The 113456-nt window shown below is 63.9% G+C and carries 105 protein-coding genes, 1 tRNA gene and 3 pseudogenes; 45 read left to right on the forward strand and 64 right to left on the reverse strand.

Annotated elements, in window-relative coordinates; translation table 11 throughout:
* Positions 1–164: 164 nt before the first annotated feature.
* Positions 165–4952, reverse strand: coding sequence for an NAD-glutamate dehydrogenase (locus NKI37_RS22845; protein ID WP_023704965.1), 4788 nt, complete (start codon positions 4950–4952; stop codon positions 165–167).
* A 131-nt stretch (positions 4953–5083) separates the two neighbouring features.
* Here NKI37_RS22845 and NKI37_RS22850 point away from each other — a divergent pair, with 131 nt between their 5' ends.
* Both NKI37_RS22850 and NKI37_RS22855 read left to right on the forward strand, forming a co-directional pair.
* Entirely contained in the window at positions 5084–5647 is a 564-nt protein-coding gene (locus tag NKI37_RS22850; RefSeq protein ID WP_023681420.1) for a peroxidase-related enzyme, read from the forward strand.
* 3 nt (positions 5648–5650) lie between these two features.
* A complete protein-coding gene (locus tag NKI37_RS22855; RefSeq protein ID WP_023736823.1) occupies positions 5651–6091 on the forward strand; it encodes a hypothetical protein in 441 nt (146 codons plus the stop codon).
* Positions 6092–6116: 25 nt separating this feature from the next.
* Here the strand turns inward: NKI37_RS22855 and NKI37_RS22860 are convergent, their stop codons facing one another.
* The gene (locus tag NKI37_RS22860; protein WP_352787115.1) at positions 6117–6731 is read right to left on the reverse strand and encodes a LysE family translocator; all 615 of its coding nucleotides are present in this window, start codon (positions 6729–6731) and stop codon (positions 6117–6119) included.
* 140 nt (positions 6732–6871) lie between these two features.
* On the opposite strand from NKI37_RS22860, the gene NKI37_RS22865 reads away from it, so the two are divergent.
* The 3 genes from NKI37_RS22865 to NKI37_RS31985 all read left to right on the forward strand — a co-directional run bounded on the left by NKI37_RS22865 (position 6872) and on the right by NKI37_RS31985 (position 8874).
* Positions 6872–7906 carry an L-idonate 5-dehydrogenase gene (locus NKI37_RS22865; protein ID WP_023704966.1) on the forward strand — a complete coding sequence of 345 codons (1035 nt, stop codon included), beginning with the start codon at positions 6872–6874 and terminating at the stop codon, positions 7904–7906.
* 424 nt (positions 7907–8330) lie between these two features.
* On the forward strand, positions 8331–8642 hold the full coding sequence (locus tag NKI37_RS31980; RefSeq protein ID WP_488473744.1) for a DUF1062 domain-containing protein: 312 nt from the start codon (positions 8331–8333) through the stop codon (positions 8640–8642).
* Positions 8527–8874, forward strand: coding sequence for a DUF1062 domain-containing protein (locus NKI37_RS31985; RefSeq protein ID WP_502896287.1), 348 nt, complete (start codon positions 8527–8529; stop codon positions 8872–8874). The genes NKI37_RS31980 and NKI37_RS31985 overlap by 116 nt, the downstream gene beginning before the upstream one ends.
* A gap of 17 nt (positions 8875–8891) precedes the next feature.
* Here NKI37_RS31985 and NKI37_RS22875 read toward each other — a convergent pair whose 3' ends face one another.
* From NKI37_RS22875 to typA, 3 genes are all read right to left on the reverse strand, one after another.
* Positions 8892–9098 (reverse strand): hypothetical protein, encoded by a 207-nt coding sequence (locus NKI37_RS22875; RefSeq protein WP_023688850.1) that lies wholly within the window; start codon positions 9096–9098, stop codon positions 8892–8894.
* A gap of 52 nt (positions 9099–9150) precedes the next feature.
* The gene (locus NKI37_RS22880; protein ID WP_023704967.1) at positions 9151–9897 is read right to left on the reverse strand and encodes a M48 family metalloprotease; all 747 of its coding nucleotides are present in this window, start codon (positions 9895–9897) and stop codon (positions 9151–9153) included.
* Between the two features lie 243 nt (positions 9898–10140).
* Complete coding sequence (typA, locus tag NKI37_RS22885; RefSeq protein WP_023681424.1) at positions 10141–11970, reverse strand: translational GTPase TypA; 1830 nt, start codon at positions 11968–11970, stop codon at positions 10141–10143.
* A 197-nt stretch (positions 11971–12167) separates the two neighbouring features.
* On the opposite strand from typA, the gene NKI37_RS22890 reads away from it, so the two are divergent.
* The gene (locus NKI37_RS22890) at positions 12168–12446 is read left to right on the forward strand and encodes a hypothetical protein (RefSeq protein ID WP_245262865.1); all 279 of its coding nucleotides are present in this window, start codon (positions 12168–12170) and stop codon (positions 12444–12446) included.
* A 47-nt stretch (positions 12447–12493) separates the two neighbouring features.
* Here the strand turns inward: NKI37_RS22890 and NKI37_RS22895 are convergent, their stop codons facing one another.
* A complete protein-coding gene (locus NKI37_RS22895) occupies positions 12494–14068 on the reverse strand; it encodes an alkaline phosphatase D family protein (RefSeq protein WP_023704969.1) in 1575 nt (524 codons plus the stop codon).
* Between the two features lie 273 nt (positions 14069–14341).
* A complete protein-coding gene (locus NKI37_RS22900; protein WP_023835196.1) occupies positions 14342–15625 on the reverse strand; it encodes an MFS transporter in 1284 nt (427 codons plus the stop codon).
* A gap of 73 nt (positions 15626–15698) precedes the next feature.
* Here NKI37_RS22900 and NKI37_RS22905 point away from each other — a divergent pair, with 73 nt between their 5' ends.
* Both NKI37_RS22905 and NKI37_RS22910 read left to right on the forward strand, forming a co-directional pair.
* Positions 15699–16316 carry a TetR/AcrR family transcriptional regulator gene (locus NKI37_RS22905; RefSeq protein ID WP_023698744.1) on the forward strand — a complete coding sequence of 206 codons (618 nt, stop codon included), beginning with the start codon at positions 15699–15701 and terminating at the stop codon, positions 16314–16316.
* Positions 16317–16571: 255 nt separating this feature from the next.
* Positions 16572–17168: a hypothetical protein gene (locus tag NKI37_RS22910; protein ID WP_023704972.1), complete on the forward strand. Its 597-nt coding sequence runs from the start codon at positions 16572–16574 to the stop codon at positions 17166–17168.
* 219 nt (positions 17169–17387) lie between these two features.
* Here NKI37_RS22910 and ppa read toward each other — a convergent pair whose 3' ends face one another.
* The 7 genes and pseudogenes from ppa to NKI37_RS22945 all read right to left on the reverse strand — a co-directional run bounded on the left by ppa (position 17388) and on the right by NKI37_RS22945 (position 22437).
* Entirely contained in the window at positions 17388–17921 is a 534-nt protein-coding gene (ppa, locus tag NKI37_RS22915; protein ID WP_023668623.1) for an inorganic diphosphatase, read from the reverse strand.
* Positions 17922–18043: 122 nt separating this feature from the next.
* Positions 18044–18550 (reverse strand): GNAT family N-acetyltransferase, encoded by a 507-nt coding sequence (locus tag NKI37_RS22920; RefSeq protein WP_023668622.1) that lies wholly within the window; start codon positions 18548–18550, stop codon positions 18044–18046.
* Between the two features lie 168 nt (positions 18551–18718).
* Positions 18719–19357: a TPM domain-containing protein gene (locus tag NKI37_RS22925; RefSeq protein WP_023710170.1), complete on the reverse strand. Its 639-nt coding sequence runs from the start codon at positions 19355–19357 to the stop codon at positions 18719–18721.
* A gap of 6 nt (positions 19358–19363) precedes the next feature.
* Positions 19364–20254 carry a TPM domain-containing protein gene (locus tag NKI37_RS22930; protein WP_023710171.1) on the reverse strand — a complete coding sequence of 297 codons (891 nt, stop codon included), beginning with the start codon at positions 20252–20254 and terminating at the stop codon, positions 19364–19366.
* A gap of 35 nt (positions 20255–20289) precedes the next feature.
* Positions 20290–20745, reverse strand: a pseudogene (locus tag NKI37_RS22935) (TPM domain-containing protein); the annotation flags it as partial.
* A gap of 49 nt (positions 20746–20794) precedes the next feature.
* On the reverse strand, positions 20795–21565 hold the full coding sequence (locus NKI37_RS22940; protein WP_198025521.1) for a TPM domain-containing protein: 771 nt from the start codon (positions 21563–21565) through the stop codon (positions 20795–20797).
* A 239-nt stretch (positions 21566–21804) separates the two neighbouring features.
* Positions 21805–22437 (reverse strand): LemA family protein, encoded by a 633-nt coding sequence (locus tag NKI37_RS22945; RefSeq protein ID WP_023755947.1) that lies wholly within the window; start codon positions 22435–22437, stop codon positions 21805–21807.
* 163 nt (positions 22438–22600) lie between these two features.
* On the opposite strand from NKI37_RS22945, the gene NKI37_RS22950 reads away from it, so the two are divergent.
* The 6 genes and pseudogenes from NKI37_RS22950 (at position 22601) to NKI37_RS22975 (ending at position 28048) form a co-directional block, all read left to right on the forward strand.
* Entirely contained in the window at positions 22601–22852 is a 252-nt protein-coding gene (locus tag NKI37_RS22950; protein WP_023698736.1) for a hypothetical protein, read from the forward strand.
* Positions 22853–22985: 133 nt separating this feature from the next.
* Positions 22986–23870: a pyridoxal kinase PdxY gene (gene pdxY / locus NKI37_RS22955; protein ID WP_023668615.1), complete on the forward strand. Its 885-nt coding sequence runs from the start codon at positions 22986–22988 to the stop codon at positions 23868–23870.
* The gene (locus NKI37_RS22960) at positions 23867–24631 is read left to right on the forward strand and encodes a DUF429 domain-containing protein (RefSeq protein ID WP_352787117.1); all 765 of its coding nucleotides are present in this window, start codon (positions 23867–23869) and stop codon (positions 24629–24631) included. The genes pdxY and NKI37_RS22960 overlap by 4 nt, the downstream gene beginning before the upstream one ends.
* A 149-nt stretch (positions 24632–24780) precedes the next feature.
* Positions 24781–25425: a carbonic anhydrase gene (locus NKI37_RS22965; RefSeq protein ID WP_023681438.1), complete on the forward strand. Its 645-nt coding sequence runs from the start codon at positions 24781–24783 to the stop codon at positions 25423–25425.
* 67 nt (positions 25426–25492) lie between these two features.
* Positions 25493–25905: pseudogene (locus NKI37_RS22970) on the forward strand (nuclear transport factor 2 family protein).
* Positions 25906–25993: 88 nt separating this feature from the next.
* Positions 25994–28048, forward strand: coding sequence for a M3 family metallopeptidase (locus tag NKI37_RS22975; protein WP_352787119.1), 2055 nt, complete (start codon positions 25994–25996; stop codon positions 28046–28048).
* 31 nt (positions 28049–28079) lie between these two features.
* Here the strand turns inward: NKI37_RS22975 and NKI37_RS22980 are convergent, their stop codons facing one another.
* From NKI37_RS22980 to NKI37_RS22995, 4 genes are all read right to left on the reverse strand, one after another.
* Positions 28080–29555: a M81 family metallopeptidase gene (locus NKI37_RS22980; RefSeq protein ID WP_023688837.1), complete on the reverse strand. Its 1476-nt coding sequence runs from the start codon at positions 29553–29555 to the stop codon at positions 28080–28082.
* 65 nt (positions 29556–29620) lie between these two features.
* Positions 29621–30445 (reverse strand): carbohydrate ABC transporter permease, encoded by an 825-nt coding sequence (locus NKI37_RS22985; RefSeq protein ID WP_023668609.1) that lies wholly within the window; start codon positions 30443–30445, stop codon positions 29621–29623.
* Positions 30442–31311, reverse strand: coding sequence for a carbohydrate ABC transporter permease (locus NKI37_RS22990; protein WP_023681441.1), 870 nt, complete (start codon positions 31309–31311; stop codon positions 30442–30444). The genes NKI37_RS22985 and NKI37_RS22990 overlap by 4 nt, the downstream gene beginning before the upstream one ends.
* A 330-nt stretch (positions 31312–31641) precedes the next feature.
* Positions 31642–32874: an ABC transporter substrate-binding protein gene (locus tag NKI37_RS22995; protein ID WP_023668607.1), complete on the reverse strand. Its 1233-nt coding sequence runs from the start codon at positions 32872–32874 to the stop codon at positions 31642–31644.
* Positions 32875–33054: 180 nt separating this feature from the next.
* On the opposite strand from NKI37_RS22995, the gene NKI37_RS23000 reads away from it, so the two are divergent.
* Genes NKI37_RS23000 through NKI37_RS23010 form a run of 3 tightly spaced genes read left to right on the forward strand, consistent with a single transcriptional unit; the run spans position 33055 to position 35825 of the window.
* Entirely contained in the window at positions 33055–33825 is a 771-nt protein-coding gene (locus NKI37_RS23000; protein WP_352787120.1) for an SDR family NAD(P)-dependent oxidoreductase, read from the forward strand.
* 2 nt (positions 33826–33827) lie between these two features.
* Positions 33828–34895, forward strand: coding sequence for an ABC transporter ATP-binding protein (locus tag NKI37_RS23005; protein ID WP_352787121.1), 1068 nt, complete (start codon positions 33828–33830; stop codon positions 34893–34895).
* Positions 34896–34943: 48 nt separating this feature from the next.
* Entirely contained in the window at positions 34944–35825 is an 882-nt protein-coding gene (locus tag NKI37_RS23010; RefSeq protein WP_023681445.1) for a MurR/RpiR family transcriptional regulator, read from the forward strand.
* 3 nt (positions 35826–35828) lie between these two features.
* Here the strand turns inward: NKI37_RS23010 and NKI37_RS23015 are convergent, their stop codons facing one another.
* Positions 35829–36140: a DUF167 family protein gene (locus NKI37_RS23015; protein ID WP_352787122.1), complete on the reverse strand. Its 312-nt coding sequence runs from the start codon at positions 36138–36140 to the stop codon at positions 35829–35831.
* Positions 36141–36153: 13 nt separating this feature from the next.
* Entirely contained in the window at positions 36154–36444 is a 291-nt protein-coding gene (locus tag NKI37_RS23020; RefSeq protein ID WP_023668602.1) for a YggT family protein, read from the reverse strand.
* Between the two features lie 148 nt (positions 36445–36592).
* On the opposite strand from NKI37_RS23020, the gene NKI37_RS23025 reads away from it, so the two are divergent.
* Positions 36593–36668 (forward strand) — tRNA-Ala (locus tag NKI37_RS23025).
* A gap of 47 nt (positions 36669–36715) precedes the next feature.
* On the opposite strand, the gene NKI37_RS23030 is transcribed toward NKI37_RS23025, so the two are convergent.
* Together NKI37_RS23030 and NKI37_RS23035 are read right to left on the reverse strand one after the other, a co-directional pair.
* A complete protein-coding gene (locus NKI37_RS23030) occupies positions 36716–38677 on the reverse strand; it encodes an acyltransferase family protein (RefSeq protein ID WP_084633816.1) in 1962 nt (653 codons plus the stop codon).
* Between the two features lie 104 nt (positions 38678–38781).
* Positions 38782–39390, reverse strand: coding sequence for a TetR/AcrR family transcriptional regulator (locus NKI37_RS23035; RefSeq protein WP_023681448.1), 609 nt, complete (start codon positions 39388–39390; stop codon positions 38782–38784).
* 104 nt (positions 39391–39494) lie between these two features.
* Between NKI37_RS23035 and NKI37_RS23040 the strand changes: the two genes are divergently transcribed.
* The 3 genes from NKI37_RS23040 (at position 39495) to NKI37_RS23050 (ending at position 44097) form a co-directional block, all read left to right on the forward strand.
* A complete protein-coding gene (locus tag NKI37_RS23040) occupies positions 39495–40181 on the forward strand; it encodes a PspA/IM30 family protein (protein ID WP_352787124.1) in 687 nt (228 codons plus the stop codon).
* A 111-nt stretch (positions 40182–40292) separates the two neighbouring features.
* On the forward strand, positions 40293–40580 hold the full coding sequence (locus tag NKI37_RS23045; RefSeq protein ID WP_023668598.1) for a YiaA/YiaB family inner membrane protein: 288 nt from the start codon (positions 40293–40295) through the stop codon (positions 40578–40580).
* A 91-nt stretch (positions 40581–40671) separates the two neighbouring features.
* On the forward strand, positions 40672–44097 hold the full coding sequence (locus NKI37_RS23050; RefSeq protein WP_352597734.1) for an acyl-[ACP]--phospholipid O-acyltransferase: 3426 nt from the start codon (positions 40672–40674) through the stop codon (positions 44095–44097).
* A gap of 48 nt (positions 44098–44145) precedes the next feature.
* Here the strand turns inward: NKI37_RS23050 and NKI37_RS23055 are convergent, their stop codons facing one another.
* The 12 genes from NKI37_RS23055 to exbB form a co-directional block, all read right to left on the reverse strand.
* A complete protein-coding gene (locus NKI37_RS23055) occupies positions 44146–45360 on the reverse strand; it encodes a hypothetical protein (RefSeq protein WP_023715887.1) in 1215 nt (404 codons plus the stop codon).
* A gap of 52 nt (positions 45361–45412) precedes the next feature.
* A complete protein-coding gene (locus NKI37_RS23060) occupies positions 45413–46363 on the reverse strand; it encodes a hypothetical protein (protein WP_031196424.1) in 951 nt (316 codons plus the stop codon).
* Between the two features lie 128 nt (positions 46364–46491).
* Entirely contained in the window at positions 46492–48273 is a 1782-nt protein-coding gene (locus NKI37_RS23065; protein ID WP_023715886.1) for an ABC transporter ATP-binding protein, read from the reverse strand.
* Between the two features lie 187 nt (positions 48274–48460).
* Positions 48461–49405 carry an acetamidase/formamidase family protein gene (locus NKI37_RS23070; protein ID WP_352787126.1) on the reverse strand — a complete coding sequence of 315 codons (945 nt, stop codon included), beginning with the start codon at positions 49403–49405 and terminating at the stop codon, positions 48461–48463.
* Positions 49395–50990: an ABC transporter substrate-binding protein gene (locus tag NKI37_RS23075; protein WP_444849001.1), complete on the reverse strand. Its 1596-nt coding sequence runs from the start codon at positions 50988–50990 to the stop codon at positions 49395–49397. The genes NKI37_RS23070 and NKI37_RS23075 overlap by 11 nt, the downstream gene beginning before the upstream one ends.
* Positions 50991–51066: 76 nt before the next feature.
* Positions 51067–51987 carry an ABC transporter permease gene (locus NKI37_RS23080; protein ID WP_023742169.1) on the reverse strand — a complete coding sequence of 307 codons (921 nt, stop codon included), beginning with the start codon at positions 51985–51987 and terminating at the stop codon, positions 51067–51069.
* A gap of 14 nt (positions 51988–52001) precedes the next feature.
* On the reverse strand, positions 52002–52904 hold the full coding sequence (locus NKI37_RS23085; RefSeq protein WP_352787128.1) for an ABC transporter permease: 903 nt from the start codon (positions 52902–52904) through the stop codon (positions 52002–52004).
* Positions 52882–53481, reverse strand: coding sequence for an ANTAR domain-containing response regulator (locus NKI37_RS23090; RefSeq protein ID WP_023715884.1), 600 nt, complete (start codon positions 53479–53481; stop codon positions 52882–52884). The genes NKI37_RS23085 and NKI37_RS23090 overlap by 23 nt, the downstream gene beginning before the upstream one ends.
* A complete protein-coding gene (locus NKI37_RS23095) occupies positions 53478–54572 on the reverse strand; it encodes a transporter substrate-binding protein (RefSeq protein WP_352787129.1) in 1095 nt (364 codons plus the stop codon). The genes NKI37_RS23090 and NKI37_RS23095 overlap by 4 nt, the downstream gene beginning before the upstream one ends.
* 171 nt (positions 54573–54743) lie before the next feature.
* Entirely contained in the window at positions 54744–55694 is a 951-nt protein-coding gene (locus tag NKI37_RS23100; RefSeq protein WP_352787130.1) for an energy transducer TonB family protein, read from the reverse strand.
* Complete coding sequence (gene exbD, locus NKI37_RS23105; RefSeq protein ID WP_023726082.1) at positions 55691–56149, reverse strand: TonB system transport protein ExbD; 459 nt, start codon at positions 56147–56149, stop codon at positions 55691–55693. Before exbD ends, NKI37_RS23100 begins: the two co-directional genes overlap by 4 nt.
* 6 nt (positions 56150–56155) lie before the next feature.
* Entirely contained in the window at positions 56156–57133 is a 978-nt protein-coding gene (gene exbB, locus NKI37_RS23110) for a tonB-system energizer ExbB (RefSeq protein ID WP_352787131.1), read from the reverse strand.
* Positions 57134–57477: 344 nt separating this feature from the next.
* On the opposite strand from exbB, the gene NKI37_RS23115 reads away from it, so the two are divergent.
* Positions 57478–58146 (forward strand): cysteine hydrolase family protein, encoded by a 669-nt coding sequence (locus tag NKI37_RS23115; RefSeq protein ID WP_023686098.1) that lies wholly within the window; start codon positions 57478–57480, stop codon positions 58144–58146.
* A gap of 195 nt (positions 58147–58341) precedes the next feature.
* On the opposite strand, the gene NKI37_RS23120 is transcribed toward NKI37_RS23115, so the two are convergent.
* Both NKI37_RS23120 and NKI37_RS23125 read right to left on the reverse strand, forming a co-directional pair.
* Complete coding sequence (locus NKI37_RS23120; protein WP_023732922.1) at positions 58342–59301, reverse strand: LLM class flavin-dependent oxidoreductase; 960 nt, start codon at positions 59299–59301, stop codon at positions 58342–58344.
* Positions 59302–59471: 170 nt separating this feature from the next.
* Complete coding sequence (locus tag NKI37_RS23125) at positions 59472–59627, reverse strand: hypothetical protein (RefSeq protein WP_023670454.1); 156 nt, start codon at positions 59625–59627, stop codon at positions 59472–59474.
* 232 nt (positions 59628–59859) lie between these two features.
* On the opposite strand from NKI37_RS23125, the gene NKI37_RS23130 reads away from it, so the two are divergent.
* Positions 59860–60627 carry an SDR family NAD(P)-dependent oxidoreductase gene (locus NKI37_RS23130; protein WP_027050522.1) on the forward strand — a complete coding sequence of 256 codons (768 nt, stop codon included), beginning with the start codon at positions 59860–59862 and terminating at the stop codon, positions 60625–60627.
* 210 nt (positions 60628–60837) lie between these two features.
* Here the strand turns inward: NKI37_RS23130 and NKI37_RS23135 are convergent, their stop codons facing one another.
* The 8 genes from NKI37_RS23135 to NKI37_RS23170 form a co-directional block, all read right to left on the reverse strand.
* Positions 60838–61782: an ABC transporter permease gene (locus NKI37_RS23135; RefSeq protein ID WP_023732921.1), complete on the reverse strand. Its 945-nt coding sequence runs from the start codon at positions 61780–61782 to the stop codon at positions 60838–60840.
* Positions 61779–62831: an ABC transporter permease gene (locus tag NKI37_RS23140; protein WP_352787133.1), complete on the reverse strand. Its 1053-nt coding sequence runs from the start codon at positions 62829–62831 to the stop codon at positions 61779–61781. The genes NKI37_RS23135 and NKI37_RS23140 overlap by 4 nt, the downstream gene beginning before the upstream one ends.
* A gap of 281 nt (positions 62832–63112) precedes the next feature.
* Positions 63113–64624: an ABC transporter ATP-binding protein gene (locus tag NKI37_RS23145; RefSeq protein ID WP_023715879.1), complete on the reverse strand. Its 1512-nt coding sequence runs from the start codon at positions 64622–64624 to the stop codon at positions 63113–63115.
* Between the two features lie 174 nt (positions 64625–64798).
* A complete protein-coding gene (locus NKI37_RS23150; RefSeq protein WP_023687751.1) occupies positions 64799–65824 on the reverse strand; it encodes a BMP family protein in 1026 nt (341 codons plus the stop codon).
* Between the two features lie 126 nt (positions 65825–65950).
* Positions 65951–66898 (reverse strand): ABC transporter permease, encoded by a 948-nt coding sequence (locus NKI37_RS23155; protein ID WP_352538938.1) that lies wholly within the window; start codon positions 66896–66898, stop codon positions 65951–65953.
* 2 nt (positions 66899–66900) lie between these two features.
* Positions 66901–67872, reverse strand: coding sequence for an ABC transporter permease (locus NKI37_RS23160; protein WP_023694460.1), 972 nt, complete (start codon positions 67870–67872; stop codon positions 66901–66903).
* A gap of 1 nt (position 67873) precedes the next feature.
* Positions 67874–69391, reverse strand: coding sequence for a sugar ABC transporter ATP-binding protein (locus NKI37_RS23165; RefSeq protein ID WP_352740978.1), 1518 nt, complete (start codon positions 69389–69391; stop codon positions 67874–67876).
* A 48-nt stretch (positions 69392–69439) separates the two neighbouring features.
* A complete protein-coding gene (locus tag NKI37_RS23170; protein ID WP_023670464.1) occupies positions 69440–70453 on the reverse strand; it encodes an ABC transporter substrate-binding protein in 1014 nt (337 codons plus the stop codon).
* A gap of 203 nt (positions 70454–70656) precedes the next feature.
* Here NKI37_RS23170 and NKI37_RS23175 point away from each other — a divergent pair, with 203 nt between their 5' ends.
* From NKI37_RS23175 to NKI37_RS23215, 9 genes are all read left to right on the forward strand, one after another.
* A complete protein-coding gene (locus NKI37_RS23175) occupies positions 70657–73077 on the forward strand; it encodes a glucan 1,4-alpha-glucosidase (RefSeq protein ID WP_352794564.1) in 2421 nt (806 codons plus the stop codon).
* A 41-nt stretch (positions 73078–73118) separates the two neighbouring features.
* Positions 73119–74132, forward strand: coding sequence for a phosphogluconate dehydrogenase (NAD(+)-dependent, decarboxylating) (gene gnd, locus NKI37_RS23180; protein ID WP_023683928.1), 1014 nt, complete (start codon positions 73119–73121; stop codon positions 74130–74132).
* A 23-nt stretch (positions 74133–74155) separates the two neighbouring features.
* Positions 74156–75529, forward strand: a complete 1374-nt coding sequence (gene zwf / locus NKI37_RS23185; RefSeq protein ID WP_352787136.1) for a glucose-6-phosphate dehydrogenase — start codon at positions 74156–74158, stop codon at positions 75527–75529.
* 117 nt (positions 75530–75646) lie between these two features.
* The gene (locus NKI37_RS23190; RefSeq protein WP_023747359.1) at positions 75647–76351 is read left to right on the forward strand and encodes an ROK family protein; all 705 of its coding nucleotides are present in this window, start codon (positions 75647–75649) and stop codon (positions 76349–76351) included.
* Positions 76352–76565: 214 nt separating this feature from the next.
* A complete protein-coding gene (locus NKI37_RS23195; RefSeq protein ID WP_023730212.1) occupies positions 76566–77030 on the forward strand; it encodes a Ros/MucR family transcriptional regulator in 465 nt (154 codons plus the stop codon).
* A 133-nt stretch (positions 77031–77163) separates the two neighbouring features.
* Entirely contained in the window at positions 77164–78264 is a 1101-nt protein-coding gene (locus NKI37_RS23200) for a pyridoxal phosphate-dependent aminotransferase (protein ID WP_023687742.1), read from the forward strand.
* A gap of 158 nt (positions 78265–78422) precedes the next feature.
* Positions 78423–79664, forward strand: a complete 1242-nt coding sequence (locus NKI37_RS23205; RefSeq protein ID WP_023730214.1) for an MFS transporter — start codon at positions 78423–78425, stop codon at positions 79662–79664.
* Between the two features lie 361 nt (positions 79665–80025).
* Positions 80026–81132 (forward strand): efflux RND transporter periplasmic adaptor subunit, encoded by a 1107-nt coding sequence (locus tag NKI37_RS23210; protein ID WP_050589163.1) that lies wholly within the window; start codon positions 80026–80028, stop codon positions 81130–81132.
* The gene (locus NKI37_RS23215; protein ID WP_352787137.1) at positions 81129–84332 is read left to right on the forward strand and encodes an efflux RND transporter permease subunit; all 3204 of its coding nucleotides are present in this window, start codon (positions 81129–81131) and stop codon (positions 84330–84332) included. Before NKI37_RS23210 ends, NKI37_RS23215 begins: the two co-directional genes overlap by 4 nt.
* 30 nt (positions 84333–84362) lie before the next feature.
* Here the strand turns inward: NKI37_RS23215 and NKI37_RS23220 are convergent, their stop codons facing one another.
* From NKI37_RS23220 to hemC, 8 genes are all read right to left on the reverse strand, one after another.
* Entirely contained in the window at positions 84363–84998 is a 636-nt protein-coding gene (locus NKI37_RS23220) for a LolA family protein (protein WP_352787138.1), read from the reverse strand.
* Between the two features lie 56 nt (positions 84999–85054).
* Positions 85055–85318: a YMGG-like glycine zipper-containing protein gene (locus NKI37_RS23225; RefSeq protein ID WP_023670477.1), complete on the reverse strand. Its 264-nt coding sequence runs from the start codon at positions 85316–85318 to the stop codon at positions 85055–85057.
* 187 nt (positions 85319–85505) lie between these two features.
* A complete protein-coding gene (locus NKI37_RS23230; protein ID WP_352787139.1) occupies positions 85506–86222 on the reverse strand; it encodes a glutamine amidotransferase in 717 nt (238 codons plus the stop codon).
* Positions 86223–86236: 14 nt separating this feature from the next.
* Complete coding sequence (locus NKI37_RS23235; protein WP_023702389.1) at positions 86237–86716, reverse strand: tellurite resistance TerB family protein; 480 nt, start codon at positions 86714–86716, stop codon at positions 86237–86239.
* Between the two features lie 75 nt (positions 86717–86791).
* A complete protein-coding gene (locus NKI37_RS23240; RefSeq protein ID WP_352787141.1) occupies positions 86792–88399 on the reverse strand; it encodes a heme biosynthesis protein HemY in 1608 nt (535 codons plus the stop codon).
* Between the two features lie 10 nt (positions 88400–88409).
* Positions 88410–89900 carry a COG4223 family protein gene (locus NKI37_RS23245; RefSeq protein WP_352787143.1) on the reverse strand — a complete coding sequence of 497 codons (1491 nt, stop codon included), beginning with the start codon at positions 89898–89900 and terminating at the stop codon, positions 88410–88412.
* 112 nt (positions 89901–90012) lie between these two features.
* Positions 90013–90726: a uroporphyrinogen-III synthase gene (locus NKI37_RS23250; RefSeq protein WP_352787144.1), complete on the reverse strand. Its 714-nt coding sequence runs from the start codon at positions 90724–90726 to the stop codon at positions 90013–90015.
* Position 90727: 1 nt separating this feature from the next.
* The gene (gene hemC / locus NKI37_RS23255) at positions 90728–91651 is read right to left on the reverse strand and encodes a hydroxymethylbilane synthase (protein ID WP_352787145.1); all 924 of its coding nucleotides are present in this window, start codon (positions 91649–91651) and stop codon (positions 90728–90730) included.
* A 120-nt stretch (positions 91652–91771) separates the two neighbouring features.
* Here hemC and tsaD point away from each other — a divergent pair, with 120 nt between their 5' ends.
* From tsaD to NKI37_RS23285, 6 genes are all read left to right on the forward strand, one after another.
* Positions 91772–92857 (forward strand): tRNA (adenosine(37)-N6)-threonylcarbamoyltransferase complex transferase subunit TsaD, encoded by a 1086-nt coding sequence (gene tsaD, locus NKI37_RS23260; protein WP_352787165.1) that lies wholly within the window; start codon positions 91772–91774, stop codon positions 92855–92857.
* Positions 92854–93870, forward strand: coding sequence for an NAD(P)H-dependent glycerol-3-phosphate dehydrogenase (locus NKI37_RS23265; protein WP_352787147.1), 1017 nt, complete (start codon positions 92854–92856; stop codon positions 93868–93870). Before tsaD ends, NKI37_RS23265 begins: the two co-directional genes overlap by 4 nt.
* Before the next feature lie 24 nt (positions 93871–93894).
* Positions 93895–94191, forward strand: coding sequence for a YciI-like protein (locus NKI37_RS23270; RefSeq protein WP_023670486.1), 297 nt, complete (start codon positions 93895–93897; stop codon positions 94189–94191).
* Positions 94192–94279: 88 nt separating this feature from the next.
* Positions 94280–94705, forward strand: a complete 426-nt coding sequence (locus NKI37_RS23275) for an EVE domain-containing protein (RefSeq protein ID WP_023683904.1) — start codon at positions 94280–94282, stop codon at positions 94703–94705.
* Positions 94660–95358 carry a class I SAM-dependent methyltransferase gene (locus NKI37_RS23280; protein WP_023702382.1) on the forward strand — a complete coding sequence of 233 codons (699 nt, stop codon included), beginning with the start codon at positions 94660–94662 and terminating at the stop codon, positions 95356–95358. Before NKI37_RS23275 ends, NKI37_RS23280 begins: the two co-directional genes overlap by 46 nt.
* A gap of 105 nt (positions 95359–95463) precedes the next feature.
* Complete coding sequence (locus NKI37_RS23285) at positions 95464–95883, forward strand: DUF1761 domain-containing protein (protein ID WP_352657171.1); 420 nt, start codon at positions 95464–95466, stop codon at positions 95881–95883.
* A 15-nt stretch (positions 95884–95898) separates the two neighbouring features.
* Here NKI37_RS23285 and gcvA read toward each other — a convergent pair whose 3' ends face one another.
* Positions 95899–96819 (reverse strand): transcriptional regulator GcvA, encoded by a 921-nt coding sequence (gene gcvA / locus NKI37_RS23290; protein ID WP_023683901.1) that lies wholly within the window; start codon positions 96817–96819, stop codon positions 95899–95901.
* Between the two features lie 135 nt (positions 96820–96954).
* On the opposite strand from gcvA, the gene NKI37_RS23295 reads away from it, so the two are divergent.
* The gene (locus tag NKI37_RS23295; protein ID WP_352741008.1) at positions 96955–97194 is read left to right on the forward strand and encodes a hypothetical protein; all 240 of its coding nucleotides are present in this window, start codon (positions 96955–96957) and stop codon (positions 97192–97194) included.
* Positions 97195–97278: 84 nt separating this feature from the next.
* Here the strand turns inward: NKI37_RS23295 and NKI37_RS23300 are convergent, their stop codons facing one another.
* Positions 97279–97815 carry a L,D-transpeptidase family protein gene (locus tag NKI37_RS23300; RefSeq protein ID WP_196813612.1) on the reverse strand — a complete coding sequence of 179 codons (537 nt, stop codon included), beginning with the start codon at positions 97813–97815 and terminating at the stop codon, positions 97279–97281.
* 145 nt (positions 97816–97960) lie between these two features.
* Here NKI37_RS23300 and NKI37_RS23305 point away from each other — a divergent pair, with 145 nt between their 5' ends.
* The gene (locus NKI37_RS23305) at positions 97961–98644 is read left to right on the forward strand and encodes a response regulator transcription factor (RefSeq protein ID WP_023670493.1); all 684 of its coding nucleotides are present in this window, start codon (positions 97961–97963) and stop codon (positions 98642–98644) included.
* 177 nt (positions 98645–98821) lie between these two features.
* Positions 98822–99277 (forward strand): cyclic nucleotide-binding domain-containing protein, encoded by a 456-nt coding sequence (locus NKI37_RS23310; protein ID WP_023670494.1) that lies wholly within the window; start codon positions 98822–98824, stop codon positions 99275–99277.
* A gap of 164 nt (positions 99278–99441) precedes the next feature.
* Here the strand turns inward: NKI37_RS23310 and xth are convergent, their stop codons facing one another.
* The 6 genes from xth to tesB all read right to left on the reverse strand — a co-directional run bounded on the left by xth (position 99442) and on the right by tesB (position 107174).
* On the reverse strand, positions 99442–100248 hold the full coding sequence (gene xth, locus NKI37_RS23315) for an exodeoxyribonuclease III (protein ID WP_023670495.1): 807 nt from the start codon (positions 100246–100248) through the stop codon (positions 99442–99444).
* 196 nt (positions 100249–100444) lie between these two features.
* Positions 100445–101125, reverse strand: coding sequence for an outer-membrane lipoprotein carrier protein LolA (locus NKI37_RS23320; protein WP_023670496.1), 681 nt, complete (start codon positions 101123–101125; stop codon positions 100445–100447).
* A gap of 138 nt (positions 101126–101263) precedes the next feature.
* On the reverse strand, positions 101264–103933 hold the full coding sequence (locus NKI37_RS23325) for a DNA translocase FtsK (protein WP_023670497.1): 2670 nt from the start codon (positions 103931–103933) through the stop codon (positions 101264–101266).
* 346 nt (positions 103934–104279) lie between these two features.
* Positions 104280–105710: an ammonium transporter gene (locus tag NKI37_RS23330; protein WP_023670498.1), complete on the reverse strand. Its 1431-nt coding sequence runs from the start codon at positions 105708–105710 to the stop codon at positions 104280–104282.
* Between the two features lie 31 nt (positions 105711–105741).
* Entirely contained in the window at positions 105742–106080 is a 339-nt protein-coding gene (locus NKI37_RS23335; RefSeq protein WP_023670499.1) for a P-II family nitrogen regulator, read from the reverse strand.
* Between the two features lie 218 nt (positions 106081–106298).
* Positions 106299–107174: an acyl-CoA thioesterase II gene (tesB, locus tag NKI37_RS23340; RefSeq protein WP_352787148.1), complete on the reverse strand. Its 876-nt coding sequence runs from the start codon at positions 107172–107174 to the stop codon at positions 106299–106301.
* Between the two features lie 112 nt (positions 107175–107286).
* Here tesB and NKI37_RS23345 point away from each other — a divergent pair, with 112 nt between their 5' ends.
* Complete coding sequence (locus NKI37_RS23345; RefSeq protein WP_352500515.1) at positions 107287–108543, forward strand: ubiquinone biosynthesis hydroxylase; 1257 nt, start codon at positions 107287–107289, stop codon at positions 108541–108543.
* A 22-nt stretch (positions 108544–108565) separates the two neighbouring features.
* Here the strand turns inward: NKI37_RS23345 and plsY are convergent, their stop codons facing one another.
* The gene (plsY, locus tag NKI37_RS23350) at positions 108566–109204 is read right to left on the reverse strand and encodes a glycerol-3-phosphate 1-O-acyltransferase PlsY (protein ID WP_023670502.1); all 639 of its coding nucleotides are present in this window, start codon (positions 109202–109204) and stop codon (positions 108566–108568) included.
* 16 nt (positions 109205–109220) lie between these two features.
* Positions 109221–109751: a hypothetical protein gene (locus NKI37_RS23355; protein WP_023698376.1), complete on the reverse strand. Its 531-nt coding sequence runs from the start codon at positions 109749–109751 to the stop codon at positions 109221–109223.
* A gap of 197 nt (positions 109752–109948) precedes the next feature.
* Between NKI37_RS23355 and NKI37_RS23360 the strand changes: the two are divergent.
* Positions 109949–110539 (forward strand): annotated as a pseudogene (locus NKI37_RS23360) (FGGY-family carbohydrate kinase); the annotation flags it as partial.
* Positions 110536–112143, forward strand: coding sequence for a GMC family oxidoreductase (locus tag NKI37_RS23365; protein WP_352787150.1), 1608 nt, complete (start codon positions 110536–110538; stop codon positions 112141–112143). The pseudogene NKI37_RS23360 and the gene NKI37_RS23365, both read left to right, overlap by 4 nt.
* Positions 112144–112155: 12 nt before the next feature.
* On the opposite strand, the gene NKI37_RS23370 is transcribed toward NKI37_RS23365, so the two are convergent.
* Positions 112156–112512: a YciI family protein gene (locus tag NKI37_RS23370; RefSeq protein ID WP_023698373.1), complete on the reverse strand. Its 357-nt coding sequence runs from the start codon at positions 112510–112512 to the stop codon at positions 112156–112158.
* Positions 112509–112724 carry a hypothetical protein gene (locus NKI37_RS23375; protein ID WP_352787152.1) on the reverse strand — a complete coding sequence of 72 codons (216 nt, stop codon included), beginning with the start codon at positions 112722–112724 and terminating at the stop codon, positions 112509–112511. Before NKI37_RS23375 ends, NKI37_RS23370 begins: the two co-directional genes overlap by 4 nt.
* A gap of 219 nt (positions 112725–112943) precedes the next feature.
* On the opposite strand from NKI37_RS23375, the gene NKI37_RS23380 reads away from it, so the two are divergent.
* On the forward strand, positions 112944–113369 hold the full coding sequence (locus NKI37_RS23380) for an OsmC family protein (protein ID WP_023670508.1): 426 nt from the start codon (positions 112944–112946) through the stop codon (positions 113367–113369).
* The last annotated feature ends 87 nt before the right edge of the window (positions 113370–113456 follow it).

The raw sequence follows: 113456 nt of genomic DNA on the forward strand, positions 1-113456 counted from the left end.
CGCCGCCGCCCTCCGCTCTACCCCCCGCCTACAAGGGCCGCGCCCCCCTCCCCCCCCGTGGGGGGGCGGGCCCCCCACGGGGCGGGGGGGGGGGCGGTGCCGCACCCCCACCCCGCTGCTTCGCAGCGACCCTCCCCACAAGGGGGAGGGTAAAGTCCCGAGCCTCACATCCCCGTCAGATCGCTCATCAGCCCCGAAGCCACCGACAGCCTGGACACGGTGATATCCCCGCCTTCGGTCAGCGCCTGCAGCCGCTCGCGGATGCGCGCCACGCGCTCGCCTCCGGCTTCCAGCCAGGCCGCCACAGGATCCGCCGTCCCGGCATGGCCGGCGAGAGCCGCCACCGCAATGCCGCGCCGCGCCGCGCCGATCGTGTCGGTGGCGCGCGACAGCGCCAGCTGGTCGTAATAGTCCGACGGCGTGATTGAACGCGCCGCCTCTTCGACGCGCGGAATGCGGAAGGCATCGCTGACGGCGAAGAACGCCTTGGCCGAGGCGACGACGTCGGCATTGGCCGTGCGCGCCGTCAGTGCGATGTCGGGGATCAGTCCCGCCACATCGGCCATTGCCAGCTGCCCGGCGAGCTTTTCCGGGGCGCCGGCCTTGAACAGGCCATCCCGCCTCTCCTCGACCCGCTCGCGGGAGAAGGCCGGCAGCAGCGAGAGCAGCTTCGGCTCCAGCGCCATGCGCGCCTCTTGCAGTTCGGCAATGCGCTGGCCGAGAGCGGTGCCGGCATCGTTCTTCAGGTACCAGCCGCTGGTCACGAAGATAAGCCGGCTGACGGACTGGTAGAGATCGAGCTGCGCCTGGCCGTCGATGTGGCTGTCCAGCGCATCGATCTCCCGATAGAGCGCCGGCAACGCGAAGCCGTCGCGCACCACGGCGAAGGTGCGCACCACGTCGGCCGCGCTGCGCCCCGTGGCTTCCTGCAGCCGGTTGACGAAGGACGGTCCGCCGCGATTGACGAGATCGTTGGCGACGACGCGGGCGATGATTTCGCGGCGCAGCCGGTGGCCATGGATCTCGGCCGCATATTTCTTCGCCATCCGGTCAGGGAAATAGGCCATCAGATCGCGGTCGAAATGCGCGTCGTCAGGCACGTCGCTGGCGACGATGTCGGAAAACAGCACGATCTTGGCATAGGCGAGCAGCACGCCAAGCTCCGCCCGGGTCAGCGGCTCGCCACGCGCCTCGCGCTCGGCAAGGGCGGCCGGCGACGGCAGCGTCTCGACAGCGCGGTCGAGCAGGCCCCGAGCCTCCAGCGCCGCCATGAACCGGCTCTGGTGCGCGATGTCGGCAAGGCCGCGCTTGCGGGCGATGGAAAGCGCCAGCGTCTGTTCGTAATTGTTGGACAGCACGAGGCCGGCGACCTCGTCGGTCATCTCGGCCAGCAGCTTGTTGCGCGCCGGCCGGGTCAGCGACCCCTTGCGCATGGCGGACGCCAGCGCGATCTTGATGTTGACCTCGACGTCGGAGCAGTTGACGCCGCCCGAATTGTCGATGGCGTCGGAGTTGCAGCGGCCGCCATTCATGCCGAATTCGATGCGGGCGCGCTGCGTGACGCCGAGATTGGCGCCCTCGCCGATCACTTTGGCCCGCACATCGAGCGCGGTGATGCGGATGGCGTCGTTGGCGCGGTCGCCGACTTCGGCATTGGTTTCGCCCGAGGCCCGTAAATACGTGCCGATGCCGCCGAACCACAGAAGGTCGACGTTCGCCTTGAGGATAGCGGTCATGATCTCGGCCGGGGTCGCGGTGATCTTGGCGAGGCCAATCGCCGCCGCCGCTGCCGCAGGCAGCGTGATCGACTTCTGGCTGCGCGAGACGATGACGCCGCCTTCCGACAGCTTGGTCTTGTCATAGTCCTGCCAGGACGAACGCGGCAGCGCGAACATGCGCTCGCGCTCGGCCATCGACGCCACTCTGTCTGGATCGGGATCGATGAAGATGTCGCGATGGTCGAAGGCGGCGATCAGCCTGGTCTGCGGCGACAGCAGCATGCCGTTGCCGAACACGTCTCCCGACATGTCGCCGACGCCGACGACGGTGAAGGGGGTGGCCTGGATGTCGCGGTTGATCTCGCGGAAATGCCGCTTGACCGCTTCCCAGGCGCCTTTGGCGGTGATGCCCATCTTCTTGTGGTCGTAACCGGCCGAGCCGCCGCTGGCGAAGGCATCGTCGAGCCAGAAACCGTGTTTCTCCGAAATGGCATTGGCGGTGTCGGAGAAGGTTGCCGTGCCCTTGTCGGCGGCGACGACAAAGTAGGGGTCGTCAGGATCGCGCCTGACGACGCCGGCTGGGGGTATGACGCCATCGAGGCCGATATTGTCGGTGATCGACAGCAGGCTGGAAACGAAGTTCTTGTAGGCCGAGGTGCCGGCCTCGAAGATGGCGTCGCGGCCGGCGCTCATCGGCAGCTTCTTCGGATAGAAGCCGCCCTTGGCGCCGACCGGCACTATGACGGCGTTCTTGACCTGCTGCGCCTTGACCAGGCCGAGCACCTCGGTGCGGTAATCCTGGGCGCGGTCCGACCAGCGCAGGCCGCCGCGCGCAACCGGGCCGAAGCGCAGATGCACGCCCTCGACCTCGGACCCATAGACGAAGATCTCGCGCCACGGCCTCGGCGCCGGCAGGCCATCGACCGCTTGCGAGTCCAGCTTGATCGCCAGCGACTGGCCCCGCGCCTTCGTTCCCGCAACGAAATGATTGGTGCGCAACGAGGCTTCGATCAGGTTGAGATAGCGGCGGATGATGGTGTCGTCATCAATGTTGGGGACTTCCTCCAGCGCGTCCTTGATCTTGGCCTTGAGGTGCTTGGCGGCGACGACGCCTTCCGTCTCGGCGGTCGGGCCGAGACGAGCGACGAACAGTGCATGCAGGCCGCGCGCAATGTCGGGATAGCGGTTGAGCGCGGCCGCGATGAAATCCTGGCTCTGCGGGATACCGGCTTGCTGCAGGTAGCGGCCATAGGCGCGCAGAATGCTGACTTCGCCCGACCACAGGCCGGCGGTCTGGGCAAGCCCGTTATAGCTGTCATTGTCGATGTCGCCGCGCCAGACCGACAGGAAAGCGTCCTCGAACAGCGCGCCGCCATCGCTGAGGTCGATCGGCTTGCCGTAGCTGTTCTCCAGCTCCATGTCGTGGACGAAGACGGTGTCGCCGCCGTCCTCGCCAACCTCGAAGGTGCGCTCGCTGATGACGCGGAAGCCGATGTTTTCCAGCACCGGCACGCGACGCGACAGCGCTACCGGGCTGCCGTGGTGGTAGATCTTCAGCGCTGCCTGATGCGGTTTCTGCTCGGCATGGCGGTAATAGTCGATGGCGATCGGGTTGGCGGTGCTGATGCCGGCGATGCGCCCCGCATCCTTCAGCGCGATGGCCGCGCTGAAGGAATCGCGATAGCTCTCAGGCAGACGCGCGGCGATCGCCTTCAGCGATGGATCGCCGCCGACGGCTTCCGCGGCTTCGGCCAGCGCGTCGTCCCAGGTTCGCACGATATCGCGGATCGCCGCTTCGATCGCCGCCTGCTCGACCTTCGGCGTCTTGCCGCCCGAGCGGCCGATGATGAAATGCACACGCGCCAGCCCGCCCTCCGGAAACGCCGGATAATAAGCCGACAAACGGCCCTCGAAGACGGTCTTGAGATAGGTGCCGATCTTCTCGCGCACGACGCTGTCATAGCGGTCGCGCGGCACGAAGACGAGGATCGAGACGAAGCGGTCGAACTGGTCGGCGCGCACCAGCGCCCGCACCCGCGGCCGCTCGACCAGGCCGAGAATGGCCGCGGCGTGCTTCTTCAGGATCGGCACCGGCACCTGGAACAGTTCGTCGCGCGGATAGCTCTCCAGAACGTTGATCAGTGCCTTGCCGGAATGGTCGTGCCGGTCGAAGCCGGACTTGGCGATGATGGTCTCGGCCTTTGACCTCAGATACGGGATTTTCATCACCGAGCGCGTGTAGGCAGTCGAGGTGAACAGGCCGACCATGCGCAACTCGCCGGCAAGCGTGCCCTTGGCGGTGTAGGTTTTGACGCCGATATAATCGAGATAAATGCGGCGGTGCACCAGCGACTTGGCGTTGGCCTTGGTAACGATCAGCGGCTCCGGCCCATGCAGGAAGGCGCGGATTTCGGGCGTCGTCGTCACCGCCTCGGTGCCGCGCCGGAGCACCAGCACATCCGGGTCGGCGAGGATGCCGAGACCGGGCTTGTCGGCGCGCTCCAGATTGCCGCTCTCCGTGCCGCCGGAATATTTGAACTCGCGCATGCCAAGGAAAGTGAAATTGTCGTCGCGCAGCCATTCAAGGAAGGCGATGGCCTCGGCAACGCTCTTCTTGTCGAGCGGCACGGCGGAATAGCGGAATTCGGAAATCGCCTGGTCGAGACGGGCGAGCATCGGCTTCCAGTCGCTGACGGCGGCGCGCACCTGGTTGAGCATCTTGCGCAGGCGGTCGGCCAGCGCGTCGGCCTGCTCCGCCGTCAGGCGCGGAATATGGACATGGACGACGCTCAGCCGGTCGTGATTGCCATCGTCCTTGAGGGCGCTGCCGTCGCCGAGGATCTCGTCGACGCCGGCCTTGCCGTGGCGCACGACGATGACCGGATGGGTGACCAAAGTCGGTTCGCCGGCAGTTTCTGTGATCTCGCCGAGGATCGAATCGAACAGGAACGGCATGTTGTCGTTGACGACGGTGATGATCGTCATCGGGCGGCCCTCGCGGGATACGCCCGACCCGGCATCGACGGCGACGACACTTTGGCCCTTCTTGTGGGCGGCGACCGCACGTCCTGCCAGGTCGGAGGCGCGCTCCAGGTCGGCGGCGTCATAGGCGGCGATGTCTTCGGCCGGCGCGCGGGCCAGCAAATAGTCGGCGAGCCTGGCCGGCTTCCCGTCGGGTTTCACCCCGGCAGTGGCTGTTTTCCTCGGCTTAGCTGCGGATTTCACGCTCGCCATGTTGTCCTCCCGTCACATGCTTTTACGACTATGGTAGCAGATGACCGCTGTTTGGCGACAAAGGTTTGACGGCTCGATAAGAATTACAGGAATTCGACGGTCAGGCGGCGGTGAACCAGGAGGAAGACCCCATGTCCGGCAAAATCAGCGCACTTGACCTCGGTATCGCGGAGCTGAGCGAGGCGACAAAAGCCTATTTCGCCAAATGCGAGGAAAAGCTCGGCCTGGTTCCCAACGTGCTTCTTGCCTATGCCTTCGACGAGAAGAAGCTGCGCGCCTTTACCGACACCTACAATGATCTGATGCTGGGTGAATCCGGCCTGTCGAAGCTGGAGCGGGAGATGATCGCGGTCGTCGTCTCCTCGATCAACCATTGCTATTATTGCCTGACCGCGCATGGCGCGGCGGTGCGCCAGCTCTCCGGCGATCCGGCTCTCGGCGAGATGATGGTGATGAACTTCCGCGCTGCCAATCTTTCACCGAAACAGACGGCGATGCTCGAATTCGCCGTCAAGCTGACGGAAGAGCCGGCAAAGATCGTCGAGGCGGACAGGGAAGCACTGCGCAACGCCGGCTTCACCAACCGCGACATCTGGGACATCGCCTCGACCGCCGCCTTCTTCAACATGTCGAACCGCGTGGCGGCGGCCATCGACATGCGGCCGAACGACGAATACCACGCCATGGCGAGGTGACCAATGACGATAGATACGTCAGGCAAGTGGTGGGTTGGCAGCGAGCCCACTGACATCGGAGAATACTTGGAAGCCTATGGCGCCGACAACGCCGAGGTTCATGACTTCAGGCTCGCCCGCTGCAAGTGCGGTTCCATCTCGTTTCTCCTCGATGCCGACGATGACGAGGGTGTGGCGCGACGAACGTGCACGGTCTGCGGATCCGAGCATCTTATCTGCGACAGTGCGGAATTTTGGGACGAAGCCCAGCCGGAACGATGGGCGTGCACCGAGTGCGGCTCCGAAGCTGCAAACATCGGCGTCGGGTTTTCCATCTACCCGGAACGTGACGGCGTTCGCTGGCTGTATGTTGGCGTACGATGCGCGGCCTGTGGCGTTTTGGGATGCTTCGCCGGCTGGAAAGTTGGCACGTCTGATAGCATGGATCTATTGGACAAAGTCTAGCTTTGAGGTTCCCATAGAAAGGCGGTCAGGATCGCGCCGCGATGGCCCCGGCAGCGCCGGCCATCGTCGTGGCGCTGATGCGGTTGGCGATCTTCATCGCACGCTTGCTCTTCAACAGTTTGCGCGCCTGTGAGGCCGCGACGACCCAGGCGAGATCGATGGCGATCAGAACCACCGCCATCGTCGCCGTCAGTTCGACCCAGCCGATGACACTCACCGAAGCGAGGTCGATGATCGTCGGCAGCAGCGCCAGATAGAACATCATGATCTTGGGATTGCCGAGCGTCACCGCCATGCCGGCAAAGAACAGCTTTGTCGCCGAATCCTCGCGCGGCATCTCGCCTTCTTTTGCGTCGACAGGTGCGGTCCACATCTTGAAGGCGAGGTAGGCGAGGTAAGCGACGCCGATCCATTTCACGACGACGAAGGCGAAATGAAACGTCTGCGCCACGACCGCCAGCCCGAACACCGCCAGCGACAACCAGATGCCCTCGCCGATCCACATGGCAAGCAGGAACGGGAACACGTCGCGAAAGCCCTTCGAGATGACGCGGGCAACCAGTGCGGCGATCGACGGTCCGGGCGAACCGGCGGCGACGAACAAAGCGGCGGCGAAGATCAGGAGCGAGGTGAGGTGCATGACGGAGCCTTCGAGCGTTGGATGGCGAAGAATATCCGATCGGCGTCAATTTGGCACCCCTCTGCCTGATGGGCCAACGAACGCGAACATTTCGGAGATCGGACTTGCCCGTGCCAGCGGTTTGAGAAAGGATCGCGGCCGTGAAATCAATCGTCATCCACGCGGCAAAAGACCTGCGCATCGAAGAGTCCGATCCGGGCGTGCTGGGCACCGGACAGGTCGAAATATCGGTCGAGGCCGGCGGCATCTGCGGCTCGGACCTGCACTATTACAATCATGGCGGCTTCGGCGTGGTGCGCCTGCGCGAGCCGATGATTCTGGGACATGAGGTCGCTGGCACGGTGAAGGCACTTGGCGCCGGCGTTTCCAGCCTTGCCGTCGGCGACCGCGTCGCGATTTCGCCCAGCCGGCCCTGCAATGCGTGCCGGTACTGCCTGCAGGGCGTGCAGAACCAATGCCTCAACATGCGATTCTACGGCAGCGCCATGCCGATGCCACATATACAGGGCGCCTTCCGCCAGTGCCTCGCCGCCGAGGCCTGGCAGTGCCACAAGATCGCCGACCATGTCTCCATCAACGAAGCCGCCTTTGCCGAGCCGTTCGCGGTAACGCTGCATGCCGTCAACCGCGCCGGCTCGCTGCTCGGCAAGCGGGTCTTGGTCACCGGCTGCGGGCCGATCGGTGCGCTCAGCATCCTTGCCGCACGTGTCCACGGCGCGCGTGAGATCGTCGTCACCGATGTCATGGACGCGGTTCTGGCCAAGGCCAACGAGATCGGCGCCGACCGCACCATCAATGTCGCCACAGATGCCGACAAGCTCGCTGGCTACAATGTCGAGAAGGGCAGTTTCGACGTCATGTTCGAATGCTCCGGCGATGAGCGCGCGGTGCGAGCCGGGCTCGATGTGCTGAAGCCGCGCGGGGTGCTCGTGCAGCTCGGCCTAGGCGGCGACATGTCGCTGCCTCAGAATCTCATCGTCGCCAAGGAGATCGAAATGCGCGGCTCCTTCCGTTTCCACGACGAGTTCGCGCTGGCCGTCGATCTGATCAACAACCGTCGCGTCGACGTCAAGCCGCTGCTGACCGGCATCTATCCGATGGACGAGGCGGTTGCGGCTTTCGAGATCGCCGGCGACCGCAACAAATCGATGAAGGTACAGATCGCCTTCGCCTGAGCAGGGCGAGACACCCTATGAACCTTGCCCGCTCGGCGTCTTGCCGCTAGAAGAACCGTCCCGACATTCATTTCGAGCTTCATTTTGCCTCAGTAACCGCCGGTCTCGCCAACTCCCCTGATCACACTTGGCAGGGCGCCGCATTAAGCGGTGCCTGCTCCATTTCACGTGTTCCTCAGGCGGCGGTTCGAGACCGGTTTGGCACTGCTGAACCGTTGTCGCGCGCTTTGCCGCCCGTGACAGCTGATTTCCGACATAGCTAGCTCTCGCCACGCCGTGCCCGCATGGGCATCTCGCCATTGCCGACCTGAAGAACTTCCACACTGGAAGGTCTTCCGGCTTGTCCCAACATCTCGCTATCCACTGGGCAATCACGCCCGAAATCGCACCTCGACCCCTGATCCACTGCAACCGCTGCGGCGCCGTGAAAGCCTATCGCTGCAGCGACAAATTCCGCGTCAACGCCAATGGCAAACGCATTGATGTCTGGCTGATCTATCGCTGCATCGACTGCGACAATTCGTGGAATTTCGGCATTTTCGAACGCTGCAACCGCCGCGACATCGAACCCGCGCTGCTGGCAGCGCTCGAAAGCAACGATCCGGCCCTCGCCCGCCGCCATGTCCTTCGATGTCGTGGCTTTGCGAAACCGGGTCGGCCGCGTCGAGGAGTTTCCCGATGTCGCCGTTCACAAACACCGGCTCGGCGGCGAAGGCCGACCCGCAGCCGCGCTTGAAATCAGGCTTGGGCTGGAAATGCCGACATCGCTGCGGCTCGACCGTCTGCTCGCCGGCGAACTCGGCATCTCGCGGTCGCGGCTTCAGGCACTGGAGGAGAAGCTGGTGTTGACCGTCTTTCCGGAGGGAGCCAAGGCTTTGCGCAAGCCGGCTCGCGAGGGGACGACCATCCGCATCGACCTAGCCGGCGAAGCGGATCGCGAAGTCATCATCTCGGCGGCCGGAGGATGAGCCGCTGCGGCCAGGGGTTAATCGCTCTCTTCAGAGGTCGAAGCGATCAAACCCTTGGCCGCTTCGAGATCGCTGTCGGCGACCTGCACATGGGTCAGGCTTTGCCCGCTCGTATCGAGATGCGCCGAAAATGCATAAATCCCGTAGGCTTGAAGCATCGATATGCAGACCGCGGCCTCGGGCCGATTGTCGAATACCGCAGCCGTGACCAGTTTGTCGCTCATTGCGCGCCCTTAAGCTGCACCGACCACCTTGGCCGACCTTTCGAAACGCATCCTATACGGCTTCCAACTCCTTGGCATTTTTCCGTCGTTCAGACGCGCCAAGGAACCGCAGAGGAAAAGTAAGCATCCATAGATTGGGATGTGCCCTGCGCATCATTTTCCATGCGTAGCGGTCTGCCTGCTTTTCCTGATCGGGGTCTTGTCCCATTTCGACATGCTGCAGCGCATGGTGGCCTATTTCGTGATAGAGCGTTTTCTCGATCATGAATCTGCGAAATGCGTTGCCAATCCAATGTTTGGATGGGCGTCGCCAGACAATCTCGATGACCGATACTGTCTGGAGGTAAGTGCCGGCGAACTCGGGTTCGGGGATTTCCGGGATTATATAGATTCGCGAAATGCCAATCAGATCGGCTGCAGGTACATTTGCAAGCCAGTGGCCAATGTGCCGCGCCGCCTCCAAACCACTGTCGAGCTTGCCATGCTCCAGAACAGTGATGTCGCCAACTGAAGACCGCAGCCAGTCGTCCATCGCAAAGCGAACGATGCTGCGGAGCGCAGCGCGCATAAGGGGAGTTATCGGTCCTGCAAGCGAATCCGAAATATATCGTCGAGATGCATCTTCGTTAATATCGTGCAGGGCAGTAGCGAGGCCCGCCACAACCGTTGAAACTTCGCGATGGGAAACCTTACCCAGATCGATCTTTGCCAGCTCATACTCGATCGCCGGCAGTGCCGCGTTGCCAAATCCAACAAGCTTTTTGTGGGCTGCGAGCCTTCGCCGCGTGTCGTCTTGCATAAGACTCCGCACGAAATCCCGAACGGCATTTCGCACACCCGTTTCCTCGCCTCCACCCACAGCTAGCATACCGTGCGGAGGAGTGAGAGGAACGAGAATATCATGACACTATGAGCTTCCGCTGTGGTCCTTTGAAGAGACACCGCTGGGCTGGCTGGGCGCCAGGCTGCTCCCAGTGGGAAGCCTGTCCCATTCGGCGAGACGATGGGTTGGGTCGTCCCCATCTCGCCAAAACAAAAACCGTTACGCCGCGCCGACCACTTTGGCCGACTTCTCGAAGCGCTTGCGCTCGTTCGGGTCGAGATAGAGCTTGCGCAGGCGGATGGTCTTCGGCGTCACCTCGACCAGCTCGTCGTCCTGGATCCAGGCCAGCGCGCGCTCCAGCGTCATGCGGATCGGCGGCGTCAGCTTCACCGCCTCGTCCTTGCCGGCGGCGCGGATGTTGGTCAGCTTCTTGCCCTTCAGCACGTTCACTTCGAGGTCGTTGTCACGGCTATGGATGCCGATGATCATGCCCTGATAGACCTTGACGCCCGGGTCGATGACCATCGGGCCGCGGTCTTCGAGGTTCCACATGGCATAGGCCACTGCCTCGCCCTGTTCGTTGGAGATCAGCACGCCGTTGGTGCGGCCCGGCAGTTCGCCCTTGTAGGGCTGGTAGGCGTGGAACAGCCGGTTCATCACGGCGGTGCCGCGCGTGTCGGTCAACAGTTCCGACTGGTAGCCGATCAGTCCGCGCGTCGGCGCGTGGAAGACGATGCGCTGACGGTTGCCGCCCGAAGGCCGCAGCTCGACCATCTCGGCCTTGCGCTCCGACATCTTCTGCACGACGATGCCGGCGTGCTCCTCGTCGACGTCGATGACGACTTCCTCGACCGGCTCCAGCAATTCACCGTTCTCGCCCTTCTGCATGACGACGCGCGGACGCGACACGGCGATTTCAAAGCCTTCGCGGCGCATCGTCTCGATCAGCACGGCCAGCTGCAATTCGCCGCGGCCGGAAACGAAGAACGAATCCTTGTCGGGCGATTCCTCGATCTTGAGCGCGACATTGCCTTCGGCTTCTCGCAGCAGGCGGTCGCGGATGACGCGGCTGGTCACCTTGTCGCCTTCAGTGCCGGCGAGCGGCGAATCATTGACCAGGAAAGACATGGTCACGGTCGGCGGATCGATCGGTTGCGCATGCAACGCCTCGGTCACCGCCAGGTCGCAGAACGTGTCGGCGACGGTGCCTTTGGACAGGCCGGCAATGGCGACGATGTCACCCGCCTGCGCCTCTTCGATCGGCTGGCGCTCGAGGCCACGGAAAGCGAGGATCTTGGAGATGCGGCCGGTTTCGATCTGGGTGCCGTCATGGTGCAGCACCTTGACCGCCTGGTTGGACTTCAGCGTGCCGCTCTCGATACGGCCGGTAATGATGCGGCCGAGGAATGGATTGGCTTCCAGGATGGTGCCGATCATGCGGAACGGGCCGGGATGAACGGTCGGCTCCGGCACATGCTTGATGACGAGGTCGAACAGCGGCGCCAGGCCCTGGTCCTTCGGGCCTTCCGGATTTTCCGAGACCCAGCCATCGCGGCCAGAACCGTAGAGGATCGGGAAGTCGAGCTGCTCGTCGGTGGCGTCAAGCGCTGCAAACAGGTCGAACACCTCGTTGACCACTTCGACGTGGCGGGCGTCCGGACGGTCGATCTTGTTGATGACGACGATCGGCTTCAGGCCGACCTTGAGCGCCTTGCCGACGACGAACTTGGTCTGCGGCATGGGGCCTTCGGCGGCGTCGACCAGCACGATCGCCGAATCCACCATCGACAGGATGCGCTCGACCTCACCGCCGAAATCGGCGTGGCCGGGCGTGTCGACGATGTTGATGCGGGTGTCCTTCCAGTCGACCGAGGTCGCCTTGGCCAGGATGGTGATGCCGCGTTCCTTTTCGAGGTCGTTGGAATCCATGGCGCGCTCGGCGACGCGCTGATTGTCGCGGAAGGAACCGGATTGCCGCAGCAATTGGTCGACGAGGGTGGTTTTTCCATGGTCGACGTGCGCGATGATCGCGATATTACGAATTTTCATTTTGTGGTCTCGGGAGCGTTGCAGGCAGCAGGCCAGAAGGCGCCGCCTCTTTCGGTTGCGCGGCTCATACAGGGTTTTTCGCAATTGCGAAAGAGGAGGCGCACCACCAAATACTCATCAAATCTTAAGCATCTCGGTGTGAGATGGTTTTGTTAACCAAGGCGGGAACCTTTCTGGGCCCGGGTAGTTCGAAATTCATGACCGACAAACTCAACCGATTTTGGCCCCTCATCGCTTCGGTCGCATTCGCTGCCGTGCTGGCGGCCAATGCCGCTCAATCGGCCGCCACGGTGAAGGAAGCCAATCCGGCTTCGTCGCCCGACCGGACGGCCGAGCAGATGTTTGCCGACGCCCCTGATGGCGTCGACCCCGTGGTCACCGGCCCGGTCAGCGCCTCTTTCAAGCAGAGGCAGCGGGTTGCAGGCTGCGACAGCGCGGTGTGGCCGAAGATTCCGACGGTTTGCTACCCGGACTGACGGCTGCCCATTCCAGGCATAGCGATCCTTCGCACCGGCCCAAAGGCTTACGCCGACCGCACCGGATCGAGCGTCACCTTGTAAAGCTCGATGTCGTCGCGATCCATCAGCCGCACGGTCAGCTGCTCTGTCGCCCCTGAAATGTCCACCAGGCCAAAGAACTGCAGGCCGGCCGAGGGTGGCAGGTTCTGGCCCTGTTCGGTGGTCGGCGCCTTGATGAATTTCAGCTCCGGGCCGAAGGTCATGTCGAAATCATTGGGACCGAAGGTACCGGCGTGGATCGGGCCCGAGACGAATTCCCAGAAAGGATTGAAATCCTGGAACCGCGCCTTGTCGGGGTTGTAATAGTGCGCCGCCGTGTAGTGGACATCGGCGGTCAACCAGACCGTGTTGGTGATGCCGGCAGTCTTGATGTAGCGCAACAGGTCGGCGATCTCGAGCTCGCGGCCTTTGGGCAGGCCATTGTCGCCATTGCTGATGGCTTCCGCGCCGACCTTCTTGGCGCCGTCGTCCCAGACGACGAGGCCGAGCGGCATGTCGGCGGCAATGATCTTCCAGGTCGCCCTGGAATTCGTCAGCTCGCGCTTCAGCCATTTCGTCTGCTGTTCGCCCAGCATGCGTGACTGCGGCGTCATGTCCTCCTGCATGTCGGCGCCGTTCGGGCCGCGATAGGAGCGCATGTCGAGGAAGAACACGTCGAGCAGCGGCCCATGCGCGATCTTGCGGTAGACGCGGCCGGGCTCGGACGGCTCGTAGCGGATCGTCGTCATCTCATGGAAGGCGCGCGCCGCACGCGCCGCGAGCACATGGATGGATTTTTCGGTGTAGCGGCTGTCGGCGCCGAGATTCTTCGAATCCGACCAGTTGTTCAGCACCTCGTGATCGTCCCACTGGTAGAAGGTCGGGCAGATGGCGCTCAAGGCCAGAACGTTTTTGTCCATCATGTTGTATTTCCACTGGTCGCGGTACTCATCCAGCGTCTCGGCCACCTTGCGCTTGCCGTCGATCAGGACGACGTTTTTCCACTTGCCGCCGCCAGGCAGGTCTACCTCGTCCTTCATGGCGCCATCGGCATAGATGGTGTCGCCGGAATGCAGGAAGAAATCCGGCGTGTGCCTGGCGATGGTGGCGTAGGTTTTCATGCCGGTCTCATCGATTCCCCAGCCCTGGCCGGCCGTGTCGCCCGACCAGGCGAATTTTATGTCGCGCTTCGAGGCGGGTGCTGTGCGGAAACGGCCGACGATCGGTTCGGAAACGGCGTTGATATCCGACAGGTCGGCGGCAGTCATCCGGTAGAAGATATCCTGGTCGGAGGCGAGTTCGGTAAGCAGGCGCTTGACCGTGAAGTCGCTGGCCGGCGAGGTATCGAGCGGCGCCAGCCGCGTCGCATTGGCGAAGTTTTCCGTCGACGACACTTCGAACATGACGCGCGAAGGCCGGTCGGTGCGCGTCCACACCATGCCGCTCGAGGCATCGACATCGCCGGACTGGACGCCATGGGTGAAGGCCGGGCGCTGGCTGGCGCGCGAATAATAGGGCAAAGCGAGCCCCGATGCGCCGAGCAGACCGGCGGCGCTGGCAGAGGTGACGAAAGCGCGGCGGGTCAACGAAAGCTTGTTCATGGCTGTCTCCTGATGGCTTGAACGTTCGCCACCAGCGTCCTGCTTCAATGTTTCAGCCGCATCTCGGAAAGATGAAGTTTTGATAACAGTGAACAGGCGAGTGATCTCCCCCCTTGAGGGGGAGATGTCGCCGAAGGCGACAGAGGGGGTCGCCGCGCGTGAAGCGCCGACTTCCTCTTTCGTCACAAAGAACGCTGAGCCCCGTCGGACCGACCCCCTCTGGCCGCTTTGCGGCCATCTCCCCCTCAAGGGGGGAGATTAGCGCCCAGCGCCTTACGCCGCTTGCGGCTCCGGATCGAAAGCCGGCCTGCTCGTATTGATCAGCAGCGACAGACACGCGGCCACGATCGCCGTCATGCCGGCGATCAGGAAGGCCAGTTCGTAATTGCCCTGCAATTCGCGCATGGTGCCGCCGAAGGCGGCGGCGGTGGCGGCGCCGACTTGGTGGCCGGCTACGATCCAGCCGAACACGATCGGGCCGCTGCGGTCACCGAAGGCCTCGTTGGCGAGCCTGAGCGTCGGCGGCACGGTGGCGATCCAGTCGAGACCGTAGAGCACCGCGAAGATGATCAGGCTGGTCGCCGAGAAGCCGGAATAGGGCAGATAGATCAGCGCCAGACCGCGAATGCCGTAGTAGACGCCGAGCAGCTTGCGCGGGTCGAAACGGTCGGTGAGCCAGCCCGAGAGCGTCGTCCCGATCAGGTCGAAAATGCCCATAAGCGACAGCAGGCCCGCGGCCTGTACCTCGGGGATGCCCATATCGCCGCAGAAGGAGATCAGATGCGTGCCGACCAGCCCGTTGGTGGTGAAGCCGCAGATGAAGAAGGTGGCGAACAGATACCAGAAGACGCGGGTGCCGGCAGCGCGGCGCAGCGTGTTGAGCGTATGCGCCAGGAAATTGCCTTGCGATGCCGGCGATACCGGCGGCACGTCATCGGCCCCGGCGCCATAGCGCACCATGCCGATCGAAGCGGGACGCTCCGGAACCAACAGCCAGACCAGCGGCAGAAGACAGGCGGTGGCGATCGAGACGGCGGTAGCGACGGGCTGCCAGCCGCCCGACTGGGCGAGCGATGCCAGCAGCGGCAGGAACACCAAGAGGCCGGTGGCGCTGGAGGCCGACATCAGCCCCATCACCAAGCCGCGATTGGTCTTGAACCAGCGGTTGACGATGGTGGCGCCGAGCACGGTGGCGACCGCGCCGGAGCCGATGCCGGAAAACACGCCCCAGGTGAGGAACAGGTGCCATGGCTCGGTCATCAGCAGGCTGAGCGCGGTCGAGCCCGACATGATCACAAGCGAGGCAAGCAGCGTTCGGCGCAAGCCGATACGCTCCATCAATGCGGCGGCAAACGGCCCGGTCAGGCCGTAAAGGAAGATGCCGATCGCAGCGGCAATCGAAACCGTATCGCGCCCCCAGCCGAAGCTTTTATCCAACGGCAGCATCATCACCGAGGGTGCGGAACGAAGCCCGGCCGCGATCAACAGGCAAAGGAAGATGACGCCAACCACGACGAAAGCGTAGCGCTGGCCAAAGGGACGGGATTGAGCTATCATGTTACTGACCGGTACGTTGCAGGGTGAGGACATGTATACGTACCGATCGGTAACACGTCAATCGAGTCATACCATGCCAACGGACAAAAATATTGAACTGACCATCAAGGACGGTCATGCAGCCGCACCGCCCAAGGCTGCCAAGAAAATCCTCGACGTGGCCTACGACCTGTTCTACCGCCGCGGCATCCGGGCGATCGGCGTCGACGAAATCGTCAAGCGCGCCGGCGTCACCAAGCCCAGCCTCTACCGCAGCTTTCCCTCCAAGGACGAGCTCGCCGCTTCCTATCTCAGGCAATATGACCGTGAGTATTGGGAGCGTTTCGACGAAGCCGTGGCTGCCCATCCCGGCGACCCGCGGGCACAGCTCAGGGCTTTTCTGACTCGCGTCGGCAAGCGCACGCAAAGGCCGGACTATCGCGGCTGCGGCATGACCAACGCGGCGGTGGAATATCCCGAACATGGCCATCCGGCGCGTGTCGTCAGCGAGGCCAACAAGCAGGAGCTGCGCCACCGCCTGCGCGCCATGGCCGCAGCGATGGGCGCTAAAGACCCTGACACGCTCGGCGACGGCCTGCTGCTGTTGATCGAAGGCGCCTATATCAGCGGCCAGCTCTTCGGCCTCGGAGGCCCGGCGGCAGCGGTCGCCCGCAACGCCGACCTGCTGATCGAGGCGAGCTTGAAGAAATAACATTTCGAACGTTGGCGCCGCCCCTCACCTGCCGGCATCCTTTCCCGGAAATGGGGCGAGGAACGCTCTCATCACGATTTCGCCAATTGCCAGCGTTGCAAGGTTGTCGCCAGCGGCGCAGCCGGCCACTTTCTCCCGTTCAGGGGGAGAATTGCCCGGCAGGGCGATTTGGGCGGCGCCAACGTTGAGATTGGCACGCTAGGCCGGCCGCAGATTTGGCGATAGGCTGGGGCGAACTTCACGGGAGACGTCCGCATGCGAACCCTGCTGCTTGTTCCATTCGCCCTCGCCGCCCTATCCCAAACCGCCCATGCCGACGGCATATCAAGCGTTTACACCGACCTCGACTCGCAAAAGGACTGCGTCACCTATGCGCAGGCGCAGGAAGGCGACGGCGAATGGGCCGAACTCGCCTGCTCCGGCTATCGTGGCTATCCCGTGCTGATCGCCTATGACGACGCCCGTGAATCGCTGTTCTACGGATTTCCGCCCGGCGGCGACATGACCTCGGTCTGGGAGAGCTTTTCCGGCTTCAACTCGTCCGGCGCCAAGGTCGAGTGGCGCATCGAGGCCAAGGGCGACGTTGCCGTTCCCTTTGCCGTCATCCACCGCCGCTCGATCAGCAATCCCGAGGACGAGAACAAGCCGACCGAAGTGCTGCTCGTCGCCAAGGTCGCCCAGATGGAAGCCCGCGACGGCTGCACCATCGGCCTCGTGCTGGCCACCGGCAACCCGCAGGCCAATGACCAGGCGCGCAAGCTGGCCGACGAAAAGGCGAAGAGTTTCGCCTGTGGCAAGGACAAGCACACCGTCATCGGCAACGTGCCGGCGTTTGGTCGGGTGGATAACTAGTCACGTGGGTGCAAGGCACCCCCCTCTGCCCTGCCGGGCATCTCCCCCTCAAGGGGGGAGATTGGCAGCTTCGCTGGCGGCGCTTTTCTTTCGGCGCTGAAAATTGACGAAAGCCGTTGCGACTCCCCCCTTGAGGGGGAGATGGCCGGCAGGCCAGAGGGGGGTGCCTCGCGCTGGCGTTTGCCGCTTACTTGAACGAGACGCAGGCCTCTCTCGGCGCTACTTTGCCGCCTTCGCCCGTGCGATCGCGTCGACAATCATCTTCTTGGCGTATTTGGAATCGTGCCAGCCTTCGATCTTGACCCATTTGCCGGGCTCGAGATCCTTGTAGTGCTCGAAGAAGTGCTGGACCTGGTCGCGGGTGATCTCGGGCAGCTGCGTGTATTCGGTGACGTTTTCGTAGCGCAGCGTCAGCTTCGGCGACGGCACGGCAATGACCTTCTCGTCCTGGCCGGCATTGTCTTCCATCACCAGCACGCCGATCGGCCGCACATTGATGACGCAGCCCGGCACCAGCGCGCGGGTGTTGCAGACCAGAACGTCAATCGGGTCGCCGTCGCCCGAGAGCGTGTGCGGCACGAAACCGTAATTGCCGGGGTAGCGCATCGAGGTGTGCAGGAAACGGTCGACGAACAGCGTGCCGGCCTCCTTGTCCATCTCGTACTTGATCGGCTCGCCGCCGATCGGCACCTCGATGATGACGTTGATGTCCTCGGGCGGGTTCTTTCCGATGGCAATGGCTTCGATTCGCATGCTTAAATCCCTCTCTCGATGTCCAAGATCGATAGCGGGCGGCGCAGCATGGTGCAATGCGGCGATTGGTGCGAAGCGCTAACGGAAGCGCACGGTTTATGATGATTTGTAACCGAAGCCGGTCATTCCCAGACGAAGGCGACCTTCTTGAGCGCCCTCTGCTCGAAAATCTCGACGCCTTCGGCGACGTCACGGCCACCCGCGCCGGCATAGAAGGAAAGTGCGTTCTGGTTGTCTTCCAGCGCCCACACCACCATTCCCTTCAGCCCGTGGTCGGCAAGCCGCGCCCGCGCCGCCTTGAACAGCCGGCTGCCGAGCCCGATGCCCTGATATTCCGGACGCAGGTAAAGTTCGTAGATTTCGCCCTGTTGCTTCAGCTCGCGGGCGCGGTTCTTGCCGATCGTGGCATAGCCGGCGATGGTGCCGCCGATCTCGACCACCAGAACGGTGGCGGCGCGGCGGATGGCGTTGGCCCACCAGTCGGCGCCGCGGCGGTTGATCATCGAGGTCAGCGAGCGATGCGGGATGATGCCGGAATAGGCGCCCTCCCAAGCCTGCTGGTGCACGTCCGCAATGGCGCCAGCGTCGCGCGGTTCGGCTTTCCTGATGTCGATGCTCAGCGTATTCATGATTTGTTAACCATAAACCCGCATCGGCCATTTGCAAGAGTCGAGGTCAGCCCGCCGACCGCTTTCTCACAGCCGATCGCGATACTGCTGACAATGGGCAAAGCCTGCCTGGAAAACGCACCCGGCCGGCGCGGTCAGGCGTCCGTCCGGGTAGCGCGTGCTGGCTTTTCAGATCTCGACGAGATGATCGTCCAGTTCATTGGCATCGCCCGACGTCACCGGGAAATGCTCGGCCAGCACCGCGCCGACCTGCCCGATCGCCTTGACGAAGCCGTCGGCGAGCCGGTCGTCGCCGGCATGCTGCAGGAGATCGCGCACCACGCCGTCCCAGACATGCTGGCCGACCTTGCTGTCGATGCCGGAATCGGCGACCACTTCGGCATAACGCTCGGCGATCGACACGAAGACCAGCACGCCGGTGCGCGCCGTGGTGCGGTGGACATTGCGGGCGAGGAACTGCCTGAGCGCATTGTGATGTGCCGCCTGATAACGCTGCCGGCGCGGCACCAGATGGATGCGCAAGCCAGGCTGCGCCCACAAAAGCACCAACACCGAGGCCAGTGCCAGCAGTTGGACAATGACGAAATGCGGCAGCCGGATCGACAGCCACCAGGTTTCTAGCCCATAGGCGACGGCGAGGCTGGCAATCAGCATGCCTGATGTCGCCATGAAGGCGGCGGGAAAGAAATAGCCGTCGCTGGCATGCGCAACGACGCAGTAGATCTCGCCGTCGGTTTTGGCCTCGGCCGCGCGGATCGCGGTGGCGATGCGCTCATGGTCCTGTGGGCTGATCGGTCGTGTTGCCATCTTCTCTCACCAGCTCCCTGAAGACCCGCCACCGCCGGACGAACCGCCGCCGCCTGAAAACCCGCCGCCGCTGCTTGAGCCCGAAGACCAGCTGCTGCCCGAACTTCCCGATGACCATCCGCTGCCCGACGACGAACTTGTTGTCCAGCTGCTGGAGCCCGACGACGATCCGCTCGGCCCCTGGCCGTAGCGAAAGGTCATGCCCAGCCATTTGTACACGCCCGGCGACAGCTTGGTGCCGAAGATCGGCGGCAGGAAGGCCATCGCCAGGCCGCCGAAGAACATCGCCGCCCACAGGATCAGGAAGACCGCGGCTATAGGATCGATGGGCGCGCTGTGGTCGGCCGGGTTGCGCTTGCCGCGCGCCTCCAGCTCTTCCGGATTGCCTTCCAGCACCATGACCATGTCGTCGACGGCCTTGGAAATGCCGCCGGAGAAATCACCGGCGCGGAACGCCGGCACCATGTCGTTTTCGATGATCAGCTTGGTGTGCAGGTCGGTAAGCGTGCCTTCCAGCCCGTAGCCGACCTCGATGCGCATCTTGTGGTCGTTCTTGGCCACCAGCAGAAGCACGCCGTTGTTTTCGCCGGCCTGACCGAGTTTCCAGAAGCGGAACAGCCGGTTGGCGTAAGGCTCGATCTCCTCGCCGTCGAGGCTGTTGATCGTGGCGACGACGATCTGGTCGGAGCCTTTGGTCTCGAAATCCGCGAGCTTCTGCGTCAGTGCCACCTTGGTCGCGGCGTCGATAATGCCGGCATTGTCGACCACCCGCCCGGTGAGTGCCGGCAGGTCTGCCGCCAAGGCTACAAACAGCATGGTGAGCATCGTCAACAGGGCGATGCCGATCGTCGCGGCTGCGCGGCCAGGTCTTGGCGGATTGAAGACGCGTACTGTCATGCCGTCACCAGTTCCCCTCAACCACCATGACTGTCCTCAATCACCATGATCATGTCGTCGACCGCTTTGGAAATACCGCCGGAGAAATCCCCGGCGCGGAAGGCCGGCACCATGCCTTCAATGATCCGTGTGGCGTGCTGGTTGGTGAGCGTGGCTTCCAGCCCGTAGCCGACCTCGATGCGCATCTTGCGGTCGTTCACGGCCACCAGCAGAAGCACGCCATTGTTCTTGGCCTTCTGGCCGAGCTTCCAGGCGTTGAACAGCCGGGTGGCGTAAGGCTCGATCTCCTCGCCGTCGAGGCTGGGAACCGTCGCGACGACGATCTGGTCGGAGCCTTTGGTCTCGAAATCGGCCAGTCTTTGGGTGAGCGCCGCCTCGGTCGCGGCATCGATGATGTCGGCATTGTCTACCACGCGTCCCGCGAGGGCGGGCAGCTCCGCTGCCAGCGCCGCGACGCTGACGAGCAAGACCAGCAAGGCAGCGCCGGTCATCGTGGCGAAGCGGCCATGCCAGGGATTGGCGATGCGTGTTGTCATCTCGTCACCAGCTTCCCGAGGAGCCGCCGCCGCCGGACGAACCGCCGCCGCCGGAAAAGCCGCCACCACCGCTTGAACCCGACGACCAGCCGCCCCCGCCCGAAGACCAGCCGCCGCTGGACGACCGCCGGCCCGGCTCGAATGTCATGCCGAGCCAGCGATAGCGGCCGGGACCGAGCTTTTTGCCAAAGATCGGCGGCAGGATGGAGGCGGCCATGCTGCCGAAGAACATGATTGCCCAGATGCTGATGAAGACGCCGAAGAACAGATTGTCGGTATTGATGGGCGGCTTCTGGTTGCGCTCGCCGCGCGCCTCCAATTCCTCCGGATTGCCTTCCAGCACCATCACCATGTCGTCGACGGCCTTCGAAATGCCCCGGGAGAAATCGCCGGCGCGGAACGCCGGCACCATGTCGTTTTCGATGATCAGCTTGGTGTGCAAATCGGTCAGCGTGCCTTCCAGCCCATAGCCGACCTCGATGCGCATCTTGCGGTCGTTCGGCGCCACCAGCAGCAGCACGCCGTTGTTTTCCTTGGCCTGGCCGAGCTTCCAGAAGCGGAACAGTCGGTTGGCGTAAGGCTCAATCTCCTCGCCGTCGAGGCTGGGGATGGTTGCGACGACGATCTGGTCGGAGCCTCTGGTCTCGAAGTCGGCGAGTTTCTGGGTGAGCGCGGCTTTGGTGCCTGCATCGATGATCCCGGCATTGTCGACGACGCGGCCGGTCAGCGCGGGGAGGTCGGCGGCGAAGGCGGTGAGGGGCAGGAAGACGGCCAGAAAGGCGAGAAGAACACCAAGGTTGGCGTTCCTTCGCGTCCCCCTCTGTCCTGCCGGACATCTCCCCCTCGAGGGGGGAGATTGGCAATCTCGCTGCCGACGCTCAGCCGGCAACGCTGATATTTGGCGCAAGGACAGAAGACAGCTGATCTCCCCCCTTGAGGGGGAGATGTCCGGCAGGACAGAGGGGGGTGTGAAGGAACGCAAGGCTGGCAAAGGCCAAGCTCACCCAGACGTCATCACCCGCCCTGCTTCGTGCCGAAATCGACCTTCGGCGGCTGCATCTTGTCTTCTTCGACGGTGAAGTTGGCGAAGGGCTCGTTGCTGCGGAACCAGAAGGTTGCCCATAGCACCGACGGAAAGGTCCTCAGCGTCAGATTGTAATCCTTGACCGCCAGGATGTAGTCGCGCCGCGCCACGGCGATACGGTTCTCGGTGCCTTCGAGTTGCGCCTGCAGCGCCAGGAAATTCTGGTTGGCCTTGAGGTCGGGATAGGCCTCCGACACCGCGATCAGCCGCGACAGCGCGCTGGTCAGCCCTGATTGCGCATCCTGGAACTTCTTGAGCGCTTCGGGGTCCTTCAGCGTTTCCGGCGTCACCGTGATCTGCGTCGCCTTGGCGCGCGCTTCGACCACCGCATCGAGCGTGTCCTTTTCATGCGAGGCATAGCCCTTCACCGTCTCGACCAAATTGGGAATGAGGTCGGACCGACGCTGATACTGGTTCAGCACCTCGCTCCATGCCGCCTTGGCGTTTTCCTCCGCCGTCGGGATGGTGTTGAAGCCGCAGCCGGCGAGCAGAGGCAGCACGACGGCCAACATCAGCACGGCCGGCAGACTGCGGAAAGGGAAGGCAAGGCGCTGGGCAAACATGGTGAGGTCCCTCGACAGAAGTTGCATGCGAAGCATTAGCACAATCCGCGCTCAAGAAAATGTCTGCCGCTGGCGCGCATTCCTGGCGCGCATTCATGCGCCGGCGAGGCCCTGTGATTGATCGCGCGAACACGGTATGGTTGCCGGCAAACAGGACAGGACCATGGCGGAAGGCCGCGACGATGACAGCGAATCGCGCCGCATTATCGAGCGCGTGGCGAACGAGGGCGGCCTTGGCGGCGCATCGCTGGTGTCACGGGCAGCGAAAGGCGCGCGCGATCATGTTACCGCAGCGGAGGCCGACCGATCCGATCCGATCGAGGTCTGGGGCACCCGCATCGGTCGCGCACTTGGGCTCATCGTCGCCCTCGGCCTTTTGATCTGGCTCGTGTACTACGTCTCCCGGGGCAGCTAGAGCATGATCCTGAAAAGTGGGAACCGGTTTTCTCGGACAAGCGGGAACCGTTTTGTCCGGAGATCATGCTCGAACCAAAGAGATAGACCAGGATGACGATTCAGCGAAAAATTATCCGCATCTAGGATTTTCCATGAACAGCGAAAAAGCCGACGCGCCGCGCGCGGTCATCGTCATTTCCAGCCATGTCGCCCGCGGCTCGGTGGGCAACCGCGCCGCCGTGTTTGCGCTGGAGACGCTGGGCTTTCCGGTGTGGGCGGTGCCGACGGTGATCCTGCCCTGGCATCCGGGCCATGGCCGCGCCACGCGCATCGTGCCGCCGCTCGACCAGTTCAAGGCGCTGATGGCCGATCTCGAGCGCGCGCCCTGGCTGGGCGAGGTGGGCGCGGTGCTGTCGGGCTATCTCGGCGAGGCCGGCCAGGCCGAGGCCGTCGCCTCGCTGGTTGCGGCAGTCAAGGCCAAGACGCCGGACGCGATCTATATATGCGATCCGGTGATGGGCGATTCCGGCGGGCTCTATGTGCCCGAGCCGACGGCCGCCGCGATGCGCGACCGGCTGATGCCGATCGCCGACATCGCCACCCCCAACCGCTATGAGCTGGAGTGGATGGCCGGCGCGCCTTTGCCCGATCTGAAATCGGTGATCTCGGCCGCCCTCCATGCCGGACCGTCAACAATGCTGGTGACGTCGGCACAGTCGATGATGACCGGCGGCACCGGCAATCTGCTGCTTGACGGCACCCAGGCGCTGCTGGCCGAACACCGCCTCATCGACAAGCCGCCGAATGGCCTCGGCGACCTGACTGCGGCCGTCTACCTCGCCCGCATCCTGTCGGGGCAGCCGCCGATCAAGGCGCTGCAATCGACCACCGCCGCCGTCTACGAAATCCTGGCGCGAACCGCCAAGCGTGGCGGCGACGAGTTGCAGCTTGAAACCGATGCCCAGAGCCTGTCGCATCCGATGGCGATGGTGCAGCTGCGCCACCTCACGCATCCGGGGCGGGACCGCCGGGCGTGACCTCGACCGTGGTCGTCGGCGTAGACGGCTGCAAGGCCAGCTGGATCGCCGTCCGCCGCGATCTGGATGCCGCGCCGTCAGTCCGCGTCTTTCCCAGCTTTGCGGCCCTGCTCGACGCCTTGCCCGCCGATGCGGCAGTGGCCGTCGACATGCCGATCGGCCTGCCGGACGTCTCGCAAAGAGGCGGGCGCGGGCCGGAGACCTTGGTACGGCCAATGCTCGGAGCACGGCAATCCAGCGTCTTCTCTATCCCGTCCCGCGCGGCCCTCTACGCCGACATCAGCGACTTCACCACGGTCGAGGCTTGGTATGAGGCGCATCGGCGCGCCAGCGAGGTGGCCAAGGCGACCTCCGATCCGCCACGCGGCGTCTCGATCCAGGCCTTCGGCATCTTTGCCAAGATCCGCGAGATCGACGCGCTGCTGATTATGCGTCCGGAACTGCGCCGCCGCGTCTTCGAATCGCACCCCGAAGTGGCCTTCTGCCGGCTGAACGGCGAAAAACCGATGACGCTGCCGAAGAAGATCAAGGGCGCGGTCAATCCTGCCGGGATGGAAGAGCGCAAGGCACTGCTCTGCCGGCACGGCTATACCAGAGCTTTCCTTGACCAGCTGCCGCCACGCGGTGCTGCCGCCGACGATTTCCTCGACGCCGCAGCGATGATGCTGATTGCCGGACGCATTGCCGGCGGCGAGGCAAAGCCGTTTCCCGACCCGCCGCTTGCCGACCGTTTGGGCATTCCCCTGGCGATCTGGGCGTGAGGCAAGCGGCGACCCATGCGTGCGGCATGGCGATTTGCGACGAAGCCATCCGCAATTCGGCATTGCCCGCGACGGGCATTTGCCGTTAGAGCCTTTCTAACTTGAAATGAGCTGCCGTCGCTAACCCCGAAAGGCTTCATCCCTAGCCCATGCCCCATCTCCCCGAACATCTTTGGACCGGCTACCGCAACTTCATGAATGGCCGCTATCTCACCGAGAGCGGACGCTATCGCGAGCTTGCCCGCGAGGGGCAGGCACCCGAAACCATGATCGTTGCCTGCTGCGATTCCCGCTCTGCCCCCGAGGCGATCTTCGACGCCGGTCCGGGCGAACTGTTCGTCCTGCGCAATGTCGGCAATCTGGTGCCGCCCTATGCGCCGGACGGCGAGTTCCACTCGACCTCGGCCGCGCTCGAATTCGCCGTGCAGAGCCTGAAGGTGAAAAACATCGTGGTGATGGGCCATGGCCGCTGCGGCGGCATCCGCGCTGCGCTCGACACCAATTCGGCGCCGCTGTCGCCCGGCGACTTCATCGGCAAATGGATGAGCCTGATCGCGCCGGCGGCCGAAACCGTTTCGTCCAGCACGTTCATGACGGCAACCGAACGGCAGACGGCGCTGGAGCGGATTTCCATCCGCTATTCGATCGCCAATCTCAGGACCTTCCCTTGCGTCTCCATCCTCGAAGGCAAGGGGCGGCTGTCGCTGCATGGCGCCTGGTTCGACATCTCGACCGGCGAGCTCTGGGTGATGAACAAGGACACCGGCGACTTCGAGCGGCCGGATTTGACGTAGACCCATGATCCCGAAAAGTGGGAACCGGTTTTCGGATAAGGGCATGGTCAAATAAGAGGAGGCAAGAATGCGGGTTTGGCCTGCGATCGCTTTCGCCGTAGCGGCGCTGCTGATTTCGCTCGTCCCTGCCCGCTCCGATGACGGCGCCATTATCGACCGCTGGTATTCGGCGCTGCTGGTCGCCGATCGCACCGAATTGTCGGACCTGCTCGCCGACGATGTCCGCATCAAGCTCGACGATCTCGGCGTCGTACAGTCGAAGCAGGAGTTCATCGCGTCGATCGACGAATGGAAGGGCGCGGTCGCCGGCGCCGCAATCCGGCATCGCGTCGAAAAGAGCGAGGCCGGCGTCACAACTGTCATCGCCTGCTATGATTTCCCAACAATGACATGCTGATGCAGGAGACGTTCGCCGTCACCGGCAACCGCATCACCGCCAGTTCGCAAGCGGCGATCGCGGAAAATTGCGACGGCTTCTGACGCGGGCTTGAACGGCCGCGCTGTTGCGCCGCGCCAGTCATCGCCCTACATCGGTCAGCAAGCTCCGCCAATCATCGAAAGATCCCCCATGCCGTCCACGAAAACCGTCGATCTCGCCGCCCATCCGCTGACCAAATGGCAAGGGCCGCTCGGCCTGCCGGATTTTGCCAGCATCGGCGACGACGATTTCTCCTCGGTGTTCGACGCGGCGCTGAAGGCACATGAGGCCGAAATCGATGCGATCGCCGGCAACAAGGATGCGCCGACCATCGAGAATACGCTGGCAGCCCTCGAACTCGCCGGTGAGCCGCTCGACCATGTCTCGTCGATCTTCTGGTGCCGGGCCGGCGCCCACACCAACGATGCGATCCAGGCGCTGGAGCGTGAGATCTCGCCGAAGATGTCGCGGCATTTCTCGGCGATCTCGATGAACGAGAAACTGTTTGCCCGCATCGACGACCTCTACCAGCGCCGGGAGACGCTAAAACTCGACGTCGAGACGCTGCGGGTGCTGGAGAAGACCTGGAAAGGCTTTGTGCGATCGGGCGCAAAACTCGACGCCGACGGCAAGAAGCGGCTGGCCAACATCAGCGAGGAGCTGTCCTCGCTCGGCACCACTTTCGGCCAGAACGTGCTGGCCGACGAGCGCGACTGGGCGCTGTTCCTCGACGAGGCTGATCTTGCCGGCCTGCCGGACTTCGTGAAGAGTTCGATGGCCGAAGCCGCCGAGACGCGCGGCCAGAAGGGCCGCTACGCCGTCACTTTGTCGCGCTCAATCTATGAGCCGTTCACGACCTTTTCTGAACGCCGCGATCTGCGCGAGACCGCTTTCCGCGCCTTCACCATGCGCGGCCAGAATGGCGGCGCCAGCGACAACACCGCAGTGGTGCGCGACATGCTGAAACTGCGCGCCGAAAAGGCCAGGCTGCTAGGCTATGCCTCGTTCGCCGCGCTGAAACTCGACGACACCATGGCCAAGACGCCGAAGGCTGTGCACGACCTCCTCGACCCGGTCTGGGAGAAAGCGCTGGAGAAGGCCGCCGCCGACCAGAAGGAGCTGGAGCGGCTTGCGACCAAGGCAGGCAGCAACGAAAAATTCGCCGCCTGGGACTGGCGCTTCTACCAGGAGAAATTGCGCGCCGAAAAATTCGACTTCGACGAGGCGGAACTGAAACCCTATCTGCAACTCGACCGGGTCATCGACGCCTGCTTCGACGTCGCCACAAAACTGTTCGGCATCACTTTCGAGGAGAAGAAGGGCATCGCCGCCTGGCATCCCGACGCGCGCGTCTTCGTGGTGAAGAACGCCGATGGCAGCGAGCGCGGCCTGTTCCTCGCCGACTATTTCGCCCGATCCTCGAAGCGTTCTGGCGCCTGGATGAGCGCGCTGAAGTCTGGCTACAAGCTTGGGGATGGCTCCAAGCCGGTGATCTACAACATCATGAACTTCGCCAAGCCGCCGGCGGGGGAAGCGGCGCTGCTGTCGGTCGATGAGGCCAAGACCCTGTTCCACGAGTTCGGCCATGCTTTGCACGGCATGCTGACCGACGTCACCTGGCCGTCGGTGGCGGGCACCTCGGTTTCCCACGATTTCGTCGAACTGCCTTCGCAGCTCTACGAGCACTGGCTGACGGTGCCCGCAGTGCTGGAAAAGCATGCGCTGCATGTCAAGACCGGCAAGCCGATGCCGAAGTCGCTGCTCGACAAGATGCTGGCCGCCCGCACGTTCGGCGCCGGTTTCGCCACGGTCGAGTTCACAGCGTCGGCGCTGATCGACATGGCGTATCACGCGCGGCCGGATGCGCCGGCGGAACCGCTGCGTTTCGAAGCCGAAACGCTGGAAAAGCTTGATATGCCCGACACCATCGCCATGCGTCATCGCACCCCGCATTTCGGCCATATCTTCTCAGGCGACGGTTATTCAGCCGGCTACTATTCCTACATGTGGTCGGAAGTGCTCGACGCCGACGCCTTCGCCGCCTTCGAGGAGACCGGCGATCCCTTCAACCCGGCGCTGGCGGAACGGCTTCGGAAGAATATCTATGCCGCCGGCGGGTCGAAGGATCCGGAGGAGCTGTACACGGCGTTCCGCGGCAAGATGCCTTCGCCGGAAGCGATGATGGTGAAGCGGGGATTGCTATAGCGCCGCCTTATCTCCCCCCTCGAGGGGGAGATCACCAGCGCCAAGGATCCGCCACCCGTGGCCACACCGGCCGCGTCAGCTTCCTGTAATCCGTCACCGCCGGATTGCTCGGATACGAGCTCGGCGCCGAGACATAGATGATCTCCGCCGCGATCGGTTCAAAGCCGGCGTAGAAATGGTTGGTTGACTTGATCAGCAATATGTCCTTCGACAACGGATCGACACCGATGTTGGAGAAGACATCCGGCTCGAAGGTCTGCGTGCGGTTGGTGTTGAGGATGATGTCGATTTCGGTGCCTTCGAGCCGCACCAGCGCCGTCGGTCCGAGCGTCACCCGGCTCGGCCCGAAGCTCTGCCAGCCCTCGGGGACGGCTTTCAACACCTTGACGCGCGCATCGATCGGTTCGCCGGCCAGCGGCCCGGCCTTGCCGCCGAAGCGCAGGTCGATGACGGCGCCTTCGCCTGCCGCCTGGCAAAAGGTGACAGCGATCGGGTCCCAGATCGTCGCCACGCCAAAATTGTCCACGCCCTGTTCCAGCATGGCGCGCAGCACGACCGTACCGTCGCCGGCGACGCCACCGCCGGGATTGTCCCAGATGTCGGCAATCACAACCGGCTTGCCGGGATTTTCCTTGCGCACGGCCAGTGCCCGCGCGATGCCGTCCTCGGTGTTCAGCATCGTCATCGCCGTCCTTTCGCGGATGGCGTAAAGCTCGTGCCCTAGCCTCTCCGCCAGCGCATCGCCCTTGGCCTTGTCATTGTCAGTGACGACCAGGATGCGCGTGCCCATTTCCGGCACGTCCGCGGCCATGAAGCCATGGATGACCGAGACCGACAGCACGCCGTCCTTGCCGTGCAGCGCCTTGATGCGGTCGACGAAGGAGCGCATCGGCTCGCGGCTGGTCGGCAGCACCTGGATCATGCGGCAGTCGAACGTCGAGATCACCGGCTTGATCTCGTCGCGCGCCGCCGCCAATCCAAGCTCGACGACATGTTCGCCGCGCTCATAGAAGTCGGTGTGCGGGAATTCGAGGAAATAGGCCATGACATTGCATGCCGCGACGCGCTTTGGGGTCAGATGACTGTGCGGGTCGAGCTCGACCGCGATCACCACGTCGGGCCCGACGATTGCGCGAACCCGTTCCAGCAGATCGCCTTCGCAATCGTCATAGCCTTGCGCCACCATGGCGCCGTGCAGGCCGAGGATGACGGCGTCGACCGGCAAGGCTGCCTTCAACTGGCCGAGAATCTCGTCGCGCAACGACTCATAGGTCTGCCGCTGCACCAGCCCGCCCGGCTCCGCCCAGGTGGCGGTGCCTTCGATGACGGTCAGCCCTTCGGCAGCCGCACGCCGGCGCAGCGCGACCATCGGCGAGGAGCACAAGGTCGGCGTGTCTGGATGCTTGCCCGGCCCGGCATAGAACGCCATCTCGAACGACGCCCGGTCGGTCGGCACCGGCGAGAAGGTGTTGGTTTCGGTCGCCAGCGAGGCGGTGAAGATGCGCATGAAAACTCCGTACGGCTATTTGTTTTTCGCAATCCCGGACGGAAAACCGCTCCACACTGGAATTGCTATTTTACGGCCCCGAGCGCCAGCCCGCGGACGAGATAGCGCTGCAGCCAGATGAACAGGATCGCCACCGGCAGCGTCGCCAGCAGCGTCGCCGCCATTACATGGTGCCATTCGATCGTGTAGCGGCCGGCGACCAGCGAGAACACCTGGATAGGCAGCGTGTAACTTTCCTGGCTGCGCAGCATTGTGAGCGCAACGACGAACTCATTCCATGCGTTGATGAAGGTGAAGATGGCGGTCACCGCTATTGCCGGCAGGCAAAGCGGCAGAAACACTTTTCGCAAGGTCAGCCATCGGCCGGCGCCTTCCATCCACGCTGCTTCCTCGAGATCGCGCGGGATGGTGTCGAAATAGCTTTGCAGCATCCACACGGTGAAGGCGACGTTGAAAGCCATGTAGATGACGCCGAGCGCGGTCGTGGATTCGATCAGACCCCAGGCCGCCATCAGCCGGAACAGGCCGAGCACCAGCACGATCGGCGAGATCATCTGCGAGATCAGCAGGAACTGGCGGAAGGCGCCATAGCCGGCAAAGCGAAACCGCGACATGGCATAGGCGGCCGGCACCGAGATCAGGATGGCGCCGACGGTGGCGATAACAGAGACATAGAGCGAATTGGCCAGCGCCTGGCCAAAGCCGGTCGCCACCCACATGTCGGCAAAATTCGACCAGTGGAATTCGCTTGGCCACCAGGTCGGCGACAGCACCTCCTGCCGCGGCTTGACCGCGGTCAAAAACATTACCGCGAAGGGGAAGATCGTCACCACGAGCAGCGGCGAAAGCAGCAGCCAGGCGATGATCGTACGCTTCAGCTTGGGCGTCATGTGCGCTGCTCCCGCATGGCAAGCCGCACATAGATCATGGTGAAGATCAAAAGGATGGCGAACATCAGCAGCGACACCGCCGATGCTTCACCCAGTTTGCCGATGCGGAAGGCCAGCTTGTAGAGATGGGTGACCAATATGTCGGTCGAGTTGGCCGGCCCGCCCTGCGTCATCACCCAGATGATCGGGAAGGAATTGAAGACGTAGATGGTGTTGAGCACGATGGCGATGTTGATGAACGGCTTCAGCAGCGGAAAGGTGATCTCGCGGAACTGCTGCAGCGGCGTCGCCCCCTCCAGGGCCGCCGCCTCGTAGAGGTCGTCGGGGATCGACGACAGGCCGCCGAGGAAGATGGTCGTGGTGAACGGTACCGTCACCAATATGCCAATCAGCACCTGCATCGGGAATGCCGTCTCGGCGCGCGCCAGCCACTGGATGTTTTCATGGATCAGGCCGAGCCCGATCAGCGCCGAGTTCAGCATGCCGCTTTCACCGTTGAGCGCCCAGCGCCAGACCACCGCCGTCATCGTCAGCGACACCGCCCAGGGCAGCATGATGATGACGCGGGCAATGCCGCGGCCGTAGAAATCGGTGTTGAGGATCATCGCCACCGGCACCGACAACAGCAGCGCGCCGCCGACCACCAGCAACGTCCACAGGCCGGTGCGCCAGAGTGCCGCCAGGAAATCGGGATCGGCGAGGAAGGCTGAATAATTGGCGAAATCGTTGAAGTCGCGTAGCTGGCCGAAGCGGCTGACGTCATGCGTCGAGATCTGGATCAGGTCCCAGACCGGCCAGAAGATGACGACCGCCGCCAGCAACAGGCTGGGCAAGGTCAGCAGATAGGGCAAGAAGCGATTTTGCATCGGCCGGTTTTGTACCGTGGTTCTGTGGCGCTGGCACGCCAGCTCGGATCAATCTTGCATATCGGTCTTTAGCAGCCCTTCAGAAGAATGCCTTTCCTCTCCCCCGTCGATCAGGGGAGAGGTGTCGAGCGAAGCTCGGGGGGTCGACCCTTGGGGCGCAAGGCGAGGTGATGTTTGCCCTATTGCCCTTCCTATGTCCGTCGCGGCGGTTGCCAGGTGGTTCCCCCACTCCGTCTCGGCTTCGCCGAGCCACCTCTCCCCCCTCCGGAGGGAGAGGAAAGTGTGGCGCGCCCCGATCTCTGGGCCGCGCCGGGCGCAGGGAGATACGCCCTATTTCTTAATCACGGCGTTGGCCTTGGCAGCCGCTTCCTTCAAGCCTGCCTCGGGGTCGCCGCCGAGATAGATTTTCTGCATGGCATCCGAGGTGATCTGGGCGACTTCTTCCCAGCCGGGGATGACCGGTGCAAAGCGAGCGTCGGGCAGCAGTGCGGTGAACGCGGCGAGGTCGGCATTGTTGACGTAATAGTCCATCTTGGCCTCTTCCTTGTTCACCGGCAGGAAGCCTTCCCCTTGCGTGAACTTGGCGCGCTGTTCGGTGGTGAACAGGAAGTCGAGCAGCTTCCAGGCCTCATCCTTGTTCTTGGAATTCTTGAACATGATGATGGAATCGGTGACGCCGTACGTGCCGCGCGCGCCGGTCGGTCCGGCGGGGATAGCGGCCACGCCATATTTCAGGTTCGGCGCCTCGTCCTTGATCTGGTTGGACAGGAAGGGTGCGGTGATCATCATGCCGACCTTGCCCTGCTTGAACAGGTTCTGGACGTCCTCGCGGTTGTTGGAGGTGACGCCGGGTTCCGTCAGGCCTTCGTCGATCATCGACTTGTAGAGCTTGGCGGCTTCGAGCGCGCCCGGCGTGCCGAGGCCCGACGTGCCATCCTTGTTGAGAATCTCGGTGCCTTGCGACCACATCGCATAGTAGTAATAGACGTCGGTCTCGATCTCCTTGCCCTGCAGGCCGAAGCCGAACGTGCCGGTGCCCAGCGCCTTGATCTTGCGCGCATCCTCCTGCAACTCGGTCCAGGTTGCCGGCGGGTTGGCGATTCCGGCCTTCTCGAACAATTCCTTGTTGTAGTACATGGCGCGCGCCGAAGCCGCGATCGGCAGGCCATAGGTCTTGCCCTCCATGATCGACGGCGACAGGAAGGTGTCGATGAAGCGGTCCTTGAAGTCTGGCTTGATGTAGGCGTCGAGCGGCTCGGCGACATCCTGCTGGACGAAATCGATCAGCCAGCGGGTGCCGATGATCGACAGGTCGGCATTGGTACCGGCCGTGATGTCGGTGGTCAGCTTCTGCAGCAGCACGTCCCACGGCACAACTTCGAACTTGACGGTGATACCCGGGTTGGCTGCCTCGAATTCCTTTTTCACCGCTTCGAAATACGGGCCGGTCTTGGCGCTGTATTCGGCGACGGTTACGCGCACCTCGCCGGCATCTGCCTGCGCGGCCAGGGCGAGCAGGCTCATTCCGGCCATCAGGCCGACAGTCCATTTTGCAAGCTTCATTCGATCTCTCCCATTTGATTGCGCCTGCGCTCTTGCGGCTTCCAGGCGACCAAGGCTTAATGTGACTTTCCTACATTATCCATCATTTTACCTTGTGTAAGCGGAGATTATCCTGTTGCTTAATTACATTTCTTAAAATAGCGTTTTCCGATTATCGTAGATGCCAGGGAGGCGCGCAGCGTGGTTTCAAAGGCCGAATTCGCAGGCAAGACCGTGCTGGTGACCGGCGCCGGCGGCGGGCTCGGCTCGGCTATTGTGGCGCTGCTGGCCGAACGAGGCGCGCGCGTCGTCGGCTGCGACCAGTCGCAAGATGCGTTGCGCAGCCCACACCTGGCGTCGCGTCACGCCTTCGACCTCCTCGACCGGGCTTCCATCGAGGCGGCGATACCAGCGATCCTTGAGAAAGATGGCGTTCCCGACATGCTGATCAACAATGCCGGCTGGACGCGCGCAGAGACGCTTGCCGCATTGACACCCGATAAGATTGAGCACGAGCTCGACATCAATCTGACCGGGGTGATGCTGTTCGCCGATCCACTGATCAAGGCGATGGCCGCGCGCGGTTCGGGCAGCGTCGTCTTCATCTCTTCCGTCAACGCCATCGCCCATTTCGGCAACCCGGCCTATGCCGCGGCCAAGGCCGGCATCAATGCCTATGCCAAAGCGATCGCTGTGGAACTCGGCCGCAGCGGGCTGCGCGCGAATGTCGTCTGCCCCGGCTCGATCCGCACTGCCGCCTGGGACCATCGCCTGGCCAAGAACCCGGATGTTCTCGGCAAGCTCAAGCGGCTCTATCCGCTCGGCCGCATCGTCGACGCCACGGAAGTGGCCGAAGCGGTGGCCTTCCTTGTTTCGGATCGCGCATCGGGGATAACCGGCGCGGTGGTGCCGGTCGACGCCGGACTGACCGCCGGCTTCCTGCCCTTCATCGACGACATATTGGGAGCCTGACCATGACCGATGTCGAGTTCCGCGACCTGTCGAAATCCTTCGGACGCCACAAGATCCTCGAAAACATCAGCCTCGACATCAAGAGCGGCGAGTTCGTCGTGCTGGTCGGCCCTTCCGGCTGCGGCAAGTCGACCTTGCTGCGCATGCTGGCCGGGCTGGAGCCGATCACCGCAGGCGACCTCTTGATCGGCGGCGTGCGCGCCAACGATTTGCCGCCACAGCAGCGTAACATCGCGATGGTCTTCCAGTCCTATGCGCTGTTTCCGCACCTGAAAGCGGCCGACAATATCGGCTTTGGCCCAAAGATCCGCGGCGAAAGCCGCACGGCAATCGACGCCAAGGTGAAAAAGGCCTCAGGCGTCCTCAACCTGTTCTCCTATCTCGACCGCTATCCCCGGGAACTGTCGGGCGGCCAGCGCCAGCGCGTCGCAATGGGCCGCGCCATCGTGCGCGAACCCTCGGTGTTCCTGTTCGACGAGCCGCTCAGCAATCTCGACGCGCAATTGCGCGTGCAGATGCGCACCGAGATCAAGGCGCTGCACCAGCGGCTGAAATCGACCATCGTCTATGTCACCCACGACCAGATCGAGGCCATGACCATGGCCGACCGCATCGTGGTGATGGACCGCGGCAAGATCCAGCAGGTCGGCGCACCGCTGGAGCTCTACGACCGTCCCGCCAACAAATTCGTCGCCTCCTTCATCGGCTCGCCGTCGATGAGTTTTGTCTCCGGCGCCCTGAAGACGACGCCCGAGAAAAGCTGGTTCGAATCGGCCGGCGGAGGGCGACTGGCGCTCGGCAGCAAGACGGTGCCGGCTGGCACCACGGTCGAGGCCGGCATACGGCCCGAACACTTCGTCATCGGCGAGGCTGTCGACGCGATGGCGATCAAGGTCGATGTCGTCGAGCCGACCGGCTCGGAAACCCATGTCTATGGCGCCATCGGCGCTGACACGGTGCGCGCCGTATTCCGCGACCGGGTTCAGGTCAAGCCGGGTGAACTGCTGCCGGTCTCGGTAGCGCCGGGCAACATCCATCTGTTCGACACGGCGACAGGCCTGCCGCTATGAGCGCCGGCATGAAAACGAAAATACCACGATGAAGACGACAACCCAGAAATGAAAACGCCGGCCGACATCATCACGCGCCTGCAGCTGATGTCGCAGGACGGCACCAAATCGGACCGCCGCCTGGCCGGTCTCGTGCTCACCGATCTCGACTTTGCCTCCAAGGCGGCAATCTCGGAAATTGCCGCGCGCGTCGGCGTCAGCGAGCCGACAGTCACCCGTTTCTGCCGCAATCTCGGCTGCGAGGGTCTGCGCGATTTCAAATTCTACCTGGCGCAGGCGATCGCCATTGGCGGCCAGTATCTGTCGCCCGAACCGCTGAACCGGGACGCGCGCGAGCAGCGCATTGCGTCGGCCATCACCGAAGCGGCAATCGCCGCCATCCAGCGCGCCAGCGAAAACCTCGACATGAAGACGCTGGTGGGCGTGGCCGCGCGCATCGTCAGTTCGGGCAATGTGCTGTGCATCGGCTCCGGCGGCATTTCCTCGATGATGGCGACCGAGATGCAGAACCGGCTGTTTAGGCTGGGCGTGCCGGTGCTGGCGCAGATCGACGGGCAGTTGCAGCGCATGTATGCCGCGGTCGCTACGTCGGAGACGACGTTGATCGCGTTCTCGGTGTCCGGCTATGCTCGCTCGGTGATCGACGCCGTGCAGGTGGCCCAGCAATATGGCGCCACCACCATCGCCGTAACCCCGCCGGAATCAGCGCTGGCCAAGGCCGCCGATACCGTCATCCAGTTCCAGTCGCTGGAGGACGGCAACATCTACAAGCCGACCTCGTCGCGCTATGCGCTGCTTTCGATCGTCGACATGATCGTCACCTCGGTGGCCGAGACGCGCGGACCAAGGGTTCTGGAAAACCTGCGCCGCATCAAGCAGAGCGTGAACACGCTGAAGGTCGACGATCCAAAGTTGCCGCTGGGGGATTGAGGACTAACGGCCGAGCGCTTTGATGCTCGTCACCAGCGCCGCCGGATCGCCATTCACGCGTAGCGTCTTCAAGCGAGGGGTAGCGCCAGCAACGACCGACACCGCCGATGCGGGAACTCCCAGCGCCTTGGCGACAAGTCTTTGCAATGCTTGATTGGCCGCGCCATTCTCCGGCACGGCGCGCACGCGCGCCTTCAAATGGCTGCGCCCGTCGGCCATCGTCTCCACGCCTCCGAGCCTGTCCACGGAAGACTTCGGCGTCAGCCGGATAAACAGGTCGATGCCGTCGGCGCGCAAGCGGAATGGCGCGCTCATGCCGCCGTCAGGTTCACAGGACCAGCGGCGCTATCGTGGTGAGAATGAGCTGCCTGAGAAAGAACAGGAGCAGAAGCAGGATGATCGGCGAGATGTCGACGCCGCCAAGGTCGGGCATGAACCGACGGATTGGACGCAGCGCCGGCTCGGTCAGCCGGTAGAGCATGTTGCCGATGCTGCCGACGAACTGATTGCGCGAGTTGACGACGTTGAACGCATAGAGCCAGGAGAAGATCGCCGAGGCGATGATGACCCACCAGTACAGGTCCAGCGCCATGACGATTGTTTGAATGAGGGCGAGCATGCCGGTCTCCGATTGTTGTCGACATGTAGCCATTGCGCGCGAAACCGGCAAGGGCCGGTCGCCTACAAGCACCGGGCACAAGGGATTTCGGCAAAACCCCGCCTTGACAGGAAACCGCAGCCTTCGATAAATGCGCCATCCGCTGGACGGGGCTGTAGCTCAGCTGGGAGAGCGCGTCGTTCGCAATGACGAGGTCAGGAGTTCGATCCTCCTCAGCTCCACCAGCGGAATTTTCCTGCCTGTCGACACATCTAAGTTCCGAGACGTCTCGTCAAAGCCCCGCCTTCGCTGCGAGATAGGGCGCCAGGGCAAGCGAGTAGCTGGCGGTCAGATGATGACTGTCCCGCCAGACGATGATGTTGCCGACAACTGCCGGGCATAGTTGCGGCCCGCAAATGGCATCGAGCATATCGATGGCGCGCACATTTTTCTGTCCTTCCGCGGCCAGCGCCAACACGTTGCTCCGCTCAATATCGCTCAGTTTGGTGACGCATTTCGTTGGGGTCGAACTCAGGCAATCGCCCGGGTCGAATTTCATATAGGGCGTGTTGCGGATGGCAACGATTTGCGAGCCGGCGTCCGTCAGCCCGCCCCAGAGACTTCGCAGCCCCTCGATCATCACGTCTTGCTGAACCGCTCCGTAATTGGACTGGCTGGTGAAGATCAGATCCGGTTTCAGCTTTAGGATCTCGGCCAGCACCTTTTCGTGCCACTGCGCGCATAAGACGTTGGGTTTGCCATTCGCCGTGATGGCCACGCGGGTGAATGGGCAGGCGGATTTTGTAAAGGTAACCAGTTTGAAGTTGCGGTCCTTTGCGATCTTGTCCAGTGCCGGCACCCACTGGGCTGCATGAGAATCTCCCACCAGAACCATTGTTTTCGCACCCGTGGGATCGCCTAGAGAGCATCGTTTGGGCTCCGAGCTTTCCTCCTGGTGGCACTTCCTTGCATACACGACCGGCACGTCCCGCCTCAGCCGGGCCAGCGGCGGCAGAAGGTTCACACCGTCCGGGACCACGGCGCCGGAGACGAGAGCGGCGGGCCCGGGGTAGGAAGGCGTGCCGATCAGCGCGGTGTCGATGCGTTCGGTCTTCAGAAAGAGCAGCAGGCTGCCGGATGCGGCCACGCATGTGAGAACCGCCGCGGTGCCGTATCCCAGCGGCTTCCACCAGGCGCCGCCCCGAGCTTGCCGGTAGCGCTGCTCAACATATCGATAGGACAGATCCGATAGAAGCAGGGTCGCCGCAATCAGGCCGAAGCCGCCGGCAAGGGTCAGCGAATGACCCTGCGCCTGGAAGATGGTGATCAGCGGCCAATGCCATAGATAGACCGAGTAGGAGCGATCGCCGATGAAACGAAGTGGCAACGAATCGAGCCCACGAAACCGGCCGACTTCAACCTCGCCAGCCAGGATGACCAGCACTGTGGCCAAGGTCGGCAACAACGCACTGACGCCGGGAAATGGAGTTGCAGCGGAAAACAGCAAGGCGGACGCAACGATGCCCAGGATGCCGGCGATCGCCAGCCACTGTCTAGTGAGTGCCGCCAGTCGAAACTGGTGTTCGGTCAGCACCAGCAGACCACCCAGCGCCAATTCCCACAGGCGGGTATGGCTGACGAAATAGGCCTGGGCCGGATCCGTCGCCGTCAAAACCACAGAGGCAACAAGTGATGCCGCGAAAATGAGCGACAACGCCCCGATCAAGCAGGCCCTCAGCGGAAGGTCACGGCGGCGCGCCAGCCAGATCACGCCGATCATCACCAACGGCCAGGCGATGTAGAACTGCTCTTCGATGGAAAGCGACCAGTAGTGTTGCACCGGGCTCGGCAAGGTGTCGGCCTCGAGATAGCTGACGGCAATCGAGGCCAGCCGCCAGTTCTCGACATAAAGAGCGCTCGCCACGATCTGGTTGCCTATTTCCTCCCAGCGCGCCTTTGAGATGAAAAGCAGCGTGCCCAGCAATGCCACCAGCAGCACCAAGGTTGCTGCAGGCAACAACCGTCGCACCCGTCGCGAATAGAATTCGATCAGCGAGACGCGACCGTCGCGCAGCGCCATCTGCGCCAGCAGGCCGGTGATCAGATAGCCAGAGATGACGAAAAAGACGTCGACGCCGATATATCCGCCGGGAAGAGCATGGGGCCACAGGTGAAAGACGACGACCAGAGCGACGGCCAGTCCGCGCAACCCTTGTATTTCGGGTTGAAACCGGCGGTTCTGATCGATTGTCACCGGGTATCCCCCAACAGTCTCAGCCGGCCTGGATCAACCGGCCAGTCCCCGCCACGATCTTCATAAGGGCAGAGTGCCGTGAAGCAAGAGCCGATCGCAGCAGTTCATTCCCTTTCCGTCTCCAGCCCGCTCACCAGCGTGTCGACGAAACCCAGCAGCTCACTTTCGAGATCGGTGGACGCCAGGCCAATGAAACGGTCTTCGAGCGAGATGGCGACGATCCCATGCACGGCGGAGAACAGCGTGCGCGCGCGGGCCAAAAGCTCCGGCGTTGCCGCCGCCGGGAGCAGCGCCGCCAGCGGCTCGACCAGATGCTGGATCAGCACGGCATGTTCGGCCAGATGCCATCCGGGCACCGCCACGCCTGGCGCCATGCGATGCTCGAACAGCGCCTTCCACGCCATGCGGTTGCCGCGGGCGAAGCCGAGATAGGCCTTGGCCAGTGCCTTCAGCTTGGCCCTTGGCTCGGCGGCGGCGGTCGCCTCCTGTTCCAACGCCGCCCCAAGTCTTGCCAGCGTGATCGAATTGACGTGCAGGATGAGCTCGTCGAGGTCGGCGAAGGCCGTGTAGAGCGCGCCGAGCGCGCAGCCGGCATCGGCCGTGATGTCGCGTGCACGCAGCCCGGCGAGCCCCAAGGACTGGATGCGCGCTTGCGCGGCCTCGATCAGCCTGCCTTTGAGATCCTCGCGTTTGGCGTCCCGTTTTGCGGTCATTAACCTTCCTTATCAATTCATGAACACCGTTCATTTTCTCCTTGAACGCCGTTCACAATGTGCTACGTTGTGTCGTGAACAACGTTCATAGAGGAGAAACGGAAATGTTGAAACAGTTTTTTGCTCTCGTTCGCGGCCGAAGCTACGAAGCCGCCGAGGCGGTCGTCGACCGCAACGCGCTGATAATCCTGCGCCAGCAGATCCGCGATTGCGCCGACGCTATCGCGGCCGCCCGCCGGGCGGTTGCAATTGCCATCGCCCAGAACGAACAGGAAGTCGCGCAGTTCAAGAAGCTTGTCCTCCGCATCGACGATTTGGAGAAGCGCACGATCGCCGCGATCGAGCAGGGACAGAATGAACTGGCCCGCGAAGCCGCCGAAACCATCGCCATGCTGGAAGCCGAACGCGACGCCTCCGCCGAGGCGCAGAAAAGCTTCGGCACCGAGATCGAGCGTCTCAAGCGGATTATCCGCGTCTCCGAAATGCGCCTGCGCGAATTGCAGCGCGGCCAGCGCATCGTTGCCGCGGTCGACTCGACCCAGCGCCTGCGAGAAAGCGCGCCCGGCTCCAGCCTGTCGGCGCTCAGGGACGCCGAGGAGACGCTGCTGCGCCTGCGCACCAGGCAAAAGCAGATCGACGCCACCGCGGCCGCCATGGCCGAGATGGAACAGTCGGGCGATCCTGCCGCGGTCTCAGAGAAGCTTGCGGCCGCCGGCTGCGGCGCGCCGCTGAGAAGCAGCGCCGACACCGTGCTCGAACGGCTCACGAAGACCATGACCAAGCCGGCCTGATCGTACCCGGCCTGATTGTTATCCAGTCTGATTGTATCCGGCCTGATTGTATCCAGCCTGAAACAGACCCACGCCCAACCAACCTAACCTTGAAACGAAAGGACCATATCGATGACCCCGAACACCTATTCCCCCAAGGACTCAAGCGCCTGGAAGACCTTCACCATGGCCAGTTTCGCCGTTGCCGCCACAATGATGGCCGGCGGCATCTACTTCATGGAGGCGAGCTTCGCCGCCAAGGGGTTTTATGCGATGGCCGCCATCATGCTCGTGCACACCTCGATCACCATCACCAAGACGCTGCGCGACTCGGAAGAGGCAAGCCGCTTCATCAACCGGCTGGAAGACGCCAAGACCGAGAAGTTGCTGATGGAAGTCAGCCGCAGTAACGAAGTGTAACCGGGTTCCCGCTAAACAAGGCTCAACGCGCAAGACCGCTGATCAATCCAGTCAGGATTTTCACCGGTCTTGCCCAATGGAAGTCGCCGCTATGGAAATCGCCCCGATCAACCGACCGACAGCTCATCTGATGACCTCCAGGCGCTTTGCGCCCTTGTTCTGGACGCAGTTCCTGTCCGCCTTCAACGATAATTTCCTCAAGAACACGCTGGTGTTCCTTATTCTGTTCACGCTGGCGGCGGACCAGGCGGCATCACTGGTCACCTTGGCGGGCGCCGTCTTCATGGCCCCCTTCCTGCTCCTGTCGGCGCTCGGCGGCGAGCTCGCCGACCGCTTCGACAAGGCTCTCATAGCCAAGCGTCTGAAATTCGCCGAGATCGCCGCGGCGGGTGTCTCCGTCGTCGGCATCGCCCTGTCGTCCATTCCCGTGCTGATGACGGCGCTGTTGATGTTCGGCGTTATCTCGGCGCTGTTCGGACCGATCAAATACGGAATCCTGCCCGATCACCTCGAACGCAAGGAACTGCCCAAGGCCAACGCCTGGATCGAGTCAGCCACGTTTGCCGCGATTCTCGGCGGCACCATAGCCGGCGGCGTCGTTTCCGCCGATGGCATCGGCGTCGCGGTGTTCGGACCGATCATGATGGCGCTCGCCGTCGGTTGCTGGCTCGTCAGCCGCTATATCCCGTCCACCGGTTCGGCGGCGCCCGACCTTGTCATCGACAAGAACATCTTCCGCTCGACCTGGCGCCAGGTCGCCGAATTGCGCACCGACACGCGCATCTGGCGCGCCGGCCTGATGACGTCGTGGTTCTGGCTGATCGGCGCCATCGTGCTCTCGCTCCTGCCGGTCCTGATCAAGGATTCGCTCGGCGGCAACGAAATGGCCGTCACCGTCTACCTCGCCGTGTTCGCCGTCTCGATCGCCATCGGTTCGGCCATCGCCGCCTGGATGTCGCAGGGCCGCATCGTGCTGTTGCCGGCACCGGTCGGCACGGCGCTGCTCGCCCTGTTCGGCCTGCATCTCGCCTGGACCATCTCCGGCATGACGCCGTCGCCCCAGGCGGAAACCCTTGGCGCATTCTTCGCCGGCCCAAACACGATCCGCGTCGCCATCGACCTCGCCGGCATGGCCATTGCAGCCGCTTTCCTGGTGGTGCCGACCTTCGCCGCCGTGCAGGCCTGGTCGCCCGAAGCGCGGCGCGCCCGGGTCGTCGCCGCCGTCAGTATCGTCAATGCCGGCTTCATGACTGGCGGCGGCATCATCATGGCCCTGATCCAGACGAAGGTCTCGACCGGCGGCATCCTGTTCGGCCTCGTCGCGGCCAATGCGATTGCCGCCTGGCTGATGCTGAAATATTTGCCGACGAACCCCTTCCGTGACTTCGTCTCCATCCTGTTCCGCGCTTTCCTGCGCCTCGAAGTCGAGGGTATGGAAAACCTCAAGGCGGCCGGCAAGGCGCCGATCCTGGCGCTCAACCATGTCAGCTTCCTCGACGGTCCGCTCGCCTTGACGCTGACCGATGAGGAGCCGGTCTTCGCCATCGACTACACCATTGCCCAGGCCTGGTGGATGAAGCCGTTCATGAAACTTGCCCGCGCTTTGCCGCTCAACCCGGCCAAGCCGATGTCGACCCGCACGCTGATCAAGATCGTGCAGGGCGGCGATCCGCTGGTGATCTTCCCGGAGGGACGCATCACGGTGACCGGCGGCCTGATGAAGGTCTATGACGGCGCCGCCATGGTTGCCGACAAGACCGGCTCGATGGTTGTGCCGGTGCGCATCGACGGGCTGGAGAAGACCTACTTCTCGCGGTTGAGCTCGCAGCATGTGCGCCGCCGCCTGTTCCCGAAGGTCAAGGTGACCATTCTGGAACCGGTCAAGCTCGAGGTGCCGCAAGAGCTGAAGGGCCGCAAGCGCCGCGCCGCGGCGGGTTCCGCGCTCTACCAGGTGATGTCGGATCTCGTTTTCCGCACCCAGGACATCGACAAGACCGTACTGGAAAAGATCATCGAGACGGCGAACGAACGCGGCATGAATCAGCTCGCAGTTCAGGATCCGGTCACCGGTTCTCTCAGCTACAGCAAGCTGCTCACGGCTGCCGCCGTGCTTGGTGAGAAGTTCCAGAACCTTTATGCCGACCAGCAGACGCTGGGCATCATGCTGCCCAACGCCAACGGCTCTTGCGCGACGCTGCTCGGCGTCATGTCCGCCGGCAAGGTTCCGGCGATGATGAACTTCACCGCAGGTGCTGCCAATATTCTGTCCGCCTGCAAGGCCGCCGAAGTCCGCACCGTGCTGACGTCCCGCGCGTTCGTCGAACAGGCAAAGCTCGGCGCTGTAGTCGAGGAACTCGGTCGCTCGGTCGACATCGTGTGGCTCGACGATCTCAGAAAGACCATCAGTCTCAAGGATAAGCTGCTCGGCTTGCTGCGCAAGTCGACGCCGCGCGCGAAACGCAAGCCCGGCGATGCGGCGGTGATCTTGTTCACCTCGGGTTCGGAAGGCACGCCGAAGGGCGTCGTTCTGACCCACCGCAACATCCTGGCCAACGCCGCCCAGGCGGCGTCGCGTATCGACTTCCATTCGGGCGACAAGGTGTTCAACGTGCTGCCGATCTTCCACTCCTTCGGCATGACCGCGGGCACGGTGCTGCCGTTGATCTCCGGCGTGCCGGTCTATTTCTACCCCTCGCCGCTGCACTACCGCCTCGTGCCGGAACTGATCTACGGCTCGAACGCGACGATCATCTTCGGCACCGACACCTTCCTCTCCGGCTATGCCCGCACCGCGCACCCCTACGACTTCCGCTCGATACGCTATTGTTTTGCCGGCGCGGAGCCGGTCAAGACAGCGACGCGCATGACCTATATGGAGAAGTTCGGCGTCCGCATACTCGAGGGCTATGGCGTCACCGAGACGGCGCCGGTGATCTCCATCAACACGCCGATGTACAATCGCTCTGGAACCGTCGGCAAGATCATGCCCGGCATGGAATACCGCCTCGATCCGGTCCCCGGCGTCGACGAAGGCGGCCGGCTGTTCGTGCGCGGCCCCAATGTCATGGCCGGTTATCTCCGGGCCGAGAAGCCCGGCGTGCTCGAACCGCTGGAGGACGGCTGGCATGATACGGGCGACGTCGTCGCTATCGACGAAGGCGGCTTCATCACCATTCGCGGCCGCGCCAAGCGCTTCGCCAAGATCGGCGGCGAGATGATCTCGCTCGCCGCTGTCGAAGCGCTGGCCGGCGAATTGTGGAAGGGCTCGCTGTCGGCGGTCGCCACGGTGCCCGACGCGCGCAAGGGCGAAAAGCTGATCCTCATCACTGAGGCATCCGGCGCCACACGAGCGGAATTCCTCGCCTACGCCAAGGCCAACGGCGCCATGGACCTGATGGTCCCGGCCGAAGTGCGGGTGGTCTCAAAGGTACCGGTCCTTGGCTCCGGCAAGCTCGACTTCGCCGCCGTGACAAAAATGGTGCGCGACGAAGAGGCCTTGAAGACCAAGGCCGCCTGACCCGGCTACGGCAACGGGCCGACGCAAGAGCCGGCCCGTTCAGTATGATCAACCCTTCGCATGCCGCTGCGAGATCAGCATCGCCATGCGCTGGACTGCCCGCAGCTCCATTTCCACGCCCGGCGACGATGCCAGCGCCGGCATGTTGAGCGCCACCACGGTCAACGGCTCGAGCGTCGCCAGCAGCACATGGGTCGCCTCAAATTTCTCGAACAGCCAGGCCAGCTGCTCGCGTATATCCTGGTCGACTGGCGCCCCCGGCTGCGTATCGGCGAGCGAGCGCACGGGCTCCTGCTCTAGTGCACGGGCCAGCACCTTGAGGTCGAAATCACCGAGGTCGGCTGCCGGCAGGATCAGCGCACCGTCGACAAGAATATGGCTCTGCAGGCCGCGCAGGAAGCGCGCCGAATCGGTGAGGTCGCCCTCGGCCATATGCTTCAGCAACGAGTCGCGGCGCTTCTCCGCGGTGAGGCTGACGCTGTCATTGTAGATGACTGCCAGCAGCGTCGCCGACAGCACGATCACCACGCCCTGCACACTGCCGCGCCAGCCGAGATCGTCGATGCCGCCCAGCGCCAGCCCGGCGAAAACCGAGCTCAGCGTAATCACGGTAAAGGCGCCGATCGTGTCGCGATGGCCGAGGCTCGCGCGTCCAAGGCCGATCGTCAGCCAACACAGGAACAGGATGGCGATGCCGCCAAGCCGAACCGGCACTTCGAACAGGCCGGGCCGGTAGTCGGTGACCATGAACGGAATGATCAACAGCAGCGACAGCGCCATGCGCTCGACCGTGCGGTTTTCGGCCGCCGACAGGCTGTCGCGATCGCGCGTCATCACCAGCCAGCCGATGGCGAGAAAACCTCCGAACTGGAAGGCAAGTAGTACCGCCATTCGCCATGGTTCAGCGAAACGTGCCGGGATCGGCGCCACAAGGAAGAACAGCAGGGCACCGCCGGCGGCGAACAATTTGAGAGCGAACGGCGCGTGCCGGCGCAGCAGGCCTTCGGTCAGCAGCAGTGCGGCCAGCGGCAGCAGACCCGCCGCCGTGATGGTGACGAACCGGAAAAAGGCAAGACCCGTGGTCCAGTCGAGGATGCGGCAGGCAAGCAGCACTGCCAGCACCTTGAGGCCGAATAGAAAGCGCCGCGACAGCGGATCGCCCGTGTCGCGCCCGCCTATGATCGATATCACGACAAGCAGGCCAACCAGCGCCGCTAGCGAGGTGATGGTGTCGGCGACGAGCGTGCCGTCGAGGTTCATCATCGGCCGGCTGCCATCAGCTTGCGGATAAACCGAGACGCCACGAATGAAGCCATCAGCGTGTCCATGGTCTCAGCACATTCCATTGGCGGGTGCTATCGGCCCAGTGAACCACCGGCAGCACCAGCCGCTGCAGCGTGGCGGCCGCGCCGGCCACGGCAAGTGCTGCAAGCGAGCGGCGCGGAACCGTGTCGGCGAGAAAGGTGCGCGCCGACTGGAAGCTCATCTGGCCGATCTGCAGCACATCGTCGCCGCGCCCGTAGTCGAGTTCCTTGCGGCAGAACTCGTTAAAGGTCTCCTCGCGGTGCTTGGCCGTCTCGTCGAAGGTTTTCTTCAGATCGTCCGAGCCGCCCGTATAGGCATTGGTGATGACGAAACGCTCTTCGTCGAAACCCGCTTCGGGGCCGACGCCGAAGACATGGCGGTGCCGCGCCATGATCTGCCGCGCCAGAAGCACATGGGTCAGCGAGCGCCGCGCGCCGGCATGCGGTCCGGGAAACACATTGCTGAACGCCTCCGCGACCATGCCGACGACGGCCGGCACCTGGCTGACGTTGGAGATCCAGATCGGCCTGAACTGGTTGCGCAAAAACATCAGGAAGCAGGTCAGGCCGTAGAGGATCCAGCTGAGACCGCGGCTGCGCTCGTCCGGATCGATCATGACCAGACCGAGGTGCAAGACTTCATAGGGCTTGCCGGCCAGCGAAATCTCCATCAGCGCCAGCGCGTTGAAGGCGATCGGCCGCCCGTCGCTGCGGCGATAGACGATGGTGATGATGGAATGTTCCAGCCGGCTGCGGTCACCGGAAAACACACCGTAGGTCAGGCTGCCGACTTTCAGCGTCTTCGACGCCACCAGCCGCAGATCGCTGCTCAACTGCTCCAGCTCGGCCGCCTTCATCCAGCGCCCGGGCCGCTCCACGACACGCGTCTCGTAGTCGGCGGATACGCGCATGCGCACATCCATGAACCGACCCGGCAGCAGCTGCAGAACCGCCTTGAGCACTATTTTTCCCCGTGGCAAGAACTCCGACCGTATAGTGGCCGCCGTCCACCTAAGACGCGGTAAACCCGAGACGGCAGTTCTTGGTTGTACTCAACAAAGTAAAAGAACAGCTGCCAGCCAGTGCGGGCTCAGCTTTCCGCAGCAACCAGATGGCCGCCGCCGACATCGTTCAGCGCCAGCTTCAGCGGCGCCTCCCCGATCCTGCGGGTGGCGCTTGGGATTTCCTGGTCGAGGCGCGCGAAGCGCGTTCTGCGCTGCGCCGGATCGGGCACCGGCACGGCGTCGATCAGCCGCCTGGTGTAGGGATGGCGCGGGTTGGAAAACACCTGGTCGCGCGTGCCCATCTCGACGATCTGGCCGAGATACATGACGGCAACGCGGTCGGAAATGTTCTCGACCACCGCCATGTCGTGCGAGATGAAGAGATAGGCGACGCCGAATTCGCGCTGCAATTCCTTCAGCAAATCGAGCACACGCGCCTGCACCGAGACGTCGAGCGCGGAGACGCTTTCGTCAGCGATGATCAGTTTTGGTCGTAGCGCCAGCGCTCGGGCGATGCAGACGCGCTGGCGCTGGCCACCGGAGAATTCGTGCGGGTAAAGCTCCATCTGGTCGGCCGACAGGCCGACACGCTCGAACAGCGCCCCCACTCGTTCGCGGCGCTCGTCCTTGGAGGCGATGCCATGAATCACCAGCGGCTCGGCGACGAGCTCGCCGACGCGCATGCGCGGATCGAGCGAAGCGAAGGGATCCTGGAAAATCATCTGGACGTCACGGCGCACCGCCTTGCGCTCGTCGCGGCCAAGACCGGAGAGATTGCGCCCGCCAATGACGATGTCGCCGCTATACGGCGCCAGTCCGGCCAGCGCCTTGGCGGTCGTCGACTTGCCGCAGCCGGATTCGCCGACCAGAGCAAGCGTTTCGTTGGGCGCAATCGAGAAGCTGACGCCCTCGACGGCGTGGACGCGGCGGGTGACCTGGCCAAAGATGCCGCCACGCAGATCGAAGCGGACATGCAGGTCGTTGATCTCGGCGACATTGGCCGGTTTCAAGACGTCAATCGCATCCCTGGATTTCTGTCGACCGACGCCACTGCCGATGCGCGGCACGGCAGCCAGCAGTTCGCGCGTATAGTCGGCCTGCGGCTGGACAAAAATATCCGATGTCGTGCCTTCTTCGACCATGCGGCCGTCGCGCATGACGATGACCCGGTCGGCCATTTCGGCAACCACGCCCATATCGTGGGTGATCAGGATGACGCTGGTGCCATGCTGGCGCTGCAGGTCGCGCAACAGCTCCAGCACTTCGCCTTGCACGGTGACGTCGAGCGCCGTCGTCGGTTCGTCGGCGATCAGCACGTCGGGCTCGAGCGCCAGCGCCATGGCGATCATCACCCGCTGGCGCATGCCGCCGGAGAGTTCGTGCGGAAACTGCTTTAACCGGCTTTCCGCCTCCGAAATGCGCACCGCCTTCAACGCCTCGATGGCGCGCCGGCGGGCTTGCGCCGACGACAGGCTGGTATGCGCCTCGATTGATTCGGTGAGTTGCCGGCCGATCGACAGAACCGGGTTGAGCGAGGTCATCGGCTCCTGGAAGATCATGGCGATGCGGTCGCCGCGAATGCGCCGCATCTGGCGTTCGTCGAGGGTTGCTAGGTCGGTGTCGCCCCGATTCCCATCCCGAAGACGGATCATGCCTGACGATATGCGCGCCGCCGGCTGCGGCAAAAGCTGCATGATCGCCAGCGCGGTCATCGACTTGCCGGAGCCGGATTCGCCGGCAATGCAGAGCGTCTCGCCGCGCGCCAGCGTCAGCGACAGGTTGGAGACGACATCGCGCTCGCCGTCCTCGCCGCGCACGCTGACGGAGAGGTTGGCGATGGAGAGGATGGGGTTGTCGGCGAGGGTCATTGTGGGTGGAGCCCTGCGACGGATTGGTTCCGTCGCACCATTCGCACAAACCTTGGCGCTGACCCCCACCCGGACCTCCGGTCCGACCTCCCCACAAGGGGGAGGTAGGGTGGCAGCGCTTTACCCTCCCCCTTGTGGGGAGGGTCGCTGCGAAGCAGCGGGGTGGGGGTGCGGCGCCGACGTACCGTCATTCAAACACGCAACGCGGAAAATAGAACGACACCACCCAGTTCGGCATGTCGACGATCTCGCTGATGCGCAGGTCCCCGCACACCGAGGCCAGCATATAGGCCTCGACCGGATCGATCTGGTATCGCCCAGCGAGCAGATCGACCATCTGCGCCACCGCCTCCTTCGCGCCCGCCATCAGATCCGGCCCAATGCCCGTCGTCACCTCGTAACCCTTGGCGTCGAGATGGCGCGTCACCGGGCCCGGCGTGGTGAAGCGCGGCGTCTTCAGCCTGGCGTCCTTGACAAGGTCGAGCTTGAGCACGACGTCCATCGGGCTCTCGATCGCCGTGCCGCAGACCTCGCCATCGCCTTGTGCGGCGTGCGTATCGCCGACCGAGAACAGCGCGCCGGCCACCTCAACCGGCAGATAGAGCGTCGTGCCGGCAGCGAGATCGCGGATGTCGAGATTGCCGCCGACCCGCCGTGGCGGCACCACCGAGTGAAGCCCCATCTCAGCCGGCGCATTGCCGATGGTGCCGGCGAACGGCTTCAGTGGCACGCGCGCGTTTTTCCCGAACAGCGCCGGTTCGAGCGCGGCTGCATCGTATTTCCAGATGTTCAGCGCCGGTTCCGTGAAGTCATCGGCGAGCAGGCCGAAACCCGGAATGTTCGCCGTCCAACCGAAACCGGACGGTTTGAACATCTCGATCGTCACCTTGAGCGCGTCACCCGGCTCGGCGCCCTCGACGAAGATCGGCCCGGTCACCGGGTTGACCCCGGCGAAGTCGAGCTTGACGATTTCGGCGACCGTGCTGTCGGCGTTCAGCTGGCCGCCGGCGGCATCGAGGCACTGGAACTCGATGGTCGCGCCGGGCGCCACCCGCTCGGCCGGGGCAAAGGAATTGTCCCAGCCGAAATGGTGATTGCGCCCATGGATGGTGTAGTCGCAGTTATTGCACATCTTTTACGTACACATTGTCGTAGTTGATCGGGATATGGACCGGGTCGACATAGAGGTTGTCGGCACCGCCCATGCGCGCGGATTTCATGGTGAAGCGCTGTTCGTTGAAGACCGGCGCCCAGGGCGCGTCTTCCATCACCTTGTCGTAGATGGCGCTCCACATCTTGTCGCGTTCGCCGGCCTTGGCGGGATCGACAACCGAATCGGCCTCGGCCGCCTTGGCGTCGAGATCCTTGTTGCAGTACCACGACCAGTTCCAGCCGCCCGGCACCGCGCCGGCGCAGCCGAGGATCGGGCCGTAGAAATTCGACGGATCGGGGAAGTCGGCGATCCAGGCCATGCCGCCCGACCAGATCATCGGCGCGCCGGCCTTGTCACCGCCGGCGGCAATGACATTGGCCTGCGCCAGCGACTGGATGCTGGCCTTGATGCCGATGGCCGCCAGGTCCTGCTGGATCGCCTGGGCAATGCGCGGGTTGGGATCGGTGTTCATGGCGAACAGCTGCGTGTCGAAACCATCGGGATGACCGGCCTCGGCCAGCAGCGCCTTGGCCTTGGCTACGTCATAGGGATAACCTTTGTATTCCTTGTCGTAGCCTGGCATCGACGGTGGCAGCGGCTGGTTGGCCGGCACGGCGCGGCCGTTGATGATCTGGATGATGCGCGCCTTGTTGAGCGCCATGTTGACGGCCTGACGCACCTTCACATTGTCGAACGGCGCCATGGTGGTGTTCATGGTGACGTAGCCGGTGTGCAGCTGACCGCCTTCGACGACGCGCGCCTTCTGCTCGGGATCGGCCATTACCTCCTGGAATTTTGCCGGCGGAATGCCGTCGCCGGGCACATCGATCTCGCCCTTCTGCAAGCGCAGCAGCGCCACGATCGGTTCCTGGCCGATCTCGAAGGTGATCTTGTCGAGATGCGGCAGGCCCTTGTGCCAGTAATCCGCATTGCGTTCGAAAACGATGCGCTGGCCCAGCGTCCACTCGGCGAGCTTGAAAGCGCCGGTGCCCACCGGATGCTTGCCGAAATCGGCGCCGTATTTCTCGACCTCTTCCTTCGGCACGACATGGGCGAAGTTGATGGCCATGACATGCAGGAAGGTGGCGTCGGGCCGGGTGAGTTCGAACTTGACCGTGTAGGGGTCGACGACAGTGACGCCGGACAGGCCTTCGGCCTTGCCGGCTGCGACATCGTCATAGCCCTTGATCGAGCCGAAGAAGCCGGCGCCGGGGCTCTGCGTCTTCGGATTGGTGACGCGGTCGAGCGAATATTTCACGTCGTCGGCCGTCATCTCGCGGCCATTGTGGAATTTCACGCCATGGCGCAGCTTGAAGGTGAAGGTCTGGCCGTCGGGCGAAATCTCGTAGCTTTCGGCGAGGTCGGGCTTCAAATTGGTGGTGCCCGGCTCGTAATCCATCAGCCCATCGAACAGGCTCTTGATCATCGACCAGTTCTGCCAGTCATAGCCGATCGCCGGATCGAGGGTCGCAACATCGTCCTTGTAGGTGATGGTGATGGCGCCGCCTTGCTTGGCGTTGGGATCGACCGTGTCTTCGGCGCGGACGCTTGTCATGCCGAGCATGAGGGCCAAGGCCGATGCCGCGACTGTGGATGCGAGAAACTTTTTCATTGTTGTGTTCCCTTTCTCTGTTTCATTTTCATCTGAGCTTGATGCGGGGATCGATGAACGGCGCGATGATGTCGGCGAGCAGATTGCCGAGCACGATGGCGAAGGCCGAGACCAGCGTGACGCCCATGATGATCGGAATGTCGACGCGCTGGATCGCCTGCCACGCCAGCTGACCGATACCCGGCCAGCCGAACACGCTTTCGACGACGACGATGCCGCCCATGAAGATGCCGATGTCGATGCCGATCATGGCGATGACCGGCAGGATGGCGTTGGGCAAGGCATGGCGGAATATGATGGCGCTGCGCGCCAGGCCCTTGGCCCGCGCCGTGCGGACATAATCCTGGCGCAGCACGTCGATCATCGACGAGCGCATCATGCGCGCATACCAGCCGGCGCCGAGTACGCCCATCGTCAGCGACGGCAGCACCAGATGGCGCCATGTGCCGTAGCCGCCGATCGGAAACCAGCTCAGCCGCACGGCAAAGACGTAGAGCAGCAACAGGCCGACGACGAATTGCGGCGCCGAGACGCCAACGAAGGAGGCCACCATCAGGGTCTGGTCGGTGGCGGTGCCGCGCTTGACGGCGGCGATCAGGCCCATGGAGAGCCCGATCAGCAGTTCGCACAGGATGGCGCCTACCATCAAAAGCAGGCTGGCCGGCAGCCGCGAGACGATGAGCTCGGTAACCTCCGAGCGCTGTATGTAGGAGCGGCCAAGATCGCCGCTGACGAGCTTCGTCAGGTAGTGCCAATACTGGACCACGAAAGGCTGGTCGAGGCCGAGTTGCTGGCGGATGTTTTCCACCGTCTGCGGCGTAGCACTGCGGCCGGCAATCTGCCGCACCGGGTCGGCCGGCAAGAGGTAGAGCAGCGCAAAAGTGATCAGCGAGACGCCAAGCAGGATGAGCAGCGACTGGATCAGCCGGCGGCCGAGATAGGCGATCATGACCGGCCCCCCCATTATTCCCGGCCCCTTTGCGTCGGATCGAGGATGTCGCGCAATGCGTCGCCGATCAGGTTGAAGGCCAGCGCCAACGCCAGGATTGCGGCGCCGGGGAAGAACACCAGCCAGGGCGCGGCCTGGAAATAGGTCTGGTTCTCGAAAATGATGTTGCCCCACGACGCCGTCGGCGGCTGCACGCCGATGCCGAGAAAGGAAAGCGTCGCCTCCAGCAGCACCGTGGTGGAAATGCCGAGCGTGCCCCAGACGATGATGGTGGGCAGGAGATGCGGCAGGATGTGGCGAAACAGGATGCGCGGCGCGCCGGCGCCGATGCTGCGCTCGGCATCGATGAACTCGCGTTCGGCCAGCGACGATGTCTCGGTGTAGATGACACGCGCCGTCTGCACCCAGTTGACCAGCGCGATGACCATGGCGACGATCCAGAGACTCGGCTGAAACACTGCCGCCAGGCAGATGGCGAGCAGCAGCGCCGGGAACGCCATCATCAGATCGGTGAAGCGCATCAGCGCGCTGCCGATCCAGCCGCGGAAATAGCCTGCGGTGACGCCCACCAAAGTGCCGATCAAAAGCGCCACGCCATTGGCGACGATGCCGATGATGAGCGAGGTGCGGGCGCCGTAGAGGATGCGGGTCAAGAGGTCACGTCCGAGCAGGTCGGTGCCGAGCCAGTACTGGGCGCTGGGCGGCAGCGGCGAGCCGTCGATGGTCAGGCCGTCGAACATCTGCTCGTTGGGATCGTAGCCGGTCAGCCGGGACGCCAGCACAGCGCCGGCGACAACAATGGCGACGATGACCAGCCCGAGCAGCGCCAGGCGGCGTTTGACCAGCCGACGCCAGACGCCGGCGCGCGGTTTTGCCGGCATGCGTACCGGGAGATCAGGCGCGATGGGACTGGTCATCGCCGCCTTCCTCATCCGTCATTGCCACGATCCTGCGCGCGGCATCCTCGACGCTGATCTGCCAGCTCATCGCCAGCGATCGCAGTTGTGCATAGGCACGCTCGTCATCGCTGCCTTTCGACAGCGCCGTCACCGCGCGCACAATGGTCTGGCGCTCGGCGACGCGCTGGCGCAGCGACGCTATCTCGCCGGCTAAATGCTTGCGTGCCTCGAAGCTCTGCCTTGCGATCAGCAATGCGCTGTACACACCGGCATTGCCGACCGGCTTCAGCAGCTGCGCATCGGCCTTGTGCGACAGCGCCCATTCGATACGCCCCGGCGCCTCGGAACCGATCAGCGCCACCAGCGGCATCGGCGCCTCGCCCGGCTTCCACGGGAATTGCTCGTCAAAGCCGAGATCGGCATCGAAGAAAACGAAATCGGCGGCGAGAGCTTCCGGCGGCAATTCCGGCCAGCAGTCGATCGTAGCCAGGCCGATGGCCGACAATTGCCTGGTGATGGCCTGCACCGTCGGATGCGGGCGATGCAGGATGAAAGCCCGCGCGCCGCCGAGATTGGGGATGCGCGTCCGGGTCATGACACCACCCTCAGGCGCGGACGGCCGAATGTCTTGGCGGGGTCGTAGCGCGACAGATAGGGATCCGGCGCGACCTCATCCTCCTGGCTGACGACCTCGAAGAAGCCATCGGCGATCCGGCCGATGATCACCGGCAGCGTCGCGTGCTGGGAGTGGGCGTCGATGGCGATCGGCCCGAGCCGGGTGGAGAAGCGTCGCTCGGCGAAGGCTTTGGAAAATTCCGCCGGGCCGGCATCAGTGTCGCGCGACAGCACGTCGGCCATCACCTGCACCGAGGCATAGGCGGAGGCCTCGAAGGACGAAGCGAAGGCAGCCGGCCGGGGCGCGAAATAGGGCCCGACCGACAGATGCCCTTTCCCTGTCTCGCCGATCGCCGGCAACTCGCCTTCGGTGAGGTTGCAGGAGATGACGGGGCAGTTTTCCGGCCTGAATGCCGCATCCTCATCGCCCAGCTCGCGGTAAGCCGCCAGGAAGGCGTAGGATGAGGTGCCGATCAGATTGTTGAGGATGAAGCTCGGCCGCGTCGCCCGGACCTCGGCGATCAGCCGCGACACGTCGGTCTCGCCGATGCGCAGATAGCGCTCGCCCAGCACTTTGCCGCCGGCATCCGCGATCAGGTCGCGCGCCACGCGGTTCATCTCCCAGCCCCAAATGTAGTTCGAGCCGAGCAGGAAGCCGTTGGCGCCGAAACGCGGCACGACATGCGCCATCAGCGGAACCAGATGCTGGTTGGGGCAGGCGTGCATGTAGACGACATGCTCGTTGGCCTCGAACCCTTCATAGGGGCAGGCATACCAGAGCATGCCGCCGGCCTTCTCCAGCACCGGGATGGCTTCCTTGCGGCTCCACGAGGTGACGCAACCGACGACATGGCGGGCACTGCTGGTCCTGAAAATGTCCTCGCACAAAGTCGCGTAGCGATCGGCATTACTTTGCGGATCGCGCTCTACCGGAACCAGTTCGATGCCATAGGTCCGATCGGCATTGATGTCGGCGATGGCGCGCATGGCGCCCATCCGGCACGCATCGGAGACCAGCTGGTAGCTGCCCGAGCGGGAATACAGGATGCCGATCTCGATACGCCGTTTCAAACCGATCCTCAGAAATGACAATGCCCCGCAGCCAGCGCCGGAGGGCGAGGCATACGAGGCATGTTTGCCGCCCGGCGACCAAGGCCGGTATTTTGCGCTAGCGTATTCGGTCCGGCGGGTCAGTCAAGCGGGAAAGTACGTGGTCATGGGATCGGCCTTGTCCGGCTGCTTCTAGTTCCGCAGCGTGAACATCAAAGGCGCCACGACAGCCGTACCGGCCTTCTCAGGCGGTGGCGCGGGCACCGTCGCACCCTGCAGAATACCGAGCGCGGCGCGATCGAGATCGGCGTCCCCCGAAGATCGTGTCAGCCGGACGGAGGTCACCTTGCCCGAAGCGCTGACGACGAAGGTCACATTTGCGGTACCCCCGGCGCGCCGCGACCTTGCCGCGCTCGGGTAGCGCTTGTGCCGATTGATCCATCCGATCAGCTGGGAGTTCCATTTGCTTGCACTGACTGATGATCCTCTCGATTGCGAAGCCTTCGGCGCCGACGCCTTCGCCGCTGCCTTTTGATCGACACTGGCGGTCACGACCGCTTTCGCCGGCGCGGCCTTTTCCTTCTTCTCTTTCGGTTTCGGCTTGGGTTTTTCGGCAGCCTTCTTCGCCTTCTCGATCGGCTTGGTCTCCGCCGGCGTGGTCTCCACCGGCTTGGTCTGGGGCGGCGGAATGACCACATCCGGCGCTATGGTCGGGACGATGTCGGGCACCACCTCATCCAGCGGCGGCGATTGATCGGGCTGCTCGGCCGCTGCCGTCTCGATCGGAGCGGCGGGTTGAACCGCTTCCGTCTTCTCGGTGACCGGCTCCGGCTGACCGGGCTCGGGCTCCACGACGGGCTTGAGTTCGGCAACCGCCTCCTCGATCTGGTTCGGCGGCTCGGGCGTCACCACGTCGGCCATCGAGTCCTCCTGCACCGCCGGCGCCACCATCATCGGCGACAGCTCGATAGCCACGGCCGGCGGCGGGCCGCCATCGGCCATGTTGGCCAGGCTGAAGCTCTGGACGGCATAGACGATCGCGACATGCGCGCCGACAATGACAATGGCCGCAGCCGCCCACAAGCCAATTTCGCGCACGCCGGCGCGCGGCGCCGCGGGGGCGGCGGCGGCCAGTTGCGTCACGGGGCGGCGCCCGGGTGCGCCGCGGATGCGTCCGCCGGCACCGTCTCCAGCCCCACCAGCGCGATCTTCAGATAACCGGCGCCGCGCAGCAGGTTCATCACCTCCATCAGCTCGCCATAACCGACCGCCTTGTCGGCACGCAGGAAGATGCGGGTCTGCTTGTCGCCCTTGGTTCTGCCGTCGAGCACCGCGGCGAAAGCCTGGCGCGGCACGCTGTCATTGCCGATCGCCAGCGTCAGATCGTCCTTCAGCGTCAGGAACAGCGGCGTTTCCGGCCGGGGTGCTGGCGTCGCCGTCGAACCCGGCAGATCGACATTGACGTCGACTGTCGCCAAAGGGGCAGCGACCATGAAGATGATCAGCAGCACCAGGATGACGTCGATGAACGGGGTGACATTGATCTCGTGGTTTTCTTCGAGATCGCCATCGATAGCCTCGCGAATTCTAGCCGCCATGGCCCATCACTCCGCCGCCAGCGCGGGCGCCTGCGGCACCGTGCGGAAATCGAGATCGCGGCTGACCAGCCGTTCGACCCCGGCCGAGGCATCGGCAAGAATCTGCCGGTAGCCCGCTATCGACCTTGCAAAGAGGTTGTAGATGACCACTGCGGGAATGGCCGCGACCAGGCCCATCGCCGTGGCGAGCAGCGCCTCGGCGATGCCGGGCGCGACGACCGCGAGGTTGGTGGTCTGCGCCTGCGAGATGCCGATGAAGGCGTTCATGATGCCCCAGACGGTGCCGAACAAGCCCACGAAGGGCGCCGTCGAGCCGATCGTCGCCAGCACGCCGGTGCCGCGCGACACGCGCCGCGCCGCCGCCGCCTCGATGCGCGACAGGCGCGACGTCACGCGTTCCTTCAGCCCGTCGCCGGTAACATGGCCAAGCGCACCGGCCGAAAGGGCAGTCTCTTCCTCGGCTGCCCGCACCAAAAGCGCACCGGGGCCGCCACTGTTGCCAAGCGAGCGCCCGGCCTGGCGCAGTGTGGCGGCATTGCCGATGGCGCGCGCAGCGCGCCGGGCGCCGAGCTTGCCGAAGAGAATCTCCAGCGATTTGGCCAGCCACACCGTCCAGGTGACGAGCGAGGCGAAGGCCAACCCGATCATCACCGCCTTGACGATGATGTCGGCGGCCATGAACATGCCCCAGGGCGACAGATCGTGCGGCAGCGTCAGCGATATTGCCGAAGGCTCGGCCTGCGCGGATGCACCGGGCTGGTTTGCCGGCTGGGGCGCGGTCGGCGCCGCCTGCCCGGCAGTTGGCGAAGCCGGCGCGACAGGCGCAGCCGTGGCGGGCTGTTCGACTACGGTTGGCGCCGACTGGGGATCTGCAGCGGGCACCGTCGTCACCCTGGGCTGCGTGTTTGGCTGCTCTTGCGCAGCAGCGCTGCCGGCCGACAGCATGACCGCGGCCAGCGCCGCCAACAAACCATTTCTGGACACGCTTCGTCCTCGCTTCGTCATTGCACGTAACCGATCGGCTGGCCGGTGACGGGATGCGGGAACACCCCCATCTCGACCCCGAAAACTCCAGCCACGGATTCTGGCTTCTCTCAAACGCGGCACCGCCGCTGGAAAACAATTCAGGCGGCCGAGTGCCCCTGCTTGACTATAAAACATGAGCTTTGCAGTCAACAAACAAGATGGCTTTTTGGCCGACGATTGTGGGCGCGATGTCTCAACGGCACATCGTCCTGGCATCGGTCTACCTGGTGTCGTCGCACCGAGGGATGGACGGCCCAGGGTTGCTGGGCCACGATGCCGAGCAGCAATTGAGGCAGGCTGCGATGATCAAGGCGATACCGTTCGATTTCCCCTATGACGGCCGGCTGGTGCCGGCAAACACCGCGCTGCTGGTCATCGACCTGCAGGAGGATTTCCTCTCGCCGACCGGCTATTTCGCCAGGAAGGGTTATGACCCCGCGCCGCTGCGCGCCATCCTGCCTACGGTCAACCGACTGATATCAGCGGCACGCGCGGCCGGCCTCACCATCATTCACACCAGGCAGGGATATCGCGGCGACATGGCCGACATGACGCCGTACGAGAGATGGCGCCGCAAGCGGGCGGGTCTCGAAGGCACCGACGTGCTGCTGCGCTCCGGCCCCGGCTTTCAGATCGTCGCCGACATCGACGTCGCGCCGCACGACATCATCGTCGACAAGACCTGCAACAGCGCCTTCACCTACACCGACCTGGAACTTGTGCTGCGCGCACGCGGCATCACCCATCTGATCTTTTCCGGCTGCACGACCGATGTCTGCGTGCACACGACGCTGCGCGAGGCCTGCGACCGCAATTTCCAGTGCCTGACCATCGCCGATGCCTGCGCCAGCGGCGACCAATACGCGCATGACGCGGCGCTGCATATGGTGACGGTGGAGGACGGGGTATTTGGTACGCTGACGGAATCTGACGCGGTGTTGGAGGCGCTGGCAGTGCTGAGTGGTGATTAGACGCTGGCGGGACAGCACCCCTCTGCCCTGCCGGGCATCCCCCGCAAGGAGGGCGATCAGACATCACGTCGGCTTTCGCCAATTACCAACGTTGAGAGCCGGCGCTCAAGCTGCCAATCTTCCCCTTTGAGGGGGAGATGTCCGGCAGGACAGAGGGGGGTGCTGTCCCCGCCGGCGTTCCCGATCGCGATCTCGCTACCCAGCTGCGTGAATATCCGACCCGCCCCGCGAGGCAAACGCGCCGGGCTGCGGCACCTCCGCCTCACGGCGTGCCAGCGAATTACGCAAGAGCGCGATCGTCTCGCGGCCGACGCCGGCGATCTCGCGCGGCCTGTCGACGCCAACGATCATGAACTCGCTGATGCCCAGCGCCGCATAGGACAGCAGCGACAGGGCGATCTGCGCCGGTGGTCCGGAAAGTTCGACCGCCTTGTGTCCGACGGTAGAGGCGCCACCCTCCGAGCGGACCCGGACCGGAAGCGCAAAACGCAGCTTGCCGGCGCGGCCATGCTCGGCGGCGGCGCTGCGCGCCCGTTCCATCAGCTGGCGGATCTCGTCGGGCGAACCAGGCGCCAGCTCGAAGACGTCGGCATGGCGGCCGGCGACCTTCAGCGCCGTGCCGGACTGGCCACCCATGCGGATGGTGATATCGACGCCATGCGGCCCCTTGCGCGGCACATAGCCACCCTTGATGCTGTAGAACGCACCTTCATGGTCGAAGGGCCGGTCGTTCGACCACAGCCGCTTCAGCAGCACCAGATATTCGTCGATGCGCTGCCAGACCACGGTGTGGCCGACCGGACGCGTCTCGGCATCGTCGTCATCCAGCGGCTCGCTCAGCATCCTCAGCGCCAGCCGGCCGCCGCTCCTGGCGTCGAGCGCCGCCAGTTGCCGCGCCGCAACCGCAGGCGCGATCACGCCGGCCCAGTGCGTCAGCACCACTTCCAGCGACGAGGTGCGGTCCAGCGCCTGGGCGGCGATGTCCATATTGGTCAACAGCCCGGCCGGGTCGTCGACGACGATGTTCTGGAAGCCGGAATCCTCGATCAGCGACAGCTTTGTCGCCGTCTCGACGAAATCATAGAAGAACGGAACGGCCGAACCGGCGTCGGCGGCATGCGTTTTACCGGGAACATGCGTGAACTCGATCGGCATTGCCATCTCCTCCATCACGTTGGATGTATGTCGCCCAAAAGTGGCCCCGGTTTTTGAGACGACGACATGCGTAAAAACAAGCGGTCAGCGCCAAAGCGCATCCGCATTCGGTTCATCAACTCCGGTCACTCACTGAAAGCGATAGGTCGCCACCCTTCGGCCTGAACGGGTCAGGGAATCAAGCCGAGCACGACTGCCCCGGTGAACACGAACGCAAGGGCAAAGACGAGATAGGCGAAGGCGCCGGCATAGGCCGGGCGGAAAGCCTGGCTATTGGCCAGCCTCTGGCTGGTGCGGTCCGTCTCGGCGTTCTGGATATAGGACATATCGACCTCCGTCTTGCGGATTAATCTATAAAATCAGTAGACTTTGTCGAGTGCTATTTTTTGGCGATATGTAGAACGATTTTCTCAGTATGCCTTATTATTTGGTTTTGGATTGCTGGGGGACCCCTGCTGGCGACAAGCGAGCGACAAGCTTGGCCGACGTCTGCATAGGCGATAGCATCGCCATTCCGGCATAAATGCGGATCATTTCGATCGGGAACGGGAACAGAACATGGGTACAAGACTAGCCGGCAAGATTGCAATCATCTCGGGCGGCGCGACCGGAATGGGCGGAGCGGCCTCGGAATTGTTCGCCGCCGAAGGCGCCAAGGTGGCGATCATCGACCGCAATGGCGAGGCGGCGGCAGCCACTGCGGCGGCGATACGCGCGCGGGGACATATCGCCGAACACTGGGTGGCCGACGTCTCGGACGAGGCGCAGGTCGAGGCCGCAGTGAAGGCGGCGACTGCCAGGCTCGGCCCGGCCACGGTGTTGTTCAACCATGCCGGCACCATCGTGATAAAGCCGTTCCTGGAGACGACAGCGCAGGAATGGGACTGGCTGCATGCGGTCAATGTCCGCTCGATGTTCCTGATGACGCGCGCCGTGTTGCCGGGCATGATCGCTGCCGGTGGCGGTTCGATCGTCTGCACCTCGTCGATCTCGGCTGTGGCGGCCACACCCATGGAGGTGCTCTACGACACCACCAAGGGCGCCTGCCACATGTTCGCGCGCGCCATCGCAGTCGAATTCCGCGACCGCAACATACGCTGCAACGCCGTCTGTCCCGGCTTCATCCGCACGCCGCACGGCCTGCGCGAGGTCGCCGATCTCGGCAAGCTCGGCGTCGACGTGTCGGACGCCGCATTGGCCGCACAGCAGGGCCGCATCGGTGAGCCGGAGGAAGTGGCCAAGGCAGCGCTGTACCTCGCCAGCGATGAGTCCAGCTTCGTCAATGGCACGCATCTGTTTGTCGATAATGGTTTTACGGCGATGTGAGTATCCCAGGCTTGGCGCCCTTCCTCTCCCGCGTCGATCGGGGGAGAGGTGTCGAGCGCAACTCGACGGAGTGGGGGTCGACCCTTGGCGCAAGGAAGATTCATGCGCACCCGTTGGCAACAGTGGCGAGGTGGTTCCCCGCTCCGTCGCTGCTTCGCAGCGCCACCTCTTCCCCCGGAGGGAGAGGAAGGGCGCCAAGTCCTACTCGCCTTACCGCTCTTCTCGTCGAAACGGCTTCAGCAGCGCCGACGGCGCAACCGCGTTGCGTGACATCACGGCCATCGCGACGATGGTGAAAATGAAGGGCAGCATCAAGAACGCCTCATAGGGAATATGCCCGAGGCCGCTCGCCTGCATGCGCAATTGTAGCGCATCGACGAAGGCGAACAGCAGCGCCGCGCCCGCAGAGCGCCACGGGTCCCAGCGGCCGAACACGACCAGCGCGATCGCCACCCAGCCACGGCCCGACACCACACCAAAGGTGAAGGCGTTGAACTGTGCCATGGTGAGGAAGGCGCCCGCAAGCCCCATCAGCGCACCGCCGAGGATGACCGCCTGGAAGCGCGTGGCGATGATGCTGACCCCAGCGGAATCAGCGGCGCGCGGGTTCTCGCCGACCATCCGCACCGACAGCCCCCAAGGCGTGCGGTAGAGCACGAAAGCAGCGAGCGGGATGGCAATGATTGCCAAGTAGACCAGCGCAAACTGGTTGAAAACCGCTGACCCCAGAACCGGAATATCCGACAGCAGCGGGATCGGCACCGTCTGAAAACCCTTGATGCTGGGCGGCACCGATTGCTGGCCGAAGGTCAGACGGTAGAGGAAATAGGCAAGGCCGGACGAGAACAAAGTAACGCCGATGCCGCAGACATGCTGGCTGAGGCCGAGCGCCACCGTGAACAGCGCATGCAGCGCGCTCATCGCCATGCCGGTCAACACCGCGGCCAGCACGCCGAGCCACAGGCTGCCGCTGAGGCTGGCGGCGGTGAAGCCGGTCATCGCGCAGAGCAGCATGATGCCTTCGATACCGAGATTGAGCACGCCGGCCCGCTCGGAGAACATCTCGCCCAGCGTGGCAAATGCCAGCGGCGTGGCGATGCGGATAATGGCGGCGAGGAAGCCGACCTGAAAGATCTGTTCGAACACCGCGCTCATAAGGCGCCGACGCGGCGGATGCGATAGGCCGTGAACAGCAGCGCCACCAGCATGGCGAGCAGCGCCGTGCCCTGGATGACATCGCTGAGGAACGCCGGCACGCCGGTGGCGCGCGACATCGCTTCGGCGCCGGTCATCACGGCGGCCAGGAAGATCGCCGCCGGTACGACGCCGAGCGGATTGAGCCTGGCCAGCATGGCAACGACGATGCCGGAATAGCCATAGCCCGGCGAAATGTCGCTCATCACCTGGAAATGCACGCCGCCGACCTCGCCGACGCCGGCAAGCCCGGCCAGCGCGCCCGACAGCAGCGCCGTCGAGATCAGCACCCGCTCGACGTGGATGCCGCCATAGCGGGCGGCTTCCGGGCTTTCGCCGGTGACCCTGATCCGGAAGCCGAGCGTGGTCCGCACGATCAGGAACCAGATCAACGGTGCCGCGATCAACGCGGCGATGACACCCAGATGCAGCCTTGTGCCTTCGAGCAGCACCGGGAAATTCGCCGAATCCTCGATCGGCGGCGAGATCGGATAGCCGCTGAACGAGTCCTTCCACGGCCCCTCGATCAGCGCCATCAGCGCATAGTAGATGACCGAGTTGAGCAGCAGCGAGCTGACGACGTCATCCACCTTGAATTTGACCCTGAGCGTCGCGGGCACCAGCGCTACCGCGGCACCGGCAGCAGCGCCCGCCAGCGCCATCGACAGGATCGCCAGCGCGCCCGGCATTGGGATGGCGCCGACGAAGCAGCTGGCCACGGCGCCGGCCAGCAATTGGCCCTCGGCGCCGATGTTCCAGAATTTGGCCCGGAAGGCGACGGCCACAGCCAGCCCGGTGAAGATCATCGGGGCGGCGCGCACCAGCGTTTCGGTGATGGCATAGCTGTCGCCGAACGAGGCCGACAGCATCACGCCATAGGCCTCAAGCAGGCCGGCGCCGGCCAGCGCGATGAGGCCGCTGCACAGGACCAGCGCTGCGCCGATGGCCAGCAGCGGCAAAGCGAGATTGAACCAGGCGGGGGTGGAACTGCGGGCTTCGAGGCGGAACATCAGCTATGCCCCTCCGCCGCCCAGACGGTCGCGCCGCCCTTCATCCGCCTGCCGGCACCTTCTCCCCGTATAGACACGGGGAGAAGGGATCCGGGCCCTATGCAACTCCCCTCTTGCAGCTGTGGTGATTGGCGAAACCATGGGTGAGAGCCCCTCTCCCCGTCTCTATACGGGGAGAGGATGCCGGCAGGCAGGTGAGGGGCAGCGCTGACGCTTAAAGTCAGCCAAAAGCGGGCAGTATTATTTGAGGTTTCTGCGAGGAACCGAGTGAGAAAGTCCATCTAGGCTCTGCCCTCCGCCCCGGTCATCAGCAGCCCAAGCCGCGCGATGGTCGCATCGGCGCTGTCCAGCGTGCCGGCGATGCGGCCCTCATACATCACCGCGATGCGGTCGCAGAGCACCAGCAGCTCTTCGAGATCCTCGCCGATGACGATGATCCCGCAGCCCTTGGCACGCATGTCGAGGAATTTTTCGTGGATGAAGCGGGCGGCACCGATGTCGAGGCCGCGCGTCGGCTGCGAGACGATCAGCACCTTCGGGTCAAAAGCCAGTTCGCGCGCCAGCAGCGCCTTCTGCAGATTGCCGCCCGACAGCGCGCCGGCGCGGGTCATCGGCCCGGGGCACCTGATGTCATAGGCCTTGATCTGTTCTTCGGCGAAGGCGCGGATCGCATCTGGCTTGAGCAGGCCCCGGCTGCTGAAAGCCGCAGTACCAATGCGCGGCAACACCATGGAATCGGCGAGCGGCAGATTGGTGACCAGCCCGGTCGTCATACGGTCTTCCGGGATGCGGCCAAGGCCGAGCGCCTGCACCTCGCGCGGCGAGAACCGCGTAACAGGTTTGCCGGCTATCGTCATCGCGCCGGCGTCGGGCGCGCGCGTGCCGGAAATCACCTCGGCCAGCGCCCGCTGGCCATTGCCGGAGACCCCGGCAATGCCGAGGATTTCGCCCGCGCGAACGGCAAGCGATACATCGCGCAGCGGCGTCCCCGAATGCCGTGAGGTGGAAATACCGTCGAGCGTCAGCACCGCCGCGCCTGGGGTCGAAGGTCCTCTTGCCGGCGGCACGATCTCATGGCCGCACATCAGCTGCGCCATTTCTGCCGATGTCGTGTTCGCCGGATCGTCGACACGGCCGGCGACGCGGCCGTGCCGCAATACGGTGCAGCGATGGGTGAGCGCCCGCACCTCGTTCAATTTATGCGAGATGAAGATGATTCCGAGCCCCTGCGCCGCCATCGAGCGCAGCGCCGAAAACAGCCCGTCGACCTCGCCCGGCGCCAACACCGCCGTCGGCTCGTCGAGGATTAACAGGCTGGCGCCGCGAAACAGCGCCTTGACGATTTCGAGCCGCTGCTGCTCGCCGACCGACAGCGCGGAGACAGGCAGGTTGGGGTCCAGCGTCAGCCCATGCCGACGGCTGATGTCGGACAACCGGGCAAGTCCGCCGGCGCGGTCGATGCGGCCGGATTTGCCGGGAATGCCAATCAGAAGGTTTTCCAGGACCGTCAGCCTTGGCGCCAAATGAAAATGCTGGTGCACCATGCCGATGCCGGCGGCCAGCGCATCGGCCGAACTGGTGATCCGCACGGTCTTGCCCTGGATAAGAATTTCGCCGGCATCCGGCGCATAGGCGCCGAACAGCACATTCATCAGCGTCGTCTTGCCGGCGCCGTTTTCGCCCAGCAGGCCGAGGATCTCACCTGGGGCGACGCTTAGATCGACAGCCTCATTCGCCTTGACGGCGCCGAAGCTCTTGGTGATGCCGCGCATTTCGATGAGAGGGGCGGACAAGGATGCTCCTGCGGAGATACCCCTCCCCCTCGAGGGGAGGGTGCCGAGCGAAGCGAGGCGGGTGGGGTCACCTCAACTGCCTCAACCCATGACTTAGCAGGATGGAGCACTTCGCGGAGGACCCCACCCGGCCCTGCGGGCCACCCTCCCCTCAAGGGGAGGGGGTGCGCCGAGCTAATCCGAAACCGGCGTGTTCTCATCCACATCCACCCGGAAATTGCCTTCCAGGATCTCGACCTTCTTCTTCTCGACCAGATCCTTCACATCCGCCGGCAGCGTCTTGTCGAATTTATGGTAGGGCGCCAGGAACGACCCGCCCTTGGCCATGCGCGAGAAATCGCCATAGTCCTGCGCGGTGAAGACACCGGCCTTGACCAGCTTGATCGCCTGCTCGACCGTCGGATACATGTCCCAGACCGGCCCGGTTATGACCGTGTCGGGGCCGAGGCTCGACTGGTCGGACATGTTGGAGATGGCGAGGATCTTCTTGTCCACCGCCGCCTCGATGACGCCGAAGCGCTCCGCATAGATGACATCGACGCCGGCATCGATCTGGGCGACCGCCGCTTCCTTGGCCTTGGGCGGATCGAAGAACGAGCCAATGAAGGCGACCTTCTTCTTGATGTTGGGATTGACCTCCTTGGCGCCGGCAAAGAAGGCGTTGACCAGCCGGTTCACTTCCGGAATGCCCATGGCCGCCACCGCGCCGATCGTGCCCGACTTCGACATCTTGCCGGCGATCATGCCGGAGAGATAGGCCGGTTCGTGGATCCAGTTGTCGAAGACGCCGAAATTGGGCTCGGCCGGCCCGGCGCCCGAGCCGAACAGCCATGCCGTCTTCGGGAACTGCTTTGCCGTGCGGCGCGATTCACGCTCGGCGGCGAAGGCGTCGCCCAGCACCAGCTGATACCCGCCTTGCGCATATTCGCGCATGACGCGGCTGAAATCGGCGGTCTGCACCTTTTCCGACCATTTGTATTCGATGCCGAGTTCCTTCTCGGCCTTCTGCAGGGCGACGTGGATCTGGTTGTCCCACGGCTCCTCGATCGGCGTGGCGAAGATCGCCGCCACCTTCAGCTTCTTGTCCTTGGCGAAGGCTGCACCCGGCAGCATGGCTGCGGCCAGGCCAAGTGCGCCGAGTTCCAGCACGTCGCGCCGCGACAGGCCGGTCGATTGCGATTTGTTTTTCCGGTTTTCCATCTAGTGCCCCTCTGTTTGACAGCCGTGTCGAGCCGGCTGTTCCGAAATCAGACGCGGAACTATGGAACGGGTGCGGACTTTTGTCCACATGGTCAAATTTGGCGGTGTCGCTGGCAGGAGCCGGCGCTAGCGTACCGCTTTCTCGCCGCCGGCTACGGTGATGACGCCGACGATGATCAGCCCGGTCAGCAACAGCCGAACGCCGGCGCTGACGCCGAACGTGTTGAGCATGGTCAGAAGCAGTACCAGGAACAGCGCCGCGCCCCAGACACCGGGAACATTGGCCTTGCCACCGGCGACCGAGGTGCCGCCGATGACGACGACGGCGATCGAGGCCAGCAGGTACTCGTTGCCGATATCGACATTGGCGCCGCGGAAATAGCCGGCGAGCAGCGCCCCGTCCATGCCGCCGAGCGCGCCCGACAGCGTGTAAGTCAGGAAGCGGGTGCGGCCGACATTGACGCCGGCAAGCCACGCGGCGCGGATGTTCTGGCCGATCGCCAGCACCGAGCGGCCATAGATCATGCGCTGCAAGGCGATGGCCGCACCGATGCTGAACAATACGGTAAGGATCGCCAGCACTGGAATGCCCAGGATTTGCCAGTTCGCAAAATCGGCAAAGCCGGGCGGCGGCTTGATCTGCAGGCCACGCCCATAGCTGATGTCGATCGACTGGATGATGAAGCTGGCCGACAGAGTGGCGATGATCGGCGGGATCCTCAGCGCCCAGATCAGGAGATAGTTGACGGCACCGATGGCGGCGCCGCAGGCGAGCGCGGCGAGCAGCCCGACCACGATCATGGAATCGCTGCCGCCCATGACCTTCATGGCGACGGCACTGGCGAGCCCGATATTGGCCGGCAGCGACAGGTCGACATTGCCTGGCCCGAGCGTGATGACGAACATTTGGCCGACTCCGACGATGACGGTGAACACCGCCAGCGACAGTGCCGCCGTGACCATGCCGCCGCCGCCATAGCCGCCGGTGAAAGCGATGGTCGCCAGCCAGACGAACATCGCGCCGATGAACGACCATATCCAGGGTTTGGCGGCCAGCGATTTAACCAGCGTCATCGCTACCTCTCCCTGCGGCTGATCAGGACGCGGGCTGCCAGCACGATGATCAGGATGGCGCCGTTGGCGGCGACCTGCCAATCCGGCGGAATGTGCATGAAGGTGAGCAGAGGCGATGCCGCCAGCGCCAGTGTCAGCGCGCCGAGCACGGCGCCGATCGGCGACACCCGGCCGCCGACGAACTCGCCGCCGCCGAGAATGACGCCGGCGATCGCCAGCAGCGTGTAGCCATTGCCGATATTGGCGTCGGCCGAGGTGGTGATGCCGATCAGCGCCATGCCGGACAGAACGCCGAACAGGCCGGTCAGCGCAAACAGCACGATCTTGGTTCGAAGCAGCGACCAGCCAGCGCGCCTGAGCGCCGCCGGATTGCCGCCGGATCCCCGCAGGATGACGCCATAGGAGGTGCGCATCAGCCCAAAATGCACCACCGCTGCGATCGCCAGCGCGGCGATGATAGGGAACGGAATGAAGGGCGGCTTGAAGGCCATCAGCGACAAGAGCCAGTCCGGCGCCTTGCCACCGGGCTTGGGCAGCACCAGAATGGCAAGCCCCTGCCAGACGAAGCTCATGCCCAGCGTCACCACGATCGACGGCAGATTGCGCAGATGGATCAGTGCGCCGAGCAGCGCATAAACGCCTATGGAGCCGAGCAGGATGATCACGCCGAGCAGCGGCGCGTCCTTCAGCCAGGTCGCGGTGACGCAGCCGACAAAGCCGACAAAGGTGCCGATCGACAGATCGAGCTCATTGCCGGCGATGACGAACATCTGGGCGATCGTCGCCAGCGCGATCGGAATAGCGAGGTTCAACATCAGGCTGAAGCCGAAATAGCTGATGGCGCGTGGGTTGAGCCAGGCGATGGCGATAACCACCAGCGCCAGCGACAGCGCCGGCAACAGGCTGCGCAGCAGGCGCGCGCGGGCCGCGCTGCTGCGCGGCGAGGACGTAGGGCCGGGAGCGACTGCCGTCATCTCAGGCCGCGTCGCCGAATGAGGACTGGATGATCTTTTCCTCGGTCAGCTCGTCGCGCGTGAGATTGGCGACGATGCGGCCGTTCTTGAAGACATGGATGTGGTCGCAATTGTCGAGCTCTTCGGTCTCGGTGGTGTACCAGAGGAAGGTCCGGCCCTTGGCCGCCTCCTCGCGCACGAGATCGTAGACCTCGAGCTTGGTGCCGATGTCCACGCCGCGCATCGGATCGTCCATCAGCACGATCTGCGCATCGGAACCCAGTGCGCGGGCAAACAGCGCCTTCTGCTGGTTGCCGCCGGACAGCGAGAAGATGTTGTTGGTCATGTCAGGCGTGCGGATGCCGATCTTCTGCTTCCAGAACTCAGCAAGCTCGGCCTCGCGCTGCGGCGAGATCAGCAACCCTTTGCGCAGCCGCGCCAGCGAGCGGATGCCGATGTTTTCGGCAATAGACCATTGCGGGAAAATGCCGTCCGATTGGCGGTCTCCGGCCACCAGCGCCACCGGGGCGGTCACCTCGATATCAAGCCTTCTACGCGTCGCGGCGGCAAAGATCGCCAGCAACAGGTCGGTCTGGCCATGGCCGGCAAGCCCGGCAAGCCCGATGATCTCGCCGGCGCGGGCGACAAGCTCCTTGCCGTCCTGCTGCCGCTCGGGCCGCGCCCGCACCCTGAGCGGGCCCGCCGCCGGCCTGGCGGCGATCTCCGCCGCGATCTTCTCGCGCGCTTCCGCGCCGCCCATCGTCGTCACCAGCCGGTCGCGGTCGAACGCTTTTGCAACGTCCGTGGCGACCACCTTGCCGTCGCGCATGACCACGATGCGGTCGGCATTCTGCAGCACCTCGCCCAGCACATGCGAGATCAGGATGCAGCTGCCCCCGGTGGCGACGAAACGGCGCACGAAGGCAAGCAGCTGGCCCGCAGTATGCGCGTCCAGCGAAGAGGTTGGCTCGTCGAGGATGACCAGGTCGAGCGGATCGCGCGTCACCGTGAAGGCGCGCGCCACCTCGACCATCTGCCGCCGGCCGATGGAGAGATCGCCGGCAATGTCGTCCGCCGAGATGCCGTGATCCGGAAAGATTTCGTCCAGCTTGGCGGCAATGAGAGCAGCCGCCTTGCGTCGCCAGCCGAAGCCGGTGAGCGCCGGATGGTTGATGCGCGTATTCTCCGCGATACTGAGGTTAGGGCAGAGCGACAGTTCCTGGAACACGCAGCGTATGCCGAGTTTCAGCGCGCGCGCCACCGAGTAGTCGGTTTCGGCATTGCCACGCACCGCGATCTCACCGCCATCGGGCTGCAGCGTACCGGCCACCATATGCATCAGCGTCGACTTGCCGGCGCCGTTGTGGCCGACCAGCCCGACGCATTCGCCTGATGCGACATAAAAATCGACGCCGTTAAGCGCCCGAACGGCGCCGAAATGTTTTTCGGCGCCGTTCAGCCTGATGATGTCCAAATGGGCGGCGCCGATTTGTTTTTCGGCGCCGCCCAGTCTGATGATGTCCGTATTGGCCTCAGGCATGCTCAACGATATCCGGTCGGTCATGCCGCTGGCAATGAATGCAATGCATCACTTGATATTGGCTTTGATCGCCGCGATTGCGTCTTCCTGGCTGTATTCGTGGGTGGCGACGCCGCCCTCCTTGATTTTCGGCAGCTCGGTCTCGAAATTGTCCTGGGTAAAGGCGAGATACGGCACCAAAAGGTCATGCGGAATGTCGGTGCGGCCGTCGAGCACCTGCTGCGCCACCCAGAAGGCCAGCGACGACACGCCGGGCGCGATCGAGGCCGACCAGGTCTGGTAGCCATCCTTGTCCTTCTGCTCCTTCCACCATTTCAGCTCGTCCTGGCGGTTGCCCATGATGATGGTCGGACGCGGCTTGCCTGCGGCGGCAAAGGCTTGTGCCGCGCCATAACCGTCACCGCCCTGGTCGACGATGCCGACGATGTCGGGCAACGAAGGCAGGATCGTCGCGACCGCCTTCTGCGCCGTCGTCTGGTCCCAGTCGCCGGTCACCGAACCGACGATCTTGAACTCGGGATGGGCGGCGACGCCTTCGAGGATGCCGGCATGGATGGCATCGTCGATCGAGGTGCCGGCAAGGCCGCGGATTTCCAGCAAATTGCCGCCCTTGGGCTGGAACTTGGCCATCTGCTCGACTTCCTGCTTGCCCATATCCTTGAAGTCGACGACGACGCGGTAGGCGCAAGGTTCGGTGACCGTCCCGTCGAAGGAGACGACGACGATGCCGGCATCGCAGGCCTGCTTGATGGCGCCGTTCAGCGCATCCGGCGATGCGGCATTGATGACGATGGCGTCATAACCCTGCAGGATCAGGTTCTGCACCTGGGCAGCCTGGGTCGGCACTTCCTTGTCGGCGGTGGTGAAGATGTCGGCGGCGCCGACGATCTTATCCTCCACCGCCTTCTTGGTGACGATGCCGTAGCTGTCGAGCATCGCCTGGCGCCACGAATTGCCGGCGTAATTGTTGGAGAAGGCGATCTTCTTGCCGCTGGTGTCGGCAAGCGCCGTGCCCGAGGCGAGCATCGCCGCCAGAGCGCTCAGGACGAGCAGTGTCTTCATGTCATAATCCTCCCATAGATTGTCGGCCCGCCGACTGTTGCAGATGGTTTTGGCGTTGTCTGCCTGTTTTTTATCTATTGTCAGACAAATGCAGATGAGCTCGCTTGTCAACTGCGATCGGTTACGCTTTGGCGATCAACTTCAGGTGCGATGATTGAAAAGCCTTCGCCTGCTGGTTTAGGGAAGGGCCCAGGAGACCATGCATGGCAGCGACGCCGCCGACCCTTCCCCCCAGTGCACCCAAAAGAATGGGCGCGCCCGGAATTCCGGCGCGCTGGACGTCAAGCGCCAAGAGCGGCGTAGGTGCCGCGCTTTCAACGGCGAGCCGCGTCTGGTTCACGCTCAGCCATGGCATCGTCAATGAAGTCTACTATCCCGGCCTCGACAGCGCCTGCACGCGCGACATGGGACTGCTGGTCACCGGTCCCGGCGGCTGGTTTTCCGAGGAGAAGCGTGACGCCACACATGCCATCGAGCCGTTCGAGGACGGCGTGCCCGCCTACCGGCTGGTCAACGCGACGGCCTGTTACCGGGTCGAAAAGCGCATCCTGGCGGATCCGGCGCGCCCGGCCTTGCTGCAGGAAACCAGCTTCACGGCACTCGAGGGCGTGGCCACGGACTACCGCGTCTACGCCCTGCTGGCGCCGCATCTGGTCAATGCCGGCATGGCCAACACCGCCTGGATCGGCGAGCACAAGGGCAAGCCGATGCTGTTTGCATCCGGGCGCGGCGTCTGCCTGGCGCTTGCCTCCTCGCTGCCCTGGGGCGACTGCTCGGCCGGCTATGCAGGCTTTTCCGACGGCTGGCAGCAACTCAGCCGCGCCGGCCGGCTCGATCCGGCCTGCCAAAGCGCGGAGGACGGCAATGTCGCGCTGACCGGCGAGATCGGCTTTTCCTTAGCCAACAGCAAAGCCTTGCTTGCGCTTGGGTTTGGGGCGACGCCGGATGAAGCGGCCGAAAACGCCGCCGCCAGCCTGAAACGCGGTTTTGAGCCGGCGGCAAAGGCCTATGTCGCGAAATGGCGGAAATGGCAGGCAGGCCTGACGCCGCTCGACCACCATGATGCATCCGGCCTCAACACCTACCGCGTCAGCACAGCGGTGCTGGCGACGCACCTGTCGCTGGCGAGGCCCGGCGCGGCCGTTGCCAGCCTGTCGATCCCCTGGGGAGCGAGCAAGGGCGACGACGACCTTGGCGGATATCATCTGGTCTGGCCGCGCGACCTTGTGGAAACCGCGGGCGGCTTCCTCGCCGCCGGCGATCCGGCGCAGGCGCTTGAGATCCTCGCCTATCTCCGTTCCATCCAGCAGCCGGACGGCCACTGGCCACAAAATGTGTGGCTCGACGGCTCGCTCTATTGGCCGGGCATCCAGATGGACGAATGCGCCTTCCCGCTGCTGCTTGCCGATGCGCTGCACCGCGCCGGCCACCTGCCGCGCGCAAAGCTCGCCGCCTTCATGCCGATGGTCGAGAAAGCAGCGTCCTATGTCGTGCGCAACGGCCCCGTCACCGGGCAGGACCGCTGGGAGGAGGATGCCGGCTACAGCCCATTCACGCTCGCCGTCGAAATATCGGCACTGCTTGGCGCCGCCGATCTGTTCGACGTTGACGGAAAACCGGAGCCGGCTAACTATTTGCGCGAGGTCGCGGATTACTGGAACGACCAGATCGAGCGCTGGACCTATGTCAGCGGCACACCGGAGTGCCACGAGGCTGGCGTCGACGGCTACTACATCCGCATCGCGCCGGCCGACGGTTCAGGCGCCGCATCGCCGAAGGACGGCTTCGTACCGATCAAGAACCGTCCGCCGGGCGATACCGACAAGCCGGCCGAAGCGATTGTCAGCCCGGACGCGCTGGCGCTGGTCCGCTTCGGCCTCAGGGCCGCGGACGATCCGCGCATCGTCGGCACGGTCAAGATCATCGACGCGCAACTGCGCTGCGACCTGCCGCAAGGGCCTCTCTGGTATCGCTACACCAGCGACGGTTATGGCGAACACGCCGACGGCGCGCCCTTCGACGGCAACGGCCAGGGCCGGCCCTGGCCGTTGCTGGCCGGCGAACGCGCCCACTACGAGCTGGCCGCCGGTAACAAGGACAAGGCGGCAAGCCTGCTCAGGACATTCGAGGCTTCGGCTGGTGTGGGCGGTCTGCTGCCGGAACAGGTCTGGGACGGCGCCGACATACCGGAGCGCGAATTGTGGCTGGGCAAGCCGTCGGGCAGCGCCATGCCGCTGGTCTGGGCGCATTCGGAACACATCAAGCTGTTGCGCTCGCTCCGCGACGGCGCCGTCTTCGACATGCCGCCGCAAGGCGTCAAGCGCTATGTCAGGGACAAGACCGGCTCGCCGCTGAGGATATGGCGCTTCAACAACAGGCTGCGCACCATGGAAGCCGGCAAGACGCTGCGGGTTGAACTGCTGCAGCCGGCACTGATCCGCTGGAGCGGCGACCAGTGGCAGACCAGCCATGAAATCAACACGTCCGTGAATGTCTTTGGCGTCCATCTGGCGGATCTGCCGGTGACCGATATTCCGCGAGGTAATACGATCGTCTTCACTTTTTTCTGGCCCGACGGCGACCGTTGGGAGAATGTCGACTTCACCGTCGGCATTGAGAACTAACTCGCCAGCAATTTCTTTCCTCAAGCGACTAGGACAACACCATGCAGATCGGAATGATGGGACTGGGCAGGATGGGCGCCAACATGGTGCGCCGCCTGATGCGCGACGGCCATCAATGCGTCGTCTACGACATCAACCCGGCAAGCGTTGCCGCCCTGGTTGCCGATGGCGCCATCGGCGCCGCATCGATGGAGGAGTTCGTCGGCAAGCTTTCCAAGCCGCGCAGCGCCTGGCTGATGCTGCCGGCGGCGATCACCGGCAAGATCGCCGACCAGGTGGCAGCATTGATGGAGCCCGGCGACATCATTATCGACGGCGGCAATTCCTATTATCACGACGCTGTCGACCAGGCGGCCGAGCTTGCGGCCAAGGGCCTGCACTATGTCGATGTCGGCACCAGCGGCGGCGTTTGGGGCTTGGAGCGCGGCTACTGCCTGATGATCGGCGGCCCCGATACGGCGGTCAAACACCTCGATCCGATCTTCGCCACGCTGGCGCCCGGCGCCGATGCCGGCGCCACGCCCGACAAGGCGGGCGGGACCGCACCCTTTGGCTACCTGCATTGCGGACCGAGCGGCGCCGGCCATTTCGTCAAGATGATCCACAACGGCATCGAATATGGCGTCATGGCCGCCTACGCCGAAGGCATGAACATCCTGAAATCGGCCAATGCCGGCAAAAGACAGCGCACTGCCGACGCCGAGACCAGCCCTTTGGAAAACCCGCAATACTATCAGTTCGACATCGACCTGCCGCAGGTGGCCGAGGTCTGGCGCCATGGCAGTGTGATCGGCTCCTGGCTGCTCGACCTCACCGCCGGCGCACTGAAGAGCGACCCGGCATTGGCCCAGTTCGGCGGCCGCGTCTCCGATTCCGGCGAAGGCCGCTGGACGCTGAAGGCGGCGATCGACACCGGCGTGCCGGCGCCGGTTCTGTCCTCGGCTTTGTTCGACCGCTTCTCCTCGCAGGGCGAATCCGAATTCGCCGACAAGCTGCTGTCGGCCATGCGCTATGCCTTTGGCGGCCATGTCGAAAAGCCGAAGGCCGGCAAGTGAAGGCCGCAGGGGAGACGCGCAAGATGAGCCCGGAACGGTCCGACACGCTGGTGCTCTTCGGAGCAACCGGCGACCTTGCCCACAAGAAGATATTTCCGGCCCTCTACCAGATGGTAGCCAAGGGGACGCTGGCCGAGCCGGTGATCGGCGTCGCCTTCGATGCCTGGGACATCAACCAATTGCAGGCGCGGGCCCGCGACGGCATCGTCAACGCTCTCGGCAAGATCGACGAAAAGATCTTCGCCAAATTCGCCAATCTGCTGCGCTATGTCAGCGGCGACTACCGCGACGGCGCGACCTTCGAGAAGCTGAAGACGGCGCTCGGCTCGGCGCAGCGGCCGCTTCACTATATGGCGGTGCCGCCGACCATGTTCGAGACCGTCGTCCAGGGGCTGGAGCAATCCGGTACCGCGCATGGCGCGCGGCTGATGGTGGAAAAGCCGTTCGGCCACGATCTCCAATCGGCGCGCTGGCTGAACCGCGTGCTGCATCTGGTGTTCGAAGAGCAGTCGATCTTCCGCATCGACCACTATCTCGGCAAGGAGGCGATCCAGAACCTGCTCTATTTCCGCTTTGCCAATTCCTTTCTCGAGCCGATCTGGAACCGCAACTTCGTCGAAAGCGTACAGATCACCATGGCCGAGGACTTCGGCGTTGAAGGCCGTGGCAAATTCTATGACGATGTCGGCGCTATCCGCGACGTGATCGAGAACCATCTGCTCAACATCCTTTTGCTGCTCGCCATGGAACCGCCGGTCGGCCGCTCGGCCGACGATCTGATCGACGAGAAGGTGCAGGTGTTGCGCGCCATCCGCACGCTGACCAAGGACGACGTCGTGCGCGGCCAGTTCACCGGCTACCTCGCTGAACCCGGCGTGAAGCCGAACTCGCCGGTCGAAACCTTTGCCGCGGTGCGCTTCATGGTCGACACCTGGCGCTGGCAGGACGTGCCCTTCTTCATCCGCACCGGCAAGAACATGCCGGTGCATGTGACCGAAGTGATCGTGCGGCTGAAGCGGCCGCCGCTCGACGTCTTCGACCCGATCAAGCCCAGCGACGCCAATTACGTGCGCTTCCGCATCGACCCGCAGGTGGCGATCTCGATCGGCGCGCAGCGCAAGGCGCCCGGCGACGACATGGTCGGCGAGCAGGTCGAGCTCACCGCGCTCGACGATTCGAAGGGCGACATGCCGCCCTATGAGCGGCTGATCGGCGATGCCATGAACGGCAATGGCCAATTGTTCACCCGCCAGGATGCCAGCGAGCTTGCTTGGCGCATTGTCGGCCCGGTGCTCGGCGACACCACGCCGCCGCATATGTATGAGCCGAAGACCTGGGGGCCGGCCGACGCCATGGCCAGCTTCGGGCCGCCCAACGGCTGGATCAATCCGACTTGAGCAATTCCAGGAAAGTGCGAGCGGTTTTTCCGTCCGGAATTGCGTAAAAACAAAGAGTTGGAGCATTCCCCCGTTTCCCTGAAACGGGGAACGCGCCAAGTGAGCGGAGGAAACGACATGGCCAAGGCAGCCAGGCCCGCGAAGGCCAAGGCGGAACCGATCGTGCTGACGATCGATGTCGGCGGCTCGCACGTAAAAATCCTCACCAGCGCAGGCGGCGAGATGCGCCGGGCCGATTCCGGACCGGATCTGACGCCGCAGCAGATGGTCGCCACGGTGAAGACGCTGGCCGAAGGGCTGGCCTATGACGTGATCTCGATGGGCTATCCCGGCCCGGTCGAGCACAACAGGCCTTCGCTCGATCCCGCCAATCTCGGCAAGGGCTGGGACGGCTACGATTTTGCCGCCGCCTTCGGCAAGCCGGTCAAGGTCGTCAACGACGCGCTGCTGCAGGCGATCGGCAGCTACGATGGCGGGCGCATGCTGTTCCTCGGCCTCGGCACCGGCCTGGGCGCGGCGATGATCCTCAACAATGTCGGCCAGCCGATGGAACTGGCGCATCTGCCGTACCGCAAGGGCGGCAGTTTCGAAGATTATGTCGGCGAGCGCGGCCTGGAGAAATACGGCAAGAAGAAATGGCGCAAATACGTTTTCGACGTCGTCGGGCGGCTGCGTGCGGCGCTGCAGCCGGATTATGTCGTCATCGGCGGCGGCAATGTCGACAGACTGGATGAATTGCCCGCCACATCCAGGCGCGGCGACAATACGCGCGCTTTCGAGGGCGGTTTTCGACTATGGCGCGACAAGGCGCTCATCGTCTGATAGTATTAAAATTCAGTATAGTTGTTCAAAATGACGTGTGGCGCGATACGAAGTCATTGCGTTACGCAGATTTGGCGATTAGATCGGTGGCACCGGATGGAATCATCTGGCGCAACCGCACATATGCGGCAAGACAAATGACTAGAGCGGATTTCCGGCTCCGCTGGGACCACTCTGGGAGTTTCCGCCACCCCCCTAGCGACGGAGAGATAAATTGGCCGACGACAGCAACGACTCTGACAAGGACATCGACCTGCTCGAGCTTACCGCCCATATCGTGTCCGCTTACGTCGAGAAGAACCGCTTGCCCGTTGCCGGCCTGAGCGATCTCATCGCCAGCGTTGCGGCGTCGATCGGCGGGCTCAGCCAGCCGCCGGCCCCAGTGGCGGCGCCGCAGATCCCGGCCGTCAATCCCAAGCGGTCGGTGACGCCGGACTACATCATCTGCCTCGAGGACGGCAAAAAATTCAAATCGCTGAAGCGCCATCTCGGCGTCCATTTCAACCTGACGCCGGAAGCCTATCGTACCAAATGGGGCCTGCCGGCCGACTATCCGATGGTTGCCCCCAACTACGCGGCGTCGCGCTCCGAGCTGGCCAAGTCGATCGGCCTCGGCCGCAAGGCCGCAGTGGCGCCGCCAGCCAAAGCCAAGGGTCGGAAGGCCAAAGTCCCGGCCTGAGTGGGCTCAGCGCCTCGGCGCTGAGCCAATCGTTTGGACGACTGGAACAGAAGCCTGCCAGCGAATGAGCCTTGGCAGGCTTCGTGCTTTTATGGCTTGTACCTCTGAGTGTCAGGACTTTGGGGGAGCAGCCATGAACTACGCCAGAATGGTGATCGAGAAAGAGGCGCCGGAGGAATACGGCTACGATCGCATTCGGTTCAATCTCTCCGAAAGCTCGATCGCCGATCAGAAACTTTCCGACGTCGGCCTGTCGCTGCCGGATCTCACGCTGTTCTACGGCGAGCATCGCGGCGACAAGGAGTTGCGGGCGCTGATCGCGGCGCAGGATTCCGGCATTTCGCCTGACGATGTTCTGGTGACCGCCGGTGCGGCGGGCGCGCTCTTCATCATTTCGACCTCGCTTCTGTCGGAGCGCGACCACCTTGTCGTCGTCCGGCCGAACTACGCCACCAACATCGAGACCCCCAAGGCGATCGGCTGCGCCATCTCCTATGTCGATCTCGATTTCGACGCAGGCTTTGCCATCGATTTCGGCCGCGTCGCCGCCAGCATGCAACCGAACACCAAGCTGATCAGCGTCACCTGCCCGCACAACCCGACCGGCACGATGATGGGCCGGGCCGATCTCGACGCGCTGATTGCGCTGGCCGAAGCGAGCGGCTGCCATCTGCTGGTCGACGAGACCTATCGCGACCTCTCCTATGGACAGCGCCTGCCGGCGGCGGCTTCTCTCAGCCCCAAGGCGATCAGCGTCTCGTCGCTGTCGAAAGCCTTCGGCATTCCCGGCATCCGCATTGGCTGGCTGATCACCAGCGATGCCGAACTGCAGGAGCGCTTCCTCGCCGCCAAGGAGCAGATCGGCATTTGCGGCAGCGTCATCGACGAAGGCATTGCGCGCGGCATGCTGGGGCGCCGCGACGCTTTCTTGGGCGCGCTGCTGCCCGAGATGGCGAAACGCCGCGACATCGTGCAAGACTGGATCGACCGCGAGCCGCTGGTCGACTGGGTGCGGCCACAAGGCGGCGTCGTCGGATTTCCAAGGCTCAATGTCAGTCCAGACTTCGACCTCGACCGTTTCTACGTCAATCTCTTGGAAAACCACGGCACCTATGTCGGTCCCGGCCACTGGTTCGATATGCCCAAGCGCTTCTTCCGCGTCGGTTTCGGCTGGCCGAAAGAGGCGGAATTACAGGGCGGCCTCGACGCCATCACCGCCGCGCTGAGGCAGTAACGTCCGCGTCCAATCGGGCGAGCGGCTGGAAAACCGCTTGATCCAGGCCCGATTTTCACGCATACGCGCCCCGAACTTTGATAAGTTTCATTGGCCGGAACAGCGCCCATTTCCGGGAAGTGCCCCGCCGGCCAATGCAAGCAACGGGGCCTGTATCCATGACATCCCATTCCCATACACCGCCTGACCGGCGTTACGCCGCCTTCCGCCATCGCTCCTTCCTGAGCTATTGGGCGGCGCGTTTCCTGACCACCTTCGCCACCATGATCGTGTCCGTCGCCGTCGGCTGGCAGATCTATGATCTGACGCGCGATCCCTTCGATCTCGGCATTGTCGGCATCGTCCAGTTCCTGCCGTCGCTGCTGCTGGTGCTGGTCACCGGCGTTGTCGCCGACCGTTTCGGCCGCCGCCTGATCATGGCGCTGGCGACGGTAGTCGAGGCAGGTTGTGCGCTTGTCCTGTTGTACTTCACGCTGCGCGGTCTCGTCAGCCCGCTGCCGATCTTCATCGTGCTGGCTATGTTCGGCCTGGCGCGCGCTTTTTATGGGCCGGCCTCGTCGTCGCTGTTCGCCAACCTTGTTCCGCCGGAAGATTTCGGCAATGCGATCGCCTGGAACTCGTCCGCCTGGCAAACGGCGACCATTGTCGGCCCGGTCGCCGGCGGCCTGCTCTATGGCGTCTCGGCCGAAGCCGCTTACGCCGTTGCCTCCGTGCTGATGCTGGTGGCCGGTCTGCTGATCTTCACCATTCCGAAACCGGCCCAGCAGAGCGCCACCGACAAGCCGACGATGGAGACGCTGTTTGCCGGCTTCCGATACATCTGGAGCGAGAAGATCGTCCTGGGCGCCATCTCGCTCGACCTCTTCGCCGTGCTTCTGTCCGGTGCCTCGGCGCTGCTGCCGGTCTATGCCCGCGATATTCTGGAACTCGGCCCGTGGGGACTCGGCCTGCTGCGCTCGGCGCCCGGCATCGGCGCCATCTGTGTCGCGGTCTGGCTTGCCGGGCATCCGCTGCGCGACAATGCCGGCAAGATCATGCTCGGCTTCGTCGCCGGGTTCGGCGCCTTCACCGTGCTGTTCGGCGTCTCGACCATCACCTGGCTGTCGATCCTGGCCCTTGCCGGCCTCGGCGCCACCGACATGTTCAGCGTCTATATCAGGGAGACGCTGATCCAGCTGTGGACACCCGACGAGGTGCGCGGCCGCGTCAACGCCGTCAACCAGGTCTTCGTCGGCGCCTCCAACGAAGTCGGCGAGTTCCGCGCCGGCACCATGGCGGCGCTGATCGGCACCGTGCCGGCGGTGGTGATCGGCGGCGTCGGTGCGATTGCCGTCGCCGGACTGTGGGCGGTGCTGTTTCCGCAACTGCGAAGGGTGCGGCATCTCAACAGCCGCAACTGATCGAGTAAGCCGCAGGATCCGGCGCTCGGTCCAAATCAGCTTGCGCCGATGACGGCTGAGATGGGCCGGAAGCGGATGGGCCGGTTCTGGGCGAACTAGCCAGATGGCGGGGCAGCCACAGGGTGGACATTTCAGTCCATATGGAAAATGATTATGTTGCCATGCACAATACTGCAGTGCTCTGGTCTCGACGAGAAACCTTAAATATAGAAGAGAACCACCCGACCTCCGGGTCCAGCTAGCGGGGACGCAAATGGACACTTCAGGGAATCGGCAATCGCATCGCGACGCAAGCGGGCGACCCAGCCGATCGGTCGGCTGGCTGGCCCGCTCCGCCGTCCCAGTGGCATTCCTGCTCGGCATGGCTTTCAGCAGCAACGCGTTTGCGCAGGACCAGCAACTGCCGGTGGTGACGGCGGCCAAGCCGGTGGTGCGTGAAATCGTCGAAGACGACGAGTTCGTCGGGCGCTTCGAAGCCGTCGACGAGGTCGCCATCCGTTCGCGCGTCAGCGGCTATCTGGACAACATCAGCTTCCAGGACGGCGCACTGGTCAACAAGGGCGACCTGCTCTTCACCATCGACCAGCGTCCGTACCAGGCGGCCTACGATGCCGCCAAGTCGCAAGTAGACGTCGCCAAGTCCCTGCTCGAATTCTCCAAGATGCAGTTGGATCGCGCCGATGAACTCGCCAAGACCGGCAATATCTCGGCCGCGACGGTCGACGACCGTCGGCGGGAATACCTTTCGGCGCAGGCGCAGATGCAAGGCGCGACGGCTGCGCTGACGACGGCCAACCTGAACCTGGAGTTCACCGAGATCAAGGCGCCCTTGTCCGGCCGCATCGACCGCCGGCTGGTGTCGGTCGGCAACCTCGTGCAGCCGGATTCCACCTTGCTGACGACTATCGTCACGCGCGATCCGATCGACTTCTATTTCGACGTCGATGAGCGCCTGTATTTCAGCTACGCCCGCGACGCGAAGGAGCGCGGCGGCAGCATGCAGGAAGGCGCCGGCGGGCTCGAGGTGGTGGTTCGCGTCGCCGACCGCGCGGAGGCGGTATTCAAGGGCAAGCTCGATTTTGCCGAGAACCGGATCGACAACGCGACCGGCACCATGCGGGTGCGTGCAAGGTTTGCCAACGCCGACGGCGTTCTCCAGCCAGGCATGTTCGGGCGCATCAACGTGCCGGGGTCGCTGCCGCATAGCGGCGTCCTGGTGCCCGACGAGGCGGTCGGCGCCGATCAGGATCGCCGCATCGTGTACCTGGTGGATGAGGCCGGGATGGTGTCGGCGAAGCCCGTGCGCACCGGCCCGCTTCTCGACGGCTACCGGGTGATCCGCGCGGGCCTGACCGGCGACGAGACGATCATCGTCAACGGGCTGATGCACGCCAGGCCCGGCACCAAGGTGAAAGTCGAGATGGTGACGTTGCCGCCCAAGGTCGAGACCGCCGGGTTGCAGCAATGAGGTTCGCCCATTTCTTCGTCGACCGTCCGATCTTCGCATCGGTGGTTTCGATCGTCCTGCTGATCCTCGGCGGGATTGCCTATACCCAGCTGCCGATCGCGCAATATCCCGAGATCGCGCCGCCGACCATCGTCGTTCGCGCCCAGTACCCGGGCGCCGACGCCGAGACAGTGGCAGCGACGGTGGCAACGCCGATCGAGCAGGAGATCAACGGCGTCGAGGGCATGCTTTACATGTCGTCCTATTCGTCGGGCGACGGGGCGATGGCGCTGACCATCACCTTCAAGCTAGGCACCGATCTCGACCAGGCGCAGGTGCTGGTACAGAACCGCGTGTCGGTCGCCGAGCCGCGCCTGCCCGAAGAAGTCCGCCGCCTCGGCATCACCACCATCAAGAGCTCGCCCGACCTGATGATGGTCGTGCACATGCTGTCGCCCGACAATACCTACGACCAGCTCTACGTCTCGAACTACGCCCGCTCGCGGGTGCGCGACATACTGCTCAGGTTGGACGGCGTCGGCGACCTCATCATCTTTGGCGAACGCGAATATTCGCTGCGCATCTGGCTCGATCCGGAAAAACTGTCCGCCCTGGGGATGACCTCGGGCGATGTGGTGCAGGCGCTGCGCGACCAGAACGTCCAGGTGTCAGGCGGCTCCATCGGCGCGCCGCCGACCAATACCGGCACGGCGTTCCAGTACACGGTCACCACGCAAGGCCGCTTCAACGACGCACGGGACTTCCGATACGTGATCGTCAAATCGGCCGAAGACGGCCGCCTGATCCAGCTGCAGGACGTGGCGCGCATCGAGCTCGGCGCCAAGGATTACGTCACCAACTCCTATCTCAACGGCAAACCGGCGGTGGCGCTCGCCATCTTCCAGCGGCCAGGCACCAATGCGCTCGCCGCAGCCGCGGAGATCCAGGACAAGATGAAGGAGCTTTCCCAGGACTTCCCGAAGGGATTGAGCTACGACATCGTCTACAATCCGACCGAGTTCGTCGCCGAGTCGATCCAGGAGGTCTACAAGACGATCCTCGAGGCGATGGTTCTGGTCATCATCGTCATCATCGTCTTCCTGCAATCGTGGCGCATGGCGATCGTGCCGATCGTGGCGATCCCCGTGTCGCTGATCGGCACGCTGGCGGTGCTTTACGCCGCCGGCTTCTCCCTCAACATGCTGACGCTGTTCGGCCTCGTGCTGGCCATCGGCATCGTCGTCGACGATGCGATCGTCGTGGTCGAGAACGTCGAGCGAAATATCGCCAGCGGGCTGGCGCCCAATCCGGCGTCGCATCTGACCATGGACGAAGTCGGAACGGCGGTCATCGCGATCTCGCTGGTGCTGATAGCCGTGTTCGTGCCGACAGCCTTCATTCCCGGCATTTCCGGGCAGTTCTACCTGCAGTTTGCGATCACCATCGCGGTGTCGACGGCGATCTCGGCATTCAATTCGCTGACGCTCTCGCCGGCCTTGGCCGCGCTGCTGTTCAAGCCGCACCACACTGCTGCGGCGCCGCCGCGCTTTTTCCTGGCGCGGTTCGGACGGGCGCTCGCCGACGGCTTCAATCGCGGCTTCGACAAGGTCGCCCATTGGTATTCGAGCATCGTGCGCGTGTTGGTCGGCTCGCGGATAGCGATCGCCGCCACGCTGGCCGTTTTCGCGGCCCTCATCTACGCCACGGTCTATATGGTTCAGACGGTGCCGCGCGGTTTCATTCCGTCGCTCGACCAGGGCTATGCGATCGTCGTCGTCCAGTTGCCGGACGGCGCCTCGCTATCGCGGACCGATGCCGTCGTCCAGCAGGCGTCGCAGATCATCCAGAAAACGCCGGGCGTCGACTACGCGGTCGCCTTCGCCGGCTTCTCCGGTGCCACCTTTACCAATGCCAGCAACGCGGGCGTGATCTTCGCCAGGTTCAAGCCGTTTGACGAGCGACTGGAAGCCGGCCAGTCCGCGACCCAGGTCATCGGCAATTTGTTCGGCAGCCTGCAAAGCATCAAGGAAGCCTTCATTATCGCACTGCCGCCGCCGCCGATCCGCGGCGTCGGCAATGCCGGCGGCTTCAAGCTGCAGATCCAGGAGCGCAACAGCGCCGACATGCGGCAGATCCTGGCGCTTGCCTATGAAATTGCCGGCAAGGCCAACAAGACGGCGGGGCTGACCGGCGTGTTCACCACCTTCTCCGCGTCCAGCCCGCAATTCTTCCTGGCGATCGATCGCGACAAGGCGCGCATCCTGAACGTGCCGATCCCCAACATCTTCGAGACGCTGTCGATCAATCTGGGCACCGCCTACGTCAACGACTTCAACGCTTTCGGGCGCGTCTACCAGGTGCGCGCGCAGGCCGACCAGGCGTTCCGCCTCGATCGCGCCGACATCTTGAAACTGAAGGTGCGCTCGGCGACCGGCGCGCTGGTTCCGCTGGGCACGTTGATCGAGATCCGCGACGTCACCGGCCCGGCGCTGGTCCAGCGCTACAACATGTACGTCTCCGTGCCGCTGCAGGGCAACGCCGCGCCCGGTGTTTCCACCGGCGATGCGCTTGCCAAGATGGAAGCGATCACGGCACAGACGTTGCCGGCCGGTACCTCCTACGAATGGACCGAACTCGCCTATCAGGAGCGCAACACCGGCAATGCCGCTGTCTATATCTTCGGACTGTCGGTGCTGTTCGTGTTCCTGGCGCTGGCGGCGCAATATGAAAGCTGGGTGCTGCCGTTCGCCATCGTGCTGGTGGTGCCGCTCGGCGTGCTCGCAGCGTTGCTCGGCGTGTCGTTCCGAGGGCTGGACAACAACATCCTCGTGCAGATCGGCCTCATCGTGCTGATCGGGCTTGCCGCCAAGAACGCGATCCTGATCGTCGAGTTCGCGCGGCAGGCCCAGGAACGCGGCCTGTCGGCAGCCGAGGCTGCCGTCGAAGCCTGCCGGCTCAGGCTGCGGCCGATCCTGATGACCGCCTTCTCGTTCATCCTCGGCGTCGTGCCGCTGATGATCGCGACGGGCCCGGGCGCGGAAATGCGCCAGTCGCTCGGCACCGCGGTGTTCTCCGGCATGCTGGGCGTCACTTTCGTCGGCCTGTTCCTGACGCCGGTGTTCTACGTCACGCTCAGGTCGCTGTTCTCACGGCGCAAGCCGCATGCCGAGGCCGAGTCTTCGGCACCGGCAGAGGTGCCGTCCGAGACGGCCGCCGAGTAGTGTTACACGGGCAGTTCGTGGCGCTGCCGACTATTTCGTTTTGGTGTTGAATTCACGGTTTGCAGCATAGTTGATAGTGAAGGTGCCCGCAGGAGCGCGAACGCCCTGCTTCACGTTGGATATGGTGACTGTCGAGGTAAGGCCCCTCTCGTCAGTCAGGGTCCATCTGCGTAGATCGAGCGATTCCCTGTCAAACACCATAGTGATATTCGAATTGCCGAAGGCCGACTTGTCGGCCAGCCTGATGATCACCTGGGCGCCATCGTCCTTGATACTTTTGAGGCGATTGCCGGAAAAGTTGACCTGATTGTCGAGGAGCAGCTTGAGCGGCGTCTTCGAGAGAGCATAAAGCCGCGATGTCTTGAGCTTCTTGTTATAGACCACCAAGGATTTTCCATCTGCAATTACGCTGACCCCTGATTGGCCTGCATAGTTGAACCGGATCTTGCCCGGCCGCTGGAGGAAAAATTTCCCTTTGGTCCTCTCCGCTCTTGGGCCCGACTGGACAAAGTCCCCGGACATGGACTTTACCGATGAGAAGTGATCGGCAATCGTCTTCGCTTCTACAGGTGCGGCCAAGGCCGCGGTCGAAAGTTCGGCGTTTATCGCGACAGCGCTGACAACGGCTAACCAGAAAGCCAGCAGTCTTTTGCTGTTATATGCCATTCAGTTATCCTACCCCGAGCAGGCGCGTGATCGAAAGAGATCACGCGCCTTTGAGATCAGTAGCCGTCCGGGCACTGAGCAACGTAAACTCGACCGTTCCGACCGCGATATCTGCACTGGCCGGCTTCGCTGGCGTGCCCGATGACCGCCCCGGCCAGCGCTCCGACCGCACCGCCAACAACGGCCCCTTTTACCGGGTCGCCGGCCACTGCTGCGCCTACAGCTGCGCCACCCAAACCACCGACGGCAGCGCCTTGTTCGGTGCGGGAGCATGCCGCGAGCGGAATGAGTAGGCTTAAAATGAGCAGCGTCTTCTTCATTGGTTCTCTCCTGGGGCCGTTATTAGCCGAAGCTTAAATGCGCCACGGAGTTTTTCGATCCATCGGAGTGTTTGGGGCGCAATCCAAATCTGCGGGAACGGGCTAAGGTCCCGGATCCATCGTACACGCCTCCCAGAGGTAAGTCGTCTTTGGGCAAGCTCGGCCGTTCAGAGTAGTTGGATTTGCTCTATCCCTCAGTAGGCTTGCCGAAGATCAGGCTCAAAAACTCGCTCAGCCAGCGCTTGAGGTGCATATCCCAGATCAGCCGGCCGCCGAGATGGTCGCGGCCGGGCTGCGCGCCGGGCAATTCGAAACGGTGTGCGCCGCGCACCACCCAGCGCTGCATCATCAACTGGGTCAGTTCGCCATGGAACTGGATGCCCCAGGCATTGTCGCCATAGCGAAAAGCCTGGTTGGGGTAGGTTTCCGCCGTGGCCAGCAGCGTCGCATCCCTGGGCAGCGAAAAGCCTTCGCGGTGAAACTGGTAAACCATGTCGGGCCAGGGCAGCAGCTTTTTGCCGGCTTCGGTCGGCTTCAGCGGATACCAGCCGATCTCGACCAGCCCCTCGCCATGCCCCTCGACCTTGCCGCCGAGATGATTGGCCAGCATCTGCGCGCCAAGGCAGATGCCGAGGAAGGGCCGGTTCTCCTTTAGCGGAACATTGAGCCAGTTGGTCTCGCGGCGGACGAACTCATCTTCGTCATTGGCGCTCATCGGCCCGCCGAACACCACGGCGCCGGCGTGTCCCTCCAGCGTCTCCGGCAGGCTGTCGCCGAGAGGCGGCCGGCGGATGTCGAGGTCGAAACCTTCCTCGAGCAGCATGTGGCCAACCCGGCCGGGGCTCGAAGTCTGCTGATGCAGCACGATCAGGATTTTTGGTTTCGAGCTCGGTCTGGGCGGCATGGAAAGGCAGAATCCTATTCGTCGCTCGACGTTCCGCTGGCGCCGGGCGCGGCGGCCGCCGCCTTGCGGCGCGCCTCGACGCGATCCTGGCGCTCGACGCCGATTAGCTCGGCGACGCGCCAGACGGTGTTGTCCTCCAGTTCATGCAGTTCGCCGTCGGCATAGACGATTTCCCACATCAGGCCGATGAAAGCCTTGCGCGCCTCGGCGTCGAGATGGCGCTTCAAGACGCTGGTGAAGGCATAGAGGTCGATCGCCTCATTGTCGGCGCGCTCGCCGGCGGCAGCCAGTGCATCGAGCTCGTCGCCGCTGATCGAATAGCTCTGCGCCAGCACCTGCTTGAACCGCTCCCACTCGACATCCTGGCGCACGCCGTCGGCATTCATCACATGATAGAGCAAAGCCGACGCCGCAACGCGCGGATCGTCCGCATTGGCGCGAGCCCCAGCCCCGGAGGGCAGGTCTTTCAGAAAGGCCAGGACGCGTTCGAACATGGTGCTCACTTCACTTTATTGGAGCATGATCTTTTCCAAAACCGCTATCCACTTTTTGGGATCATGCTTCAGGGATCAAAACAGGCGGAAGCGGCGCGGTGACTTCTCCGCTTCGTCGTCGGGGTCGACGCCAGGGTCGTCGGGCAGCCGAGCCAGTTCCTCGGCAGGTTCGACGGGTTCGGCATCGGGCGGTATTGCGGCGAAAGCGGCGGCGGTGACCGGTGTGACCTGGTCATCGCCCACAGCGGGCTTCGGCTCGGTCGGCGCCTCGCTGCTCGTCCTGGCAACGGCGGGATGATCGATCACTTCGGCTTCCTTTGCCGGCTTGGCGGGTGCCGCAAGCACCGGCACATCGGCTTCGGACGCTTCTTCATGGCTGTCGATGAGCTGGCCCAGCCGCTCCATCGGTGCGCGCCAGGCGAAAGCGTCGAGCTTGCCGCTGACCGGCGATACCGGCGCCCAGCGTTCGGAGACGACGCCGTCGGCGACCCAGGCCGGATCGCGCGGCGCCCTGACCGCCTTGGACAGCAATTGCCTGATCTTGCCCTGGTCGCCGGTCTCTGCCTCCTCGATATCGGCCAGCAGCAGGTAAGCGCCTTCCCGGCGATCCATGCGGATCGCGGCTTCCGCCTCGCGGCGGGCGGTGGAAAAATCCTGCGCATCGAGCGCGGCGCGCGCCACCGTCATCGACGATTCGGCATTGTTGCGCTTCAGCTCCTGCAGCTTCTTCGCCCGGTTGAGACGATCGACCACGGCATCTCCCGGCCTTGCATGGGTGTAGAGCTCGGCGATCTCGGGATGCGGCTCCGCCTTCCAGGCTGCCTCAAGGATCTTCGAGCCTTTGCGCACATCGTTCTGTTTGAACAGAAGATTGGCGGCTGCAACCGCGGCCGGTGCGAAATCGGGCGCGAGCTTGTTTGCCTCGAGTGCCGCTGTCTTGGCTGCATTGGGGTCGCTATCGGTCAGCGCCTGCGCCTTGGCGGTCAACAGCACAGCGCGGCGGCGATTGGCGGCGTCGCGTTCGATCTGCCTGGTCGACTTCTGCGCCTCCACCAGCTTCAGCGCGCCGTCCCAGTCGCCGCGCCCGGTCAAATCTTCCAGCGTCGATTCGGCGGCCCAAGCCAGTTGCGGCGCGACGGAAGCGGCGCGCCCGGCATAGTGACGCGCCGCGTTGCGGTCGCCGAGCCGCTCGGCTTCGAGATAGAGCCCGCGCAGGCCGAGCAGCCGCATTTCGGGGTCGTCGAGCATGGCCTCGAATTTTTCCCGCGCGCCCTCATGGTCGCCTTCCAGCAGCGAGGCTTGCGCTTCGAGCAGCTGGATCAGCGGCTCCTGGTCGGAGCGGATCAGTTTGGCGGCTTCCTTGGACTTCTTGCGGGCCAGCGCGCCGTCGCCGGCGCCGGCTGCGATCATGCCGGTCGACAGCGCCTGATAGCCACGGTCGCGGCGGCGGACGCGGAAATAGCGCGAGATCGTGTACGGGCTGTTCCACAGCGACTTGACCAGCCACCAGACGATCATCACCGCTGCGACGACGGCAACGATCGCCACCGCCGCCACCATCAGGCTGACCTGGTATTGGTAACCGTTGAAGGTGACGACCATCTCGCCGGGACGATCGGCCAGCCAGGCAAAGCCGAGGCCGAGCGCGAAGACGGCGGCGAGAAAGATGAGAATGCGGATCATCGTGTCGTCCTCATGCCTTCATCGCACCTGCAATCAGCGCGTCGACCTGCGTCTCGACGTCGATGCGCGCCTTCAGTTTGCCGGCAAAGTCGGCGCCGGCAGCCTTGACCGCATCCGGCAGCGTTGCGTATTCGCTGAGCGCCTTGGCGTAGTCGCCCTGGTTGACCGCCACTTCGATGCGCGCCACGGTTTCCGGCGCGCCGGCGCCTTCGACGGCGCCGATCGGCCGGACCTTGACCAGCGATTCGGCGCTCGACAAAAGGTTCTGGAAGAAGCCGGCATTTTCATCGACCGGCGTCGCCGCCGCGACCATCGCATTGGCCGCGGCGTCGGCCTCGCCGGCGATCTCGGTGCGGGTCGGGACGCCCTTTTCAGCGTAGGGGCGCAGCGCTGCAATCTGCGGTGCATCGGGCGAGATCGCCGCGAAGGTCTCCAACTCGGCGGCGAACGGCGCGCCGCGGTCAAGCGCCGCCTTCAAGGCCGAAGCGGCGATGGCCATCGCGATCTTTGGCTGCGAGGCCTGCGCATCGACCTTGCCGGCGAGCTGCGTCACCGACTGCTCCAGCGCGGCGATCTTGCCTTCCTGCGCCTTGGCTGCCTCGCCGGCCGATTTCACCAGTGCGTCGAGGCCCGCCAGTCTTTCATTGAGCGGCGCGAGATCGACGGGCGCTGCACCACCGGCCTGGCCAAGGGCGGCGACCGCCGTCTCGATCTGCTTGACCTTGTCGCCAAGCGCTGCAAGCCCGGCATTGTCGCCGGCGCCGCCCTTTTCGACCGCCGATTTCAGCGATGCGACATCGGCCTTGACCTGATCCAGCGCCGAAGACAGCCCGTCGACCTTGGCCGTTGCGGCGCCATTGCCGCTGGCTTCCCTGAGGTCGGCGACTTCGCGCTTCAGCGAAGCGATCTCGCCATTGACGCCGTCGAGCGAGACCGTGCCCGCCCCTGAGCCCGGAGCGCCAAGCACGCCGGCAAACTGCAGCCCCCCGGCGGCAGCCAGCGCGATGACACCGCCGATGATGCCGGCGGCAATGCCGTTCGTGCGCTTCGGTTGCGCGGCCATGGGCTGGTTCCCGGCTGTCCTTGGGGTTTCCTTGGGTGCACCCGGCTTGGGCGAGGCATCCTCGAAACTGTAGTCGGAGGTTCTGGCGCGCGGTGGCGCATCCGAAGCGGTGGGGTAAGGCTGCTCCGCCTGGGTGGACGCCTTGGCATCTGCGCTTTCGGGAGCGGCCTGTGCCGCGGCATCGGAGTGCTCCCACGGCTCGAGATCGGCCTGATCGGCATGAACGGGCTCGTAAGGCGTCTCCGGCTGCGCATTGGCCATGGCAGCGGCATCCTCGGCTGCAACCGACTCTGCCGGGGCCTCGACGTCGTCCGAGTTGGCGACATCCGTCTTGGCGGCATCCGCATCGGCAATGCGCGAGACAGCGCCGGGTTCGAGTTCGATGGTCACCGGCTCGCGGTGGCTTTTCGAATGTCGCATCTTCGGCGTCTTGACCATGCCTGGGCTCCGCAATCCTGCTTCGTCTGGGCGCCCGACGGCGCGTGATGGTTTGAAAAATGGTCTAGCACATCATCATCAGGTGAAAAGGGGCGGCGTGATGACACGGCGCTCAGTCGCCGCGGTGCAACAGCTCAAGCAGCGCCTCCTCCTGCGGATCCCGCGCAATGCGTATTTTTTTGCCGGCGGCATTGTCAAACGCCGCTGCCACGCGCTCGGAGAGCGCAAAAGCCTGCATGTTTTCAAAGAGATCGCGCAGTTCCGCCCGGCTGGCCAAGGCCTGCAACGCTGCCGCCGCCTTGGCTGAATAGAGCAGCACCGCGTCGACCGCCTGATCGGACAGGCGTGTACGGATTTCAGCATCGGAATAATCGAGCGAAATCGTGTCGTAGGTTTCGACGGTGCGGACCTCGACGCCGGCCTTTCGCAGCCGCGCCTCGAATGCCGGAAACCGCACGCGCCCTGTGAGATAGACGACCGCCTTGCCGGAAAGGCCGGCAGCAATCGCCTCGGCCAGCCGCTCGGCGTCGCCCGCCCCTTCGCTGACCGACAAGAACCCTGTCGAACGTGCCGCTTCAGCCGTCCTGCGTCCGACGGCATGGCAAGGCAAGGCGGCGAGCGCACGAATGAGTTCTTTCGGCGCATGCCGCACCGCATTTGCGCTGGTCACAGCGACGGCCACGGCATTGTCGCTCGCAGCATCGGCGCCAACCCGCAGTGTCACCGTTTCGGTCAGCGGCAGAAGGAGCGGCTCAAATCCCAATTCCTGCAGCCGCCGCATGGTTCGCGACGCCCCAGGTTGCGGCCGCGTCACCAGGACACGCATATCAGACCCAGCCGTCGAAGAAGGTTTCGCCCGCTTTGACCCGCACCATCCTGGCCGCGTCCGTGCCGATGTCAGCGGCATCCAGCGCCAAGCCTTCGGCCTTGACCTCATGCGATTGCGTGCCATCGGGCGAAATGATCAGCCCGGCGAAAACCAGCCTGCCGCCCGATATCGTCGCATAGCCGGCGATCGGCGTGCGGCAGGAGCCATCGAGCGCCGCCAGGAAGGCGCGCTCACAGGCCAGCGCCTGGCCTGTCGGCACATCATGGATGGCCACCAGCATCTTTTCGACCTCGCTGTCGCCGATGCGGGTTTCGATGCCGATTGCGCCTTGTCCCGGCGCCGGCGGAAAAGCATCGAGCGGCATCAGATCGGTGACGACATGGCCGAGCCCGAGCCGCTTCAGCCCGGCATAAGCGAGGATCGTGCCTTCGGCGACGCCTTCCTCCAGCTTGCGCAGCCTGGTCTGCACATTGCCGCGGAACATGACCACGTCTAGGTCCGGCCGCATGCGCCGGATCAGCGCCTGGCGCCTGAGCGAAGACGACCCGACCTTGGCGCCTTGCGGCAAATCAACAATGCGCTTCACCGCCTTTCCGATGAAGGCGTCCCGCGCATCCTCGCGCGGCAGGAAGGCGGACAGCTCCAGCCCGACCGGCAGCACTGTCGGCATGTCCTTGGAGGAATGCACGGCGATATCGATCGTGCCGGCCAGCAGCGCCTCTTCGATTTCCTTGGTGAACAGCCCCTTGCCGCCGGCTCCCGACAGCGGCCGGTCCTGGATGCGGTCGCCGCTGGTCGAAATGACGACGACCTCGAAGGCTTCCGCCGGCATGCCATGCGCTTCCATCAGCCGCGCCTGCGTCTCATGCGCCTGGGCGAGCGCCAGCGGGCTGCCGCGTGTTCCTATTTTCAAAGTTTGCATGGCGCGCGGTCCGTGATAACCCCCGGCTGGCTTTGCGTTTCCGGCGCTCTCCCTAACGAGGCCCGCCTCTACTAACTAGGAAAGTCCGGCGACACAATCTCTGGAGACAGCGACGAATTGATCCGCGTTCTGGGCATTGAGACGAGTTGCGACGAGACCGCCGCCAGCGTGGTGACGCTGGACGGCGATTCCGTGCCGGTGATTGCGTCCAACATCGTGCTCAGCCAGATCGAGGAGCACGCCGCCTTCGGCGGCGTCGTGCCGGAGATCGCCGCGCGTGCCCATGTCGAGGCGCTGGACGGCATTGTCGAGGCCGCTCTTGCGGATTCGGGCGTAGCCCTGGCCGACATCGACGCCATTGCCGCCACTGCGGGCCCCGGCCTGGTCGGCGGGCTGATCGTCGGCCTGATGACGGCCAAGGCGATTGCAGCGGCCGCCGGCAAGCCGCTGATCGCCATCAACCATCTCGAAGGCCACGCACTGACCGCAAGGCTGACCGACGGGCTCGACTTTCCCTATTTGCTGCTGCTGGTTTCCGGCGGCCACACCCAGATCGTCGCCGTGCGCGGCGTCGGCGACTACCAGCGCTGGGCGACGACCATCGACGACGCGCTCGGCGAAGCGTTCGACAAGACGGCCAAAATGCTCGGCCTGCCCTATCCCGGCGGCCCGAACGTCGAAAAGGCGGCAATGTCGGGCGATGCGACGCGCTTTGCCTTTCCGCGGCCGATGAGGGGCTCGGCGCAGCCCGATTTCTCCTTCTCCGGCCTCAAGACCGCCGTGCGCCAGGCGGCGACCGCCATCCAGCCGCTAAGCGAGCAGGATGTCGCCGACATCTGCGCCTCGTTCCAGGCGGCGGTAGCCGATGCGCTTGGCGACCGCGTGGCCCGCGCGCTGGCCCGCTTCCGTGACGAATTTCCGGACAAGGCCAAGCCGGCGCTGGTCGTTGCCGGTGGCGTCGCCGCCAACAGAGCGATCAAGGCGACGCTGCAGAAGCAGTGCGCCGAGGCCGGCTTCGCCTTTGTCGCGCCGCCGCTGAAGCTTTGCACCGACAATGCGGCGATGATCGCCTGGGCCGGGATCGAGCGGTTGCGGGCAGGCCTGTCGCAAGAGAACGGCTTCGATTTCGTGCCGCGTTCGCGCTGGCCGCTGGACAGCATTTCGGCCCCGATGGTCGGCTCCGGCCGGCGCGGAGCAAAAGCATGAGCGCCGGCAACACAAGCGGCAGGGACAGAGCCGGCTGGCGCGTCGCCGTGCTCGGCGGCGGCGCCTGGGGCACGGCGCTGGCGCTGGCGATGCTGCGCGCCGGTCACGATGTCCAGCTCTACGCCCGCGACGAAGAGACTGTTTCCGCGATCCGCCGCGGCGAGAACCCGCGTTATCTCCCCGGCATCGCCATTGAAGCAGGCATTGCGGCGACGAGCGATATCGGCACGGCCCTGACCGATGCCGATTGCGCGCTGGCGGTGGCGCCGGCGCAGGCGCTGCGCGCCATGCTGACGACGGCAAAGCCCCATATGCCGAAAGGCATCCCGCTGGTTCTCTGCGCCAAAGGCATTGAGCGCGACACCGGCGCGCTGCTGTCGGCGATCGTTGGTGAGATCCTGCCCGAAACTCCGGTTTCGGCCTTGTCCGGTCCGAGCTTTGCCGCCGATGTGGCCAGGGGTCTGCCGACCGCTGTCGTGGTTGCTGCCCCCGACGACGCCTTGGCGGCCGAGCTTGCCGCGCGCTTTTCGGCGCAGAATCTGCGCTGCTATTCCAGCGACGATTTGATCGGCGTCGAGATCGGTGGCGCTTTGAAGAATGTCTTCGCCATTGCCGCTGGCGCCGTCACCGGCGCTGGGCTCGGCGCCAGCGCGCAGGCCGCCATGGTGACACGCGGCTTCGTCGAACTGCGCCGCATCGGGGCATCCTTCGGCGCCAAGCCGGAGACGCTGATGGGGCTTTCCGGCCTCGGCGACCTTTTGCTCACCTGCTCTTCGGCCCAGTCGCGCAATTTCGCCTATGGGCTGGCGCTGGGGCAAGGCAAGCCCTTGGCCGGACTGCCGCTCGCCGAAGGCGTGCCGACGGCGGCGATCGCCGCCCGCATCGCCACCGAGCGCGACATCGACGCGCCGATCATCGCTGCGGTGTCGGCGATACTGGACGGCACGATCACCATTCGGCAGGCTGTCACGGCATTGATGACCCGGCCGCTGAAGACCGAAACCGACCTCTGATCCCCTAACAAACCGGAGTTTAACATGCTGTTTGCGTTGATTTGCAAGGACAAGCCCGGCAGCCTGCAGGTGCGGGTCGACACGCGGCCGGTCCACGTCGCCTTTCTCGAAGGCCTGAACGCCGACAACAAACTGGCCTTTGCCGGCCCGTTCCTCGACGCCGAGGGCAAGCCCAACGGCAGCCTCGTCGTCGTCGAAGCGCCCGATCTCGCTGGTGCGCAGGCGCTGTCGGCTGCCGACCCCTATGCCAAGGCCGGGCTGTTCGAAAGTGTCGAAATCCGCCAGTGGAACTGGACCTTCAACAAGCCGGCGGCTAGTTAGTTCCGACGGCGCCTAGAGCGATCCCAGGAAAAGTGTGGAACGGTTTTCCGTCCGGAATTGCGCAAAAAATAGTAGTTGGAGCAAAGACATGAACTACTGGCTGTTCAAATCCGAACCTTCGGTCTTCTCCTTCGAGGCGCTGAAGGCCAAGGGCAAGGCCGGCACGCAGTGGGACGGCGTGCGCAACTATGCAGCGCGCAACAACATGAAGGCGATGCAGATCGGCGATCTCGGCTTCTTCTATCACTCCAATGAAGGGCTGAACGTCGTCGGCATTGCCGAAGTCTGCGGGCTTGCCCATCCCGACAGCACCACCGACGATCCGCGCTGGGAATGCGTCGACATCCGCGCCTTCAAGGACGTGCCGAACCCGCCGACGCTGGAGCAGGTCAAGGCAAATCCGAAGCTTGCCGAGATGGCGCTGGTGCGGCTTGGACGGCTTTCCGTACAGCCGGTGACGCCGGCCGAATGGAAGGAAGTCTGCCGCATGGGCGGCCTGACGCCGGCTCCGTGACGGTCCTCACGCCGAACAGCGCGAAAAAGTTCATTCTCGACAACACGGCGCTTATGTCGCCGCCGCATGTGCCGGAGATTGTCCTCAATCTTGCCGACGAAGCGCATGACCTCTGGCAGCGCACGGAGAACGAGCTGATTGAAATCGGCCTGCCGCCGCCGTTCTGGGCCTTTGCCTGGGCCGGCGGTCAGGGCCTTGCCCGTTACGTGCTGGACAATCCGTCGGATGTGCGGGGCAAACGCGTGCTCGACTTCGCCTCCGGCTCCGGCCTTGTCGCCATCGCCGCCGCCAAGGCGGGTGCGGCGCACGTGATCGCCGCCGACATCGACCCGTTCTGCGAAACGGCGATCCGCCTCAACGCAGAGGCCAATGGCGTTGCCATCGACTTTTGCGGCACGGACTGCATCGGCACCGACGCCGGCTGGGACGTGGTGCTGGCCGGCGACGTCTTCTACGACAAATCCTTCGCCGACACGCTGATGCCGTGGTTTTCGACACTGAAGGCGCGCGGCGCTGACATCCTCGTCGGCGATCCGGGCCGCTCCTACATGCCGAAGGCGGGACTGGAGCCGCTCGCCGTCTACGAAGTGGCGGTGACGCGGGCGCTGGAGGACGCCCTGGTCAAGCGCACCACGGTGTGGCGCTTCGCTTGACGGCATTGCCGAACAGGCGTTCCATCGCGCATTGATTTGAAGAATACGCATGTCGTTATCCCAGAACCGTCAGGCTTTGGGCTGCATGCTTGAGGGGAGGACTTTATGGATTTTTCAGTGGTGAACTGGCTGGCGGTGGTTGTCGCGGCCGTCGCGGCGTGGCTGTTTGGCGCCGTCTGGTACACGGCCCTCAGCAGGCCTTGGATAAGGGCGGCCAGGATCGATCCGTCAACGTCAAAGAAATCTATATTGCCCTTCATCATCTCCTTCATCGCCGAGCTGATCATGGCGCTGGTCTTGGCCTTGGTCGTCGGCGCGATGACCGGCGGCGAGCCGGTCCTTGTCGCAGGGCTGGTCTTCGGCTTCGTCCTCTGGCTGGGTTTCGTCGCCACGACGCTGACGGCCAACCATCGCTATGAGAATTTCGGCTGGGACCTGACCCTGATCGACGGCGGCCACTGGCTCGGCGTGCTGTTGATCATCGGCGCGGTGATCGGCTGGTTCGGGACGCCGGTCGCCGGCTGAGGCCTGCAGAAGTCGTCAGGTCTGCGTCCTGGCGACTTCGTCGAGGATCCATTCACGGAAAGCGATGATGCGCGGATCGTTGGCAGTGCTCTCGGGATAGACCAGGAAGTAGCCGAACTCCGGCCCCACGCGCAGACCGAGTTCAAAGGGCTGCACCAGCCTTCCCTGGGAAAGGTCGTTTGCCACCATGGCGAACTCGGCGAGCGCCACGGCATTGCCGTCGAGCGCCGCCTGCACGGCATCGGTAGAGGTTCCAAACACGATAGTCCGGCTGTCGTCGAAATCGTTGATGCCGGCCGCCGCCATCCACATGCGCCAGTTCGGCCATGTCACGCCTTGGCGCGACCATTCGATATGGGCCAGCGTGTGGTTGAAGAGGTCGCGCGGTTCGCGCAGCGGCGGGCCGGAGGTCAGCAGGCTCGGGCTGCACACCGGAATGAGGATGTTGTCGAACAGGCGATGGGCGCGAAGCCCCGGATACTTGCCAACCCCGAACCGGATGCCGACATCGACGTCGTCGAGTTCGAAATCGCGCACTTCGTAGCCGATGTCGAACCTCAGTTCGATACTGGGCTGAAGTTTGCGAAAATCGTCGACGCGCCGCATCAGCCATTTTGACGCGAACTGCGCGTCGAGCGTTACCTTCAGCAATGCCGTGCCGCGCGTCAGCTTGCGCGCCCGCGACACCGCCCGGTTGAGCAGGTCGAGCGCATCGATCGAGGCCTCGAACAGCACCGTACCTGCCTCGGTCAACCGGATGGTACGACTGGTTCGCGTGAACAGCACCAGCCCGAGCTGATCCTCGATTTCCTTGATCTGGTGGCTGACCGCCGCCGGCGTCAGCCCGAGCTCGTCGGCAGCGCGGGTGAAATTGAGGTGGCGGGCGGCGGCTTCCAGAGTCCTCAGCGCGCGCGTTCCGGGCAACAGACGGGACATCACCTTATCCTCAAATAAAACTTGACGATCCGAAAAGAACTACTCGTTTCTCTCATGGATTTCAATGCGGCATGATGCATCCATCGAAACACCATCAAGCCGGATTTGATATCTGGCGGAACACGGGAGCGCATCATGTCCATCTTCGTTTTGAACTCGCCAGCAGCTCGCTCGAACTGGTTGCATGCCGTAACGGACTGGCTTCGCCAGGCGAAAGTCGCCATCAACCTGCCGCGCCACGACGTGGAGGACCTGTCGGATCGCCAGCTGCGCGACGTCGGCGCGCAGCGCAAGGACGTGACGCGGGCCGTGGACCGGGAACTCGGCCGGCTTGGATTGCTGGACACTGGGTGGCAGAAGCCGAGAAGGCGTTAGGCAACGGTGAGTAGTGAGTAGTGAGTAGTGAAACGACGCCGAGGCCATCCTACTCCCTACTCCCTACTCCCTACTCCCTACTCCCTACCTCACCACCCTCACCACCGTCCGGTCCGACACCAGCGGCAACAGCCGCGCCATTGTCCGCGCTGTCACCGCCACGCAGCCTTGCGTCGGTGTGAAGCCTGGGCGCGCCAGATGGAAGAAGATGGCGCTGCCACGGCCGCGCCGGCGCGGCGCCATGTTCCAGTCGAGCACCAGGCAGGCGTCATAGAGGCGGTCGTCGCGCCGCATTCGCTCATGGCTGGCGCCATAGGGGATTTTCACCGGCCGGTTGTAGTTGCGGTCGTCCGGCACCTCGCACCAGCCGAGATCGGCGCCGATCGGCGCCATCGCCAGCCGGGTTTTGCGGCCGGCCGCGAAATGATCGCCCCGAAAATATCCTGACAAAATCCGCATCTCGCCAAGCGGCGTCGCACCGTCGCCTTCGCGCTTGTTGGCTGAGATGCCGCCGCGTCCGAGCGCGCAGGCAAACACCTTGCTGCCGGCCTGCAATATCCCCTGGCTGGGGTTGCCCGGCCTCGCCCGAACCACCAGCACACGCAGCCCTTTCGGCAAAATTGCGCCGGCTGCATTGCGATCGCGTTTTTTCTTGTATGATCGTGTCACGGAACAAATCACTGTGATCGGACTGTTGCGCCGGTCAGCTTCCGCATAAATGGGGGGCGGTCAACTGAAAATTCTTTTCAAAACAATGGATTGATCCATGACATCACGTACCATTCTGATCGTTGACGACGATGACGACCTGCGCGGAACCCTCGTCGAGCAACTGGCCCTTTACGAAGAATTCGACGTCTTGCAGGAAGCGACCGCCGCCAAAGGCGTCGCCGCGGCGCGCGGCGGGCTCATCGACCTACTCATCATGGATGTCGGGCTGCCCGACATGGATGGCCGCGAGGCGGTGAAGATCCTGCGCAAGGGCGGCTACAAGGCGCCGATCATCATGCTGACCGGCCACGATACCGATTCCGACACGATTCTGGGCCTCGAGGCGGGCGCCAACGACTATGTCACCAAGCCGTTCCGCTTCGCCGTGCTGCTCGCCCGCATACGCGCACAACTGCGCCAGCACGAGCAGAGCGAGGACGCCACCTTTTCGGTCGGGCCCTACACGTTCAAGCCCAGCCAGAAGCTTCTGATCGACCAGCGCGGCGGCAAGGTGCGGCTGACCGAGAAGGAAGCCTCGATCATCAAATATCTCTATCGAGCCGACCAGAAGGTGGTCACGCGCGACGTCCTGCTTGAGGAAGTGTGGGGCTACAATTCCGGCGTCACCACGCACACGCTCGAAACTCACGTCTACCGGCTGCGCCAGAAGATCGAGCGCGATCCTTCCAATGCTGAAATTCTTGTGACAGAAAGCGGCGGCTACAAGCTGGTTCCTTAAACTTTTCATTGTTCAATAGGCGGTCGGGGCGGGACTGTTTCGGGGAGGATCCGGCTGGGGGAGCCTGGATCGGCCCGCTGCGCAGATTGAAGTGTTAGAGCGTCCTTTGCGCGTTCAATTGGACGCGCGGCGCTCTAAGGGAGGGATTGGACTGACCGTTCGGGGACGCAGCTAGAGATGGCGCTGGATGACGACATCCGCATCCTGTCCGCCGTGAAGCTCTTTGAGGGTTTCACGCAGGAACAGCTGCGCCTGCTCGCCTTCGGCGCCGAAGCCACCCATCTGCAGGCCGACCGCAAGCTGTACCGCGAGGATGACGAAGCCGACTCGGCCTATATCGTGGTCAGTGGCCGCATCGTGCTCTACCGGGAGCATGATGGCGACCGCATCCCGATCGGCACCGCCGGCCCCGGCACGATCCTCAGCGAACTGGCGCTGATCGCCGACTCAAGACGGCTGACCAGCGCCTCGGCCGAGACCGATTCGGAAGTGATAAGGTTGAGCCGCAAGATGTTTCGCCGCATCCTGGAGGAATATCCCGAGGTGGCGGTGAAACTGCACCAGCGCATCCTCGATGATTTCCAGGCCATGATCGCCCGCATCGAGAAGCTGGCCCCAAGGTTTGGCGGGTAGGTCCCCGCGACCGCGCTCACGCTTGGGTGTGTCGAGATTCAGGTCAGGCCGAGTCGAAAATGGCTGATACCGAGAACCGGAGCGGAGCGTACTCAAAGTACGCGAGCACCGGAAGCGCAGGTATCGGCCATTTGCAGGCCGGCCTCACCTGAATATCGGCCCGCCTAATCCAGGTCGAACCGCGCAATCACCGGCACATGGTCCGAGGGCCGCTCCCAGCCACGCGCCTCTCGCAGGATCTCATAGCCGGCAAAGCTCGGCACCAGGTTCGGTGACGACCAGACATGGTCGAGCCGGCGGCCGCGGTTCGAGGCTTCCCAGTCCCGCGCGCGATAGCTCCACCAGGTGTAGAGCTTCTGCTCTGGCGGCACGTCGAGCCGCATCAGGTCGACCCAGTCGCCGGCGATCCGCATCGCGTCGAAATTTTGCGTCTCGACCGGCGTGTGGCTGACGACGTTGAGCAATTGCTTGTGCGACCAGACATCGTGCTCCTGCGGAGCGATGTTGAGGTCGCCGACCAGGATCGAGGCCGACACCTCGTCATGCGCGGCGCGGATGGCGTTCATCTCGGCAACGAAATCGAGCTTGTGGCGGAACTTGCGGTTGATCTCCGGATCGGGCTCGTCGCCGCCGGCCGGCACGTAGAAATTGTGGACCAGGATTGCCTTGCCGCCGGCCTGCACCTTGACCGACAGATGCCGGCTGTCATCGATCTCGCAGAAGCGCCGTTTCTCGACAATCTCGATCGGCCGCCGCGCCACCGTCGCAACGCCGTGATAGCCCTTCTGGCCATGGAATGCGATGTGCTCGTAGCCGGCCTTGCGGAACGCCTTTTCCGGAAACAGCTCGTCGGGAACCTTCGTCTCCTGCAGGCAAAGCACATCGGGCGCCTGCTCCGTCAGCAGCCGCTCGACGATCGGCATGCGCAGGCGCACGGAGTTGATGTTCCAGGTGGCGATGGAGAAGGGCATGCGGCGGTCCGAACAAGGTCGCCGATCTACTGCCAGCCTAGCGCCACAAACACAAGCCAGCCTTTGCGGGCGGCGGCTCTGATTCAGGTCAGGCCGAGTCGAATGGCGGTCTCCGAGAACCGGAGCGGAGCGTACTTAAACCACGTGAGCACCGGAAGCGCAGGAGATCGCCATTGGCAGGCCGGCCTCACCGCATCTAGCGCTGGTTGGTGTTCAGCTCGCGGTTCGCCGCATAGTCGATGGCAAAGGTGTCCGCAGGGAAGCTGACGCCTTCCTTGGTGTTGTAGATCATCACCGTGGTGTCCTTGCCCTGCGCGTCGGTGATGGTCCACTGGCGCAGATCATAGGATTTCGGATCGAACATCATAGTGATCTTCGAATTGCCGAACACCGACTTGTCGGCAAGCTGGATGGTGGTGAGGTCGCTCTCTTCCTTGATCGATTTCACGCGGCCCCCCGAGAGGTCGATCTTGGTGTCGAGCAACAGCTTCAGCGGCGTCTTCGACAACGGATAGAGATCGGACGTTTTCAGCCGCTTGTTGAGGATGACCACCGACTTGCCGTCGGAAATCACCCGGAAATTCGACTTGCCGTCATAGTTGAAGCGAATCTTGCCTGGCCGCTCAAGGAAGAACTTGCCGCCGGTCTGCTGGTTGTTGGGGCCGAACTGGACGAACTCGCCGCTCATCGATTTGACCGAGGAGAAATGGTCGGCGATCTTTTGCGCCGTCGGCGGCACCGCCGCCTGCGCCGAGGCCAGGAGCTGGAACCCCGGCACGACGTTGATGGCCGCGGCGCCGGCAAGCATCAGGCCAAGGCCGAGCAACTGGCGACGGTTTGGAGCGAAATCGCTGATCGCGGAAAGATCGTTTTTCATGCCGGTCACTCTCGTGTGGTGTGTGTCTCGTTGCAGTCCGTGGACCCCCAGTTAGACTTAAGTTTGGCGGGCCGGACAGCGCTCAGTCGCTGTAACGCGCCAAAAGGTTCAAGGTTGCCGCCGGGCCGTATCGGCTGATCAGAACTTGTCGTCCTCGGTCGGCACCAGGATTTCGCGTTTGCCGGCATGGTTGGCCGGGCCGACAATGCCTTCCTTCTCCATCTTCTCGATGATCGAGGCGGCGCGGTTGTAGCCGATGCCGAGCCGGCGCTGGATATAGCTGGTCGACGCCTTGCCGTCGCGCAGCACGACCGAGACCGCCTGGTCGTAGGGATCGTCGGAATCCTCGAAATTGCTGTTGCCGCCACCGCCAGCGCCGCCCTTGCCCGACGGCTCGTCATCGTCCTCGCCGTCATCCTCGGTGATGGCGTCGAGATATTCGGGCACGCCCTGCAGCTTCAGATGGGCGACGATCTTCTCGACCTCGTCGTCGGCGACGAACGGGCCGTGCACGCGCTGGATGCGGCCGCCTCCGGCCATGTACAGCATGTCGCCCATGCCGAGCAGCTGCTCGGCGCCCTGCTCGCCCAGAATGGTGCGGCTGTCGATCTTCGACGTCACCTGGAAGGAGATACGGGTCGGGAAATTGGCCTTGATGGTGCCGGTGATGACGTCGACCGACGGACGCTGCGTCGCCATGATGACATGGATGCCGGCCGCGCGCGCCATTTGTGCCAGGCGCTGCACCGCGCCTTCGATGTCCTTGCCGGCGACCATCATCAAATCGGCCATCTCGTCGATGATGACCACTATGTAGGGCATTGGCTCGAGATCGAGGTTCTCGGTCTCGTAGATCGCCTCGCCGGTCTGGCGGTCGAAGCCGGTCTGCACGGTGCGCGAGATTTTTTCGCCCTTCTTTTCAGCCAACTGCACGCGCGCGTTGAAGCCGTCGATGTTGCGCACGCCGACCTTGGACATCTTGCGGTAGCGGTCCTCCATCTCGCGCACGGTCCATTTCAACGCCACCACCGCCTTCTTCGGGTCGGTGACCACCGGCGTCAGAAGGTGCGGGATGCCGTCATAGACCGAAAGTTCCAGCATCTTCGGGTCGATCATGATCAGCCGGCAGTCCTGCGGCGTCAGCTTGTAGAGCAGCGACAGGATCATGGTGTTGATGGCGACGGACTTGCCGGAGCCGGTGGTGCCGGCGACCAGCACATGCGGCATCTTGGCGATGTCGACGATCACCGCCTCGCCATTGATGGTCTTGCCCAGCGCCAGCGCCAGCTTGGACTTGGTCGTCTCGAAATCGCGGCTGGCCAGGATCTCCCGGAGATAGACGGTCTCGCGCTTGGCATTCGGCAATTCGATGCCGATGGCGTTGCGGCCGGGCACCACGGCGACGCGGCAGGCAATGGCGCTCATCGAGCGGGCGATGTCGTCGGACAGGCCGATGACGCGCGACGATTTGATGCCGGGCGCCGGTTCCAGTTCATAGAGCGTGACCACCGGGCCGGGCCGTACCGCGATAATCTCGCCCTTGACGCCGAAATCCTCCAGAACGCCTTCGAGCAGGCGCGCATTCTGCTCCAGCGCGTCCTTGGACAGGCTGGCGTCGCGCACCACGTTCTTCGGCTCCGACAGGAAATGCAGCGACGGCATTTCGAATGTTTCCGAGCCGATCAGCGAGGTCTGCGCCTCGCGCTGGACGCGCGCGCCGGGAGCGGGACGCGGCGCAGGTGCGGCGACGCGGGTCGCCGCATCTGACCGGAAGTTTTGCACCTTGGCGTTCGGCGCGGCACGGCGCTGGACCGGCTCGTCGTCGAGTTCGACCTCCTCGTCGCCATTGTCGAAACCGGCATCGAGGACGTCGTCATCGTCCGGATCGACGGAAACGCTGCGGTCATTGACCATGGCGGCGAAGAATTCCGGCTCGACGCGGGCGCGGCCATCCGGGCTCATCCGCGCTTCGGCGAATTCCGCCGATTCGACCCGTTCGGCGGCGCGGCGCCATGCGGTGGAGCGCTGCTCCATCTCCGGCTCGAACTCGTCGCGCTCCTGCTGGCGGCGCACAGCCCGGCGATGCATCCAGGCGCGGAAAGACAGCCACCAGTGGGTAACGGCGCCGAGCGCCAGTATCCCCTCGTCGCCCTCGTCCTCGTCTTCGTCGAAGAGCAGATCGTCCTCTCGGGGATCGGGCTCCGCGGTGCGCTCCATGACGGCAAAGCCGTTCTTGCGCGCAATCAGCGCCGAGCCATAGGCAAACAGCCACAGCGCCGGCGCAATGAGCACCATGGCAATGATGCTGGCAACGATGCCGGTCGGGTAGCCGCCAATGACCACGCCCGGAATATTGAGCACCATGTCGCCGAACACACCGCCGAGGCCGGTCGGCAACGGCCACGTCTTGGGCGGCACCACGCAGCCGGCCATCGCCGCCGCGAGCAGCGCGAAGCCGAACCACGCAAGGCCGCGCTTCGGCAGCCTGTCGACGCCGCGCGCCGAAAACAGGAGAAAGCCCCAGATCACCGCCGGCACCAGGGCGGCGACCGCGGCAAGGCCGAAGAACTGCATGGCGAGGTCGGAGAATACCGCGCCCGCATAACCCATGGCGTTGGTGACGATGTTGGCGGTGGCGTGCGAGAAGCTGGGATCGGCGACGTTCCAGGTCGCCAGCGCCGCGACGCCAAAGGCGACCAGCGCAAACAGGCCGGCGCCGACCAGCCGCCCGACCTGGCGCCGCGCGAATGCCTGGATGCCGTGCCCCGTATCGGTCAGCGCGAGCGGTGCTGAAGCCCCTGAACGCATGCTTCGTTCCCCGTCTGTCATGGACTGGCCGGGCGCATGACGCACTCCGGCAGATTCGGATGTCAGACTATCGGGGGGAAGGTTAAGGCCGCATTAACTATACGCACCCAGAGCCACGGATCTTGCTCACTCCACTGTAGGCAGTCTCAACAGTTCAGAACCAATCCGGTCGACGTCTCCCCGCCGGCGGCCATCACTAGAACGTGATTGCGCAGGGACCGAGGCCTGCCAGCACGGTTGCCAAAAAGAGAGGCCCGGAATGACCCGGGCCTCAAAGCGTGAACTCCTTTCGGGAGCGTCACGACGGGATGGGAGAATGCGGGGCGGCCGAGCCGCCCCGCAAGGCTTACGAGTGGTAGGCCGCTTCGCCATGCGAAGTCAGGTCGAGGCCTTCGCGCTCGGCGTCGGCTGTCGGACGCAGACCGATGATCAAGTCGACGACCTTGTAGAGGATTGCGCTGCCGATGCCCGACCACAGCAGGGTTACCAGGACGCCTTTGCCCTGCGCCAGGAGCTGCGTGGCCGTGCCGGCATAGCCGGCGGCGAAGTCGGCCGTCGAATAGTCGACGATGCCGGCGCCGCCGAGGGCGGGATTGACCAGAATGCCAGTGCCTAGCGCACCGATGATGCCACCGACGCAGTGGACGCCGAAGACATCGAGGCTGTCATCATAGTCGAACGTGTTCTTCACCACCGAGACGAAGAAGTAGCAGACGAAGGTGGCAACGATGCCAAGCACGATAGCGCCCATCGGGCCGGCAAAACCTGCAGCCGGCGTAATCGCGACGAGGCCGGTGACCGCGCCCGAAACAGCGCCGAGCATGGAGGCTTTGCCGCGCAGCAGCGATTCAAGCACGATCCAGGCCACTGCCGCCGCCGCCGTGGCGACGAAGGTGTTGATCATCGCCAGCACCGCATAGGCGTTCGCTTCGAGGTTCGAACCGGCGTTGAAGCCGAACCAGCCGACCCACAGCAATGAAGCGCCGACCATGGTCAGCGTCATCGAGTGCGGCGCCATGATGTCCTTCTTGTAGCCGATGCGCTTGCCGATCATCAGCGCGCCGACGAGACCGGCAATGCCCGCATTGATGTGAACGACCGTGCCGCCGGCGAAGTCGATGGCGCCGAAGCTGAAGATCAGGCCGGACGGGTCGGCATAGGCGCTCGGGCCGCCCCAGAACCAGACCATGTGCGCGATCGGGAAGTAGATTAACGTCACCCATAGGATAACGAAAAGGATCAAGGCGGAGAATTTGACGCGTTCGGCGAATGCGCCGACGATCAGGGCGGGCGTGATGCAGGCGAAGGTCATCTGGAAGACGACGAACACCAGTTCAGGAATGGCGACGCCCTTGCTGAAGGTTTCCGAAAGCGTTGATACGTTGACGCCGGAGAGAAACATCTTCGAAAGGCCGCCGACGAAGGCGTTGCCCGGGGTGAAGGCGAGGCTGTAGCCGTAGAAGACCCAGATGATCATGACCACGCTGGTGATGGTGAAGACCTGCATCAGCACCGACAGCATGTTCTTGGTACGAACCAGGCCGCCGTAGAAAAGCGCAAGGCCGGGAATGGTCATCAACAGCACCAGCACGGTGGAAATCATCATCCACGTGGTGTCGCCCTTGTCGACGGTAAAAGCCGGCGCTGCTGGCGCTGCCGCCGCGACGGCGGGAGCCGCCTCCTGCGCGAAGGCAGCAACCGTGCCCAATGCTCCGAGCGCTAAGGAGCCCAGCAGCGCGGAGCGCGCCACTGACTTCAAGGTGGAAGGTATATTCATTGAACTCTCCATTGGAATACGTGTTCGCCGCTCAAAGTGCGTCGGTGTCTGTTTCGCCGGTACGGATGCGCACCGCCTGATCGATGCCGAAGACGAAGATCTTGCCGTCGCCGATCTGGCCGGTCTTGGCCGCCGCCGTGATGGCTTCGACGGCCTTGTCGACCAGGTCTGTGCTAACCGCGACTTCGATCTTGATTTTCGGCAGGAAACTGACCGCGTATTCCGCCCCGCGATAGATTTCCGTGTGTCCCTTCTGACGCCCGTAGCCTTTGACTTCGGTGACGGTCAGGCCCTGGATGCCGACGGCGGTGAGCGCTTCGCGCACCTCGTCGAGCTTGAACGGCTTGATGATTGCCATCACGATTTTCATAAGGTTTCACCCTTTGCTGTTGCGGTCCCCCGCGTTTGCACACCTTCACCGATCCCAAAAAGCCCGGAGAGTGCCCAACAGGATTCAAGCTCCGTGCCAGTTGCCGAAGCAGGGTGTTAACTCATTGTAAACAAACGGATCGCTCGAGTCCCGGCGCCACGGTGCGCACTGTCAACGGACAGTCACTGATTAAAAAGTAGGCAATTTTTCGAAAATGCCTATTCCGCAGGCGGCCGCTTCAGCCGGATCAGGCCTTCTTGGGCAACCGAGGCGATCAGCGTGCCGTCGCGGGCAAACAGCGAGCCGCGGGTGAAGCCGCGCGACCCCTGCGTCGAGGGGCTGTCCTGCGTGTACAGGATCCAGTCATCGAGCGGATGGCTGCGATGGAACCACATCGCATGGTCGAGGCTCGCCGCCTGGATGTCGCGGTCGAAAATGGCGCGGCCGTGCGCAAAGGTCGAGGTGTCGAGCAGCGTCATGTCGGAGAGGTAGGCAAGCACCGCCGCCTGGATGCCGCGGTCGGCCGGCACCGGGCCGGTGGTGCGGATCCAGATGTTCTGCTGCGGCTCCAGCTTTTCGCGGCTGATGTAATGCTTCAGCATCACCGGCTTCATCTCGATCGGCCGGTCACGCTCCCAATAGCGCTTGATGCCGTCCGGCACCGCCTCGCCGAACTTGCCCAGCAATTCGCGCTGCGACAACAGGCTGTCGGGCGGCGGCACGTCGCGCGGCATCGGCAGCTGATGCTCAAGGCCAACCTCATCCTGCTGGAACGAGGCTTCCAGCGAAAAGATCGCCTGGCCGTGCTGGATCGCCACCACGCGCCGCGTGGTGAAGGAGCCGCCATCGCGGATGCGGTCGACCTCGTAGACGATCGGCACCTTGGTGTCGCCGGGCCGCATGAAATAGCCGTGCAGCGAATGCACGTGGCGCTCGGGCTCGACGGTGCGCTGCGCGGCGACCAGCGCCTGGGCAATGGTCTGGCCGCCGAAAACGCGCTGCCAGTCGAGCTTGGGGCTGCGACCACGGTACAGATTGTGTTCCAGCTGCTCGAGGTCGAGAATGCTGAGAAGCTCGTCCATGGCCGCCGTCATGCTTCGTGACCTCGCCGTAAGATGCTATGGCGGTTTCCGACAGGAATGGCGGGCAGTCAAGGCCGGAATGCCCCAGTGGGCGGGGATGGTCGAGACTTCGAAAGGAATTGACATGGCGAACCGCAACACGGACGCAAAAAACCCGCTCGACGTGCTGGTCGCTGGCGCCGGCTATGTCGGCCTCGCCGCCGCCGTGTCGCTGAAACAGGCGCGGCCGGGCCTCGCCGTGGCGGTCGTTGATGCTGCCCCCGCCGGCGTCTGGCAGAAGGACCGCCGCGCCTCGGCGATCGCCGCCGCCGCCTGCCGCATGCTCGACCAGCTCGGCGTCTGGCAGGAAATCGTCGGGCAATCGCAGGCGATCACCGAGATGATCGTCACCGATTCGCGCACCGCCGATCCGGTGCGTCCGGTGTTTCTCACCTTCGATGGCGAGGTCGCGCCGGGCGAACCGTTCGCCCACATGGTCGCCAACAAGGACCTGAACGGCGCCTTGCGCCGCCGCGCGCAAAAGCTCGGCATCGACATCATCGAAGGTGTCGCGGTCGCATCGTTCGACGGCAATGGCGCCGGCATCACCGTGCATCTGGCCGACGGCGCGGCGATTGAGGCGCGGCTGCTGGTCGCCGCCGACGGCGTCAATTCCAAATTGCGCGACATGGCCGGCATCAAGACGGTGAAATGGGAATATGGCCAGTCCGGCATCGTCTGCACGGTGGCGCATGAGCGCCCGCACAATGGCCGCGCCGAAGAGCATTTTCTGCCGGCCGGCCCGTTTGCAACGCTGCCGCTCAAGCCCACCGAGGACGGCACCAACCGTTCGTCGCTGGTCTGGGTCGAACGTTCCGAGGATGCCGAGAAGCTGGTCTCGGGCGACGACCTCGTCTTCGAGCAGGAGCTTGAAATGCGCTTCGGCCTGAAGCTCGGCGAAATCCGCGTCACCGACAAGCCGCGCGCCTGGCCGCTCGGCCTGACCATCGCGCGCGCCTTCGTCGCCCCGCGCGTAGCACTTGCCGGCGACGCCGCGCATGGCATCCACCCGATCGCCGGCCAGGGCCTCAATCTCGGCTTCAAGGATGTGGCGGCCCTTGCTGAAGTGGTGGTCGAGGCCGATCGCTTGGGACAGGATATCGGCGCGCTCGACGTGCTCGAGCGCTACCAGCAATGGCGCCGCTTCGACACGGTGCAGATGGGCGTCACCACAGATGTGCTGAACCGGCTGTTTTCCAACGACATCGGCCCGCTGCGCCAGCTCCGCGACATAGGCCTCGGCCTTGTCGAACGGATGCCCAGGCTGAAGGAGTTCTTCATCCGCCAGGCGTCGGGGTTGTCCAACGGCACACCACGGCTGCTCAAGGGTGAGGCGATTTAGGCCGGGAATGAGTGCCGCTTTGTCATAGACGCGGCTCGGCTCCTGACATCAGCCGCGCAATGTTGGCGCGGTGGCGCACGATCACGTAGATGCCGCCGGCGATGACCAGCAACCGGTAGGGCAATGGTTGTTCCATGCCGCCGACGAGGGCGATCGCGGTGAGCGCCGCCAGCATCGAACTCAGGGACACAATTCGGGAAACTGCCAACACCACGGCAAATGCCGTCGCCGCGCCTAGACCCACAGGCCAGGACATCGCCAACAAAACACCCAACCCCGTCGCAGCCGATTTGCCGCCGGTGAAATTCAGCCAGATCGAACGGCTATGCCCAAGCAAAACAGCGAGTCCGGCCAAGCATACAACCCAAGGAGCCCAAACGGGCATATCAGATATTGCCGACGGCGGCGTTGCGGAAGACCAGAAACAAAACCAACGGGCAAAGATGACCGCTGCCGCCCCTTTCAGCACGTCCACCAGAAGCACCACCAATGCTGGCCATTTCCCGAGTGTGCGCAATACATTTGTCGCACCGGTGGACTTGGAGCCGTGCTCCCGGATATCGATGCCCTTAAGCAGTTTCCCCGCCAGATAGCCGGCAGGCGTAGAGCCGATAAGGTAAGCGGCAGCCGATCCTACCACGCTCGCTATCCAGAATGACATGCGCCCGGGCTGTTTCTCAGTTGACCTCAAACCCCAGCTTCTGCCGCAGTCGCAGCATGCGTTGGTCGGCGACCTTGAAACTCTGCTCGCCGCTCTTGGCAACACGATCCAGCATCTGCAGCAGGTCTTCGCGCTCATGCGGATCGAGGCGCTCGCGCAGGAAGGGCGCCAGCTTGTCGATGACGATCGTCGTGTCGTCGATCTGCGCCGCGGCCCATTTGGCGTAGACGACGGCTTCATCGGTCTTCTTCTGGTTGTCCGCAATCTGCGAGATCACCTCGCGGATAACCGTTTCGCGCTTCGGCAGGATCGGACCATGCTCCGCCGCGATTGCCATGATCAGCGTTGCTGCCGCCACCACCGGATCGTCGATCGCCGTCAGCGGCGACAGCGCCGCCTGCTTGCGCAGCTTCTTGCGCCTTATGTTGCCCTGGACGCGGCCGACGACGTCGGCGACCTCGCGCGCGGCTTCGTTCATAGCCTTCATGCGATACCACCAGAACGCCCCGGCTCCCAGCACGCCGAGAATAGCAATCAGGAAAGGCATGTCGAATTCCCCCGAAAATTGCGGCGACGATAGGAGAACTCCGGCGTTGCTTCAACACGCAAGAATTGTATCTGATGAGAAAACAGAGCTGGCCCCCTAATCATCCAGACGCCGAGATCGGACGTCCTGGGTTCAGATCGCTCGTCACAGGCCCTAATGATGCAACCGCTTAGCGATAACGCTGACTTCGCATCGAGCGCGGTGCCCATCATGACGATCCGTTCGGCCACTGCAACGCGGCTGTCGGCGCGGTGACGCCAACCTGGGACGATCCGATGTTCCACCCGTTTCTCTACGGGTCGGGACAAGGAGCGGAGTTCCGCGCCGGCTTCTACGGCCTCGCCGGCTGGCATAGGGAAGGCCATATGCTGCGCGCGCTGTTCGAGGGCGTGATGTTCGAGCACCGGCGCCACATCAATGTTCTGAAGGACGCCGGTGTCAGCTTCGACAAAGCGGTCCTGTCCGGCGGCGGTTCGCGCAGCGAGCACTGGCCGCAGATCTTCGCCGACGGGCTTGGCGTGCCGATCACCGTCCCTGAAGCACGCGAGACCGGCGCACTTGGTGCGGCGATCGGCGCCGGGGTCGCGGCCGGCCTGTTCGCCGACTATGAGGCCGGCGTCGACGCCATGACCCGGTCAAGCGCCGCCTACCGTCCGAACCCGGCCATGCAGGACCATTACAACAGGCGTTATCGCGCCTATTGCGGCCTTGCCGATACGCTGCGATCGTTCTGGGCCGAACACGCCGCAGAACCGAGTAGAACACCGCCGAGTAAACCACCGCAATGACCCAACGGCTCGATGGCGACTACGACTACATCATTGTCGGCGCAGGCACCGCCGGCTGCGTGCTGGCCAATCGCCTGAGCGAAAACTCGGCGACGCGCGTGCTGCTGCTCGAGGCCGGCGGCAGCGACAATTATCACTGGGTGCATATCCCGGTCGGCTATCTCTATTGCATCGGCAATCCGCGCACCGACTGGATGATGAAGACTGCCCCCGAAGCCGGCCTGAACGGCCGCTCGCTGGTCTATCCCCGCGGCAAGGTGCTGGGCGGCTGCACCTCGGTCAACGGCATGATCTACATGCGGGGACAGGCGGCGGACTACGATGGCTGGCGGCAGATGGGCAATGTCGGCTGGGGCTGGGACGATGTGCTGCCCTACTTCCTCAAATCCGAGGACCATCATGGCGGCAAGACCGAGCTGCATGGCTCCCGCGGCGAATGGAAAGTGGCGCGGCAACGCCTGTCGTGGCCGATCCTGAACACCGTGCAGGAGGCCGCCAAGGAATTCGGCATCATGCCGCGCGAGGATTTTAACGACGGCGACAATGAGGGGTCCGGCTTCTTCGAAGTCAACCAGAGCAAGGGCGTGCGCTGGAACACAGCCAAGGCATTCTTGCGCCCGGCGCTGCGGCGGCCGAACCTCAGGCTGGTCGTCAACGCGCATGTCGAGACGGTGTTGTTCGAGGGCAAGCGTGCTATCGGCGTTTGTTATCGCGTCGGCGGCCAAACCATCGAGGCAAAGGCCAGGAGCGAGGTGCTGCTGACCGCCGGCTCGATCAACACGCCGAAACTGCTGGAGCTTTCCGGGGTCGGCGAGCCGGATCGCCTCGCCGCGCTCGGCATCGATGTGGTTCACGCCAGCCCCGATGTCGGCGAGAACCTTCAGGACCATCTGCAGATCCGCACTGTCTACAAAGTGTCGTCGGCGCTGACGCTCAACACGCTAGCCAACAGCCTGAGCGGCAAGGCGAAGATCGCGCTGCAATATGCCTTTGGCCGCTCGGGACCGATGTCGATGGCGCCGAGCCAGTTCGGCATGTTCTCGAAATCCGATCCGTCGATGGCGACGCCGGACCTGGAGTACCACGTCCAGCCCTTGTCTACCGACCGGCTGGGCGACCCGCTGCACCCGTTCCCGGCAATCACCATGTCGGTCTGCAATCTGCGGCCCGAGAGCGTCGGCTCGGTGCACGCTACGACGCGCGAGCTGGCCGTGCAGCCGGAGATCCGGCTGAACTACCTCTCTACGGCGCGCGACCGCGAGATCGCGCTGCGTTCGGTGCGCCAGGCGCGCAGCATCATGACCGCCAAGGCTCTTGCCGGCTTCCATCCGGAAGAAATCCTGCCTGGTCTCGCCCACCAGTCGGACGAGGACCTGCTGCACCAGATCGGCTCGATCGCGACGACCATCTTCCACCCGGTCGGCACCTGTAGGATGGGTGTCGACGGCCGCGCCGTCGTCAGCCCGGACCTGCGCGTGACCGGTATCGAGGGGCTGCGGATCATCGACGCGTCGATCATGCCGCGCATCGTCTCCGGCAACACCGCCTCGCCAGTGGTGATGATCGCCGAGAAGGCGGCGGATATGATCCGCCGGCCTGCATGACGTCGCCGCCGCCTATGACCCCGGCACGTCGTAGATCGCCCTGACTTCGACGGTGCCGATTTCAGCCAGCGGAATTTTGCCGGCGATCTCCAGCGCCTTGTCGAGAGTGTCGGCTTCGATCATGACGAAACCAAGCAACTGCTCCTTGGTTTCGGCAAACGGACCGTCAGTGATCAGCCGCTTGCCTTGGCGCCGCCGCACCGTCTTCGACGTCTTCACCGATTGCAGCGCCTGCGCGATGATCAGCTTGCCTTGCTGGTCCAATGACCGGTCATAGGCCATCGAATCGGCGTCGAGCTTGGCCAGACGCTCAGGCGTCATGGCATGGAGGTCCTTTTCCTCGCCGTAGACCAGACAGACATATTTCATTTCCAGCTCCCTTGCTGTGACGAACCATAGGCGATCACGGCGCCGGCGGCATCCTTGCCGGCAGCAGCGTGGTCGAGCACGCAGACCGCAATGCCGATCACGGCGACCGCAGCAAGCAGCCGGCCGAAGCCGGAAGGTCGCGAGCACTCGATCTCGTGTAGACGCGCGCTTTTGTCGGCGTTGTTCCAATGGGCAGAAAACAGATTGTTCATCTTGGATCTCCATCCGCCACGAGAATCCGTGGACGCTCGCAGGACGGCCGGCGCCGATGCAAGTCGACATTTTTGCACGCACATTTTTTCAGAAAAATTTGCAGGGCACGCCGGCGTCGCATCCGGCCGAAACAGCGCGGTGGTCTTCCCCTGCCGCCGCGCTATAGTTGGAGGGAACGCCGCGTGGCCGGCGCTGTCGCTGTAATCAAGGAGAATTCTATGGACCGTACCGCAAACGCCGTCTGGAAAGGCAATCTGAAGGAGGGCACGGGCACGCTCGACAGCCAGAGCGGCACCTTGAAGGGCACGCCCTATTCGTTCAAGGCTCGCTTCGAGGACGAGAGCGGCAAATCCGGCACCAATCCCGAAGAGTTGATCGCGGCGGCACACGCCGGATGCTACGCCATGCAGCTGTCGCATTTCCTGGCCGAGAACGGCACGCCCGCCACCGAGCTCGACGCCAAGGCGGTGGTGACGCTGGTCCCCGGCACCGGCATCACCGGCAGCGCCATCACCCTGATCGGCAAGGTACCGGGCATCGATGCGGCGAAGTTCAAGGAATTGGCCGAGAAGGCCAAGGCCGAATGCCCGGTTTCGAAGGCGCTCGGCGCCATCAAAGTGTCGCTCGACGCGAAACTGGGGTGATCCGCCGATTTTGCCCGGGGTAGCGATTCTTCGCGCCCCCCTCTGCCCTGCCGGGCATCTCCCGGGGAAATTGGAAGCTCGGTAGCT

The organism is Mesorhizobium sp. M0626 (genome assembly GCF_040320665.1).
Lineage (GTDB): Bacteria > Pseudomonadota > Alphaproteobacteria > Rhizobiales > Rhizobiaceae > Mesorhizobium.

Excerpts from the sequence above, each read along its gene's own strand:
- NKI37_RS22845 (WP_023704965.1), bottom strand. The coding sequence starts at position 4,952 with ATGGCGAGCGTGAAATCCGCAGCTAAGCCGAGGAAAACAGCCACTGCC.
- NKI37_RS22850 (WP_023681420.1), top strand. The coding sequence starts at position 5,084 with ATGTCCGGCAAAATCAGCGCACTTGACCTCGGTATCGCGGAGCTGAGC.
- NKI37_RS22855 (WP_023736823.1), top strand. The coding sequence starts at position 5,651 with ATGACGATAGATACGTCAGGCAAGTGGTGGGTTGGCAGCGAGCCCACT.
- NKI37_RS22860 (WP_352787115.1), bottom strand. The coding sequence starts at position 6,731 with ATGCACCTCACCTCGCTCCTGATCTTCGCCGCCGCTTTGTTCGTCGCC.
- NKI37_RS31985 (WP_502896287.1), top strand. The coding sequence starts at position 8,527 with ATGTCCTTCGATGTCGTGGCTTTGCGAAACCGGGTCGGCCGCGTCGAG.
- NKI37_RS22875 (WP_023688850.1), bottom strand. The coding sequence starts at position 9,098 with ATGAGCGACAAACTGGTCACGGCTGCGGTATTCGACAATCGGCCCGAG.
- NKI37_RS22880 (WP_023704967.1), bottom strand. The coding sequence starts at position 9,897 with ATGCAAGACGACACGCGGCGAAGGCTCGCAGCCCACAAAAAGCTTGTT.
- typA (WP_023681424.1), bottom strand. The coding sequence starts at position 11,970 with ATGAAAATTCGTAATATCGCGATCATCGCGCACGTCGACCATGGAAAA.
- NKI37_RS22890 (WP_245262865.1), top strand. The coding sequence starts at position 12,168 with ATGACCGACAAACTCAACCGATTTTGGCCCCTCATCGCTTCGGTCGCA.
- NKI37_RS22895 (WP_023704969.1), bottom strand. The coding sequence starts at position 14,068 with ATGAACAAGCTTTCGTTGACCCGCCGCGCTTTCGTCACCTCTGCCAGC.
- NKI37_RS22900 (WP_023835196.1), bottom strand. The coding sequence starts at position 15,625 with ATGATAGCTCAATCCCGTCCCTTTGGCCAGCGCTACGCTTTCGTCGTG.
- NKI37_RS22905 (WP_023698744.1), top strand. The coding sequence starts at position 15,699 with ATGCCAACGGACAAAAATATTGAACTGACCATCAAGGACGGTCATGCA.
- NKI37_RS22910 (WP_023704972.1), top strand. The coding sequence starts at position 16,572 with ATGCGAACCCTGCTGCTTGTTCCATTCGCCCTCGCCGCCCTATCCCAA.
- ppa (WP_023668623.1), bottom strand. The coding sequence starts at position 17,921 with ATGCGAATCGAAGCCATTGCCATCGGAAAGAACCCGCCCGAGGACATC.
- NKI37_RS22920 (WP_023668622.1), bottom strand. The coding sequence starts at position 18,550 with ATGAATACGCTGAGCATCGACATCAGGAAAGCCGAACCGCGCGACGCT.
- NKI37_RS22925 (WP_023710170.1), bottom strand. The coding sequence starts at position 19,357 with ATGGCAACACGACCGATCAGCCCACAGGACCATGAGCGCATCGCCACC.
- NKI37_RS22930 (WP_023710171.1), bottom strand. The coding sequence starts at position 20,254 with ATGACAGTACGCGTCTTCAATCCGCCAAGACCTGGCCGCGCAGCCGCG.
- NKI37_RS22945 (WP_023755947.1), bottom strand. The coding sequence starts at position 22,437 with ATGTTTGCCCAGCGCCTTGCCTTCCCTTTCCGCAGTCTGCCGGCCGTG.
- NKI37_RS22950 (WP_023698736.1), top strand. The coding sequence starts at position 22,601 with ATGGCGGAAGGCCGCGACGATGACAGCGAATCGCGCCGCATTATCGAG.
- pdxY (WP_023668615.1), top strand. The coding sequence starts at position 22,986 with ATGAACAGCGAAAAAGCCGACGCGCCGCGCGCGGTCATCGTCATTTCC.
- NKI37_RS22965 (WP_023681438.1), top strand. The coding sequence starts at position 24,781 with ATGCCCCATCTCCCCGAACATCTTTGGACCGGCTACCGCAACTTCATG.
- NKI37_RS22975 (WP_352787119.1), top strand. The coding sequence starts at position 25,994 with ATGCCGTCCACGAAAACCGTCGATCTCGCCGCCCATCCGCTGACCAAA.
- NKI37_RS22980 (WP_023688837.1), bottom strand. The coding sequence starts at position 29,555 with ATGCGCATCTTCACCGCCTCGCTGGCGACCGAAACCAACACCTTCTCG.
- NKI37_RS22985 (WP_023668609.1), bottom strand. The coding sequence starts at position 30,445 with ATGACGCCCAAGCTGAAGCGTACGATCATCGCCTGGCTGCTGCTTTCG.
- NKI37_RS22990 (WP_023681441.1), bottom strand. The coding sequence starts at position 31,311 with ATGCAAAATCGCTTCTTGCCCTATCTGCTGACCTTGCCCAGCCTGTTG.
- NKI37_RS22995 (WP_023668607.1), bottom strand. The coding sequence starts at position 32,874 with ATGAAGCTTGCAAAATGGACTGTCGGCCTGATGGCCGGAATGAGCCTG.
- NKI37_RS23005 (WP_352787121.1), top strand. The coding sequence starts at position 33,828 with ATGACCGATGTCGAGTTCCGCGACCTGTCGAAATCCTTCGGACGCCAC.
- NKI37_RS23010 (WP_023681445.1), top strand. The coding sequence starts at position 34,944 with ATGAAAACGCCGGCCGACATCATCACGCGCCTGCAGCTGATGTCGCAG.
- NKI37_RS23015 (WP_352787122.1), bottom strand. The coding sequence starts at position 36,140 with ATGAGCGCGCCATTCCGCTTGCGCGCCGACGGCATCGACCTGTTTATC.
- NKI37_RS23020 (WP_023668602.1), bottom strand. The coding sequence starts at position 36,444 with ATGCTCGCCCTCATTCAAACAATCGTCATGGCGCTGGACCTGTACTGG.
- NKI37_RS23035 (WP_023681448.1), bottom strand. The coding sequence starts at position 39,390 with ATGACCGCAAAACGGGACGCCAAACGCGAGGATCTCAAAGGCAGGCTG.
- NKI37_RS23040 (WP_352787124.1), top strand. The coding sequence starts at position 39,495 with ATGTTGAAACAGTTTTTTGCTCTCGTTCGCGGCCGAAGCTACGAAGCC.
- NKI37_RS23045 (WP_023668598.1), top strand. The coding sequence starts at position 40,293 with ATGACCCCGAACACCTATTCCCCCAAGGACTCAAGCGCCTGGAAGACC.
- NKI37_RS23050 (WP_352597734.1), top strand. The coding sequence starts at position 40,672 with ATGGAAATCGCCCCGATCAACCGACCGACAGCTCATCTGATGACCTCC.
- NKI37_RS23055 (WP_023715887.1), bottom strand. The coding sequence starts at position 45,360 with ATGATGAACCTCGACGGCACGCTCGTCGCCGACACCATCACCTCGCTA.
- NKI37_RS23065 (WP_023715886.1), bottom strand. The coding sequence starts at position 48,273 with ATGACCCTCGCCGACAACCCCATCCTCTCCATCGCCAACCTCTCCGTC.
- NKI37_RS23070 (WP_352787126.1), bottom strand. The coding sequence starts at position 49,405 with ATGTGCAATAACTGCGACTACACCATCCATGGGCGCAATCACCATTTC.
- NKI37_RS23075 (WP_444849001.1), bottom strand. The coding sequence starts at position 50,990 with ATGCTCGGCATGACAAGCGTCCGCGCCGAAGACACGGTCGATCCCAAC.
- NKI37_RS23080 (WP_023742169.1), bottom strand. The coding sequence starts at position 51,987 with ATGATCGCCTATCTCGGCCGCCGGCTGATCCAGTCGCTGCTCATCCTG.
- NKI37_RS23085 (WP_352787128.1), bottom strand. The coding sequence starts at position 52,904 with ATGACCAGTCCCATCGCGCCTGATCTCCCGGTACGCATGCCGGCAAAA.
- NKI37_RS23090 (WP_023715884.1), bottom strand. The coding sequence starts at position 53,481 with ATGACCCGGACGCGCATCCCCAATCTCGGCGGCGCGCGGGCTTTCATC.
- exbD (WP_023726082.1), bottom strand. The coding sequence starts at position 56,149 with ATGGCGGCTAGAATTCGCGAGGCTATCGATGGCGATCTCGAAGAAAAC.
- NKI37_RS23115 (WP_023686098.1), top strand. The coding sequence starts at position 57,478 with ATGATCAAGGCGATACCGTTCGATTTCCCCTATGACGGCCGGCTGGTG.
- NKI37_RS23120 (WP_023732922.1), bottom strand. The coding sequence starts at position 59,301 with ATGCCGATCGAGTTCACGCATGTTCCCGGTAAAACGCATGCCGCCGAC.
- NKI37_RS23125 (WP_023670454.1), bottom strand. The coding sequence starts at position 59,627 with ATGTCCTATATCCAGAACGCCGAGACGGACCGCACCAGCCAGAGGCTG.
- NKI37_RS23130 (WP_027050522.1), top strand. The coding sequence starts at position 59,860 with ATGGGTACAAGACTAGCCGGCAAGATTGCAATCATCTCGGGCGGCGCG.
- NKI37_RS23135 (WP_023732921.1), bottom strand. The coding sequence starts at position 61,782 with ATGAGCGCGGTGTTCGAACAGATCTTTCAGGTCGGCTTCCTCGCCGCC.
- NKI37_RS23140 (WP_352787133.1), bottom strand. The coding sequence starts at position 62,831 with ATGTTCCGCCTCGAAGCCCGCAGTTCCACCCCCGCCTGGTTCAATCTC.
- NKI37_RS23150 (WP_023687751.1), bottom strand. The coding sequence starts at position 65,824 with ATGGAAAACCGGAAAAACAAATCGCAATCGACCGGCCTGTCGCGGCGC.
- NKI37_RS23155 (WP_352538938.1), bottom strand. The coding sequence starts at position 66,898 with ATGACGCTGGTTAAATCGCTGGCCGCCAAACCCTGGATATGGTCGTTC.
- NKI37_RS23160 (WP_023694460.1), bottom strand. The coding sequence starts at position 67,872 with ATGACGGCAGTCGCTCCCGGCCCTACGTCCTCGCCGCGCAGCAGCGCG.
- NKI37_RS23165 (WP_352740978.1), bottom strand. The coding sequence starts at position 69,391 with ATGCCTGAGGCCAATACGGACATCATCAGACTGGGCGGCGCCGAAAAA.
- NKI37_RS23170 (WP_023670464.1), bottom strand. The coding sequence starts at position 70,453 with ATGAAGACACTGCTCGTCCTGAGCGCTCTGGCGGCGATGCTCGCCTCG.
- NKI37_RS23175 (WP_352794564.1), top strand. The coding sequence starts at position 70,657 with ATGGCAGCGACGCCGCCGACCCTTCCCCCCAGTGCACCCAAAAGAATG.
- gnd (WP_023683928.1), top strand. The coding sequence starts at position 73,119 with ATGCAGATCGGAATGATGGGACTGGGCAGGATGGGCGCCAACATGGTG.
- zwf (WP_352787136.1), top strand. The coding sequence starts at position 74,156 with ATGAGCCCGGAACGGTCCGACACGCTGGTGCTCTTCGGAGCAACCGGC.
- NKI37_RS23190 (WP_023747359.1), top strand. The coding sequence starts at position 75,647 with ATGGCCAAGGCAGCCAGGCCCGCGAAGGCCAAGGCGGAACCGATCGTG.
- NKI37_RS23200 (WP_023687742.1), top strand. The coding sequence starts at position 77,164 with ATGAACTACGCCAGAATGGTGATCGAGAAAGAGGCGCCGGAGGAATAC.
- NKI37_RS23205 (WP_023730214.1), top strand. The coding sequence starts at position 78,423 with ATGACATCCCATTCCCATACACCGCCTGACCGGCGTTACGCCGCCTTC.
- NKI37_RS23210 (WP_050589163.1), top strand. The coding sequence starts at position 80,026 with ATGGCTTTCAGCAGCAACGCGTTTGCGCAGGACCAGCAACTGCCGGTG.
- NKI37_RS23215 (WP_352787137.1), top strand. The coding sequence starts at position 81,129 with ATGAGGTTCGCCCATTTCTTCGTCGACCGTCCGATCTTCGCATCGGTG.
- NKI37_RS23220 (WP_352787138.1), bottom strand. The coding sequence starts at position 84,998 with ATGGCATATAACAGCAAAAGACTGCTGGCTTTCTGGTTAGCCGTTGTC.
- NKI37_RS23225 (WP_023670477.1), bottom strand. The coding sequence starts at position 85,318 with ATGAAGAAGACGCTGCTCATTTTAAGCCTACTCATTCCGCTCGCGGCA.
- NKI37_RS23230 (WP_352787139.1), bottom strand. The coding sequence starts at position 86,222 with ATGCCGCCCAGACCGAGCTCGAAACCAAAAATCCTGATCGTGCTGCAT.
- NKI37_RS23235 (WP_023702389.1), bottom strand. The coding sequence starts at position 86,716 with ATGTTCGAACGCGTCCTGGCCTTTCTGAAAGACCTGCCCTCCGGGGCT.
- NKI37_RS23240 (WP_352787141.1), bottom strand. The coding sequence starts at position 88,399 with ATGATCCGCATTCTCATCTTTCTCGCCGCCGTCTTCGCGCTCGGCCTC.
- NKI37_RS23245 (WP_352787143.1), bottom strand. The coding sequence starts at position 89,900 with ATGGTCAAGACGCCGAAGATGCGACATTCGAAAAGCCACCGCGAGCCG.
- NKI37_RS23250 (WP_352787144.1), bottom strand. The coding sequence starts at position 90,726 with ATGCGTGTCCTGGTGACGCGGCCGCAACCTGGGGCGTCGCGAACCATG.
- hemC (WP_352787145.1), bottom strand. The coding sequence starts at position 91,651 with ATGCAAACTTTGAAAATAGGAACACGCGGCAGCCCGCTGGCGCTCGCC.
- NKI37_RS23265 (WP_352787147.1), top strand. The coding sequence starts at position 92,854 with ATGAGCGCCGGCAACACAAGCGGCAGGGACAGAGCCGGCTGGCGCGTC.
- NKI37_RS23270 (WP_023670486.1), top strand. The coding sequence starts at position 93,895 with ATGCTGTTTGCGTTGATTTGCAAGGACAAGCCCGGCAGCCTGCAGGTG.
- NKI37_RS23275 (WP_023683904.1), top strand. The coding sequence starts at position 94,280 with ATGAACTACTGGCTGTTCAAATCCGAACCTTCGGTCTTCTCCTTCGAG.
- NKI37_RS23280 (WP_023702382.1), top strand. The coding sequence starts at position 94,660 with ATGGAAGGAAGTCTGCCGCATGGGCGGCCTGACGCCGGCTCCGTGACG.
- NKI37_RS23285 (WP_352657171.1), top strand. The coding sequence starts at position 95,464 with ATGGATTTTTCAGTGGTGAACTGGCTGGCGGTGGTTGTCGCGGCCGTC.
- gcvA (WP_023683901.1), bottom strand. The coding sequence starts at position 96,819 with ATGTCCCGTCTGTTGCCCGGAACGCGCGCGCTGAGGACTCTGGAAGCC.
- NKI37_RS23295 (WP_352741008.1), top strand. The coding sequence starts at position 96,955 with ATGTCCATCTTCGTTTTGAACTCGCCAGCAGCTCGCTCGAACTGGTTG.
- NKI37_RS23305 (WP_023670493.1), top strand. The coding sequence starts at position 97,961 with ATGACATCACGTACCATTCTGATCGTTGACGACGATGACGACCTGCGC.
- NKI37_RS23310 (WP_023670494.1), top strand. The coding sequence starts at position 98,822 with ATGGCGCTGGATGACGACATCCGCATCCTGTCCGCCGTGAAGCTCTTT.
- xth (WP_023670495.1), bottom strand. The coding sequence starts at position 100,248 with ATGCCCTTCTCCATCGCCACCTGGAACATCAACTCCGTGCGCCTGCGC.
- NKI37_RS23320 (WP_023670496.1), bottom strand. The coding sequence starts at position 101,125 with ATGAAAAACGATCTTTCCGCGATCAGCGATTTCGCTCCAAACCGTCGC.
- NKI37_RS23325 (WP_023670497.1), bottom strand. The coding sequence starts at position 103,933 with ATGCGTTCAGGGGCTTCAGCACCGCTCGCGCTGACCGATACGGGGCAC.
- NKI37_RS23330 (WP_023670498.1), bottom strand. The coding sequence starts at position 105,710 with ATGAATATACCTTCCACCTTGAAGTCAGTGGCGCGCTCCGCGCTGCTG.
- NKI37_RS23335 (WP_023670499.1), bottom strand. The coding sequence starts at position 106,080 with ATGAAAATCGTGATGGCAATCATCAAGCCGTTCAAGCTCGACGAGGTG.
- tesB (WP_352787148.1), bottom strand. The coding sequence starts at position 107,174 with ATGACGGCGGCCATGGACGAGCTTCTCAGCATTCTCGACCTCGAGCAG.
- NKI37_RS23345 (WP_352500515.1), top strand. The coding sequence starts at position 107,287 with ATGGCGAACCGCAACACGGACGCAAAAAACCCGCTCGACGTGCTGGTC.
- plsY (WP_023670502.1), bottom strand. The coding sequence starts at position 109,204 with ATGTCATTCTGGATAGCGAGCGTGGTAGGATCGGCTGCCGCTTACCTT.
- NKI37_RS23355 (WP_023698376.1), bottom strand. The coding sequence starts at position 109,751 with ATGCCTTTCCTGATTGCTATTCTCGGCGTGCTGGGAGCCGGGGCGTTC.
- NKI37_RS23365 (WP_352787150.1), top strand. The coding sequence starts at position 110,536 with ATGACCCAACGGCTCGATGGCGACTACGACTACATCATTGTCGGCGCA.
- NKI37_RS23370 (WP_023698373.1), bottom strand. The coding sequence starts at position 112,512 with ATGAAATATGTCTGTCTGGTCTACGGCGAGGAAAAGGACCTCCATGCC.
- NKI37_RS23375 (WP_352787152.1), bottom strand. The coding sequence starts at position 112,724 with ATGAACAATCTGTTTTCTGCCCATTGGAACAACGCCGACAAAAGCGCG.
- NKI37_RS23380 (WP_023670508.1), top strand. The coding sequence starts at position 112,944 with ATGGACCGTACCGCAAACGCCGTCTGGAAAGGCAATCTGAAGGAGGGC.